This window comes from Microbacterium sp. ZW T2_14 (assembly GCF_044987405.1).
GTDB lineage: Bacteria > Actinomycetota > Actinomycetes > Actinomycetales > Microbacteriaceae > Microbacterium.
Genome location: NZ_JBJDRK010000001.1, coordinates 1 through 115,343, shown reverse-complemented (window position 1 = coordinate 115,343; position 115,343 = coordinate 1). Strand labels below are relative to the sequence as shown.

The 115,343-nt window shown below is 68.0% G+C and carries 95 protein-coding genes (1 of these 95 running past the window's edge); 62 read left to right on the top strand and 33 right to left on the bottom strand.

The window, feature by feature from the left end:
* Positions 1-927: the 3' portion of an alpha-N-arabinofuranosidase gene (locus tag ACI3KY_RS00475; RefSeq protein ID WP_404928238.1), read on the top strand. 615 nt of this gene lie to the left of the window's left edge; the window shows 927 of its 1,542 coding nt (coding positions 616-1,542); the start codon falls outside the window, past its left edge; the stop codon is at positions 925-927.
* 480 nt (positions 928-1,407) lie between these two features.
* Here ACI3KY_RS00475 and ACI3KY_RS00470 read toward each other — a convergent pair whose 3' ends face one another.
* Together ACI3KY_RS00470 and ACI3KY_RS00465 are read right to left on the bottom strand one after the other, a co-directional pair.
* Positions 1,408-1,626: a hypothetical protein gene (locus tag ACI3KY_RS00470; RefSeq protein WP_404928237.1), complete on the bottom strand. Its 219-nt coding sequence runs from the start codon at positions 1,624-1,626 to the stop codon at positions 1,408-1,410.
* A 399-nt stretch (positions 1,627-2,025) separates the two neighbouring features.
* Positions 2,026-2,631 (bottom strand): TetR/AcrR family transcriptional regulator, encoded by a 606-nt coding sequence (locus tag ACI3KY_RS00465; protein ID WP_404928236.1) that lies wholly within the window; start codon positions 2,629-2,631, stop codon positions 2,026-2,028.
* A gap of 124 nt (positions 2,632-2,755) precedes the next feature.
* Between ACI3KY_RS00465 and ACI3KY_RS00460 the strand changes: the two genes are divergently transcribed.
* The 7 genes from ACI3KY_RS00460 to ACI3KY_RS00430 all read left to right on the top strand — a co-directional run bounded on the left by ACI3KY_RS00460 (position 2,756) and on the right by ACI3KY_RS00430 (position 12,123).
* A complete protein-coding gene (locus ACI3KY_RS00460; RefSeq protein WP_404928234.1) occupies positions 2,756-4,282 on the top strand; it encodes an ABC transporter substrate-binding protein in 1,527 nt (508 codons plus the stop codon).
* A gap of 57 nt (positions 4,283-4,339) precedes the next feature.
* On the top strand, positions 4,340-5,281 hold the full coding sequence (locus ACI3KY_RS00455) for an ABC transporter permease (protein ID WP_194414783.1): 942 nt from the start codon (positions 4,340-4,342) through the stop codon (positions 5,279-5,281).
* Positions 5,278-7,014: an ATP-binding cassette domain-containing protein gene (locus ACI3KY_RS00450; RefSeq protein WP_404928233.1), complete on the top strand. Its 1,737-nt coding sequence runs from the start codon at positions 5,278-5,280 to the stop codon at positions 7,012-7,014. Before ACI3KY_RS00455 ends, ACI3KY_RS00450 begins: the two co-directional genes overlap by 4 nt.
* Positions 7,011-7,904 (top strand): ATP-binding cassette domain-containing protein, encoded by an 894-nt coding sequence (locus tag ACI3KY_RS00445; protein ID WP_404928232.1) that lies wholly within the window; start codon positions 7,011-7,013, stop codon positions 7,902-7,904. The genes ACI3KY_RS00450 and ACI3KY_RS00445 overlap by 4 nt, the downstream gene beginning before the upstream one ends.
* On the top strand, positions 7,901-9,685 hold the full coding sequence (locus tag ACI3KY_RS00440) for a glycoside hydrolase family 3 protein (RefSeq protein ID WP_404928231.1): 1,785 nt from the start codon (positions 7,901-7,903) through the stop codon (positions 9,683-9,685). The genes ACI3KY_RS00445 and ACI3KY_RS00440 overlap by 4 nt, the downstream gene beginning before the upstream one ends.
* A gap of 28 nt (positions 9,686-9,713) precedes the next feature.
* Complete coding sequence (locus ACI3KY_RS00435) at positions 9,714-11,120, top strand: nucleoside hydrolase-like domain-containing protein (RefSeq protein WP_404928230.1); 1,407 nt, start codon at positions 9,714-9,716, stop codon at positions 11,118-11,120.
* Positions 11,121-11,193: 73 nt separating this feature from the next.
* Entirely contained in the window at positions 11,194-12,123 is a 930-nt protein-coding gene (locus tag ACI3KY_RS00430; RefSeq protein ID WP_404928229.1) for an SGNH/GDSL hydrolase family protein, read from the top strand.
* A gap of 522 nt (positions 12,124-12,645) precedes the next feature.
* Here the strand turns inward: ACI3KY_RS00430 and ACI3KY_RS00425 are convergent.
* Positions 12,646-12,978, bottom strand: a complete 333-nt coding sequence (locus tag ACI3KY_RS00425) for a hypothetical protein (RefSeq protein ID WP_404928228.1) — start codon at positions 12,976-12,978, stop codon at positions 12,646-12,648.
* 611 nt (positions 12,979-13,589) lie between these two features.
* On the bottom strand, positions 13,590-15,272 hold the full coding sequence (locus ACI3KY_RS00420; RefSeq protein WP_404928227.1) for a helix-turn-helix domain-containing protein: 1,683 nt from the start codon (positions 15,270-15,272) through the stop codon (positions 13,590-13,592).
* A gap of 398 nt (positions 15,273-15,670) precedes the next feature.
* Between ACI3KY_RS00420 and ACI3KY_RS00415 the strand changes: the two genes are divergently transcribed.
* The 6 genes from ACI3KY_RS00415 to ACI3KY_RS00390 all read left to right on the top strand — a co-directional run bounded on the left by ACI3KY_RS00415 (position 15,671) and on the right by ACI3KY_RS00390 (position 21,838).
* Entirely contained in the window at positions 15,671-16,321 is a 651-nt protein-coding gene (locus tag ACI3KY_RS00415; RefSeq protein ID WP_404928226.1) for an ABC transporter ATP-binding protein, read from the top strand.
* Positions 16,318-17,064 (top strand): ABC transporter ATP-binding protein, encoded by a 747-nt coding sequence (locus ACI3KY_RS00410; protein ID WP_404928225.1) that lies wholly within the window; start codon positions 16,318-16,320, stop codon positions 17,062-17,064. Before ACI3KY_RS00415 ends, ACI3KY_RS00410 begins: the two co-directional genes overlap by 4 nt.
* Entirely contained in the window at positions 17,064-17,942 is an 879-nt protein-coding gene (locus tag ACI3KY_RS00405; RefSeq protein ID WP_404928224.1) for a branched-chain amino acid ABC transporter permease, read from the top strand. The genes ACI3KY_RS00410 and ACI3KY_RS00405 overlap by 1 nt, the downstream gene beginning before the upstream one ends.
* The gene (locus ACI3KY_RS00400) at positions 17,939-19,108 is read left to right on the top strand and encodes a branched-chain amino acid ABC transporter permease (protein WP_404928223.1); all 1,170 of its coding nucleotides are present in this window, start codon (positions 17,939-17,941) and stop codon (positions 19,106-19,108) included. The genes ACI3KY_RS00405 and ACI3KY_RS00400 overlap by 4 nt, the downstream gene beginning before the upstream one ends.
* 2 nt (positions 19,109-19,110) lie before the next feature.
* Complete coding sequence (locus tag ACI3KY_RS00395; protein WP_404928221.1) at positions 19,111-20,388, top strand: ABC transporter substrate-binding protein; 1,278 nt, start codon at positions 19,111-19,113, stop codon at positions 20,386-20,388.
* Positions 20,389-20,587: 199 nt separating this feature from the next.
* The gene (locus ACI3KY_RS00390) at positions 20,588-21,838 is read left to right on the top strand and encodes an alpha/beta hydrolase family esterase (RefSeq protein WP_404928220.1); all 1,251 of its coding nucleotides are present in this window, start codon (positions 20,588-20,590) and stop codon (positions 21,836-21,838) included.
* Between the two features lie 636 nt (positions 21,839-22,474).
* On the opposite strand, the gene ACI3KY_RS00385 is transcribed toward ACI3KY_RS00390, so the two are convergent.
* From ACI3KY_RS00385 to ACI3KY_RS00370, 4 genes are all read right to left on the bottom strand, one after another.
* Positions 22,475-23,776: an MFS transporter gene (locus ACI3KY_RS00385; RefSeq protein WP_404928219.1), complete on the bottom strand. Its 1,302-nt coding sequence runs from the start codon at positions 23,774-23,776 to the stop codon at positions 22,475-22,477.
* Positions 23,777-23,987: 211 nt separating this feature from the next.
* A complete protein-coding gene (locus ACI3KY_RS00380; protein ID WP_404928218.1) occupies positions 23,988-24,827 on the bottom strand; it encodes an alpha/beta fold hydrolase in 840 nt (279 codons plus the stop codon).
* Positions 24,828-24,829: 2 nt separating this feature from the next.
* Complete coding sequence (locus tag ACI3KY_RS00375) at positions 24,830-25,678, bottom strand: alpha/beta fold hydrolase (RefSeq protein WP_404928217.1); 849 nt, start codon at positions 25,676-25,678, stop codon at positions 24,830-24,832.
* On the bottom strand, positions 25,675-26,781 hold the full coding sequence (locus tag ACI3KY_RS00370; RefSeq protein WP_404928216.1) for an alcohol dehydrogenase catalytic domain-containing protein: 1,107 nt from the start codon (positions 26,779-26,781) through the stop codon (positions 25,675-25,677). Before ACI3KY_RS00370 ends, ACI3KY_RS00375 begins: the two co-directional genes overlap by 4 nt.
* A gap of 251 nt (positions 26,782-27,032) precedes the next feature.
* Here ACI3KY_RS00370 and ACI3KY_RS00365 point away from each other — a divergent pair, with 251 nt between their 5' ends.
* Complete coding sequence (locus tag ACI3KY_RS00365; protein ID WP_404928320.1) at positions 27,033-28,502, top strand: NAD-dependent succinate-semialdehyde dehydrogenase; 1,470 nt, start codon at positions 27,033-27,035, stop codon at positions 28,500-28,502.
* A gap of 151 nt (positions 28,503-28,653) precedes the next feature.
* On the opposite strand, the gene ACI3KY_RS00360 is transcribed toward ACI3KY_RS00365, so the two are convergent.
* Both ACI3KY_RS00360 and ACI3KY_RS00355 read right to left on the bottom strand, forming a co-directional pair.
* On the bottom strand, positions 28,654-30,480 hold the full coding sequence (locus tag ACI3KY_RS00360; RefSeq protein WP_404928215.1) for a hypothetical protein: 1,827 nt from the start codon (positions 30,478-30,480) through the stop codon (positions 28,654-28,656).
* Positions 30,481-30,606: 126 nt separating this feature from the next.
* Positions 30,607-31,518, bottom strand: a complete 912-nt coding sequence (locus ACI3KY_RS00355; protein WP_404928214.1) for a LysR family transcriptional regulator — start codon at positions 31,516-31,518, stop codon at positions 30,607-30,609.
* Positions 31,519-31,645: 127 nt separating this feature from the next.
* Between ACI3KY_RS00355 and ACI3KY_RS00350 the strand changes: the two genes are divergently transcribed.
* The 8 genes from ACI3KY_RS00350 to ACI3KY_RS00315 all read left to right on the top strand — a co-directional run bounded on the left by ACI3KY_RS00350 (position 31,646) and on the right by ACI3KY_RS00315 (position 40,488).
* Positions 31,646-33,244 (top strand): ABC transporter substrate-binding protein, encoded by a 1,599-nt coding sequence (locus ACI3KY_RS00350; protein WP_404928213.1) that lies wholly within the window; start codon positions 31,646-31,648, stop codon positions 33,242-33,244.
* 83 nt (positions 33,245-33,327) lie between these two features.
* A complete protein-coding gene (locus ACI3KY_RS00345) occupies positions 33,328-34,344 on the top strand; it encodes an ABC transporter permease (RefSeq protein WP_404928212.1) in 1,017 nt (338 codons plus the stop codon).
* Entirely contained in the window at positions 34,341-35,234 is an 894-nt protein-coding gene (locus ACI3KY_RS00340) for an ABC transporter permease (protein WP_404928211.1), read from the top strand. Before ACI3KY_RS00345 ends, ACI3KY_RS00340 begins: the two co-directional genes overlap by 4 nt.
* The gene (locus ACI3KY_RS00335; RefSeq protein WP_404928210.1) at positions 35,231-36,226 is read left to right on the top strand and encodes an ABC transporter ATP-binding protein; all 996 of its coding nucleotides are present in this window, start codon (positions 35,231-35,233) and stop codon (positions 36,224-36,226) included. The genes ACI3KY_RS00340 and ACI3KY_RS00335 overlap by 4 nt, the downstream gene beginning before the upstream one ends.
* On the top strand, positions 36,223-37,113 hold the full coding sequence (locus tag ACI3KY_RS00330) for an ATP-binding cassette domain-containing protein (protein ID WP_404928209.1): 891 nt from the start codon (positions 36,223-36,225) through the stop codon (positions 37,111-37,113). Before ACI3KY_RS00335 ends, ACI3KY_RS00330 begins: the two co-directional genes overlap by 4 nt.
* Before the next feature lie 173 nt (positions 37,114-37,286).
* A complete protein-coding gene (locus ACI3KY_RS00325; RefSeq protein WP_404928208.1) occupies positions 37,287-38,300 on the top strand; it encodes a serine hydrolase domain-containing protein in 1,014 nt (337 codons plus the stop codon).
* Between the two features lie 30 nt (positions 38,301-38,330).
* A complete protein-coding gene (locus ACI3KY_RS00320) occupies positions 38,331-39,617 on the top strand; it encodes a Glu/Leu/Phe/Val dehydrogenase (protein ID WP_404928207.1) in 1,287 nt (428 codons plus the stop codon).
* A gap of 370 nt (positions 39,618-39,987) precedes the next feature.
* Complete coding sequence (locus ACI3KY_RS00315; RefSeq protein WP_404928206.1) at positions 39,988-40,488, top strand: hypothetical protein; 501 nt, start codon at positions 39,988-39,990, stop codon at positions 40,486-40,488.
* 103 nt (positions 40,489-40,591) lie between these two features.
* Here the strand turns inward: ACI3KY_RS00315 and ACI3KY_RS00310 are convergent, their stop codons facing one another.
* A complete protein-coding gene (locus tag ACI3KY_RS00310; protein WP_404928205.1) occupies positions 40,592-41,896 on the bottom strand; it encodes an ABC transporter permease in 1,305 nt (434 codons plus the stop codon).
* Entirely contained in the window at positions 41,893-42,591 is a 699-nt protein-coding gene (locus ACI3KY_RS00305) for an ABC transporter ATP-binding protein (RefSeq protein WP_404928204.1), read from the bottom strand. The genes ACI3KY_RS00310 and ACI3KY_RS00305 overlap by 4 nt, the downstream gene beginning before the upstream one ends.
* A 162-nt stretch (positions 42,592-42,753) precedes the next feature.
* Here ACI3KY_RS00305 and ACI3KY_RS00300 point away from each other — a divergent pair, with 162 nt between their 5' ends.
* On the top strand, positions 42,754-43,959 hold the full coding sequence (locus ACI3KY_RS00300; protein ID WP_404928203.1) for a sensor histidine kinase: 1,206 nt from the start codon (positions 42,754-42,756) through the stop codon (positions 43,957-43,959).
* A complete protein-coding gene (locus ACI3KY_RS00295; protein ID WP_404928202.1) occupies positions 43,956-44,630 on the top strand; it encodes a response regulator in 675 nt (224 codons plus the stop codon). Before ACI3KY_RS00300 ends, ACI3KY_RS00295 begins: the two co-directional genes overlap by 4 nt.
* Positions 44,631-44,657: 27 nt before the next feature.
* On the opposite strand, the gene ACI3KY_RS00290 is transcribed toward ACI3KY_RS00295, so the two are convergent.
* Positions 44,658-46,529, bottom strand: coding sequence for a flavin-containing monooxygenase (locus ACI3KY_RS00290; RefSeq protein ID WP_404928201.1), 1,872 nt, complete (start codon positions 46,527-46,529; stop codon positions 44,658-44,660).
* Positions 46,530-46,708: 179 nt separating this feature from the next.
* On the opposite strand from ACI3KY_RS00290, the gene ACI3KY_RS00285 reads away from it, so the two are divergent.
* The 9 genes from ACI3KY_RS00285 to ACI3KY_RS00245 all read left to right on the top strand — a co-directional run bounded on the left by ACI3KY_RS00285 (position 46,709) and on the right by ACI3KY_RS00245 (position 59,495).
* Positions 46,709-47,161 (top strand): MarR family winged helix-turn-helix transcriptional regulator, encoded by a 453-nt coding sequence (locus tag ACI3KY_RS00285; RefSeq protein ID WP_404928200.1) that lies wholly within the window; start codon positions 46,709-46,711, stop codon positions 47,159-47,161.
* 262 nt (positions 47,162-47,423) lie between these two features.
* A complete protein-coding gene (locus ACI3KY_RS00280; protein ID WP_404928199.1) occupies positions 47,424-48,458 on the top strand; it encodes a GNAT family N-acetyltransferase in 1,035 nt (344 codons plus the stop codon).
* A gap of 138 nt (positions 48,459-48,596) precedes the next feature.
* A complete protein-coding gene (locus ACI3KY_RS00275) occupies positions 48,597-49,484 on the top strand; it encodes a fructosamine kinase family protein (protein ID WP_404928198.1) in 888 nt (295 codons plus the stop codon).
* 284 nt (positions 49,485-49,768) lie between these two features.
* A complete protein-coding gene (locus tag ACI3KY_RS00270; RefSeq protein ID WP_404928197.1) occupies positions 49,769-50,836 on the top strand; it encodes a LacI family DNA-binding transcriptional regulator in 1,068 nt (355 codons plus the stop codon).
* A 47-nt stretch (positions 50,837-50,883) separates the two neighbouring features.
* On the top strand, positions 50,884-52,173 hold the full coding sequence (locus tag ACI3KY_RS00265) for an ABC transporter substrate-binding protein (protein ID WP_404928196.1): 1,290 nt from the start codon (positions 50,884-50,886) through the stop codon (positions 52,171-52,173).
* Between the two features lie 74 nt (positions 52,174-52,247).
* Positions 52,248-53,207, top strand: a complete 960-nt coding sequence (locus tag ACI3KY_RS00260) for a carbohydrate ABC transporter permease (protein ID WP_404928195.1) — start codon at positions 52,248-52,250, stop codon at positions 53,205-53,207.
* 5 nt (positions 53,208-53,212) lie between these two features.
* Positions 53,213-54,145: a carbohydrate ABC transporter permease gene (locus ACI3KY_RS00255; protein ID WP_404928194.1), complete on the top strand. Its 933-nt coding sequence runs from the start codon at positions 53,213-53,215 to the stop codon at positions 54,143-54,145.
* Positions 54,145-55,152 carry a glycosyl hydrolase family 32 gene (locus tag ACI3KY_RS00250; RefSeq protein WP_404928193.1) on the top strand — a complete coding sequence of 336 codons (1,008 nt, stop codon included), beginning with the start codon at positions 54,145-54,147 and terminating at the stop codon, positions 55,150-55,152. Before ACI3KY_RS00255 ends, ACI3KY_RS00250 begins: the two co-directional genes overlap by 1 nt.
* Before the next feature lie 26 nt (positions 55,153-55,178).
* Positions 55,179-59,495, top strand: a complete 4,317-nt coding sequence (locus ACI3KY_RS00245) for a GH32 C-terminal domain-containing protein (RefSeq protein WP_404928192.1) — start codon at positions 55,179-55,181, stop codon at positions 59,493-59,495.
* A 165-nt stretch (positions 59,496-59,660) separates the two neighbouring features.
* On the opposite strand, the gene ACI3KY_RS00240 is transcribed toward ACI3KY_RS00245, so the two are convergent.
* Positions 59,661-61,385 carry a SulP family inorganic anion transporter gene (locus tag ACI3KY_RS00240; RefSeq protein ID WP_404928191.1) on the bottom strand — a complete coding sequence of 575 codons (1,725 nt, stop codon included), beginning with the start codon at positions 61,383-61,385 and terminating at the stop codon, positions 59,661-59,663.
* 363 nt (positions 61,386-61,748) lie between these two features.
* Here ACI3KY_RS00240 and ACI3KY_RS00235 point away from each other — a divergent pair, with 363 nt between their 5' ends.
* Positions 61,749-62,042, top strand: coding sequence for a DUF1330 domain-containing protein (locus ACI3KY_RS00235; RefSeq protein ID WP_404928190.1), 294 nt, complete (start codon positions 61,749-61,751; stop codon positions 62,040-62,042).
* Positions 62,043-62,050: 8 nt separating this feature from the next.
* Here ACI3KY_RS00235 and ACI3KY_RS00230 read toward each other — a convergent pair whose 3' ends face one another.
* Positions 62,051-62,575 carry a GNAT family N-acetyltransferase gene (locus tag ACI3KY_RS00230; protein WP_404928189.1) on the bottom strand — a complete coding sequence of 175 codons (525 nt, stop codon included), beginning with the start codon at positions 62,573-62,575 and terminating at the stop codon, positions 62,051-62,053.
* Positions 62,576-62,592: 17 nt separating this feature from the next.
* On the opposite strand from ACI3KY_RS00230, the gene ACI3KY_RS00225 reads away from it, so the two are divergent.
* Positions 62,593-63,165: a helix-turn-helix domain-containing protein gene (locus ACI3KY_RS00225; RefSeq protein WP_404928188.1), complete on the top strand. Its 573-nt coding sequence runs from the start codon at positions 62,593-62,595 to the stop codon at positions 63,163-63,165.
* A gap of 24 nt (positions 63,166-63,189) precedes the next feature.
* Here ACI3KY_RS00225 and ACI3KY_RS00220 read toward each other — a convergent pair whose 3' ends face one another.
* Genes ACI3KY_RS00220 through ACI3KY_RS00195 form a run of 6 tightly spaced genes read right to left on the bottom strand, consistent with a single transcriptional unit; the run spans position 63,190 to position 69,762 of the window.
* On the bottom strand, positions 63,190-63,594 hold the full coding sequence (locus ACI3KY_RS00220) for a VapC toxin family PIN domain ribonuclease (RefSeq protein WP_404928187.1): 405 nt from the start codon (positions 63,592-63,594) through the stop codon (positions 63,190-63,192).
* Positions 63,591-63,812: a type II toxin-antitoxin system VapB family antitoxin gene (locus ACI3KY_RS00215; protein ID WP_404928186.1), complete on the bottom strand. Its 222-nt coding sequence runs from the start codon at positions 63,810-63,812 to the stop codon at positions 63,591-63,593. Before ACI3KY_RS00215 ends, ACI3KY_RS00220 begins: the two co-directional genes overlap by 4 nt.
* Before the next feature lie 17 nt (positions 63,813-63,829).
* A complete protein-coding gene (locus ACI3KY_RS00210; RefSeq protein ID WP_404928185.1) occupies positions 63,830-64,105 on the bottom strand; it encodes a hypothetical protein in 276 nt (91 codons plus the stop codon).
* Entirely contained in the window at positions 64,102-67,461 is a 3,360-nt protein-coding gene (locus ACI3KY_RS00205; RefSeq protein WP_404928184.1) for an ATP-binding protein, read from the bottom strand. The genes ACI3KY_RS00210 and ACI3KY_RS00205 overlap by 4 nt, the downstream gene beginning before the upstream one ends.
* The gene (locus ACI3KY_RS00200; protein WP_404928183.1) at positions 67,458-68,300 is read right to left on the bottom strand and encodes a DUF4194 domain-containing protein; all 843 of its coding nucleotides are present in this window, start codon (positions 68,298-68,300) and stop codon (positions 67,458-67,460) included. The genes ACI3KY_RS00205 and ACI3KY_RS00200 overlap by 4 nt, the downstream gene beginning before the upstream one ends.
* Positions 68,293-69,762 (bottom strand): DUF3375 domain-containing protein, encoded by a 1,470-nt coding sequence (locus ACI3KY_RS00195; protein WP_404928182.1) that lies wholly within the window; start codon positions 69,760-69,762, stop codon positions 68,293-68,295. The genes ACI3KY_RS00200 and ACI3KY_RS00195 overlap by 8 nt, the downstream gene beginning before the upstream one ends.
* A gap of 142 nt (positions 69,763-69,904) precedes the next feature.
* Here ACI3KY_RS00195 and ACI3KY_RS00190 point away from each other — a divergent pair, with 142 nt between their 5' ends.
* Complete coding sequence (locus tag ACI3KY_RS00190; RefSeq protein ID WP_404928181.1) at positions 69,905-70,048, top strand: hypothetical protein; 144 nt, start codon at positions 69,905-69,907, stop codon at positions 70,046-70,048.
* Between the two features lie 226 nt (positions 70,049-70,274).
* Positions 70,275-70,871: a hypothetical protein gene (locus tag ACI3KY_RS00185; protein ID WP_404928180.1), complete on the top strand. Its 597-nt coding sequence runs from the start codon at positions 70,275-70,277 to the stop codon at positions 70,869-70,871.
* A gap of 400 nt (positions 70,872-71,271) precedes the next feature.
* On the opposite strand, the gene ACI3KY_RS00180 is transcribed toward ACI3KY_RS00185, so the two are convergent.
* Positions 71,272-71,748 carry a MarR family winged helix-turn-helix transcriptional regulator gene (locus ACI3KY_RS00180; protein ID WP_404928178.1) on the bottom strand — a complete coding sequence of 159 codons (477 nt, stop codon included), beginning with the start codon at positions 71,746-71,748 and terminating at the stop codon, positions 71,272-71,274.
* Positions 71,745-72,713: an RNA polymerase sigma factor SigJ gene (gene sigJ / locus ACI3KY_RS00175; protein WP_404928177.1), complete on the bottom strand. Its 969-nt coding sequence runs from the start codon at positions 72,711-72,713 to the stop codon at positions 71,745-71,747. Before sigJ ends, ACI3KY_RS00180 begins: the two co-directional genes overlap by 4 nt.
* Before the next feature lie 195 nt (positions 72,714-72,908).
* On the opposite strand from sigJ, the gene ACI3KY_RS00170 reads away from it, so the two are divergent.
* Entirely contained in the window at positions 72,909-73,898 is a 990-nt protein-coding gene (locus tag ACI3KY_RS00170; protein WP_404928176.1) for an alpha/beta hydrolase, read from the top strand.
* Positions 73,899-74,056: 158 nt separating this feature from the next.
* On the opposite strand, the gene ACI3KY_RS00165 is transcribed toward ACI3KY_RS00170, so the two are convergent.
* On the bottom strand, positions 74,057-74,425 hold the full coding sequence (locus ACI3KY_RS00165) for a MarR family winged helix-turn-helix transcriptional regulator (protein WP_404928174.1): 369 nt from the start codon (positions 74,423-74,425) through the stop codon (positions 74,057-74,059).
* A 93-nt stretch (positions 74,426-74,518) separates the two neighbouring features.
* Here ACI3KY_RS00165 and ACI3KY_RS00160 point away from each other — a divergent pair, with 93 nt between their 5' ends.
* Complete coding sequence (locus ACI3KY_RS00160; protein ID WP_404928173.1) at positions 74,519-75,964, top strand: MFS transporter; 1,446 nt, start codon at positions 74,519-74,521, stop codon at positions 75,962-75,964.
* 91 nt (positions 75,965-76,055) lie between these two features.
* On the opposite strand, the gene ACI3KY_RS00155 is transcribed toward ACI3KY_RS00160, so the two are convergent.
* Positions 76,056-76,373 carry a hypothetical protein gene (locus ACI3KY_RS00155; RefSeq protein WP_404928172.1) on the bottom strand — a complete coding sequence of 106 codons (318 nt, stop codon included), beginning with the start codon at positions 76,371-76,373 and terminating at the stop codon, positions 76,056-76,058.
* 263 nt (positions 76,374-76,636) lie between these two features.
* Here ACI3KY_RS00155 and ACI3KY_RS00150 point away from each other — a divergent pair, with 263 nt between their 5' ends.
* Entirely contained in the window at positions 76,637-78,139 is a 1,503-nt protein-coding gene (locus tag ACI3KY_RS00150; protein WP_404928171.1) for an APC family permease, read from the top strand.
* Positions 78,139-80,103 carry a primary-amine oxidase gene (locus ACI3KY_RS00145; protein WP_404928170.1) on the top strand — a complete coding sequence of 655 codons (1,965 nt, stop codon included), beginning with the start codon at positions 78,139-78,141 and terminating at the stop codon, positions 80,101-80,103. Before ACI3KY_RS00150 ends, ACI3KY_RS00145 begins: the two co-directional genes overlap by 1 nt.
* On the opposite strand, the gene ACI3KY_RS00140 is transcribed toward ACI3KY_RS00145, so the two are convergent.
* Positions 80,094-81,026 (bottom strand): LysR substrate-binding domain-containing protein, encoded by a 933-nt coding sequence (locus ACI3KY_RS00140; protein ID WP_404928169.1) that lies wholly within the window; start codon positions 81,024-81,026, stop codon positions 80,094-80,096. The genes ACI3KY_RS00145 and ACI3KY_RS00140 overlap by 10 nt on opposite strands.
* Before the next feature lie 122 nt (positions 81,027-81,148).
* Between ACI3KY_RS00140 and ACI3KY_RS00135 the strand changes: the two genes are divergently transcribed.
* Genes ACI3KY_RS00135 through ACI3KY_RS00115 form a run of 5 tightly spaced genes read left to right on the top strand, consistent with a single transcriptional unit; the run spans position 81,149 to position 86,201 of the window.
* Complete coding sequence (locus tag ACI3KY_RS00135) at positions 81,149-82,453, top strand: flavin-containing monooxygenase (protein ID WP_404928168.1); 1,305 nt, start codon at positions 81,149-81,151, stop codon at positions 82,451-82,453.
* Positions 82,453-82,902: a RidA family protein gene (locus ACI3KY_RS00130; protein WP_404928167.1), complete on the top strand. Its 450-nt coding sequence runs from the start codon at positions 82,453-82,455 to the stop codon at positions 82,900-82,902. The genes ACI3KY_RS00135 and ACI3KY_RS00130 overlap by 1 nt, the downstream gene beginning before the upstream one ends.
* Positions 82,899-83,567, top strand: coding sequence for a DUF1028 domain-containing protein (locus ACI3KY_RS00125; protein WP_404928166.1), 669 nt, complete (start codon positions 82,899-82,901; stop codon positions 83,565-83,567). Before ACI3KY_RS00130 ends, ACI3KY_RS00125 begins: the two co-directional genes overlap by 4 nt.
* Complete coding sequence (locus tag ACI3KY_RS00120) at positions 83,560-84,723, top strand: M20 family metallopeptidase (RefSeq protein ID WP_404928165.1); 1,164 nt, start codon at positions 83,560-83,562, stop codon at positions 84,721-84,723. Before ACI3KY_RS00125 ends, ACI3KY_RS00120 begins: the two co-directional genes overlap by 8 nt.
* Positions 84,720-86,201 carry an aldehyde dehydrogenase family protein gene (locus ACI3KY_RS00115; protein ID WP_404928164.1) on the top strand — a complete coding sequence of 494 codons (1,482 nt, stop codon included), beginning with the start codon at positions 84,720-84,722 and terminating at the stop codon, positions 86,199-86,201. Before ACI3KY_RS00120 ends, ACI3KY_RS00115 begins: the two co-directional genes overlap by 4 nt.
* 93 nt (positions 86,202-86,294) lie before the next feature.
* Here ACI3KY_RS00115 and ACI3KY_RS00110 read toward each other — a convergent pair whose 3' ends face one another.
* The 4 genes from ACI3KY_RS00110 to ACI3KY_RS00095 form a co-directional block, all read right to left on the bottom strand.
* Positions 86,295-87,791: an alanine/glycine:cation symporter family protein gene (locus ACI3KY_RS00110; RefSeq protein ID WP_404928163.1), complete on the bottom strand. Its 1,497-nt coding sequence runs from the start codon at positions 87,789-87,791 to the stop codon at positions 86,295-86,297.
* A gap of 96 nt (positions 87,792-87,887) precedes the next feature.
* A complete protein-coding gene (locus ACI3KY_RS00105) occupies positions 87,888-89,243 on the bottom strand; it encodes a hypothetical protein (protein ID WP_404928162.1) in 1,356 nt (451 codons plus the stop codon).
* Between the two features lie 126 nt (positions 89,244-89,369).
* Positions 89,370-89,960: a TetR/AcrR family transcriptional regulator gene (locus ACI3KY_RS00100; protein WP_404928161.1), complete on the bottom strand. Its 591-nt coding sequence runs from the start codon at positions 89,958-89,960 to the stop codon at positions 89,370-89,372.
* A gap of 30 nt (positions 89,961-89,990) precedes the next feature.
* Positions 89,991-93,068 (bottom strand): alpha-mannosidase, encoded by a 3,078-nt coding sequence (locus tag ACI3KY_RS00095; RefSeq protein WP_404928160.1) that lies wholly within the window; start codon positions 93,066-93,068, stop codon positions 89,991-89,993.
* 102 nt (positions 93,069-93,170) lie between these two features.
* Here ACI3KY_RS00095 and ACI3KY_RS00090 point away from each other — a divergent pair, with 102 nt between their 5' ends.
* The 9 genes from ACI3KY_RS00090 to ACI3KY_RS00050 all read left to right on the top strand — a co-directional run bounded on the left by ACI3KY_RS00090 (position 93,171) and on the right by ACI3KY_RS00050 (position 105,015).
* A complete protein-coding gene (locus ACI3KY_RS00090) occupies positions 93,171-93,821 on the top strand; it encodes a prolyl oligopeptidase family serine peptidase (RefSeq protein WP_404928159.1) in 651 nt (216 codons plus the stop codon).
* Positions 93,822-93,933: 112 nt separating this feature from the next.
* Positions 93,934-95,340: an ABC transporter substrate-binding protein gene (locus ACI3KY_RS00085; RefSeq protein WP_404928158.1), complete on the top strand. Its 1,407-nt coding sequence runs from the start codon at positions 93,934-93,936 to the stop codon at positions 95,338-95,340.
* Between the two features lie 73 nt (positions 95,341-95,413).
* A complete protein-coding gene (locus ACI3KY_RS00080) occupies positions 95,414-96,397 on the top strand; it encodes a carbohydrate ABC transporter permease (RefSeq protein WP_404928157.1) in 984 nt (327 codons plus the stop codon).
* Positions 96,394-97,332, top strand: a complete 939-nt coding sequence (locus ACI3KY_RS00075; RefSeq protein ID WP_252787473.1) for a carbohydrate ABC transporter permease — start codon at positions 96,394-96,396, stop codon at positions 97,330-97,332. Before ACI3KY_RS00080 ends, ACI3KY_RS00075 begins: the two co-directional genes overlap by 4 nt.
* 30 nt (positions 97,333-97,362) lie before the next feature.
* Positions 97,363-101,100: a hypothetical protein gene (locus tag ACI3KY_RS00070; protein ID WP_404928156.1), complete on the top strand. Its 3,738-nt coding sequence runs from the start codon at positions 97,363-97,365 to the stop codon at positions 101,098-101,100.
* Entirely contained in the window at positions 101,097-102,491 is a 1,395-nt protein-coding gene (locus ACI3KY_RS00065; RefSeq protein ID WP_404928155.1) for a Gfo/Idh/MocA family protein, read from the top strand. The genes ACI3KY_RS00070 and ACI3KY_RS00065 overlap by 4 nt, the downstream gene beginning before the upstream one ends.
* Complete coding sequence (locus tag ACI3KY_RS00060) at positions 102,488-103,501, top strand: acetylxylan esterase (RefSeq protein WP_404928153.1); 1,014 nt, start codon at positions 102,488-102,490, stop codon at positions 103,499-103,501. The genes ACI3KY_RS00065 and ACI3KY_RS00060 overlap by 4 nt, the downstream gene beginning before the upstream one ends.
* A gap of 9 nt (positions 103,502-103,510) precedes the next feature.
* On the top strand, positions 103,511-104,506 hold the full coding sequence (locus ACI3KY_RS00055) for a LacI family DNA-binding transcriptional regulator (RefSeq protein ID WP_404928152.1): 996 nt from the start codon (positions 103,511-103,513) through the stop codon (positions 104,504-104,506).
* A 14-nt stretch (positions 104,507-104,520) separates the two neighbouring features.
* Complete coding sequence (locus tag ACI3KY_RS00050; protein WP_404928150.1) at positions 104,521-105,015, top strand: DUF1990 family protein; 495 nt, start codon at positions 104,521-104,523, stop codon at positions 105,013-105,015.
* Positions 105,016-105,024: 9 nt separating this feature from the next.
* Here ACI3KY_RS00050 and ACI3KY_RS00045 read toward each other — a convergent pair whose 3' ends face one another.
* Complete coding sequence (locus ACI3KY_RS00045; protein ID WP_404928148.1) at positions 105,025-105,492, bottom strand: MarR family winged helix-turn-helix transcriptional regulator; 468 nt, start codon at positions 105,490-105,492, stop codon at positions 105,025-105,027.
* Positions 105,493-105,576: 84 nt separating this feature from the next.
* On the opposite strand from ACI3KY_RS00045, the gene ACI3KY_RS00040 reads away from it, so the two are divergent.
* Positions 105,577-106,479 (top strand): SDR family NAD(P)-dependent oxidoreductase, encoded by a 903-nt coding sequence (locus ACI3KY_RS00040; protein ID WP_404928147.1) that lies wholly within the window; start codon positions 105,577-105,579, stop codon positions 106,477-106,479.
* 2 nt (positions 106,480-106,481) lie between these two features.
* Here ACI3KY_RS00040 and ACI3KY_RS00035 read toward each other — a convergent pair whose 3' ends face one another.
* Together ACI3KY_RS00035 and ACI3KY_RS00030 are read right to left on the bottom strand one after the other, a co-directional pair.
* Positions 106,482-108,077: a DUF5597 domain-containing protein gene (locus ACI3KY_RS00035; protein WP_404928146.1), complete on the bottom strand. Its 1,596-nt coding sequence runs from the start codon at positions 108,075-108,077 to the stop codon at positions 106,482-106,484.
* Positions 108,078-108,186: 109 nt separating this feature from the next.
* Positions 108,187-108,774: a TetR/AcrR family transcriptional regulator gene (locus tag ACI3KY_RS00030; protein WP_404928145.1), complete on the bottom strand. Its 588-nt coding sequence runs from the start codon at positions 108,772-108,774 to the stop codon at positions 108,187-108,189.
* A 105-nt stretch (positions 108,775-108,879) separates the two neighbouring features.
* On the opposite strand from ACI3KY_RS00030, the gene ACI3KY_RS00025 reads away from it, so the two are divergent.
* The 5 genes from ACI3KY_RS00025 to ACI3KY_RS00005 all read left to right on the top strand — a co-directional run bounded on the left by ACI3KY_RS00025 (position 108,880) and on the right by ACI3KY_RS00005 (position 115,273).
* Positions 108,880-111,027: a hypothetical protein gene (locus tag ACI3KY_RS00025; protein ID WP_404928144.1), complete on the top strand. Its 2,148-nt coding sequence runs from the start codon at positions 108,880-108,882 to the stop codon at positions 111,025-111,027.
* A 197-nt stretch (positions 111,028-111,224) separates the two neighbouring features.
* Entirely contained in the window at positions 111,225-112,517 is a 1,293-nt protein-coding gene (locus ACI3KY_RS00020) for an ABC transporter substrate-binding protein (RefSeq protein WP_404928143.1), read from the top strand.
* Entirely contained in the window at positions 112,514-113,446 is a 933-nt protein-coding gene (locus tag ACI3KY_RS00015) for a carbohydrate ABC transporter permease (RefSeq protein WP_404928142.1), read from the top strand. The genes ACI3KY_RS00020 and ACI3KY_RS00015 overlap by 4 nt, the downstream gene beginning before the upstream one ends.
* Positions 113,443-114,360, top strand: a complete 918-nt coding sequence (locus ACI3KY_RS00010) for a carbohydrate ABC transporter permease (RefSeq protein ID WP_404928141.1) — start codon at positions 113,443-113,445, stop codon at positions 114,358-114,360. The genes ACI3KY_RS00015 and ACI3KY_RS00010 overlap by 4 nt, the downstream gene beginning before the upstream one ends.
* 109 nt (positions 114,361-114,469) lie before the next feature.
* Positions 114,470-115,273, top strand: coding sequence for an SDR family NAD(P)-dependent oxidoreductase (locus tag ACI3KY_RS00005; protein ID WP_404928139.1), 804 nt, complete (start codon positions 114,470-114,472; stop codon positions 115,271-115,273).
* Positions 115,274-115,343 lie beyond the last annotated feature (70 nt).

Here is a 115,343-nt window from a genome sequence, read left to right as displayed (position 1 = left end):
GTCGCGCTCGTCGTCTGCGGGTCGTCCAGCGCGCACATGCCAACCTTCGGTGAGTGGGAACGGGTCGTACTCGCCCACGCGTACGACGACGTCGACTACATCTCGTGCCATGCCTACTACGAAGAGAAGAACGGCGACCTCGGCAGCTTCCTCGCCTCGGCGGTCGACATGGACCGCTTCATCGAGACGGTCGTCGCCACCGCGGACCATGTGAAGGCGGTCCGCGGCAGCGGCAAGACCATCAACATCTCTTTCGACGAGTGGAACGTCTGGTATCTCTCCCGCTTCGAGAACGTCGATCGCATCGAGGGCATCGACAACTGGCCTGTCGCGCCGCGGCTGCTCGAGGACGTGTACTCCGTGGCAGATGCGGTCGTGTTCGGCAACCTCCTTATCTCGCTCATCCGCCATGCCGACCGGGTGACGAGCGCGTCGCTCGCGCAGCTGGTCAACGTGATCGCTCCGATCATGACGGAGCCGGGTGGACCGGCATGGCGCCAGACGACTTTTTACCCCTTCGCGATCACGTCACGGCTTGCTCACGGCGACGCGCTTGAACTCAAACTCGATGCGCCGACGTATGCGACCGCCGAGTACGGCCAGGTACCGCTCGTCGACGCCATCGCGACGCACGACGCCGAGGCACGACGCGCCGCTGTGTTTCTGGTCAACCGGAGCCAGGACGAAGCGGTGACCGTGACCGTCGACGTCGCGTCGCTGGGCGACGTCCGAGTTCTGGAGGCACACACGCTCAGTGATGAAGACCACTACGCGAAGAACACCCTCGCCGAGCCGGAGCGGGTTTCCCCGCAAACGAATGACAGCGTCACGCTCGAAGCCGGGACTCTGACGATCTTGCTGCCCCCCATCTCGTGGACCGCCCTCTCGCTCGGTCGAGAGGGTGCTGAGTCTCCGAGCTTGCGGTGACCATAGCGTCGAGGCTCAACCGAGGCCCTGGGCGTGCGTCACCCGCCCGGACAAACAGACGGCGATCCGGAACTCGTCGATACCGGCGCACGTAAGACCCGCGCGATGGAGTGCGCCGTGAAGGCATCTCGACTGCAGCAGTAGCTCAGGCCCTGTCTGTCTGGCGCGCCCGAGTGGGAGACTGATCGCGAAGGGCAATCGGGGCGCACGTGTCGATTCCGCATGGCTGAGGATCGTGGCAACAGCGTGGCAACAACTGAACCAAATCGAGTCCGATCTAGCTGATCGAACAGCAACATCCGCCCGTTCGAAGTCGGGTGAATCCGGGGTTGGAGATCGAGGTGGATGTCGGGCGTATGGGTTCAAATCCCACCGTCACCGCCATTTTGGGCCAGATCGACGTCCTTCTCGGACTGTCTCGATCTGGCCCATTCCTTTTGGTTCCGTCTCGTTCCATCTCGGATGTGGGCACGGGCGTGGTCAGGGGTTTTCCGAGCAGGCGAGACCGTTGAGAGCGATCGTGTCGAGCGGGAACGAGACCGACTGAGACGGTTCGAGAAGGATCGAGACGGACATCGGATCGTCGTCGAGAATGGCCGTGCCCACATTTTGCCCACAGAATCTCCCGTGGGTCAGTTGCCCACCGGCGACCGAGGTTTCAATCCCTGCGTCTTCGCCAAATGAAGTCCTGAGCGTCATGGCGCACATGCAACGGACGCTTGTCGCCGCGCCGCGTGAGCGCGCAACAACTGGGTCACGCCGGAGCCTGATCGTTTCCGGCGCCTCGCTGTGGCCGCTTGCAGGAATTTGCATCCTCAGACGCACTTGGCCGGATCAGGTCACCCGGAGCGGTTGGATCAACCAGCACGGGGCTCTCAACCGCTTCGTGCCGTTCGGCGGCACAAAGGCCTCGGGCTACGGGCAGGAGTTCGGGGTCGCGGGACTCAAGGCGGTCGCCGCGGCCAAGGTCGTCAGCCGCTGACCACAACAGGAGTTGTTCCAGCGCGTGCGACGGCGTGAGAGCGCGCCACCCCAGCGTGAATCTGCGCGGGTCGCCACATGGTGTCGAGCGCGATGCCCGTACGTCACGGCATGCGTTCACCCATCGAGTGAGGTCTGCACCACACTCTGGAGAAACCGACGAGTCAGGGTGGCCTGTCGCGATTGGTCCACCCCGTAGAGCCGCTGGAGCTGGAGTCCGTCAGACAGTGCGGCGTACATCTGGGCGGCCTCCGCGGGAAGCACCCCCGGCCGCAGGTCACCGTCTTCGGCGGCTTCTTCGAAGGCCTGACGCACAGTGCGCAGAATCAACAGATAGCGGTCGTGGAAGTACGCATGGGCGGGGTGGTCATCGATGGTTGCCTCTGCGGAGAGGATCGCGAACAGCTGGGTCAACCCGCGGTCGTGTTCGTCGCGTTCCGCGATCTCGAGGAGCCCGTTGAGCAGTCCGACTCCACGTCGGCCTAGAAGACGGCTCCCTGCATCGTCATCCCGTTCGCGGAGAACGGCTTCGAGCAGCCCGGACTTCGTGGGAAAGTGGTGCGTCACCCCGGGCATAGTCATTCCGGCGCGCTTCGCGATCTCGCTCATCGAGCTGTTCAGATAGCCGGAGCGCGCGAACACCTGGAAAGCAGCGTCGAGGATCTCCTCGCGACGTCTGGGCGTCTTCGCGTAAGCACCGCGTGGACCAGGGCTCCTTGGCATCTATGCACCGTATCAAAACCCTTCGAGGCATAAAAAGTTTTAGCACTTAAGGTTTTTATGCTACTTTCGCCTCGTCGTCACAGTTCCGTGCCGAAACCAGTTCGTTCCGAAAGGACGTGCAACGATGCACCGCACCAAGCTCGCGAGCGTTGTCGCGGCCGGTGGGCTCGCTGTAGCCCTCGCCTTGACTTCCTGCTCTTCCCCTGCCTCCCCTGAAGAGGATCACCCAACTCTTCGCCTCGGCGTCATCACGCAGCTGACCTCGTTCGCGCCATGGGAATCGGCATGGGCGAATGAGTCCCCGTACCTCCAGGCGGTCTACGACACGCTCCTTCGCGCCGAGCCCGACGGGACGATCACCGAAGGCCTCGCCACCGACTGGAAGTGGGACGAGTCCAAGACCGTACTCACACTGACGCTGCGCGACGACGTGGAGTTCAGTGACGGGACTGCCCTCACCGCACAGGTGGCCGCTGACAACCTCGCTCGCTTCCGAGACGGCACCAGCGCCAACGCATCCTTCTTGGCCGGCATGACCTCCGCCGAGGCGCCCGACGACACAACGCTCGTGATCACGCTGGCTCAGCCCGACCCCGCACTGCCGGTGTACCTCAGCCAGAACGCAGGGCTCGTCGGCAGTCCCGCCATGTTCGACTCGCCCGACGCGAAGACGACGCCCATCGGCAGCGGCCCCTACGTCCTCGATGCCAAAGACACCGTCGTCGGCTCTAAGTACGTGTACGACGCGAACCCCGACTACTGGGATGCGGACTCCGTGCACTACGACACGATCCAGATGGCGTTCTATGGCGACCCGACCGCACTGATGAACGCGGTAAAGGGCGGCCAGGTCGACGCGGCCAACCTGCAGAGCGCGAACCAGATCGCCGACGCCGAAGCCGCGGGATTCACGGCCGAGAAGTCGGAGCAGAGCTGGAGTGGATTCCTTCTGGTCGATCGCGACGGCACGATCAACCCGGCCATGGGTGACGTGCGGGTGCGTCAGGCCATCAACTACGCGCTGGACCGCGAGGGTCTGCTGAAGGCGCTCGACAACGGCCTCGGTACGGTCACCACCCAGGTCTTCGGCACGACCACATCGGCCTACGACAAGAAACTCGACGACCGCTACCCCTACGACCCGGAGAAGGCGAAGGCGCTCCTGGCGGAGGCCGGCTATGCGGACGGATTCACCCTCGTCATGCCGAGCAACAACTTCGTCCCGGAGTCGGTGTTCGCCGTCTACAAGGAGCAGCTGGCCGCTGTTGGCATCACCGTCGAGTGGGAGGCCACCGGCGATGATCTGTTCGGTCGCATGCTGGGCGGCACTTGGGCGGCCTTCCCCTTCCTCCTGCAGACCGACCCGACCTCGTGGCAGACCATCCAGTTCTCGATGCTGCCCGGGTCAGCGTGGAACACCTCCCATGTTGCTGATCCCACGGTGATCCAGCTCTCCGAGGTCGTACGCTCCGGCGAGCAGGCGGACGCGGATGCGGCGGCGAAGGAACTCAACACCTACGTGGTCGAGCAGGCCTGGTACGCGCCGCTGTACCGACCCACGTCCGCCTTCATCACGGCAGCAGGAACTCAGGCGACGGTTCAGGTCGGCAACACCGTTCCGTACCTGTGGAACATCCGCCCCACCGAGTAATCAGGAAGGATCGCGCACGGGGCCGGCGAACCCGGTCCCGTGCGCGACACCACGTCGATGCTGACTTTCATCCTTCGCCGCCTGGGAGCAGGCGTGCTCACCGTACTCACGATCAGCGTGCTCGGCTTCTATCTCCTGCACCTCGGCGCGCGCGACACCGCGCGGCGCATCGTCGGCGACACGGCCGACCCCACGATCGTCGCCCGCAAAGCGCACGAGCTCGGCCTGGACCGGCCCATCATCGTGCAGTTCTTCGACTGGGCGGGCAGCGCCCTCAGGGGAGACATGGGCCGTTCCTGGTTCTCCGGCCAACCCGTCACGGACGCACTAGCCAGCCGCCTGCCGGTGACGCTGTCGCTGACCATCGGTGCGATCCTGGTCACGGCGGTCGTCGGCACGATTCTCGGCGTACTCGCCGCAACGCGCCGCGGCAGAGTCGATGGCAGCATCCAGGTCGGCTCGTTCGTCGGCGCGGCCATCCCCGGCTTCCTGGTCGCCCTGATCCTGGTTCTGGTCTTCGCCGTCGGGTTGCACTGGGTGCCGGCGACCGGTTACATCACACCGGAGACATCGATCACCGGGTGGTTGTCAACGATCATCCTCCCGATCATCGCCCTCTCCATCGGGGCGACCGCCAGCATCGCCCAGCAGGTACGCGGCTCAATGCTCGACGCGCTGCGCCTGGACTACGTCCGGACGCTTCGGGCACGCGGCATCCCGAACCGACGAGTGACCTACGACCACGTGCTGCGCAACTCCGCCGGGCCCGCACTCAGCGTGCTGGGCATCCAGTTCATCGTCATGCTCGGCGGCGCGGTCGTCGTCGAGCAGGTGTTCTCGCTCCCCGGCCTCGGGCAGACCGCGGTCTCCGCGACCATCCAGGGCGACATTCCGCTCGTCATGGGACTGATCGTCGTCACCGCCGTCATCGTGCTCCTCATCAATCTCGCCGTCGACCTCTTACAGGGATGGCTCAACCCGAAGGTGCGACTGTCATGATCTCGTCCACCCCGCCGCGCCGCTCGACCATCGGGCGGCTTCTGAGGACGCCGCTCGGGGCGATCTCGACGGCATATCTGGTGCTCCTCCTCTTCGTCGCCATCGTCGGCCCGTTCCTCGCGCCCTACTCACCTTCCGATACCTCCCTGTCGAACGTGCTGGCCCCGCCCAGCCCGGAGCACCTGCTCGGCGGTGACAGCGCCGGCCGTGACATCCTCTCCCGCCTCATCTTCGCGACCTCGACCAGCCTCCTCGGCGCTACCATCGCCGTGCTGGTGGCCGCCCTCATCGGGGTAACCACAGGCCTGATCGCGGGCTACCGCGGCGGCTGGTTCGACACCGTCTCCAGCTGGATGACCGGCGTCATTCTCTCCCTCCCGGCGATTGTGATCCTGCTCGCCGCTCGAGCCGTCATCGGACCATCGATCTGGTGGATCATGGCGATCTTCGGCATCGTCCTCTCCGCCTCCTACTACCGCATCGTCTACGGCGCGGTCCGGAACGTCCGCCAAGAGCTGTACATCGACGCCGCCCGCGTCGCTGGGCTGAGCGATCTGCGCATCGTCGGCCGACACGTACTCACCGCCGTCCGCGCCCCCGTCATCCTGCTCACCACCGGGCTTTTCGCCGTAGCGATCGCCATCCAGGCGAGCCTCGACTTCCTCGGCGTAGGCGACCCGTCCCTGCCCACCTGGGGCGGGATGCTGAGCGAAGGCTTCTACAACCTGTCCCGCACGCCCTGGCTCATGGTGTGGCCGAGCCTCGCGATCGCCCTGACCTGCATCGCGCTCTCGCTCTTCGGCACCGCATTGCGCGACGTGCTCGAGCAGTCCGGCGCCCAGAACCGCGGAGGATCCGCACGATGGGCACCGCCCGCACCCCGCCCGGAAGCCGCGATGCGCCATGACGACGCTGCGGAGACCGACCCGCTGCTGGAGATCGATGGCTTGTCTGTCGCCTACCGCAACGGCCAGGGGTGGAAGACCGTCGTCGACGACGTGTCAATCACCGTGCGCCGCGGCGAGGTGCACGCCCTCATCGGAGAGTCCGGGTCGGGGAAGACGCAGACGGCATGGTCGGTGCTGGGGCTTCTGCCCGAGGGAGGCACCTGCGTCGCCGAAGCGATCCGCTTCGAGGGCAAGGATCTCCTGCAGATGGGCGCCCGAGAACTGGGGAGGCTGCGCGGGCGTCGCATCGGATATATCCCGCAGGAGCCGATGTCGAACCTGGATCCGTCGTACACGGTCGGCCATCAGCTCGTGAAGCCGCTGCAGTTCACGCTCGGCATCTCGCAGCGGGAGGCGAAGGCCCGCGTCCTGGCGCTGCTGGCCCGTGTCGGGATCGCCGACCCGGGACACACTTTCGCCGCCTATCCGCACCAGATCTCTGGCGGCATGGCCCAGCGCGTCCTCATCGCCGGTGCCGTGGCGACCGAACCGGACCTGATCATCGCCGACGAACCGACGACGGCGCTCGACGTCACCGTCCAGGCCGAGATCCTCCAGCTCCTCCGCGGCCTCCAACGCGAGAGCGGGATGTCGATCCTGATCGTCACCCACAACTTCGGGGTCGTCGCCGACCTCGCCGACCGGGTGTCCGTGATGCGATCAGGAAGCATCGTCGAGACCGGCACGGTCGCCGACGTCTTCGCCGACCCCCGGCACGACTACACCCGCGGGCTGTTCGACGCTCTCCTCGACAACGCCCCCGCACGAGGAGCGCTGCACGCATGAGCGACACCGCATCTGCAACGGCAACATCGGCGCGCCCGCTGCTCGAGATCCGCGACCTCCGCGTGGCGTACCCGGGACGAGGGATCCGGAAGCGACCCGTTGAGATCCTCCATGGCGTGAGCCTGGACGTCCGCGCCGGCGAGACGGTCGGCCTCGTCGGCGAGTCTGGATCCGGCAAGTCCACTCTCGGCCGCGCCGCCCTCGGCCTCGCACCGGTGACCGGCGGAACCATCACCCTGGACGGCGAGGACATCGCCCACGCCACCCGGGCGCGTCGTCGTGAACTGGCTGTCGACCTCCAAGTCATCTTCCAGGATCCCTACTCCTCGCTCAGCCCGGCCCTCACCGTCGGCGACACGCTGGCCGAACCGCTGCGCGCCCGGGGCATCGGCGCGAAGGACGCGGCTCGAAGGGTGCGTGACCTGCTCGATCTGGTTCATCTCCCCGCGGACGCCGCGCAGCGACTGCCGCGGGAGTTCAGCGGCGGCCAGCGCCAGCGCGTCGCGATCGCACGAGCCGTCGCCCTCGAGCCGAGGCTGATCGTCTGCGATGAGCCGGTCTCGGCGCTCGACCTGACCACCCAGGCGCGCATCCTCGAACTCCTCCTCGAGGTGCAGGCGCGCACGGGAGTCGCATACCTGTTCGTCTCCCACGACCTGAACGTGGTCCGGGTGCTCTGCCATCGCGTTGCCGTCATGCGGGCCGGCGAGATCGTCGAGTGGGGAGACGGCGACACCGTCACCTCGAACCCCAGCCACCCCTACACCCGCAGGCTGCTGCTGGCCTCACCTGTCGCCGACCCAGCGAACCAGGCGGAACGCCGCGCACTGCTCCGGTCCACTGCTCTCGCCGACCCCGCGACGCATCCCAACCAGAAGGAATCCGTATGACGCTCGAAACCTCTCTCGCTCCCGACGTCCGCCGCCGCGCGCAAGAGGTCGTCGCCGGACTCCGCGGCGCCGAGGTCGCCGGTCTGCTCTTCCACCCGATCGTCGTCCTCGACGCCGATCACGACCCAGACGCCTCGTCGCCGTTCGGGCCATCGACCCGCGAGCTGATCGTGGAGCGCGGCATCCGGCACTTCTGCCTTGCCACGATTCCTTCACCCGCGCAGACCGCGCCCGTGATAGGTCGTCTGCAGGAGATCGCGACATCACACGGCTCACGGCTGCCGATCGTCTTCTCCACCGACCCGCGGCACTCCTTCCTGCAGAACATGGGAGCTACCCACCGAGCAGAGGGAGTGTCGCAGTGGCCGGAACCCATCGCGTTCGGCGCTCTTGACGATCCCGACCTGGTCCGCGAGTTCGCACGCATCGTCCGCGACGACTACCGCGCCATGGGCATCCGCATGGCTCTGCACCCTCAGGTCGATCTCACCACTGAGCCCCGCTGGGCGCGCCAGGCCCAGAGCTTCGGTGCGGATCCTGCGCTCACCTCCCGCCTGCTCGCTGCATTCCTGGAGGGGCTGCAGGGTCCGGCTCTCGGTGCCGAAAGCGTCGCTGCCACGGTCAAGCATTTCCCGGGGGGAGGACCGCAGAAGGATGGGGAAGACCCGCATTTCGCCTACGGGCGAGAGCAGGTCTACCCGGGAGGCCGGTTCGAGGACCACCTCCTGCCTTTCCGCACCGCGATCAGTTCCGGCGCCGCAGCGATCATGCCCTACTACGGGATGCCGGTCGGCCTCACCCGCAACGGGCAGGCCGTCGAAGAGGTCGGCTTCGCCTTCAACCGGGCTTTGATCACCGACCTGCTCCGTGACGAACTGGGTTTCGAAGGGCTCGTGCTCAGCGACTTCGGCTTGGTGCATGACGCGGTGGTGTTCGGCAAGCCGTTCCCCGCGCGCGCCTGGGGGGTGGAGCACCTCGACCCCGGGTCCCGCATCGCCCGCCTGCTCAGCGCAGGCGTCGACCAGCTCGGCGGCGAAAGCGATACGGCACTGCTGCTGTCGCTCCTCGAAGAGGGGCGAGTCTCGCTGGAGCGCGTGCAGGATGCGGCAGTCCGCGTCGTCGAATTGAATCTGCGACTCACGGGCGACGCGGGCAACCCCCCTTCCACACCCGACCCGGCCGACCTTCCGCTCCGCGAGCACGTCGAACTCGGCATGCTTGCCCAGTCTCGATCGATCACAGTTCTGCAGAATGGCCTTCTCGGCTACCAAGAAGCGCTGCCGTTGGATCGTCCACTCAGCGCCTATCTGCGTGGAATCGACCCCTCTGCGCTGCCCGATGGCTGGAGTGTCGCCGAACCCGCGCAGGCGGACGTTGCGATCGTCCGCCTCGCAGCTCCGTTCGAGCCGCGCGACCACTTCTTCCTGGAGAGCGGCATGGAGCAGGGCTCGCTGGAGTTCGCACCAGCGGTGGTCGACGAACTGCGCAGACTGGCAGCGCAGACCGCGCTGATCATCGCCGTCACGCTCAGCCGCCCCGCGATCCTCACACAGATCGCCGAGTTCGCCACCGCCATCATCGCCGACTACGGCGCATCCGATGAAGCGCTCCTCGACGCCCTCACCGGTGTGGTGACCCCGGAGGGACGCCTTCCATTCGAACTCCCCCGCAGCATGGCGGCAGTAGCGGCCAGCCGGCCCGACGTCGCCGGCGACACCCACGACCCGCTGTACCCGGCGGGGTGGCGGGTCACTCTGGAGATCCCGTCCACATCGGAGTGAAGACCATCATCTTTTGCAGGAGAGACTCTTGACCAATCCCACCGCCCGCATCATCGTCACGACCGACCCAGAGTTGGACGACCTGAACTCCATGCTCCGCCTGCTGCTCTACAGCAACGAGATCGACATTGCAGCTCTGGTCTACACCGCGAGTATCTTCCACCACAGAGGTGACCCGGCTCGCGGCGTGTCCGCGCACCGTTGGCCGGCAGCGGGGGAACGTCTCCACATCGACGAGGCTGTCGACGCGTACGCGGCGGCCTACGACAACCTTGTCCGGCACGACCCGCGATATCCGTCACCGGACGCACTGAGGGCCATCATCGCGACGGGCAATATCGACGAGGCCGGCGACACCCGGCATCCCACCCCAGGATCGGACCTGGTGAAGGAAGTTTTGCTGGCTGAGGCACCCGGGAAGGTGTTCGCTCAAGCCTGGGGCGGGACGAACACGATCGCCCGGGCCCTCATGTCGATCGAAGACCAATACCGAGGCACGGACCAGTGGGATGAGATCTACGCCCTCATCGTCGGCCGCACCGTCATCACCAGCTTCGGTGAGCAAGACGACACCTTCGCGAACTACATCAGGCCCACATGGCCGGAGTTGGAGTTCCGGGACGTCGCCACGGCGGGGTGGGGCTACTTCGCGTGGGACGTAGTCCCCGAGGATGCGCAGAAGTACCTGAGCGCGGAGTGGATGCGGGAAAACGTCTCGGCGGTTGGCCCGATCGGGGGCGCGTACCGTGTCTGGGGCGATGGCAAGCAGATGGCCGAGGGCATCGACCCTGAGGACTATTTCGGCGTCCCCGATGCCGGTGTCGAGAGCCTTGTGGCAGAGGGATACCAGCTCTGGGCTCCTCTGCGACCGAACGGCTCCTGGATCTCCGAAGGCGACACTTCCAACTTCGCGATGCATATCGACAACGGATTGCGCAACGCCGAGCACCCGACATTCGGAGGATGGGGCGGCCGGCAGGAACCGGATGAGAAGGACCCGCACCGCTGGAACAGCGCGGGCCAGCGCCCCTGGGCGCCTGGTGCCGAGATCGTCGATGCGGGCGAGGTCGGCCAGTGGTTCGGGGCATACCAGCGCGATCTCGCCGCACGATTGCGGTGGAGTGTGACATCAGAGTTCACCGAGGCCAATCACGCGCCGCGGATTGTCGCTCCGGAACTGGATTTCGCGGTCTCCCCGGGGCAACGCGTCGTGCTCCCGTTCTCGGTCATCGATCCCGACGGCGACACCGTCTCCGTGGCTGCTTCGCAACTTCGCGGGCCCTCATGCATTGTCGAGGTCTCGCCCACCGAAGTCGTCATCAGCATTCCCACCGATGCGCCAGCGCACACGGACATTCATGTCGTCGTCCAAGCGGTCGACAACGGCTCACCAGCACTAACCGGATACGCCCGCTTCGTCCTGGCACTCGCCTGAAGAATCCGACCAGACGAGCAATCGGACGACCGAGGCTCGATTTACCCCAGCTTCATCTTTCAAAGGAGAAACCATGAAAGCTCACCACGTCGTCAGCGCAGCGACCCTCGCGCTATCTCTCGTGATGTCGGGAGTCGCCGTAGGCTCGGCGGACACCCCAGCAGGAGGGGTCGCCTCGGGAGACTCATACGTTGCGCTCGGCAGTTCCTACGCGGCAAACGGGGCCATCGCCGGTGACTTCCTGTGCGGACGCTCCCCGGACAACTACGCTCACCTGGTCGCGGCCCGTTTCGGGCTCATCTTGACAGACGCCACCTGCAGCGGAGCCACGATCGACAACATCGTTGACACGCCTCAGGTCCACTACACCGGCGCGCGAATCGCGCCGCAGATCGACGCCGTCCAACCTGGCACCGACCTCGTGACAGTCACCATCGGCGGCAATGACGTCAGCTACATCTCAACACTCTTCCGCCGCTCCTGCGCGGCAGACCGCAGGCCATTCGACGCGCTGGCTGCGCCGCCAGCTCTCCGGGCGGCTATCGAAGGAGCGCTGTGTTCCGGGACAGTCGATAGCACGGCCATCCAGACAGCGCTCGACGGGCTGACAGACGAGCTGACGAACATGGTCGACGCCATAAGGGTGCGGGCACCGCATGCCCGAATCGTCTTCGTCGACTACCTCACCGTGCTTCCCCAGTCGGGCAAGCCGTGCGTGGGCGTACCGCTCGCCAAGGACGATCAGAAGCACATCCTTGACATCGCGAGGCAATTGCAGTTGGCCACCAAGCATTCGGCCCAGCGCACGGGTACCGAGCTGATCGAGTTGTCGAAGGCGAGCCGCTCGCACGATGCCTGCTCGGACGACCCATGGGTCAAGGGCTGGGACGTCAGTGGCACGGTCACTGGCAACGCAGGGCCCTACCACCCGAACGCGGAAGGCGTCCTCGCCGCCGCGAGGCTCCTGATCGAGGAGCTCGGCTCTGGCCGCCCGTCAGATTAGGTCGTTTCTACGTCGGCGTAGCGGAGTGGTCGTCGATGAGCTGGAAGATCACGCACTTGCGCCCGCCGACGAGCGCGTACTCGGTCGTGCTGGCAGCGCCTCTGCGAAGAATCTGCGAACACCCGAACAGCGCCGAGCCTCCCTCAACGTTGGCCACCGTGAACGGGAACCGCGTCGAATCAACGCGGACGCGCCTCAGGACCGCGGGATGCAACCGTACAACGGGGTTCAGATCCCTGCGTTCTGGATGACCGAGGCGAGACTCACGGCTCGGGTGTTGTTGCCTTGAGACGAGGTGCGGTGAGACGCTAAGCGGACAAGACAATACGTCGTCCGATCCGTCAACACGCGTTCCCGCGGTTCGGGAGTTCGTGCCCACATGGTGCCCACGGACGATCACGATTGGTGCGGGTCCAGAGGGAGCGGCAGCAGATTCTCGGCGGTCGCAAGCCGCGGAAATCCGCGGTTCTCGGTCGAGACAGATTGAAACGGATCCAGCCTCTTTGGGTTCAAATCCCACCGTCACCGCCAGAAAAACCCCTGATGATCAGGGGTTTTTCCATTTGCGTGACCACGGAATGCCCACACCGCGCCCACATTTGGCCGCGATTCCACTACCTCAGAGACGAGCCTCCGTGGCGAGGTGTCGGACTTCATCGAACGGATCTTCCGCGTCAGACCCGCGGAATTCCGCGGGTCTGAGATCGTGCCGCTGACGCCGTTGACGCCGTTGACGCCGTTGACGCCGTTGACGCCGTTGACGCCGTTGACGCCGTTGACGGCGTTGACCGCGTTGGGGGCACGGGCGGCGTTCCTACCGTAGGCATCCGGCCAACCGCAGGGTGTCAACGACATCGGTGACACCTCCTGCTCTTGGGGCCTCGGGGCTTGACGTTGCTGATGTAAGTGACGCCTCGCGCTGGCCAGTTGTCCTCGGCGACGGGCGTGCCGCGGTCGTCGAAGATCGTGATGCCGGCGGCTTCGCACGCGAGGTCGACGTCTTCCCGCGCATCGGGTAGCTGCACTTGAAGATCGTGCCGCGTGCATTGATCGACCCATTCGGGTGGACGGTCGCGACGCGGATTCGCGGACGCGACCGTTCGACCGACTGATCCTCGCCGTTCGGTAGCGGCCGCGAAGACGATCCAGCGCGACGTCGAGATCAGTTGTGCCCACGCTTTGCCCACGTGAGTTTGCGTGGGCATCCTGCCCACAGGAGGCTGCGGTTTCGAATTCCCGTGACCGTCCCCGCGACCGCCAACGTCGAAGCTCCACGACCCCTTCGAAACACTGGGATCGCGGGGTCTTTGCCATGTCAGGGCTGCGTCAAGCGCTCGGTAAGTTCACCCCGTGCGAGGGCTAGAAATGATCCCTACGCTCCCACCGCCGCGAGCTAGCCGCGGCTAGCTTCTACCGCAGGCTGCTTCCCCGGCCGAGCGAAACGGTTGTGGCGGGTTGGAACCGCGTCACGGGTCCGTTCGGGCAGCAGCGTTACTGAGCCGCCACAGGCGGAGCGCCACATGAGTGTCCAGGCGGTGTGGTCCACGCCGCCACGTCGGGTTGAGTTCGGTGTCGATCCGTTCGATCCGCTGTCTCACGGTGTTCGGGTGGATACGCAAAAGCTCAGCCGTTTCGTTGATCGATCCATGCGCGTCGAGGTAGGTAAGCGCGGTTCCCAGTAGAACCTCTCCTCGTGGTTGCTGAAGAAGCGGGCCCAGATGCGCCGTGAGGAAGCGGTGGGCTGTTGCCGGATCCCCGTCTCTGAGCAGGAGCCCCGCCACCCCCGCCTCCGCGGCGCCCGCAATGGCGCCGGGTGCACCGATAGCTCGCATGGCCGAGGCGATTGCGGCCGCCTCCGCGTAGGCGCCCGGCACCTTTGCCAGTTCCGGTGAGCTGGCGATGCCGCCGAAGCACGGGAGGTCCTGGATGAGTGCGGTGACTCTGGTTCTGAGGATGTCTTCTGGGCTTCTCGCCACGATCACGACGCGGCCGAGGTACCCCGCCACGATGGTGTGTCCGCTTCTGGTGAGCTGGCGTACGCGCCCCAGAAGGCGACGTCGGCTTGCGTCGTCCGGGTCAGAAGGTACCAGGACAGCGATGCTGGTTTCGCGCTCGGCGCCGAGGGCGCGCTGCACCATCGTCGAGGAAAGTGTCGGACGCTCCGGATCGAGCGGGGAGACGAGGGCGCTCACGAGTTCGTTCTCGTGGAAGTGGCGCACGTCATCGATTGTCCGGTCGTAGAGAAGGGCGATGCTCGCGTAGCGTGCGACGGTCGCGGCGACCACATCGGGTACGTCAGGTGGCGCTGCCCGAGTGACGATGATGAAGCCCGGTCCGGCATCGCCGATGAGGGGAGCTTGTTCTTCATGCTGGCCGTGCCGGAGATCCGTGCCGTCCGCGGCCTCATCATCGTCGATCTGAGAAGAGTGGGCGAGCTCACGACCCGTGGCATCCACGACCCGCAGCTGCGTTGCCGTCAGCGATCCAGCGACAGCGAGCAGCTCGTCCAGGCCGCGATGCTCCGCGAGTTCGCTCGCAAGTCGGACCTCGAGTTCACTGCGCACACGTTCGGCTGCCAACGCCTCACTGAGGTCGTCGGTCGCCTGCTGGGCGACCAGCTGCGCCGTTCTCTCGTTCTCCTTTGCGTCGACCAGTTCGACCGCGGCTGCGGCGAGGCTCGCAATACGCTCCAGGTGTTCGCGCTGCGCCGGTGTGAACGCGCCGGGCGTCCGGTTCGCGGACATGAGCGCCCCGACCACCTTGCCGGCGATGCGAAGCGGCGCACCGAGGATCGCACGTACTCCCTCTTCAACGACGACATGGTCGATGTCGGGCAGATGGGTCTTGCCCTCGTCGGGCAGGTAGTCGGGTGTCTCCGCGATCACTCCGCCGGCCGCCAGGCCCAGCACGCCGGTACCCAAGGGCATCCGGATTGCGGCGTAGGACTCGGTGCGTACCCCGTCGGTCGTCCGGATGAATGTTTCGGCGCGCTCGGAATCGTTGAGGCTGAGATACGCGATGTCAGTTCCCAGCAGCAACCGCGCTCGCCGCACGATCGACGACAGAAGCAGCTCTGGATCGCGAAGAGTCGAGATGTCTCGGGCGATGTCGGTGAGTGTTGCCGCGATGGTCGATTGCGTCGGGGTCACCTCGCCATTCTGGCGCGCAAGTGTGTCGAATGTACACCTTCTCTCGCGCGGAATGGCTTGTTTACACATCCCGCTTCGTGGTGGCGCAGGTCACACTCATTGCAGCGCAAAGAGGCGAGACGCGAGGGAGGGCGCTGAAACAGCGTTCCACGGCGGCGTGAGGTGCTTCTTCACGTCGGGCGGATCTGGTCGACAGCGGAGTGGGCATGGTCCTTCCGTTGGGTCCCTCTGCACGCGGACCTCGTGCGGCGTCCGGCGCCGACAAACAAGCGAAGGCAGGATCGATGAAGATACTTGGCGAACGGCGGTCACGGGACCAGCCCCGTGGCGGCCAGCAAGGAGCACAGCCCCGACTCGCGGTAAGCGGGTTGACTGTCCGATTCGGGGGGCTGACAGCCGTGGACGACGTCTCTTTCGACGTCCACCCCGGTGAAGTGGTGGCACTGATCGGGCCGAACGGTGCAGGCAAGACCACGGTGTTCAACGCCGTGTGCGGACTGGTCAGTCGACAGGGACGCATCGCCATCGACGGCCTCGCATCGCCGAGACGAACCGCTGATCTGACCGGCCGCGGCTTGGCAAGAACGCTGCAGGGACTGGGGCTGTTCTCCGGGCTGACCGTTCGGGAGAACGTGCTGGCGCCCATCGCGACCATCCGTGCCGCGGACACCCGAGTCGCAGCGCAGCTCGAGTCGCTCAATCTGACCGCAATGGCGGACATCACGGTCTCCGCCCTTTCCTATCCGGATCGAAAACGTGTCGCGCTCGCACGCGCGCTGGTAACAAATCCGCGTCTGCTCCTCCTGGACGAACCCGCCGGCGGACTGGGCGCCGACGACATCGCCGATCTCGCACGCATCGTTCAAGCGGTCGCTGCGGGAGGATGCTCGATCCTGCTGGTCGAACACCACGTCGACTTCGTGATGAACGCGGCCGACCAGATCGTCGTGCTGGACTTCGGTCGCTGCATCGCCCGCGGCACGCCGGACCAGATCCGCGTCGACCCGCGGGTCGAGGAAGCCTACCTCGGCGTGAAAGCGATCGCATGAGCGGCGGACACGCAGCAGCACGAACCCTTGCCGGTGCGCTCTCCATCGAGGCGCTGACCGCCGGCTACGGGGGGACACCGGTGCTTCATGACGTCAGCTTCGCCCTGCAGCCCGGTGAGATCGTCGCGCTGCTGGGCGCAAACGGAGCGGGAAAGACCACTCTCCTGCGCACCCTCGCCGGACTCATGCCGGCAAGATCCGGCATCATCCGCCTCGACGGGACGAACCTCACGGAACTGGCCACCGAGGAACGTGCCCGACGAGGAGTGGCGCTCGTGCCGGAGGGGCAGAGCGTCGTGGCCGAGCTCACAGTCGAGGAGAATCTCCGGCTGGGCTCCTTATGGCGGCACCGAGGATCGGCGCGAGAGAGCGCAATCAAGGCCATCTACGAGCTGTTCGAGCCGCTCGCGCGCCGACGCAGCAGCGCCGGCCACCAACTCTCCGGCGGCGAACGCCAGATGCTGGCGCTCGGCCGCGCCCTGATCACCGAACCTCTGGTGCTCGCGTTGGACGAGCCGTCGCTCGGACTCGCCCCCCTCACGATCGCCAAGATCTTCGGAGCTTTGCGAGACATCGCCGCCGATCGCGGCCTCACCGTCCTTCTCGCGGAGCAGAACGTGACCAGCGCGCTCTCGATCGCCGACCGCGGAGTGCTCCTCGACCTCGGCCGAGTCGTGGCGGACGCCCCATCGCGGGAACTCCTGCGCGATTCCACCCTTCGACACGCCTACCTCGGATTCTGATGGACCAGCTGACCTTCCTCCTCGCCACCGGACTTTCCCGAGGCGCCGTCTTCGCACTCTTCGCTCTCTCGCTCGTGCTCATCTGGCGAGCAGCGCGCATCATCAACTTCGCTCAAGGGGCGCAGGCGCTCGTCGCCGCGTACGTCGCGTTCACCGTGACCGCCGCGTCGGGATCGTACTGGGCCGGACTCATCTCCGCACTGGTCGCCGGTGCGCTGATCGGAGTCGCGGTAGAACGCGGGGTGATGCGACTCGTGCCCGCTCACGATCACCTCGCCGGAATCATCGTCGCCATCGGGATCGTGATGGTGCTGCAGTCGCTGCTCGGGATCCTCTTCGGTCCCCAGTATCGGCCGATGCAAGCGCCGTTCGACGACAGCCCTCTGATGATCGGCGGCACGCCGCTGCTCTCGCCGTACGACATCTTCGTCCTCACGATCGCTGCCGTCGTCATGGTCGCGCTCGCCCTGCTGTTCCGGTTCACGTCCATCGGATTGCAACTGCGGGCTGCCGCCTTCGCACCCGAAGTCTCGCGCCTGCTCGGAGTGCGGGTGCCGCGCATGGTGACCATCGGCTGGATGCTCTCCTCCGCCGTTGCCTCACTCGCAGCCTTCCTTCTGGTGCCCACCGAACTCGGCTTGAATCCCCACGCGACCGACATGCTCCTCGTGTACGGATTCGCCGTCGCCGTGATCGGCGGCCTCGACTCCCCGCTGGGCGCGCTTGCCGCCGGACTGACCGTCGGGGTCGTGATCACGCTCGTCAGCGGCTACATCTCCGCGACACTGGCGCCGATCGGCTTGCTCCTCCTCCTGTTGGGTGTGCTGCTGGTGCGGCCCGGCGGGATCTTCTCGATGCGAGAGGTGCGCAGCGCATGATCCGTCGACAGCGACCCTCCACGATCACCGCCAGGCCGACATCCCGTCGCATCATCCTCTGGGGTACTGCGCTCACCGTCCTCGCACTAGGGATGACGTTCCTGCTGGACCCGTACCGGAACTTTCAGCTCGCGACCATCGCCGCCACCTTCTGCGCCGTCGCCGGCCTCACGGTCCTCGTCGGCAGCAGCGGACAGCTATCACTGGGACAGGCTGCAATGATGGCCGTCGGCGGCTACGGCTACGCGCTGACTGCGAACGTGCTCACCGACGCGGGAGTGGACGGCCTGGCCCGATTCTTCCTGGGTATGGTCGGCGGCCTTGTCGCCTCCGGCCTTCTCGGGCTGCTGCTGGGACTGGCGGCCGCTCGGCTGCGTGGGCCCTACCTGGCAGGTCTGACGCTGGCGATCACCATCGCGATCGCACCCCTGACGACGTTCTTCTCCGGGGTATTCAACGGGGATGCCGGCCTTCAGATCGCGTACGACAGCGTGCCGCCGGTGCTCGCGACGCTCATCGCGATGGAGCAGTGGCAGGCATGGGTCGCGATCCTCGTCGCCGGGGTGGTCGTCACCGCACTCGCATCCTTGAGCCATAGCGGCATCGGGCTGCACATGCGTGCCACGCGGGACGATGAGATCGCCGCTCGGCTCTCGGGAATTCGCACCGGTCGCATCAAGGTGATCGCTTTCATCGCGTCGTCGGTCACCGCCGGCGCCGGTGGGGCAGTGGTGTGCTTCATCACACAAGCGGTCAGCCCCGGTGCCTACACCCTCGCGTTCTCGCTCCTCCTCGTCGTCGCCGCCGTCATCGGCGGACTCGGCAGCATCGGCGGTGCCGCGATCGGATCCGCGCTCATCGTCCTGCTGCCATGGACGGTCACCCTGATGACCGAAGCACTGCCCGCGGAACTCGCCCACAGGCTCTCCGGAAATCTGCCCGTCCTGCTCTTCGGACTGCTCCTCATCGTCGTGATGGCAACAGCCCCGCGCGGTCTGGCCGGCATCCGCTTCCGCCGGAAGCCCCGGCGTGATCGTCGAGTGGCCGAACCAGCACGCCCTCAGCCGGACTCCACCGCCGCGGCTGGGCCGTCCGATGCCGCCGAGCCGGTGCTTGAACTCGCCACCCCGAACGTCCCGTCCGCACACCAAGAGAGAAAGAAATGACCATGAAACATCGATCACCCGTCCACCGCATCACTGCTGCGGCCGCCGCTGGAGCGCTCCTCATCACGCTGGCGGCGTGCAGCACGCCCGCCGCGGCACCATCGGAGGGCGCCGACGTCCCCGGTGTCACCGAAGACACCGTGACGATCGGCACCCACACTCCGCTCACCGGTCCCGCCGCAGCCGGCTACGCCGGAATCTCGGCCGCCGCCAGCGCGTACTTCGACTACCTCAACGACAATGGCGGCGTTCACGGGCGGTCCATCGAGTACATCGTCAAGGACGACGGTTACAACCCGTCCAACACCCAGACCGTCGTGCGAGAGCTCGTTCAAGAGGACAACGTCTTCGCCGTCGTCAACGGACTCGGGACCCCGACGCACCTCTCCGTCCTCGAGTTCCTCAACCAGAACAAAGTGCCGGATCTGTTCGTCGCGTCCGGCGCATCGGACTGGAACCAGCCCGACGAGTACCCGTACACGTTCTCGTTCAACGCCAGCTACATCGTGGAGGGCGCCGCGCTGGCGCAGTATGCCAACGACGAGCACACGGGCAAGAAGGTGTGCCTGTTCGGTCAGGACGACGACTTCGGCAACGAATTCATCGAGGGCGCGGAGCAGGTACTGGGAGCTGACGGGCTTGTGGCGGTCGAACGCTACGCCGTGTCCAATCCCGATGTGTCGGCGCAGATCGGGGCCTTGAAGACCGCGGGCTGCGAGATCGTGATGCTCGGCACGATCCCCGGGTTCTCGGCCCTCGCCATCGGCACCGCCGCACAACTGGGGTGGTCGCCGATGTGGTTCGCCACATCCGTGGGCGCCGACTACGTGACCTTGTCGAGCCTGCTCAAGGACGCGGCCCCGCAGCTACTGGACGGCTTCGTCAGCGCCAACTACATGCCCGGCATCAGCTCCGACTGGGTCGAGCTGTTCAGCACCATCAACGACGAATACAACGGGGGAGCCGTCTTCGACGGCAACACCATCTACGGCATGAGCATGGCGTACCTGTTCGCCGAGGCGTTGAAGGCGGCGGGGGAGAACCCCACGCGTGAGTCGCTGCTGGAGGCATTGACCTCAGGTGACCTCACCGGCAACGGCATCGTCCCACTGGCGTTCTCCAAGGACTCCCACGAGGCCTACCCGGCGGCCGGCATCCAAGTCGTCCAAGACGGTGTACAGGATTACGTCGGCTCGACCTACCGCGTCACGGATGGCGACGTCGAGGAGATCGACGCCGACTTCCCGCCCGTGGCAGAGGGAGGAATCCCGGCGAACTGAACCGAACCGGGGCAGTTGAACCTCAGCAACCTTGGGGTCAGCTGCCCCGGCACACCTATCCATTCACCAGGTCGCTGAACAACGCGAGCGCGTCTACGACAGGCCCTGGTCGCGCGCCAGTGATCCACCTCGTACATGAGCAGCGCAGCGGGCAACTGCACGCTGCTCGCCCAAGACAACGTCGTCGAAGGAGAATCTCATGAAGTCAACAACCGCAGGTGCGCTGCACCAGTCGATTGGCCGCACCGGGCTGATGGCTGCGCTCATCATCGCAGTCGTCCTCGCTTGCATGTGGCTGGCTCCGCCAGCACGCGCCGCGTCCGGAGCATGGACAACGGAGACGATCGCGGGCATGTCAGTTCGCGTCTATACCCCCGCCACGCCACCTGCCCTCGTAGGCGGACGCGCCCTGATGATTTCACTGCATGGCTGTCAGCAGAAGGCGCAGGACTTGCAGGATGACGGAAACTGGACCGACGTCGCAGACGAGTATGGAATGGTCGTGGCGCTGCCGGACGCGCCCAATGGAGGCGTGTACCTCGGTTGCTGGGACTATTACGACTCCGACCACAACTCCACCAACCCGTCACGCCATGATGACAATGTGCTCGCGCTCGCTCAGACGCTGCAATCCCGCGGGTCACTCGCAATCGACCCCGACCAGACATATGTCAGCGGGCTCTCTTCCGGAGGTGCGGAGTCGATGGTCGTCGGGTGCCTGTTCCCGCAGGTCTTCGCCGGCGTCGGAATCAACGCCGGTCCCACCATCGGCACCTCGACAAGCGGGTATTCGTGGGTCAGCACCAGCAAAACGACTGCAACGGACACCTGCAAGCGCTTCGCAGGTGACAACTCGACCGCGTTCCAGACGCAACTCACCTCCGTGGTCTACGGAAGCAACGATGCGACGGTTGCGGCCGGCTACAACACGCTGAACGCACAGATCATGGCCGGGATATATGGCGCGGGGACCTCGTCGACGTTCTCGCTCAGCGGCCTCGCGGGTACGAATACGACCGGCAGCGGCACGCTCTACAGCGATGCGTCCGGGCCACGAGTATCTGTGATCCAGAACACGGGTCTCGGCCACAACTGGCCTGCGGGCACGGGCACGAGCGGCACCTACATCTCGGGTAACAGCATCGACTATCCCGCCTACGTGACGAAGTTCTTCTTCGAGAACAACCGTCGCGTAGGCGGCCCATCGACGCCCGGACCCACTCCCGTTCCGACCCCGACGCCGACGCCCACCCCGACGGATCAGTCGTGCGTCGCGGCGTCGAATGCAACACACCAGGCGGCCGGACGGGCCCTCAGTTACGGCATCGCTCCCTACAAGACCTACTACGCCAAAGGTTCGTACGCATACATGGGTCAAGGAGACGCGACCGTCACCACTCTTCGACAGCAGTCGTCCGGATCCTGGACGGTCGTCGTCAACTGCAGCTAGGCCCAGACTCGTCCGCTCACGAAGCGGTCCCACCGGCATGAGGGCCGGGGCTCATCAATACGGTCGACATTCGTCCGGAGTGAGGGGCCCCGGCCCTCAACCACGCCACGCCTCATAGCGGCGACACTCTGCGCCACAACGCGGATCCAGCGTGTTCCGCATGAGGCAGGGGCTGGCGAAGGCGTATCGCACCAGATCGCGGGGACGCGCCGGGATGCCGGCGGGATTAGGTGGCTGGTCCAGCTGGGGCGCAGATTTCGGGGCACCTGCATCCATACGCCTCGCCGCCTCCGTCCCGCATCAACGAAACGAAGGATGCCGCGTATATTGCGAGGCCCAGAGAAGCAGGGCGGTGGCACGCGGTGGTGACTGGGCGGACGCGTCCGCCGCCAAGGCCGACGTCCTCGACACCGCAGCCGCCATGTCGAGTGCGCTGCAGCGGGCGCGCCCCTCAGCAGACTTCACGGCTCCAGTTCGTGCGCGTCGTTCGCCTGGCGATCATATGGTGCCCACGGTTGGCGGCCCCGCAGGCCATTCTCACGATGCGCGAGCAGGGACGGTGCGCCGGCACGATCACCGAGAGGACGACGAACGCCCCGCCACGAGGTGGCGGGGCGTTCCTTGGCGCCGGAGCGGTCAGGCGTCGGCAGTGATCCGACCGACAGCCCGCTTCTGCTGGTCCACGCGGTCGAGCTCGTGCAGCGACGATCCCTTGGTCTCACGCAGCGAGATCACCGCGATGAGGGAGACTCCGGCGGCGATCGCCAGGTAGATGGCGACCGGCACATACGTGCCGAACTGCGAGAGGAGCGCGACCGCGATGATCGGTGCGAGCGAGCCGGCGACGATCGAGGTGACCTGGTACCCGAGCGAGACGCCGGAGTACCGCATCCGGGTCGGGAACATCTCGGACATGATCGCTGGCTGCGGCGCGTACATGAATGCGTGGATGAACAGGCCCAGCGAGATCGCGAAGACGATGACCAACGGGTTCTTGGTATCGAACAGCGGGAAGGCGATGAAGCCCCACGCCGCCGCTCCGAGCACCCCGATCAGGTACGTGGGCTTGCGGCCGATGCGATCGGCCAGTCCGCCGATCAGCGGGATCACGACCATGTGCACGACATGGGCCAGCGCCAGCAGCCCGAGGATCTCTGCCGTGTTCACCTCGAGCGCGACGCTCAGATAGGTGATCGAGAACGTCACCACCAGGTAGTACATGATGTTCTCGGCGAAGCGCAGACCCATCGCGGTGAAGACGCCGCGGGGGTAGCGCTTCAGCACTTCGAACACGCCGTACCGCGTCTCCTTGGATTCCTCGATCTCCTTCTGCACCTCGAGGAAGATGGGCGCATCGGTGATCTTCGTGCGGATGTAGTAGCCGACGGCGACGATCACGACCGACAGCCAGAACCCGATTCGCCAGCCCCAGGCGAGGAACTGCTCCTCGGTGAGGGTGCGGCTGAGCACGAGCAGGACGAGTGTCGCGACCAGGTTGCCGATCGGGACGGCGGCCTGCGGCCACGACGCCCAGAAACCGCGCGTCTTGTCCGGCGAGTGCTCGGCGACCAGCAGCACCGCGCCGCCCCACTCGCCGCCGACGGCGAAGCCCTGGGTGAAGCGCAGGACGAGCAGGAGCCCGACGGCCCAATAGCCGATCTGATCGTACGTGGGCAGGCATCCCATCAGGAACGTGGCGACGCCCACGAGGATGATCGCGAGCTGCAGGAGCTTCTTGCGTCCGTACTTGTCGCCGAAGTGGCCGAAGACGATTCCGCCGAGCGGGCGGGCGATGAAACCGACCGCGTAGGTCGCGAGTGCCGCGATGATCGGCGCATAGGGGTCGTCCGATGGCGGGAACATGATCTTGTTGAAGACGAGCGTCGCTGCGGTGGCGTAGAGGAAGAACTCGTACCACTCGACGACGGTGCCGGCCATCGATGCTGTGACGACCCGCCGCAGGCCGCCGCGGGCGGGAGGCGACTCTGCGCCTTGCGTGGGAGTCGTTTCACGCGGTGGCCGGGAAGTCGAATTGTGGGATGTCATGGCGACTACCTCCTTGTAGTTGTGAGAGATCACTCAGTGATCACGTTGGTGTCTGTTTCCGCCGGCGCTCGCGGATGCGTTCGGCGTTGGATGTCCTCGCGGGTCAGACCGCGACGCTCTGCGAGGATCCGAGGGATGCGGCGGGCGTCCAGCCTTCGATGACGTCGACGAGGGCAGCGTTCCATTCCGCGCGGTTCTCGATAAAGGCGACATGGCCGCTGTTCTCGAAATACGTCAATGAGGCGTTCGGAAGAAGGCGGTATGCGTACTCGGACCATCGCGGATCCCAGATCTGGTCGTGGCGTCCCGTGAAGATGGCGACGGGGGTGTCGATCTCAGGCAGGTGCGGTCGCATGTCCACGTCGAGGAGGGATTGGAAGCTGGTGACGCCGACGAACGCCGGCACCTTCAGGCCGATCTGGATGAAGAACTCTTCGGTTGCTTTCAGATCCGTTCGGTGAAAGTTGTTGGCGTACAGCCCGGCGATGGTCTCCGTTCGCGCCGACCGGATGGCGTCGATGAGGCCCTCCACCTGTTCCGGCGGCGTGCCGAAGGGGGCATCGGGCGCCTCCCAGAAGCGAGGGCCGCTTCCCGTGATCACGAGCCGTCCGACTCGCTCGGGGTGCATCTGGGCGTACTTGAGGCCGATGTGGCCACCCATCGACCAGCCGACGAGAGTGACGTCTGTGAGCTCGAGTCCGACGATGACGGCGTCCAGGTCTCGGACGAAGAGGTCGTAGTCGTAGTCGCCCCACGGTTTGTCGGACGCGCCGTGCCCGCGCAGGTCGACGGTGATGCAGCGGTAGGACGGGGCGAGGTCGAGCACCTGGTAGTCCCAGACGTCTCCGCTGCCCGCCCATCCATGGACGAAGACGATCGGCTTGCCCGATCCGCGATCCTCGTAGGCGAGGTTCACACCGGGTTCCACTTCGAGGTTGGGCATGCTTACTCCTTTGTATTGCCGTGGTTGTGGATGAGGGGTGAGACGAAACGGCGGACCTCTGCTGCGACGACTTCCGGTTGTTCGAGATGAAGCAGGTGCCCGGCATCGGGCAGTTCTCGATACGGAGCTGTGGGAAGCATGCGGGCGATCGCGCGACCGTTCTCAGGCGGCAGTACCCGGTCGGCGCCGCCATGGAGGATGAGCGTCGGGACGGATAGCTCTGACGTCCGTGCCCCCGTTTGCAGAAACTTTTCGCACGCGTGGTACTGCTCGCGCCAGATCTCGCTGGACGTCGGGTACGTCAGACGGGCCTGTATGACGTCCTCGTACTCGTCGGGGTGTGATTGCGGCCATCCGTCTCTGAACGAGAGCGGCATCGTGCGGCGGGCGTATTCCTCGGGTGTCTGGTCGGCGGCGTCCAGCCAGGCATTGCGCGTGCGATCGGGGACGGGCACGGCATTGGCTCCCCCGGGGCTCGTGCCGACCAGTACGAGCTGACTGACGAGCTCCGGGCGGGAAAGGGTGAGCAGTTGCGCGATGTACCCGCCCATGGAGTAGCCCACCACGATCGCGCGACGCCCGAGTGCCTCGATCACCGAGGCGGCATCGTCGGCGAGCAGTTCGATCGACAACTCTTCTTGACCGCGCGTGGAGCGGCCGGTGCCGCGATTGTCGAGCGACCACAGCGCGAGTTCCTCGTCGAGAGCGAGTCTCAGCGGTTGGGCGGCCCACGATGCGTAGCCCAGGCCATGGAGGAGCAGCACAGCGCGACCGGTCCGCGAACCCTCCACACGCAGCACCGCATCGTCATGCGTACGAACGCGCAGCTGTGTCAGCTCACGCACACTCATCGCGGGAACTCGATCAGCTGTCGGATGGCGTGCCCACTGGCGAGCTCGTCCATGGCGTGGTTGACGTCGTCAAGACGGATGCGGGCCGAAATCAGCTGCTGAAGGGGTAGCCGCCCGTCGCGCCACAGCTGCTCAAAGCGCGGGATGTCTCGTGAAGGCACAGCGGAGCCGAGGTAGCTTCCGACGATCTCTTTCGCCTCTGCGACCAACGCGAGCGGAGAGATCGCGGCGCGGGCGTCGCTCGCAGGCAGGCCCACCGAGATCGTGCGTCCTCCGATCGCGGTGATCGATACAGCTGTCTCAAAGGCCGCCGCGGAGCCGGCCGCCTCGATCACGGCGTCGGCCCTCACCGTACCGATGGCTTCGGTCGGGTCGAAGACCTCATCCGCTCCCAGCTCTGACGCTTTGAGGCGCTTCTCGTTTACCGGGTCGACCCCGATCACGCGGACGTCCGGGATGCACCGTGCCACGAGCAGGGCGGCCATTCCGACGCCGCCCAGGCCGACAACGGCAACCGTCTGCCCAGCGACTGGTCGGGCGGCGTTCAACACGGCACCGCCGCCCGTCAGCACCGCACAACCCAGCAACGCGGCGATGTCGGGCGGTACGTCGTCACCGACAGGGACGAGTGATCGACGGTCGACCACGGCGTGCGTCGCGAAACCGGACACTCCCAGGTGGTGAGCGACCTCGCGGCCGTCGAGTGAGATCCTCCGCGCGCCTGAAAGAAGGCTGCCCGCACCGTTCGCGGCAGAGCCGCGCTCGCAGGGCAGGCGTCCCTCGGTCGCGCAGGCACAGCACTCGCCGCACCTCGGAAGGAACGCCATGACGACACGTCGTCCGACCAGCTCTTCTCCTTCTTCATCCCCAGCTGACAGAACACGCCCCGCCGCCTCATGCCCGAGCAGCATGGGCAGTGGCCGTGGGCGACTGCCGTTCACCACCGAAAGATCCGAATGGCAGACGCCCGCCGCCTCGATCTGCACGAGCACTTCGCCCGGACCCGGACGGTCAAGCTCGAGCTCTTCCACCACGATCGGCACCGAATCCCTATAGGGTGCTGTGCTGGACGATGTGGTCAACACCGCTCCACGTATCCTCATTGACTTCCGCCTCCTCGCGCTGCAATGAGTCTGTACGGACGGCGAGCTCTGCGGAATGTGGGTGAGGACCATCTATTCGCGGATTTATGTGCGTCGACCACACTGCGGGAACCCACGGAAGGCATCAGTCTGGCTCATGACGCGAACTCGAGATCGCGTATGTGCGCCGCTTCGACGGCGACATCGAGAGAACGGATGCCGCGAGCACGCGGCATCCGTGAAACGACAAGGGAGTCCCCGTGAGCACGACGATCACCGAAACCCGTGAGTCCGAGCTGCTGGCGTCCGTGCCCGACGGGCTGTTCATCGGCGGGCAGTGGCGGGCAGCGGCGGGCGACAAGACGCTGAAGGTCTACGACCCGTCCAACGGCGAGGTCGTGAAGGAGATCGCGAACGCGTCGCCCGAGGACGGCAAGGCGGCGCTGGATGCGGCGGTCGAGGCGTTCCCCGCGTGGGCGGCGACGCCAGCGCGCGAGCGTGCCGAGATCCTGCGGCGCGCGTTCGACCTGCTGCAGGAGCGCAAGGAGGACTTCGCGCTGCTGATGACGATCGAGATGGGCAAGCCGCTGGCCGAGGCGCGCGGCGAGGTCGCGTACGGCGGCGAGTTCCTGCGCTGGTTCAGCGAAGAGACGGCCCGCGTGCAGGGCCGCTACGGCGCGAACCCCGAGGGCACCGGCCGCATGATCGTGTCGCAGCATCCGGTCGGCCCGTGCTTCCTGATCACCCCCTGGAACTTCCCGTTGGCGATGGCCACGCGCAAGATCGCCCCCGCGCTCGCTGCCGGCTGCACCGTGGTGATCAAGCCCGCGGCGCTCACCCCACTGACTACCGTGTTCTTCGCAAGGCTGCTCGAGGACGCTGGAGTTCCCGCGGGCGTCGTGAACGTCGTCGTGACCAACGCGTCCTCCGCGGTGTCTGAGCCGATCATCCGCGACCCGCGCCTGCGCAAGCTCTCGTTCACCGGTTCCACCCCTGTCGGAGTGAGCCTGCTGAAGCAAGCGGCCGGCGGCGTGCTGCGGACGTCGATGGAGCTCGGCGGCAACGCGCCGTTCGTGGTCTTCGACGATGCCGATCTCGACAAGGCGGTGGACGGCGCGATGCTCGCGAAGTTCCGCAACATCGGTCAGGCGTGCACCGCGGCGAACCGGTTCATCGTGCACCGCTCGGTCGCCGACGAGTTCGCCCGCCGCGTCACCGAGCGCGTCAACGGCTTCACGATCGGCCGCGGCACCGAGGACGGCGTGACCATCGGCCCGCTCATCGACGACCGCGCGGTCGCCAAGGCGTCGCAGCTGGTGCAGGATGCCGTGAACCGTGGCGCGAAGGTCGCCACCGGCGGCAACGAGATCGACGGCCCCGGCACGTTCTACGAGCCGACCGTCGTCACCGACGTGCAGCCGGGCTCCGACATCCTCCGCGAGGAGATCTTCGGACCGGTGCTCGCGATCATCCCGTTCGACACCGAGGACGACGCCGTGCGCCTCGCCAACGACACCGAGTACGGCCTCGTCTCGTACGTCTTCACCGAGAGCCTCGCCCGCGGCCAGCGCATGATCGAGCGCCTCGAGACCGGCATGATGGGCCTGAACATGGGCGTCGTCTCGAACGCGGCCGCCCCGTTCGGCGGCTGGAAGATGTCGGGCCTCGGCCGCGAGGGCGGCGCCGAGGGCATCCACGAATACCTGCAGACCAAGTACACCCTCACACCCAACCCGTTCTGACGCGATGTCCGTGCCAAGAAGTCTGTGCGGGGGATACCGGACGCGCTCGATGAGCGGTCGCCACTCACCAAGCCAAGCGTGGCGGCTCCCGCAGGGCCGGCACGGGTCGCCGTGCCGGCCACGTGGGTCGTTGCCGAGCAGTTCTCCGCGGTTAGCTGCCGCCGCCCGTCATCGGGGCGAGCTTGTTCGACTCCGCGATCACGCTGCGCCAGGCGAATTCGTTGTTGTCGCTGAAGACGTAGTAACTCGAGCCGTTCGGCATGAGTGCCACTGTGATTCCGCCGAAGCCGGACATGAACGGCACCGAGAATGGCGAGGTGTACGACGGGTTGTCTGCGCTGCTGAACTCCTGAGCCCAGAACCCGTTGTTGTAGTGGAACGGGATCGCACCGCTGGTCGTGACGCCACGGTCAGTGGGGTCCTTCTGCAGCGTCGCGTTGAGAAGCCCCGGGTGGAGGACTTGGTTGCCGCCCGCGGCGCCCGCGTCGACAGTGAGGAGTTTCGCGACTTTGGCGATGTCGTCCTGCGTCCAGAACATGCCATAACCGCCCCAGGGTGCGCCGGCCGGATCGTTGTCGGTGCGCTGCGTGGTGAGCGAGTCGGGGCCCACCTTCGCCGGCTTGAGCACTTCGTCGCGCAGCATGGCGAAGATCTCGGCGTCGGCCCCGTCGCGGTCTTTCAGCACGTCATCCATGGCGCGGGTCGCCAGGAAGGTGTCGGAGGTGTGGTAAGTCCAGACGGTGCCGGGTGCCGCCTGATGGGGGAAAGAGAGCGCCGCAGTCATCTTGTCGACGTAGGTCTCGGCACCGAGGAACGCGGACATGGTCGGACCACCCTCGTCCACCTGGTATCCGGCCGACGCGTAGTTGCCGGTCGCCATGTCCAGCGTGTGGTCGATCGTGACGCCGTCCCAGGCTGAGCGGGATGCCTCGGTGACATGGTCTTTCACCAGTTCGTCGGCGACCTCCGGACCGTACTTCTGGGCGAGGCGGAGGAGGGCGAGTCCGCCGAATGCCGACTTGGCGGTGGAATACGAGGGGAGCAGCATCTGCCCGCAGAAGGGGTATTCGCCTTGCCTGGTGGGACAACTGCCGACGTAGTTCACACCGCCGTAGACGAACCCAAGGGTGCTGAGCGCGCTCGGTGTGATCCCGCGGCCGAACGCCGACAAATCGAAGCCCGAGCCCGGGTGGTCCGTAGTGAGGGCCGAGGTCGGCTTCGTCGGCAGTCGGTCGGCGACCTCAGCCGCGTATGCGTTGCTGATGTCTTTCGCTCCTGCGATGCCGCCGGGCGTGTAGCTGGCGCTCACCTGCCCCCACAGGTCGAACTGGAAGTACTGGCACGTTTCGCTCGTGATCTGGTACCGAACGTTGGAGACGGACTTGTTCTTGAAGAGGAAGGTGAGGACGCCGTTGTGCACGCAGTTCGCGTTGCGCTCGATCAGCGCGAACGGAAGGGCAGCGCGGGTCTGACCCCGGTCGCCCTTCTCGCTCCAGACTCGGCCGGCCCCGACGGCGAGGTTCCAGTACAGGCTCCCGGTGTACTGCACGCCCCGCGCGACGGGCACGAGATGGCTGCCGTTCTGCACCAGCTGCACGGAGAACGGCGGCAGGTGCTTGAGAGGGGCAATCGACGCGTAGCCGTACGGGTCCTGGACTGTTGTGAAGCCTCCCGAGGCGCCGACCTCGTTCAAGGTGAGGGTGCCCTCGAAGGTGTGGTGCGGCCTCGCCGCGGCGGTGGGCAGCGCGAATGCCTCGTTCGCGACGGTCGCCGTCGGCGCGGTGTTCGAGGCGAGCTGGTCGGCGGTAAGTAACGAACGGGCTACCGCGCCGGAGCCGGTGAGGGGGTCGCCGGGCACCGCGGCGATGGGTTTCGATGCCGGTGCGGTGGTGGCGGTCGACGCCGGTGCGGCGCCGAAGGCGGTGAGGGCGCCTGCCGCAAGGGCGCCGCACAGGAGGAGGGATAGGGAACGACGCACGGAATCTCCTTCGATCCGTTCAGATGGGTGAACGCCAGTGTGAGCGTCAGCCGAGCTATCGGTCCACGACCCATTCGGACCCTCCCTGATGCTCGGCAGGTATTGCCGGGCGCGACCTACATCCGATCAGCCGACCGCACCATCGACTCCGAACTTGATCGTCTGCGGGTAGAGCTCGGCGTTGAACCTGCTCAGCTCGTCCAGGCAGGCCGCGATATGCGCGCTCGCGTAATGCAGCTCGTCCCACACCCCGAAGAGCGTGATGATCAGCTCTCCACCGGGCGCTGAGATCGGCACGGCGACGAGGTCGTAGTGCGGATCGTCGGAGAGCACGCATACGCCACGACCTGCCGCTGCGAGTGCCTGGGCAAGCACCGGCGAGGTGGTCTCGACGGATGCCGTGAACGCGAGTCCGGCTCGCGCAGCGGCTGAGTCGAGCATCTGGCGCACCCCATGGGCGCGGCTCATCACGATGAGCGGTTCCTGGACGAGCTCGGCGATGGGGATGGTAGGGCGGCTCGCGAAGGGGTGCCACGCCGGCATCTGTGCCCACAAGTAGGCATGCCCGAGCACCATTGAACGCAGCTCAGCGGGAGGGATGCGGGTACCGACGGCGAAGTCGGCGTCACCGTGCTCGACAGCGCTGTAGACCTGCTCAGGCATCACCTCGATGGCATTGCCGATGACCCCGTCCGCGCCGGCGTGCACGATAAACGGAGAGATCACGTCGGCCACGGTGGTCGGCGCGGCGACCACCGTGAGATCCGAGACAGTCCCGCGCGCGATCGAGCGGGCGGTGGCGCTCGCCTGAGTCGCGCGCGTGAGGAGATCCTCGGCGACCGGGAGGAACGCCCGGCCGGCGGCGGTCAGCGAGAGCCCGCGGGCCGAACGGTCGAAGAGAGCGAAGCCGAGATCCTGCTCGAGGCGCCGGATCTGCCGGCTCAGCGATGGCTGGGCGACGTGGACAACTGCCGCTGCGCCGTGCAGAGTGCCCGTCGCGCATACGGCGAGGAAATACCGCAGTAGACGAAGATCCATTGATGCCTCCAAGGTATCGCGATGACCGAAACTAAGTATTGGCGTGTTATCGCTCGGCGTCCATAGACTGGCCCAACTTCGTCGCTGAAGATCCCCGATGGCGGCGATCCCACAGCAGGAGGCAGACATGGCAGTCACCCGAGCGCGAGCACCTCGCGCACTCTCAGTTCTCGCCGTCGGCGTCATCGGCGCACTCGGCCTCGCCGGCTGCACCGCCGGCGGCGCGGCCGGCGACGCATCGAGCGCATCCGTGCTCAGCGTGGCCGCGTCGGCGGCTGTCACCACATGGGATCCGGTGCGCTCCTTCTCGACGGAGGCGCTCTACCTCGGAAACGTCTACGAGCCTCTTCTCTGGAAGAACGCCGAGGGCGCCGACGAGGAGTTCACGCCCGGCATCGCAGAGTCCTGGGAGACGAGCGAGGACGGACTCACCTGGACGTTCACGATCCGCGAAGGCGCAACCTTCCACGACGGAGAGCCCGTCGACGCGGAAGCGGTCAAGGCGAGCATCGAAGCCGCGAAGGACCACTCCGGGGCATCCTTCATCTGGGCACCCCTCGAGTCCATCGACGCGCCCGATGACACAACCGTCGTCATGCACCTGGCGTACTCGGCGCCGATGGACCTCGTCGCCGCCTCCACCTACGGCGCGTGGATCGTCTCGCCGAAGGCGCTCGAGGCATCTGCCGACGACGAGCAGTACTTCGAGGCGGGCATCGACGCCGGCACCGGGCCCTACACGGTCAAGTCGTACACCCCGGGCGAGAAGGTCGTGCTCGAGGCTTACGACGACTACTGGAACGATGAGGCGGCACCGACCTTCGACATCGTTGACATCGCGATCACACCCGATGCGGTCACCGCGCAGCAGATGCTGACGTCGGGCGAGGTGGACCTCGCGACAAACCTGCCGCTCGAGAACGTCGACACGGTTTCGTCAGAGCTCGGCACTGAGGTGGAGACGGCGAACTCTCCGTTCAACTTCCTCGCGTTCTTCAACACCACGCGGCCGCCGCTCGATGACCCGAAGGTGCGCCAGGCGCTGAGCTACGCCGTGCCGTACGAGGACATCATCGAGGTCGGCGGCGCCGGATACGGGACGCAGGCGCACGGGCCGGTGCCGAAGGGCATCTTCCCCTACTCCGAGGACGTCCCGCAGTACAGCCAGGATCTCGACAAGGCCAAGGCGCTGCTCGCCGAGGCGGGTCACGCCGACGGACTCAACCTCACCCTCACGTACGCCTCCGAGAATCCGGCCGAGACGCGCTTCGTGCCCCTCATCAAGGACGCGTTCGCCAAGATCGGCGTGACCGTCGACGTGCGCGCCGAACTGTTCAATCAGCAGTGGGAGAACGCGAAGGCCGACCCGGCCAGCGCACAGGACATCTTCGTCGTCTACTACTGGCCCACCTACAGCGATGCCGGTGCCGACAACCTCTATTCGCTGTTCCACTCGAGTGAGACGCCGTTCTTCAACCTCAGCTACTGGAACAACGCCGAATACGACGCCCTCGTCGAGGAGGCGGGCACCCTCACCGGCAGTGACCGCGACGCGGCCCAGGCCAAGTACGAGGAGGCGATGGACTTGCTGGTCGACCAGGCACCGGGCGTCTTCCTCTACGACGCGCAGGCGGTCAGCGTCGCTCCGAAGGGACTCGAAGTGGCGGACTTCAACGAGAACTACCCGTTCACGACGTTCTTCGCTCCCATCCGTCCGGCCAGCTGACCGCCAGCCGCACCCGCACCCGCTCAGGTCGGGTGGTCCGCACAGCGGGCCACCCGACGCCCCCTCCGATCCAGGAGTCATTCATGTTGCGTTTCCTCGCCAGCCGGCTCGGAACCGCGGTGATCGTGCTGTTCGTGCTCACTCTCGTCGTGTTCGTCCTCTCACGCGTCATCCCCGCAGACCCGGCCGTCGTCTACGCCGGGCCGAAGGCGCCACCCGAGGAACTCGCCCGCATCCGCGAAAAGCTCGGCTTCGACCAGCCGCTCATCCTGCAGTACCTCGCCTACCTCGGTGGGCTCGTCACCGGCGACTGGGGCAACTCGCTTGCTACCAAGCGCCCCGTGCTCGACGAACTCGCCACCCGACTGCCGGCCACCCTCGAACTCATCTTCGCAGCCATGCTGATCGCGGTCGTCTTCGGGATCATCCTCGGGGTTGTGGCCGCCAAGCGGCCGGGCAAGGCGCTGGACGGCCTGATCCGCTTCCTCGCCATCGGCGGCGTCTCGATGCCGGCATTCTGGCTGGGGCTCCTGCTGCAGGTGCTCTTCGTAGGCCAGCTGAAGCTGCTTCCCGCAACGGGACAGTTCAGTACCGAGGTCGAGTACGTCTCGCCGATCACCACCGTCACCGGATTCCCGCTGTTCGACAGCCTCATCACCGGCAATTGGGTCGCGTACAGCGATGGCCTCGCTCACCTGGTGCTACCCGCGATCACCCTCGCCGCCTACCCGCTCGGTCTCATCGCCCGCATGACCCGGGCCTCGATGCTCGAGGTGCTCGGCCAGGACTACGTCTTCACCGCAAACGCCTACGGACTGCGCGACGGCCTGATCCGGTGGAAGATCGCGCTGAAGAACGCGCTGCCGCCGACGATGACGATCATCGGGCTCGCCGCTGCCTACACGCTCACCGCCACGTTCTTCGTCGAGGTCGTCTTCAATTGGCCCGGCATCGGTCAATTCGCCGCGGCGGCGATGCTCGCCGTCGACTATCCGGCCATCATGGCGATCACTCTCCTCGGTGCCGCCGGATACCTCATCGCCAACCTCGTCGTGGACCTCGTGCAGGCGCGGCTCGATCCGAGAGTGACGCTGTCGTGACCGCCACCACTGCTCTTCCCGCCTTCGTCCCGATCGGCACCCGCCCGCTGGGCCGCATCGGCCGCGTGCTCCGCAAAGACCGGCTCGCCGCGCTCGGCCTTGCCCTCATCGTCCTGGTCGTCATCCTCGCGATCTTCGGTCCGTGGATCGCCCCATTCCCGGCGCAGGGCTATGGCGCAACGAACGTCGCCGATCGAATGCTGGCCCCGAGCACGGCGCACTGGTTCGGCACCGACCAGCTCGGCCGCGACATCCTCAGCCGGGTCATCATCGGCGCCCGCCCCGCTCTCACCGTCTCCCTGCTGGTCGTGGCGATCGCCGCGCTCGTCGGCATCCCGCTCGGTGCCGTCGCGGGCTACCGCGGCGGCTGGCTCGACCAAGTGCTGATGCGCGTGACCGAGATCTTCCAAGCATTCCCGCCCTTGCTCCTCGCGATGGTGACCGTCGCCATCCTCGGTCCCAGCCTCTTGAACGCCGGCCTCGCGCTCGCCATATGCTGGTGGCCCTGGTACGCGAGGCTCGTTCGCGCCGAGGCTCGCGCACTGCGCGACCGTCCCTTTGTCGAGGCGGCCCGCGCGATCGGCGTGCCGGCCTGGCGGATCCTGCCGCGGCATATCCTGCGAAACTGCCTCACCCCGGTGCTCGTGCAGGCGACGGTCGACATCGGCAGCGTCGTCTTGGCCGCTGGTTCCCTCGCCTTCATCGGCCTCGGCGCCCAGCCGCCGGCGCCCGACTGGGGCCTCATGGTCGCCGAGGGGCGGGGGCAGATCTTCACCGCGTGGTGGATCTCCACCTTCCCGGGCCTGGCGATCTTCGTGACCGTCCTCGGCTTCAACCTGCTCGGCGACTCGCTGCGCGACTTCTTCGACCCTCGGCAGGTGAAGCGATGAGCACGACAGACCTCCTCCGCATCGACGATCTCCAGGTCGCGTTCGAGGAGCGCGGCGCGCTCACGAACCGCCCCGTGCGGGGCATCACCCTCACCGTCGCCCCCCGCGAGGTCGTCGGCATCGTCGGCGAGACCGGTTGCGGCAAGAGCCTCACCGGCCTGGCGGTGCTCGGCCTGCTGCCCATGGGTGCCGTGCCGAGCGGCCGCGTGCTGCTCGACGGGATCGAGCAGCCCTTCGACGGTCGCGGATCGGCGCGTGGGGATGCCATCTCGATCGTGTTCCAGAACCCGGGTACCGCGTTCAATCCGGTCTTCACGCTCGGCCAGCAGATGCGCGATGTCGTCGACCGCCACCGCCGAGTCGACGGGCGGCCGTTGCGTCGTGCGGCGGCGAAGGCGCATATCGTGCACTACCTGGAACAGGTCGGACTGCCCGATCCCGAACGGATCTACCGCAGCTACCCCCATGAGCTTTCGGGCGGGATGCTGCAGCGCGCGATGATCGCGATGGCGCTGGTCTGCGAACCGAAGCTGCTGATCCTCGACGAGCCGACGACCGCACTCGACGTGACGATCGCGAAGCAGATCCTCGAGCTCATCCTGTCTCTGCGCGACCGCTTCGGCTTCGGAGTGCTTCTCATCACACACAACCTCGGCGTGGTGCGCGAGGTCTGTGACCGCATCGCTGTGCTGTACGCGGGGCGGGTCGTCGAGACCGGCCCGACCGACGTCGTTTTGCGCGCACCTGCCCATCCATACACGCGCGGCCTGCTCGGCGCGTTGCCCGGGCGGCATCGGCCAGGCCAGCCGCTCGACGCGATTCGAGGCTCAGTGCCGGGCAACCTGCTCAACCTCACAGGTTGCTCCTTCCGCGACCGCTGCCCCATCGCCGTCGCTGCCTGCGCGGACATCGACCCAGGCCTGGACCCCGTCTCGCCGTTGCACGAAGCGGCCTGCATCCTGGCCGCCAGCGTGGAACGGAGCCACCCATGAGCGCCATGTTGACGGTGGAGAACATCGTGAAGGTCTACCGGGCGCATGGCAGCGATGTGCGCGCCGTCGACGGCGTCTCCTTCGAGGTCGAGGCAGGCACAACGTTCGGTCTGGTCGGCGAGTCCGGATCCGGAAAGAGCACGGTTGCCCGCTGCGCACTGCGATTGATCGAGCCGACGTCGGGCAGTTCGAGCATCGACGGGGAGCCGATCGGTGGGCTCCGCAACCAGACGCTGCGCCGCCTCCGCGCGAGCACCGGCATGGTCTTCCAGAATCCGGTCGCCGCGCTGAACCCACGTCTCACGATCGAGCAATCGATCGGAGAACCGTTGCGCACGCACACCCCGCTACGCGGGCGCGCCCTCGCAGTGCGAACGCGCGAACTCCTCGACGAGGTGGGGCTCGCTCAGGCGCACGCGGAGCGACTACCCCATCAGCTCTCGGGTGGCCAGTGCCAGCGCGTCGGCATCGCCCGCGCCCTCGCGACCCGCCCGAAACTGCTGGTGCTCGACGAGCCGACCAGCGCGCTCGACGTGTCGGTCCAGGCACAGGTGCTGAATCTGCTGCAGGAACTGCGCCGCGAGTACTCGCTCAGCTACCTGCTGATCTCCCACGACCTCGACGTCGTGCGCTACATGAGCGACGCCGCCGGGGTGATGCGGAAGGGCAGCCTCGTGGAGGTCGGCCCGGCGTCGGAGGTGCTGGTGAGTCCCCAGCACGAGTACACGCAGCGACTGCTCGCCGCGATGCCCGAGACCCCGGGCGCAGTACCCGTTCCGCCCCCGCCCCGCATCCGGAGCGAGGAAGCACGCGGCGGCCCGCCCGGAACGCCGATCGAGGCATCGAGCATTACCCCGTCACTCAACGAGAACAGGATCCCGTCGTGACCTCTTTGCTACCCCAGGGCATCACCCGCGGCGCGCACCCATCACGCGTCCCCGGCGGTTCAGCTGCCGAACCGACCCTCGAGACTTGGCAAGATGCTCCTCACAACCGCTGGGCGTTCGGGCACGTCGCGGAGTTCGTGCCCTCGGCCCCGATCGCGCATCGGCTCTCCGAGGTGCCCGCCCGCCCAGTGACCGGGCTCGGCAGGCTGACCGCGCTGCCCCGGCTGGTCGAGCGGCTCGAACAGAGTTACACCGACGCCCTCGTCGTCGTGCGCGACGGCACGATCGCGGCCGAACACTACCGAGACGGCGTCGATCCCGACGGCGTGCACCTGCTGATGAGCGTTTCGAAGTCGATCTGCGGGCTGACCGTCGGGACCCTGTTCGACGACGGGCTACTCGACCCCGAGCTTCGCGTCGACCACTACATCTCGGAGCTCGCCGGCAGCGCGTATGGCGACGCGACCGTGCAGCAGGTCCTCGACATGACCGTGGACGTCGATTACGACGAGGATTACCGTAACCCGGCTTCGGAGGTGCAAGCACAGGACCGGGTCGCCGGCTGGCGTCCACGCCTGCCCGAGGATCCGCCCGACACCTACGCGTTCCTCGCGGCGCTGCGCGGCGGTGGCCGGCACGGCGAGCGGTTCAGGTACTGCTCGGCCGGCACGGATGTGCTCGCATGGATCGTCGAGAACATCACGGGGCTGCGGTATCCCGACGCCGTCTCGCAGCGCCTGTGGTCAAAGCTCGGATGCGAGCACGACGCCCAGATCACCGTCGATGCCCGCGGGTTCGGGTTCGCGAACGGCGGTATCTCCTGCACCGCGCGGGATCTGACCCGCGTCGGCCGACTCATGCTCGATGGCGGCGTCATCGAGGGTAGGCGAGTGGTCTCGGCGGAGTGGGTCCGGCGAACGATCCAGGGAGGCAACCCCGACGCCGCCTCGGGCACCATCTTCCAACGGGTGCACGCGGGCGGTTCCTATTCAAACCAGTGGTGGATCACGGGCAGCTCGCGGGGGGACTACTACGCGGTCGGAATCCACGGCCAGTTCATCTGGGTCGACCCGCACACCCGCACAGTCGTCGTGAAGCTCTCCTCGTGGCCCGAGCCCGTGACCGAGGAGTGGAACCGGCTTCACGCCCGACTGTTCCGCGACATCTGCGATGCGATCGGCTCGTGACGTGCTGAACGAACCGACGGAGGTACACCGATGAGCGGAACACAAGCCGCGACGCATCGCGTCATCGATGACGTCGGAACTCAAGCGCTGGCTGACGCGCACTGGCAACTTGACGAGGCGATCGCCTTCCTTGGCTACGGCCAGGGCACGCACGCCATGCTCAAGTCGAGCCGGCGCGAGCTCACCGTCAGCATCCCTCTACGGCGCGATGACGGAACCGTCGAGGTGTTCAGCGGCTACCGAATCCAGCACAACATCTCCCGAGGCCCAGCCAAGGGTGGCCTGCGCTACAGCCCGACTGTGAACGTCGCCGAAGTGCGCGCGCTGGCGATGTGGATGACCTGGAAGTGCGCCCTGCTCGACGTGCCCTACGGCGGCGCAAAAGGTGGCGTCGCCATCGACCCGCGCCTCTACTCCGCCGCTGAGCTCGAGCGGGTGACGCGGCGCTACACCACCGAGATCCTGCCGATGATCGGACCGCAGCACGACATCCCTGCGCCCGACATCGGCACTGACGAGAACGTGATGGCATGGATGATGGACACCTACTCCGTCAGTCATGGCCACACCGTTCCGGGTGTCGTGACGGGCAAGCCTCTCAGCCTCGGCGGCTCACTCGGCAGGTCCAGCGCCACCTCTCGCGGCGTTGTCCACGTCGCGCTCGCGGCGCTCAGGTCCATCGGAGTCGATCCGGTCAGAAGCACCGCCGTCGTTCAGGGATTCGGCAAGGTCGGTCGTGACGCAGCTCGGTTCTTGGACCAAGTCGGTGTCGCCGTCGTGGCCGTCTCGGACCAGTACGGTGCGGTGTTCAAGCAGAGTGGGATCAATGTGGAGGCCCTTGGTCGACACGTGGATGCCGCAGGTACCGTCGTAGGCTTCCCCGGCGCGGAAGCGCTCGACGGCGCTGTGGCGCTCGAGCTTGACGTCGACCTCCTCGTGCCTGCCGCGGTGGAGGGCGTCATTCACGCCGACAAGGCCCACCGCATACAGGCCCGCATCGTCGTCGAGGGCGCGAACGGGCCCACCACGCGCGAAGCCGACCGGATTCTCGCCAATGCCGGCGTCCTCGTCGTGCCCGACATCCTCGCCAACGCGGGTGGAGTGATCGTCTCGTACTTCGAATGGGTCCAGTCGAACCAGGCTTACCGCTGGAGCCTCGACGAAGTGGAATCGCGCCTCGCCGAGCGGATGCGGTCGGGTTGGGAAGACGTCACCGGCTTCGCGTCCCTGCACGGTCTCACCCTGCGTGCAGCGGCCACCGCTCTCGCCGTCAAACGCGTCACCGAAGCCCATCGCCTCCGCGGCCTCTACCCCTGAGCATGGCACCCACCCTGGAAGCCTGGGCCTGTGACGAAGCAGAATGCCCGTTCTGCCGCGGACCTGAAACCGACTGACCGGCGCCACCTCGACTCCTCCCTAGGGAAGGCGTGGTGAGGTTAGCCGCCCTCTTTGAGGCGGGGCCGCACGATCACACTCCCTTAGCGGGTGCGGGCACCCACCGTCACCGCCAGCCCAGAAGCCGCTGCGAGAAGGGCGGCGTGCTGATGCGGAAATCGCGGGCGGGTAGCAGTGCCGCAGCCGCGGGCACACCTTGACCCCGACGATGCCGGTCGAAATCGGGCTGCCTCCACAATTCGAGGGACCCAGCATCCATGGAGGGTAGTCCCAGCACGCTACATTCATCCTCGTGAGCCTCGCTGCCAAGATCACAACGGGTGTCGCGGCCGTCGCCATCGCCGGACTCGTCGCCCTCGCCGCCCCGGCGTTCGCCTCGCTCGGGCAGGCGGCGCACGATACGGCCGAGGGCGTAAGCAACCTCACCGAGACGGCAGAGCCATCGGCCGAGACGGTCGCGGCAGAGCCGACGCCGGCGCCGACCCCACGCGACGACATGCAGGCCGCCGCCTGGACAGCCGGGTGCGACGACTTCGTGGACGTCAGCGTCTGGGTGAACGGCGAGAAGCCCCCGCCGCGCCCCGACCGCGGGCCGTCCGAGTACGCGAACGGCACCGTCACCTTCAACGAGGACGGCGGGGCCGACGCATACACGGTCGCCGACGGCGACACGGGCTACAGCATCGGCGAACGGTTCTGCGTCAACTACATCTCGGTCTACAAGGCGAGCGGCGAGGGGGACGGCACGCTGCAGCCGGGCCAGGTCCTCAACATCGACCCCCTCCGCCGGTAGCCACAAGACTCTGACCGGTCGGCCGCCAGCGGCCGCAGCATCCCGCACGCTTCGGGCGTTCGTTGTTTGCCGCGTGCAGTCGCAGTCTCGCGGACGTCGCTGCCTATTCGTAGCGGAGGGAATCGACGGGATCCGCCCGGGCGGCGCGCGCCGCCGGGAGCGTTCCCGCGAGGAACGCGATTGCCATGACGACGACGATGATCACGACGATCGACACCGGATCGAAGGCGATCAGGTTCAGACCGGGCAGATCTGCCAACAAGGAACCAGACAACGCGGAGCTGATCGCGGTCCCCGCGAACATCGCGATGACCACCCCGATCGCACTGCCGAGCAATCCGATGAACGCCGCTTCGATGCTGAACAGGCTGAAGACGCGGCCGTTGCCCATGCCCATGGCCTTCATCAGCCCGATCTCGCGCGTGCGCTCCTGCACGGACATGAAGAGCGTGTTGACGATGCCGAAGCTGGCGGCGAGGAGGGCGATGATGGCGAACGCGTTGAGCACGAGGACGATCCCGTCGATGACGGTCTTGAAGGCGCCGAGCTGGTCGGCGACTGTCGTGCCCGTGTAGCCCTCGTCGGTGAGCCGGTCCTTGAGGTCCGTGATCTCATCGTCGGTGGCGGCGGGATCGAACCACACGCTCGCCTGCGCGAATCGTTCGACCTGATCGCTGGGGATTCCGACGTTCTGCGCGTCGAAGAGGGCGTCGCTCAGCGCGTCGTTCGGGATCAGGCTGGCGCCCGTCGGCGATGCCAGGCCTTCTTCGGCGATGCCGACGATGGTGGCGTCGACGAGGTGCTGCGTGCGCTCGGCGTCGGTCACGGCGATGGTGACGGTCTCGCCGATCGCGGCATCCTCATCTTCGAAGCCCATGGGTTCCACGAACGACAGCGGAAGCGCGAGCTGAAGCTCGTCGACGTCGTCGTCCGGTGCGGTGCCGGCGGCCAGTTGCACCGTCTGACCCGCAATGAGACTGCCCACCCCGATCACGAACTTGTCATTTTCGCCGGCCTGGATGAAGTCGGGTGAGATCGAGCGTGTCGCCTGTACATCGAGGACCCCGTCGATCTCGGCGAGCGCGTCGAGGTCGTCGGGTGTGAGAGCGACCACCGTCTGTCCGGGAGGTCCGGGCTGTGCGCTCGCGATGGCATCGGGGTCGTACTCGACCGGTCCTGCTGCGGCGATGCCGGTCGCACCCTCGGGGGTCTTGGTGACGGTCATCACGTCGGAGGCGCCGATCGACGTCACGGTGTCGTCGATGTAGGCGTTGATCCCGGTGCCGAGACCGCTCGTGAGCGTGAGCGTGAAGGCGCCGACGAAGATCGCGAGAATGGTGAGGATCGTGCGGGTCTTCGAACGGAACGTGTTCGAAACGGCGGAGCCGATCAGGTCGAGGGTGTTCACGCGGCCACCGCCGCGGAGTCCTCGACGAGAAGGCCGTCCCGGATGAAGAGGCGCCGGTCGCAGCGGCTTGCGAGGTCCTCGTCGTGGGTCACCACGATCAGGGTGATGCCGTTCTCGCGGTTGAGGTCGAACAGGATGTCCTCGACGACCGCGCCCGTGTGGGAGTCGAGATTGCCGGTCGGCTCGTCGGCGAAGATGATCCGCGGGTTGTTCACGAGAGCGCGCGCGATGACGCTGCGCTGCTTCTGCCCGCCGGAGAGGTTCACCGCCTTGTTCTTCGCCTTGTCCTCCAGTTCGAGCTGCTCGAGCGCGGCGAGTCCGCGGCGCTTGCGCTCGGAGCGGCCGACGCCGGCGATCTTCAGCGGCAGGATCACGTTCTCGAGAACGGAGGAGCTGCCGGTGAGGAAGAACTGCTGGAACACGAACCCGAAGGTCTTGTTGCGGGTGCGATTGAGGCGCTTCCCGCGAAGAGTCGATGTGTCGACGCCTTCGAGTTCGACGGTGCCGGAGGTGGGCGCGTCGAGAAGAGCGAGCACGTGCATGAGCGTGGACTTGCCCGAGCCGCTCTTTCCGACGATCGCGATGCTCTCGCCTTCGGTGATGTCGAAGGTGACGCCCTTCAACGCATCGAAGCGGTTCTGCCCCCGGCCGTAGGACTTGTGAACGTCCTTGACCGAGATGATGGGGGTGCTCATGAAGCTCCTGACGAGGCTGCTCAGTGGGTGGAGTTCCAGCGTCGCGGCTCCCGTCCGATCGCGCGTCATCCCATGGGGTGCACTTCGGCTACTGCGTACGCAGTACGGCGTATGCCGCCGCTGGGGGATCCGGACGCCGGCGTAACCCGCCACACTGGAGCCATGATGCGGGGGCGACACGGAGGTCTGGACCCTCTGCACCCGCGCGTCCCGCCGTGGATCGGCGACGTCATCGCCGCCGCATTCATCGTCGGCTCGGCGTACGTCCCGTTCCCTGGCACTGAGTTCCGCCCGTCCGACCCGCTCGCACTTGCGCTGGTCCTCGCACCCGCCCTCATGCTGCCGCTGCGCCGCAGGTGGCCGCTTCCGGTACTGGCGGCATGCGTCGCGATCTTCGCGCTGTCGGCGTTCGTAGGAACGCTGTGGCCGGGTGTCGTGCTGTCGATCGCGATCGCGATGTTCGGCGTCGCGAACCGGTCATCGCGCCGGGCGACGCTGATCACCGCTCTGGTGACCGTCCCGGTCGTCGTCCTCATCAGCGTCCTCGCCGCCATCGGCAGCGTCTACGACCTGCCCGTGTTCGCCGTCGCCATCACCGTGGCATTCGCCGCCGCGGCGGGCGATGCGGCGAGATCGGGCCGGGAGTACATCGTCGCCATCACCGAGCGGGCCGAGCGGGCCGAAGAGACCAGGGAGTCAGAGGCCCGGCGGCGCGTGTCCGAGGAGCGGCTACGGATCGCGCGCGACCTCCACGACGCCGTCGCGCACCAGATCGCCGTCATCAGCCTCAACGCGGGAGTCGCGTCATCCGCGATTCCTTCCCGACCAGACGATGCCGAGCAGGCTGTCCGCACGATCCGCAGCGCGGCGCGCACCGTGCTCGGTGAGATCGGAGCACTGCTGGAGGTCCTCAGAACGGACGGAGAGCATCACGCCGTCGAGATCGCTCCGCAACCCGGTCTGGATCGAATCGGCGAGCTCATCGCTCAGTTCGAGGATGCCGGACTCGCCGTCACCGTCCGGACGGAGGGCGATCCATCCCTCGCCGGGGAGGCGACGGGAATCGTCGCCTACCGCGTCATCCAGGAGGCTCTCACCAACGCGCACAAGCACGGAGCGGAGTCCCGTGCCCACGTCCTGGTCCGAGCGGACGACGACATGCTCCACATCGTCGTGACCAATCCGATGCTGCCTGGCGGCTCACGAGATACGCGGGAATCGCCTGACGACGCGGTCGGATCGGGCCTCGGATTGATCGGCGTCCGGGAGCGCGTCGCCGCCGCACGCGGCGTCGTGGAGACGGGCCCGACAGCAACAGGATGGCGCGTCGCAGCGAGCCTTCCCTTCACGAGGGAGACCCGCCCGTGACCACCGTGCTCATCGTCGACGATCAGGTTCTGATCCGCCGGGCGGTGTCCGACATCCTGTCGCACGCGGACGGGATCACGGTCGTAGGCGAAGCCGTCGACGGGGACGAGGCGGTCACCGCCGCCGTCCGACTGCACCCGGACGTGGTCGTGATGGATATTCGGATGCCTCGGCTCGACGGCATCGCCGCGACGGCGGCGATCTGCACGGATCCCCTGCTCGCCTCGACGAGGGTGCTCATCCTGACGACATTCGAAGAGGACGAGTACATCGTCGCGGCCCTCCGCGCCGGCGCGAGCGGATTCATCGGGAAAGCGTCCGAGCCCGACGAGATCGTGCACGCCGTCCAAGCCGTGGCTGCCGGCGAGGCGCTCCTCTCGCCGACAGCGACACGCAGCCTCATTACGAAGTACGTGATCCCCGGGGGGCGCTCGGACGCGCCTCAGACGACCTCGCCGGAGCTGGAGCGACTCACCGAGCGCGAACGAGAGGTCCTCCTCCTCGTCGCCCGCGGCCGGTCGAATCAGGAGATCGCCGATGACCTGCACATCTCGCCGCACACCGCGAAGACCCACGTGAACCGGGTCATGACGAAGGCGTACGCGCACGACCGCGCACAGCTCGTGATCCTCGCCTACGAGACGGGCCTCCTGGCTCCCGGCACGCCCTGATCGAATATCCCGAATCGAAGCTCTGGATCAGGTGCGCGCTACGCCCGTCCGCTCGGAGATGTCGTACAGGTCGAGGTCGTCGAGCTCACCGTCGAGGTCGGTGCGGTCGTCGCGAGCGAAGACGTCTGCCATCGATCCTGCGCGCCACTCGCGCAGGAGGCGACGGAACACCACCGGGCCCGGGCTGTAGGTCATGCCGGTGATCGCGCGCGTGCCTTCGCCGTTGTAATAACCGGGCGTGCACTCGGCCTGGAAAGCGCGGGTGTCGTTGGCCGTCGCGACGACCTCGCGACACCAGAGCTCTTCCGCCTCCGCCGTCGGCTCGATGACGTCGATGCCCTCTGCGTGTGCGCGTCCGATGACGGCGGCGATGTGCTCCGCCTGGTCCTGCAGGATGTGCACGAAGTTCACCGAGTTGGCGTTCTGCAGCGCTCCCAGATGGAAGAGGTTCGGGAAGCCGTGGCTGTAGAAGCCGTGCAGTGTGCGCGGGCCGTACTGCCAGTGCTGCAGCAGCTGACGACCTCCGCGCCCCGACACGGGCAGAGTGCCCGACAGCACGCCGGAGACGCCGGCTTCGAAGCCTGTCGCGAAGATCACGGCGTCGACCTCGTACTCGGTGTCGCCGACGACGATTCCGGTCTCGGTCATGCGGGTGATGCCGCCGTGATCGGCGGTGTCGACGAGCGTCACGTTCTCTCGGTTGAAGGACGACAGATACGTGTCGCTGAACCCCGGGCGCTTGCACATGTAGCGGTACCAGGGCTTGAGGAGTTCGGCCGTCTCAGGGTCATGGACGATCTCGTCGACCCGTGCCCGGATGCGCTCCATCGTCTCCGCGTCGGCCAGCTCGTCTTGCAGCCGGCGCTGTTCGAGGGAGAGCGACTCGTCCACGGCGCCGGAGAGGATCTGCCGCTGCAGGTGCGGCGTCCGTGTCCACCCGTCGTCCACGAGGCTGTGGTCGACCGGCTCGCCGGCGAGGACCGCGAGGAAGTTGTCCATCCGCTCTTGCTGCCAGCCGGGCTCGAGGGAGGCCGCCCACTCCGGGTCGGTGGGGCGGTTGTCCCTGACGTCCACCGTGGACGGCGTGCGCTGGAACACCAGGAGGTGGCCGGCCGCCTCCGCGAGGTGCGGGATCGCCTGGAGTCCTGTTGCGCCGGTGCCCACGACGGCCACGCGCTTGTCGCCGAGCCTCGTCAGGCCGCCGTCGGCGCTTCCGCCGGTGTAGTCGTAGTCCCAGCGGCTGGTGTGGAAGGTGTGGCCACGGAAGTCCTCGATCCCGGGGATGCCGGGCAGCTTGGGGTGCGTGAGCGTGCCGGAGGACACCACCACGTGGCGGGCGTGGAACCGGTCGCCGCGGTCGGTCTCGACGCTCCACTGCGCGAGGTCCTCGTCCCAGGTGAGCGCGGTCGCGCGGGTCTGGAAGAGGGCGTCGCGGTACAGGTCGAAGCGTTCCGCGATGGCGACGGCGTGACGACGGATCTCCTCGCCCGGCGCATAGCGCCAGGCGGGCACGTACCCCAGCTCCTCGAGGAGCGGCATGTACACGTACGATTCGATGTCACAGTGGATGCCCGGGTAGCGGTTCCAGTACCAAGTGCCGCCGACATCGCCGGCTTCGTCCATGAGGCGGACGGATCGGATGCCGGCCTGCCGGAGGCGGGTCGCGGTGAGCAGTCCGCCGAATCCTGCGCCGATGACCAAGACCTCGATCGGTGTCGTGACGGCCGCGCGCTCCTGGCGCTCGGTGTAGGGGTCGTCGGCGTAGTAGCCGAAAGCGCCCGCGGCTCGCCTGTACTGCGTCGCGCCATCGGGGCGGAGTCGCCGGTCGCGCTCGTGCGCATACCTGGCGCGCAGGGCGTCCAGATCGATCTCGACGGTGGGCTCGTGCGTGTTCGTCATCATCCTCGTTCTCGCTCGTCTTCGCAGCGACGGCGCCTCGAGGAACACCGGGCAGGGGCACGGTGGCGGCACAGCCGCACTCTCCTCGCGCCGACACAGCCCGTGGATCGGATTGCTCGAAAAGGTTAGTCTCTAGCTAAGTAATGTTGGCTGAGAGTCCACTGGGATAGCGTGAACGCATGGGGGAGGACGACGATCGTCGAGCGGCGCTGGAGCGGATCGAGGCGCTGTCGCTCTCGATCGCCGTCCGCTCGATCCCGCGGATGCTCGAGCCTCTGCAATCGGGCAGCCTGTCGCTGCAGCAGCTGAAGGTCTTATCGGTCGTCGTCACCACCGAAGAGGGCGCGAGCATCGCCCAGCTCGCCGGGAGCTTCGGCGTGACCATGGCGTCCATGTCGAACCTCGTCGACCGGCTCGTCGCCGGCGGCTTCGCCGAACGAGCGGCCGACGCCCGCGACCTGCGCATCCGCCGAGTACACAGCACCGACCTCGGGCGAGCCGTCGTGCAGCGGATGATGGGAGCCCGCCCAGAGCTCGGCGCCGACGTCCTCAGCCAGCTGTCACTCGACGAGCTCCGCGCCCTCGAAACCGGCCTCGGTGCGGTGGGACGCGTGCTGCGCGACGGTGCGTGAGCTGAGCTGGGACTCGCCATCGCGATGATCGACTGTCGCCCGTTGCGGCAGCCGTCTCGGGGACGCGACTCCTCAGAGCCTGAGGTCGCCAGCGGCGCCCAGACCTTCGAGCTGTTCACCGGTCACCTCACTGGAGCGAACGTCCGGCTGTACGAGCGTGAGAGATATGCTCCGACACGGCCAAGCCCCACAGGAGGGCGTCGACCCGGTCTACTTCCCAAAACCTTGCCGGGACCACACAACGATGGCGGGAGGACGCGTCATGATCATCGAAGAGCTCGAGGTGCCTGCCGTTGCCACGGCCGACTGGATCGCCATGGTGGGTGTGCGCAACGCGGTGAAGGCCGAGGCGGTCGGCACCTCCGACCTTTCGATCGAGCCCGACGAGCTGCTTCCCCGCTGGCAAAACCCTCACGAGCGCAAGCGCGCCGTGCTGGCCCGTGTAGACGGAGAGGTCGTCGGACGTGGCGCCTACGAGACACAGGTGAGCAACCCCGCGGCGTGGGTGTCTGTCGAAGTCCTTCCCGCGTTCCGCCGTCGGGGAATCGGGTCAGCCCTCCACGAGCACCTCGTCGACTTCGCGCGCGTCGACGACAAGAGCGCCCTGCAGACCTATGTCACCGAGGCCGCTGCGGACACCACCGATGTCATCGGGTCTCCGACCGGGTTCGGATCTGTGCCCCGTGATGTCGCCTCGAGCCGTTTCCTGATCACACACGGCTATGCGCTCGAGCAGGTCGGCCTCACGAGTCGGCTCGAATTGCCCATCGATGTCTCGGCGCTGTTGCGGGAGGCGATCGATGCCGCCGGACCCGACTATGCCACTCGCTGGTATCTCGGACGCACGCCCGAGGATCTCCTCGACAGCATCGCGCGCCTGCGCTCCAGCATGGGCTCGGACGCCCCGAGCGGAGGTATGGAGACGGAGAGTGAGTGGACTGCCGAGCGGGTCCGCGCGGACGACGATGCCGCTGCGTCGTCGCCGCGGAAGTGGCTCACGACGACCGTGCATCATGTTCCGTCGGGCGAGGTAGTCGGCTACACGGAACTCGACGTTCCACCGGAACAGCACCGACCGGTAGCGCAGGGCGACACGATCGTGCTCGCCGGCCATCGAGGACATCGCCTCGGGATGCTGCTGAAGGTGGCGAACATCGCGCGCCTGGAGGATGTCGCGCCGGGGCATCCATCCATCACCACTTCGAATGCGGCAGAGAACGTCCACATGCTCGCGGTGAACGACACGGTGGGATTCGCGCCCTGGGCATCGATCGGAGCGTGGAAGCGGGACGTCTAGTCCGCGGCGCCACACGGCGTCGCTGGATCCGCGCGTTGCAGGCCTCCCACGCCCATCAAGCCGGGACCGCGGGTGAGACACTTGAGCCCGAACTGGTCGCGCACCGATACGAGCCCGAAGAATGGGGAGGAGCCGTCGATGCACGGTCCGATCGCGTTACTGACGGAGCGGTTGTGCGCGGCAGGGATCACCGACGTCGTCTCGATCGATCCTGTGGCCGGCGGGCTCGCTGCGACGGCGGGGATCGCGCGACGCACTGACGGCGGATCGATCTTCGTCAAGGTGTTCGCTGAGCCGTCGGACGACGCTTTCGTGACGGAGGCCGAGGGCCTCGACGCGTTGCGAACACTCGGCGGCATCGTGACGCCCGACGTGCTGCTTGCGGGCGCCGACCTGCTCGTCCTCTCCGTGCTGAGGCCCAGACCCGAGTCAGGAGTCTTCTGGGAGCAGCTCGCGCACGCGCTTGCCCGCTTGCACACCAGCACGCTGCACCCGAGGTTCGGCTGGCACCGCGACAACTGGCTGGGTCGCCGTCGGCAGGTCAATACCTGGCATCACGACGGATTCGAGTTCTTCGCTCAGCACCGGCTGCTGCGGTGGCTCGACGAATCCCGCGTGGACGCGGCGCTCTCCCCGGCGGATCGGTCTGCGTTGGAGACCCTGTGCGCACGGCTGCCCGAGTTGCTCCCTGACAAGCCTGCCTGTCTGACGCACGGCGATCTGTGGTCGCAGAACGTGCTCAGTGCAGCGGACGGGCAGCCCGCGCTGATCGACCCAGCTGTCTCGTACATGTGGGCGGAGGTGGATCTCGCCCACCTGTGGACGACAGGGCCTCCTCCCGAAGCACGGGTCTTCTTCGAACGCTACGCGGAGCTGACCTCCCTCGACCGGGACTGGCGTCAGCGCATGCCGATCCTCCAGCTGCGCCAGCACCTCGCCGTCATCGCCCAGTTCGATGACGACTGGGGCGCAGCGGACGCGGTGCGGACGACGGTGGCGCCGTTCCGGCGGATCGCCCGGACGTGACCCGGGCATGCCAGGTGCGCCCTGGTCGAGTGCTTCCGGGCTTCGATCCAACTCCTTTCACTGCCGCCGCATTCGTCTCGCGGATGTGGGCACGCCGGTCAGGGCATTGCGTTTCCCGTTGGCTGCTGCGCGCCGGATGCCGTCACCCCGGGTGGTCCGGAGGGGAGGGTGGCGCCGGTCGGTAACGATTCGGTCAACTTGGAATCCGCGCTTGACGCTGTGCCGTCCTCGTGCGCATACTGAGGGCGGCAAAACGATTGGGCACAGCAATGGCGCAAGGCAGGGTGACGATCAAGCAGGTCGCGGCAGCGGCCGGCGTCTCGATCACGACGGTCTCGCATGTGCTCAACGACGTGCCTGGGAAGCGGATACATCCGGAGACCCGTGAACGTGTGCTGGCCGAGGCGGCGCGCCTGGGCTACGCCCCGAACATCCTCGCGCAGAGTCTCCGGACGCAGCGCTCGCACACCATCGGTCTCATCGGCGACGAGATCGCCACGACACCGTTCGCGGGGAAGATCATCCTCGGTGCTCAGGACGTGGCCACCGGCCACGACTCCGTGGTCTTCGTCGTCAACACCGGCTACGAACGAGCCGTCGAGGAACGCGAGATCGACGCACTCCTCCGCAGGCAGGTGGACGGGATCCTCTACGCAGCGATGTACCACCGCCCGGTGGAGCTCCCCGCGAAACTCGCCGGCGTGCCCACCGTGCTCATCAACGCCTCGTGCGCGGACCCGGCCGTCGCGTGGGCCGTACCGGACGAGGCGGCCGGTGGTGAGGATGCCGCGGAGGTCCTCCTCGCAGCGGGACACCGCCGGGTCGCGTTCATCAACGACATCGACGACATCCCCGCCGCGTTCGGACGCGAAGAGGGCTTCCGTCGACGCGCCGCAGCGTGGGGGCTCAAGCAGGGGGACCTGCAGGTGATCGCCGCGGACGCCGATCCCGAAGGCGGGTATCAGGCGGCACGCCGCCTGCTGGAAGACAGCGACCGGCCGACCGGCATCTTCTGCTTCAACGACCGCCTCGCGATGGGCGTGTACCGCGCGGCCGCCGAATTGCACCTCCGGATCCCGCAGGACCTGTCGATCGTCGGGTTCGACAACCAGGACTTCATCGCCGACGGGCTCTACCCCGGTCTCACCACGATCGAGCTTCCCCACTACGACATGGGTGTGTGGGCAGCTGAGCAGCTCTTTCACCAGATCTCGACGGGTCGTGCTCCCACCGCCGCACCGACGAAACGCATCCGAGGCCCGGTCATTCACCGGCACTCGGTAGCGCCACCCTCCCGGGATTCAGGCCCGGGAGAGTGGCACCAACCGGCTGACAGGCGCGGCAACGCCTGATCCGTCGATGAACCGCAAGACAATCACCACCCGAACAGGAGAGATCAGTGTCCCGAAAAATCGGCCGCATCGTTGCGGCTAGCCTAACGACCCTCGCGGTCGTCGCAACAGCGGGCTGCGCCGCGGGAGGATCCGGCAACGGGTCCGATGGCGCAACCACCATCGACCTCTGGACCCATGCCGGCGGCAATGACGCCGAGCTCGGAGTCATCAACACCATCGTCGACGACTTCAACGGCAGCCAGGATGACTATGTCGTGAAGGTCACCGACTTCCCCCAGGACGCGTACAACGACGCCGTGGTCGCGGCAGCGACGTCCGACAGCCTGCCGTGCATCGTCGACATCGACGGGCCGAACGTCGCCAACTGGGCGTGGGCCGGCTACATCCAGCCGCTCGGGCTTCCCGACGACACGTACGAAGACCAGCTGCCGGGAACGCTCGGGAAGATCGACGGCGAGGTGTACGCCTACGGCTTCTTCGATGTCGCCCTCGCCATGTTCAGCCGGGAATCGACGCTCAACGCCGCGGGGGTGCGCATCCCCACGGTCGACGAGCCGTGGACGGGTGAGGAGTTCAACGACGCGCTGGCGAAGATCGACGCGCTGGGCCAGTTCGACTACCCGGTCGACTTCGGCACCGGTGGCGGCGGCGAGTGGATCCCGTACGCGTACTCTCCGCTGCTGCAGAGCTTCGGCGGCGATCTGATCGACCGTTCCACGTTCGAAACCGCGGATGGCGCCCTCAACGGCCCTGAGGCGCTGGAGTGGGCGACCTGGTTCCGCGGCCTCGTGGACAGCGGCTACATGGCGCAGACATCGGGGACGGATGCCACAGCCGACTGGGTGAACGGAACGAGCGGCATCCTCTACACCGGCAACTGGGCCGACACCACCGTTCGTGAAGCGTTCGACGACGCGGTGGTGCTGCCGCCGCCGGACTTCGGCAACGGGCCGACCATCGGAGCGGGATCGTGGCAGTGGGGCCTAACCAGCAGCTGTGACGAGGTGGAGGGCGCGCAGGCATACCTGGAATTCGCGCACGACACCAAGTACTTCGTCGACTACGCCGAGGCAACCGGGCTGATCCCGGGAACGCTCGCAGCGGCGGATGAGGTCCCTGCCTACGCAGAGGGCGGCGACAGCCGCATCTACCTCGAACTCGCCAACCAGTTCGCGGTGGTGCGCCCGGAGACAGCCGCGTACCCGTACATCTCGTCGGTGTTCCAGAAGGCTACGCAGGACATCCTGGCCGGCGGCGACGCGCAGGCGATCCTCGACAAGGCTGTCACGGACATCGACCGCGACATCGAGCAGAACGGCGGCTACACGTTCTGATCTAGAACGTCGCCACCCCGTGGGTGCGGTGCTGCGCACCAGCACCGCACCCACGGATGACAGGGGTACCCACCATGACCACATTCCGTACGTTCGACGCTGCCCGGGCGGAGTCGATCGACGCTCCTCCCGACCTGCCCGTGAGGCGGACCAAGTCCCGGGCGCTCAGAGGTGAGCGATCCGCAGCCGCCTGGATGATCAGCCCCGCGATCGTGCTCTTCATCCTGTTCCTCATCATCCCGATCGTGCTGGCATTCGGGCTCGCGTTCACCGACACCCGGCTCATCTCGCCGCGTCCGGGTCGGTTCGTCGGGTTGGACAACTTCGCATACCTCTTCACCGATCCGGTGTTCTGGGCATCAGTGCGCAACACGTTCTACTTCGCGATCGTGGTGGTTCCCGTTCAGGCGGGATTCGCGCTGCTGCTGGCGCTGCTCGTGAATGCCAAGGTTCGCGGCACCAACTTCTTCCGCACCGTGTACTTCCTCCCCGTAGTCACCTCGATGGTCGTCGTCTCGCTGCTGTGGCGCTTCATGTACCAGAAAGACGGCCTGATCAACCAGGTCCTCGGCTCGTTGAGCTTCGGCACGTACACCCCGATCGACTGGCTGAACGATCCCGTCTGGGCCATGCCGGCCATCATGTTCATGTCGATCTGGCAGGGCGTGGCGTTCCACATGGTGATCTGGCTCGCCGGCCTTCAGACCATCCCCGCAGAACTGTACGAAGCATCCGAGATCGACGGGGCGAGCAGGTGGCAGCAGTTCCTCTACGTCACCTGGCCCGGGTTGCGACAGACGGCCACCCTCATCCTCGTCACGATCACCATCGCCGCGTTCAGCCTGTTCACCCAGATCGCGGTGATGACGGATGGTGGGCCGCTCGACACCACGACGACGGTCGTCTACCAAGCCGTGCGCACCGGATACCAGCAGCTGCAGACAGGCCTGGCGTCCGCTATCTCGCTCGTGTTCTTCGTGCTTGTCCTGATCGTCTCCGGCGTCCAGCGCTACCTCACCCGCGAAAGGAGCTGAACGCGATGTCCGCAACACAGCGCCTCGTCCTTCCCGACGTCACCGACACCCAGCCGCGGGTCGCCCGCCCCGGCCGTGGCCGCGCGGTCGGAATCACCCTGCTGCGCAGCGCCCTGGTGCTGTTCTTCGCATCGCCGATCGTGTTCATGGCGGTCTCGTCGTTCAAACCCGACCTCCAGATCTTCGCGGACCTGGGATCCTGGCGGGCGTTCGCCCCCGTCGGCGATGTGTCCCTGGACAACTACGAGGGCGTCTTCAACCGGGTTCCGTTCTGGCAATTCCTTGCGAACTCGGTCTTCATCGCCGCCACGACGGTGGTCCTCGGCATCCTCATCAACAGCATGGCCGCGTTCGCTCTGGCACGGCTGCGGTGGCGGGGCCGAGGGCTTGTCCTCACGCTGATCCTGGCGACGTTGATCGTGCCGTTCGAGACGCTGGCGCTGCCACTGCTGTGGTGGGTGAACAAGCTGCCTTCGCTGGAGGCCGACGGGTTCAGCCTGGCCTTCCACCAGGGCTGGCTGAACACCTATCACGTGCAGATCATCCCGTTCATCGCCAACGCGTTCTCGGTGTACCTCTTCTACCAGTACTTCTCCTCCATCCCGAAGGAGCTGGATGAGGCCGCCCGCGTCGACGGGGCCGGGTGGTTCAGCATCTACCGCCGCATCGTCATGCCGCTGTCCGGGCCGGCGATCGCCACGGTCGCCATCCTGACCTTCCTGCCGGCGTGGAACTCGTACCTCTGGCCGCTCATGGTCGTGCAGAGCGAGGAACTGCGCCCGGTGATGGTCGGCCTTCAGTACTTCTTCCAGCTGAACGTGTCGTGGGGCCAGGTGATGGCGTACTCATCGCTGATCACGATCCCGGTCGTGGTGCTGTTCATCGCGTTCCAGAAATCCTTCATCAACTCGATCGCATCCTCAGGAGTAAAAGGCTGATGCCATTCACACTTCCCGACGCATGGACATGGGACATGTGGTTCGCCGACGACGGTGCGAACTACCACGTCTTCTATCTGAAAGCTTCCCGCGCCCTGCACGACCCGAACCGTCGACACTTCCATGTCACGGTCGGGCACGCAGTCTCGGACGACCTTCAGAACTGGCGAGAGGTGCCCGACGCGCTGATCGCCGCCGACGGCCCGGCATTCGATGACTTCACGACCTGGACCGGGTCCGTCGTGCGGGGCCACGACGGTGTCTGGCGGATGTTCTACACCGGCACGTCCCGCGCGGAAGCCGGCACCATCCAGCGCGTCGGCGTCGCGACCTCCTCGGATCTCTACCACTGGGAGAAGCAGCCCGGTCCGGTCGCCGAGGCAGACCCGCGCTGGTATGAGAAGTTCGACTCCGGCGACTGGTTCGACGAGGCGTGGCGTGACCCGTGGGTGTTCGAGGTGCCCGGCATGCCGGGATGGCAGATGCTGGTCACAGCCCGCAGCAAGCACGGAGCCGCGGACGATCGCGGTGTCATCGGGCGGGCGACGTCCACAGACCTCACGACCTGGACCCTGCAGCCGCCATGGTCCGAGCCCGGAGCCGGCTTCGGACAGCTGGAAGTCCCCCAGGTCGCTGAGATCGACGGGGGCCACGTCCTGATCTTCAGCTGTCTGGCCGACGAACTGAGCTCGTCACGGCGCGAGACTGGCGGGGGAGTGTGGGCGGTCCCGATCGACCGTCCCGAGGGTCCCTATGACATCCGCCGGGCGGTGCGCCTCACCGACGAATCGCTGTACGCCGGTCGCTTGGTCGAGGACCGTGATGGCCGCTGGTACTTGTTCGCCTTCCTCCACGTCGATCCGACTGGAGAATTCGTCGGCGCCCTCTCGGACCCGTTGCCGGTCTCGTGGGGCGCAGACGGCAACCTGCGCGTCGCAGATGGTCGTTTCGACCACATCCACAACGGTGCGCTCGGCGTTCGTGCCGGCACCCCCAACGTCATCTGAAACCCCCGCCGTCGAAGGAGATGGACATGAGGACAACCAGGATGAGCGCGCCACGGCGCGCTGTCGCCGCCGCACTCGCAACCACCCTTGGCGTGGGGGTGCTGAGCTTCACCGCACCGCTCGCGGCGACCGCCGCAGCCAGCACGATCGAGAACCCCAGCTTCGAGACCGGCGACCTCACGGGCTGGACCGTGGTCGAAGGGAACGCGTTCACCGACGCCAACGTCAGTGATGCGGCCGATTGGGGCTGGGGCTGCTGCTTCAACCCGGACGGCAGCTACCACCTCTGGGGGGCGGCAGCCGGGGGCGATGCGCCCACAGGGAAGCTGCGGTCTTCCACCTTCACCCTGGGCGGAATCGGCGAGGTCAGCTTCCTCCTCGGTGGCGGCAACGACATCGACAATCTCTATGTCTCGTTGCGCCGCGCGAGCGACGACACGGAAGTGCGCCGGGCGACGAACACGGCGTTCGCCGACTCGGAGGCGCTCACGCGCGTCGTCTGGGACGTCTCCGATGAGCTCGGACAGGACCTCTACCTGGAGGTCGTCGACAAGTCGTCCGGCGGGTGGGGGCACGTCAACATCGACGACGTCCGCACGTACACGGAGTCCTCGATCACCCAGGTGATCAACCCTGGCTTCGAGACCGGTGACCTCAGCGGATGGACCGCGACGGAGGATGCCTTCACCGACGCGCGGGTCAGCGCCGCGGCCGACTGGGGATGGGGCGGGCCGTTCAACCATGACGGCGCCTTCCACCTCTGGGGCGCCACCGGCGGCGGAGACGCGCCCACAGGCACGCTGCGGTCGTCCACGTTCACGCTGAACGGGACCGGCACCATCGAATTCCTGATCGGCGGCGGGAACGACATCGACAATCTCTACGTGGCGCTGCGCCGTGCCTCCGACGGCGTCGAACTCATGCGGGCCACCAACACCGGTTTCGCGGACTCCGAGGCCTACACGCTGGTGCGGTGGAACGCCGCGGCCCACCTCGGCCAAGACCTGTACTTCGAGATCGTCGACACCGCGACCGGCGGATGGGGGCACATCAACGTCGACGCGTTCAACACGAACGTCGAGGTCCTCGGCTACGAGTTCGACAACGCCGGATTTGAAACCGGAACGCTCGACGGCTGGACCGCCGAAGGAGCCGCGTTCAGCGCGGCACACGTCTCCGACGCCGCCTCGACACCCGACGGCGACCCTTTCGACGCGGAAGGCACGTACCACCTGTGGGGTGGCGCGCTGGACTCGGATGAGGCCATCGGCACGCTGACCTCGCCCCGATTCCGCGTCGGCGGGGACGCGGAGGTGCGCCTCCTGCTCGGCGGGGCCAAGAACCCCGACGTGTACGCGGCCATCGTCTCGGACACCGACGGAACCGAGCTCGCACGCGTCGGCGTTCCCCAGGCGATGGACACGTATCAGCCGGTTGCGATCGACCTCGGTGCGCACCGCGGCGACGTCGTCAGGTTGCGGTTGGTCGACAACTCGCCCACCGGGCACCTCAATGCCGACCGAATCCGAACCCTCCTCAACGAGCCTATGCACTGGTCCTTCGACGAGGGATCCGGCACGACCGCCGCGGGAGGCGCAGCGACCCCCGATGCCGTCGCCTACGTGTTCAACGATGCTGCCGACAAACCCGACAGCGACCCACTGTGGACCGACGGGGTCGTCGGCGGCGCGCTGCTGTTCGACGGCTACTCGACATCCATCGAGCGGGAGGGAACGGCTGCGCTCGTCCCCAGCAGCACGCTCAGCATCGAAGCGTGGGTCGCCCCGCGCTCCTACGAATGGGGCGACCTCGGCCAGGCCTCCGCCATCGTGAACCAGCACGACGCCAAGGCCAAGACCGGCTACCTGCTCGGCATGTACCGGCACGGCGCGTGGGGCCTCGAACTCGGTGACGGTGTGAACTGGCACACCCTCCGCGTCGGCGACGACGCCGTGCTCCCCACCTATGAATGGAGCCATGTCGCAGCAACCTACGATGCCGGCACTGGACTGATCCGCCTGTACCTGAACGGGGAACAGGTCGCTGAGAAGAACATCGGCGCAGGCACCCGCATCCTCGCCGCAGACTCGCGGCCGCTGCTGATCGGCCGCCACAACAACGCTGCCGTGATCAACGGAGCGTTCCGCGCGAACATGTGGAACGGTGCCATCGACGAACTGACGGTCACGGACGACCTCCTCGATGCCGAGGAGGTCGCCGCTGCCGCCGCGGCGGGCAGTGAGGCGTCCGCACCGACGATCGCGCCCTCGCGCGACCGCTTCGACGGCGACAGGTACCGGCCGCAGTACCACTTCCTGCCGCCCGAGCATTGGATGAACGAGCCGCACGCACCCGTCTACTACGACGGCAAGTACCACATCTTCTACCAGCACAACCCGCAGGGCCCGTACTGGCACCAGATCCACTGGGGGCACGCCGTCAGCGACGACCTCGTGCACTGGGAGGACCTGCCCGTTGCGATCGCCCCAACCGAGCCGGTGACACCCGATGGCGTGTGGTCCGGGAGCGCGACCCTCGACGCCGACGGAAAGCCCGTGCTGTTCTACACGGCCGGTAACGATGCCGCCGTGCCGAATCAGGCCACCGGCCTCGCGTGGCCGGTGGAGGGAGCGGACAACAGCGACCTCACGGAATGGCGTCTGGAACCGACCCCGGTCACCACCCAGGCCCGCGACCTCGCATCCCCCGTCGGCACTCCGTGGTTCGGGCAGTTCCGGGACCCGTTCGTCTGGAAGGAGACCGCCGAAGACGGGCAGCCGATCTGGTACCAGATCGTCGGTTCCGGCATCCTTGACGGCGACACCCGCGTCGGCGGCACCGCACTGCTGTACACATCGCGGGACCTGGTGAACTGGGAGTACCGCAACCCGCTGTTCATCGGCGACGCGCTGAAGTACCCCAAGACCGGGCAGGTGTGGGAGCTGCCGGTGCTCCTTCCGGTCGGAGCGGTCGACGGCGAGGAGAAGTACGTCCTGGTCGTCAACCCCTGGTTCGACGGCTACAACATCAACACCGCGAAGAACACCTACTACTGGGTGGGCGAGTGGGACCGGGAGACCTTCTCGTTCGTGCCCGATCATGAGGAGCCGCGCATGTGGGACTACGGCGAGCACTTCACCGGACCGTCCGGCATGGTCGACCCGGACGGCCGCACGATCCTGTTCACGATCACCCAGGACGGGCGCAGCGAGACCGACCACTACGACGCCGGGTGGGCGCACTCCATGGGTCTGCCCGTCGCGCTGGGGATCCTCCCCGACGGCGATGTGGGCATCGAACCGATCGAGGAGCTGGAGTCACTGCGCGATGAGCGCGTGGTGGACCTCAAGAACAGCTCGGTCGGCAAGGCGAACGCCGTGCTCGAGGACAAGCGCGACCGGCTCACCGACCTGCTCGAGGTGGAGCTCGAGCTGCAGATCAAGGGCAGCGACTCGGCCGTCGGTCTGGAGGTGCGGCGCAGCGCCGATGGCAGAGAGCGCACCATCCTGTCCGTCGACCGCGGGGAGAGCACCCTCGCCGTCGATCGCGATTTCTCCAGCCTGGACCCGGACACGCGAAAGGGCGTCAATTCGGGCGAGTTCGTCGTCGGTCCCAACGGGAAGGTGACGATGCACGTCTACGTGGATCGCTCCGTCATCGAAGCCTACGTCGACGGCAAGAAGTCCCTGACGACCCGGGTGTACCCGACTCTTGCCGACGCCGTGGGACTGCGGATCCTCGGTGACGCGAAGGTCCAGGTCAAGTCCCTCAAGGTCTGGAACCTCGATGGCGCGTTCGGCCCTGTCGCGCCGTCGCACTTCGACGAGCCGTCCGCCCCTGATGGAGCTGGGCTTCCCAACGGAGACTTCGCCTCGTGCGACCTCACCGACTGGACGGTTCTCGACGGCAATGCGTTCAGCAACGCCACGGTGACCGAGGCCGACGACTGGGGCTGGGGCGGGACGTTCCGACAGGCCAACGCGTGGGGCAGCACCGACCGCTGCCACCTGTGGGGCTTCGACGAAGCCGTCGGCGACGCCGGCACCGGCGCCCTGCGATCCGGTACCTTCACGCTCGGCGGAGACGGCCAGATCGACCTCCTCACCGCCGGCGGCTACGATCCGGACAACCTCTACGTCGCAGCCGTCCGCGCATCCGACGGGGCGGTGCTCGCCAAGGTATCCGGAAATGAGCAGGAGGCACTGCGAGCGCAGTACCAGCGGCGAAGCCTGGACCTGTCGGAGCACATCGGCGAGGACCTCTACATCGAGATCGTCGACCGGGCGACCGGCGGATGGGGACACATCAGCGTGGACGACATCAACGTCCCCACGAGCGAGTAGGCGGACGCCTGGAAGTGGGGCGCCGTCACCCGCCGAGCTCATCGGAGGGGAGCGGCGCCCCGCCTCGCAGCCGCAGTCACGGTGCTGCGTCGAAGCCGTCGGCGACCTCCCCGGTCGGTCAAGCAGCGGTGGCGGCCCGGGCGGGTTGCCGTCACCCGCTCCGTGTCAGTGTCCGCTTCCGCTCGTCCCGTCGCCTGCGCTCTGGGACAGCTGCGCCTCGACGGCCCGGTGGACGTTGCCGTGGAGGTGGTCGGCCCCGATGCGATCCAGGATGCCCTGCGCTTCCAGCACGGCGACGACCTGTGGTTTGATCCGCGCCAGCCGCAGCGTCACGCCCTCCGCTTCGGCAAGGTCGACGAGCTCGGTGAGTTTCGCTGCGCCCTGCGAGTCGACGAAGGCGACGCCCTCCAGATCGATCACCAGTGCCGCGAGGGGAGGGTCCACGGACATCGTTTCGCGGATGCGCTCGTCGAACGCCTCGGCGGTGGCGAAGAACAGTCCGCCGTCCAGGCGGATCACTGCGATACCGGGGAAGACCTCATCGGCGGGGTTGAGGTCGATGTCGCGGAAGACCTGGGTGCCGGGCTCGCGACCGAGCAGAGGCATCGCCGGCCGTGTCGACACGTAGATCAGCCACGCCAGCGACAATGCGATGCCGATGACGATGCCGAAGAGAACGCCCGCCGAGAGCACACCCACGAGGGCCGCCACAGCAATCCAGAAGTCGAACCTCGACACGCGCCGCAGCCGCGCGAACTCCTTGAGGTCGATCATCCCGAAGACGACCGCGTCGATGATGATGGCTCCCAGCACCGCCTTCGGCAGATCCGAGAAGAGAGGCGCGAGGAACAGCAGCGTCAGGATCACCAGGCCGCCCGTGGTCAGCGACGCCACGGGCGTGCGCGCGCCGGCGGATTCATTGAGGGAACTGGCCGACAGACTCGTCGAGACCGGCATCCCCTGGAAGACACCGGCGCCGACGTTGGCCATCCCCTGGGCGACCGCCTCCTGATTGGCATCGATGCGGTAATGGTGCCGGGTCGCGAAGGAACGGGCGTCGCCTGCCGTCTGCGAGAACCCGATCAAAAGCAGCGCCAACGCCGCGATCATGACCTCAGGGAGGTTCCGCAGCACGATGTCGAGGCTCGGCAATTGCGGAACCGGAAGCCCGCTCGGCACGGCGCCGACCAGCGCCACGCCTCGCGCGCCGAGATCGAGCAGCGACGATGCCAGCAGGCCGCCGACAACCAGCACCAGCGCACCGGGCACCTTCGGCGCCCAGAACCGCAGAGCCAAGATCACCGCGAGGGCCGCCGTACCCACGATCAAAGTCGGAAGGTGGACGGCACCGAGGCCGAGGATCCACGACGCGAACTCCCGCCAGACGTTGTCGCCCTCACCCGAGGTGCCGGTCAACTTGGGCAGCTCGCCGACGACCACGTCGATCGCAGCCCCGGCCAGGAACCCGGTGACCACGGCCCTCGAGAGGAACTGCGCGATCCACCCCATTCGGAACAGCGCCAGAAGCAGCAACAGGATGCCGGTCACCAGTGTGATCGCCGCCACGAGCTGTGCCGCATCGCCGCCGGTGACACCGGTCACGATCACCGCGCCTCCAGCGACAGTCGCCAAGGCCGAGCTCGGACCGGTGGAGATCTGACGTGACGTGCAGAACAGCGCGTAGATGATCGCGCCGGCTGCCGCAGCGTACAGGCCGTTCTGAACCGGAACGCCCGCGATCTCGGCATAGCCGAGGTTCTTCGGCACGATCATCGCCACGACGGCCACTCCCGCGACGACGTCTGCGCGCAGCCACTTCCGCTCATAGCGGGGCAGCCAGTGAAGGATCGGAAGAAAGCCTCCGGAACCGCTTTTGGCGCTTGTCCGCACAGTTGCCTCCGACCATCCGGGTGTCGGGCGGGCCCGCGTCAAGGTGCGAGACGCGCTCGCCGACACCGCCGTCGTTCCCCGTGTCGCCTGACGGCATGCTACATCGCGGAAGAACTCGGACGTCGTCCCCCGCCAGAAGCGATTATCCACCCGCCGGCCTCCGCTCGTCAGGCACCCGCAGCGGCGCGCTGTTCGCGGGACGTGCAGGGCCGCGCTGCTCCGGCGACCGCTGTCGTCGCACTGCTCGTGCTCGCTGCCGCTATCAGCCTGCTCTCACCTCGTGCGACGACTGTGGTCCGGAACGGGAACCCCGGCCGGCACGAGAATGTTCAGCAGTCCCATCTCACGAACACTGGAGGATCCATGCCCAAGGCCTACTGGGTCAGCGCCTACCGCACCATTTCGGACCCTGAGAAGCTGGCTGCCTACAACAGGCTGGCCGGTCCCGCCGTCCGGCTCGGCGGCGGGCGTATCCTCGCCCGTGACGGTCGGGTCGCCGCCTACGACGCCGGCATCGGCGGACGGACCATCCTCATCGAGTTCGACAGCTTCGAGCAGGCCGTCGCGGCGCGCGACAGCGACGCCTACCAAGAGGCGCTGGCCGCGCTCGCCGACGGCGTCGAGCGGGACTTCCGCATCATCGAGGGGCTCGACTGACAGCTGCGCTACGTCGCCGCGGCATCCCGTCCGTCCGTCTGCAGGGGCAGCTGCATGATCAGCAGGTCGAGCCACCGCCCGAACTTCGTTCCGACCTGTCGGACGGTTCCCACCGAGGTGAACCCGAACCGTTCGTGGAGTCCGATGGATGCCGCGTTCCCGGCCTCGATGTTGGCGACCATGACACGCATCCCGGCGTCCTGTGCGAGGCGCACGATCTCGGCGAGAAGCGTCGCGCCGATGCCCTGGCCCCGATGTCCGGCGGCCATATACACGGAATTCTCGACCGTGAAGCGATACCCCGACTTCGGACGCCACGGCCCGAAGCTGGCGTAGCCGACGACCGCGTCGTCCAGGACGGCGACGATCACCGGAAAGCCCGCCGCCTCGCGCTCGGCGAACCACGCCGCGCGCTCGGCGAGGTCCACGGGCTCGTCCGTCCAGATGGATGTCGAGTGGCGGATCGCGTCATTGTGGATGTCCAGGATCGCGCCGAGGTCGGTCTCATCGGCAGGCCGCAGGTGCACAGTCATCTGCATATAGTAGACGCGTGTCGCAGATAGTAGACAAGCCGCCGCAGGAAGTCGATGTGGCGGCGTGCGTGAAGGTCGCCAGAGAGCAGCGCGGCTGGTCCGGAGCGCAGCTGGCGGCAGCGTCGGGTGTCTCGCGGGCGATGATCGACCGGATCGAACGCGGCGCCAGCAGCCCGACCGCGCTGGTTCTCGGCAAGCTGTCCGCCGCGCTCGGGCTCACGATCTCGTCTCTGCTCTCGCGACCGGTGGACGTGCCCGCGGCTGTCGTCCGGGATGGCGAGCGCGCGACCTGGACCGACCCCTCCACGGGATACCGGCGGCGACAGGTGGTGGCATCGCCCGCGTTTCCCGTCGACGTGACCGAAGTCGTCCTGCCGCCTGGTGCCTCGGTGAGCTATCCCGCCGGGTCGTTCTCGTTCACGCGCCACCTGATCTGGGTTCTCGATGGCACACTGACCTTCCGCGAGGGCGACGCCGTTCATGAGCTCGCGGCGGGGGACCGGCTCATCCTCGGCGCGGCTGCCGACTGCGACTACCGCAACGAGTCGGACCGCGACTGCCGCTACTGCGTCCTGGTGGCGCCGCTTTAGCGTGACGGCGCGCCGTCGGGCCCATCACGCCGCGACATACTCCTGCCGGACGCGTCCCTCGGTGGCGAGTTCGATGCAGCCGAAGTCATGGTCGGAATTGAGGATGACGGCGTCGTTCGCGACTGCGTAGGCCGCGATCAAACAATCGAACGCTGCCGCTGCCCGCATGAGCCCGGCGTTCCACAGCGCCTGCTGGATGTCGAGGGCTTCCTGCTCAGTGGGATGCTCCCATGCAGGCAACAGCTGCTCCATGTCTTCCCGAAGGTCCGCGTACTCGCGCGGGTCGCGCGCCGAGTGGCAGTACTCGAGCACCTGAGGAGGGCAGGTGATGATCAGGTGGTTCGGCGAGAGCGAGCGAAGACGGTCGGCGATCGCGCGGCTCGTGCCGGCCTTCTGCCAGATGCTGTTGTCGACGAGGTACGTCGTCACCGAGCCGCCGCACCCATGTCGGGGGCGATCGTCGGCGCGTCGATCTGGTCGGGCGCGAAGCGGCGCCCGACGATCCGCTCGACAGCCGCCGGCTGGCGACGGACGGCGATCAGGGTGCGCAGCGCGAGGTCAACGGTCTCCCGGTTGGAGGTCGTGCCCGCAAGCTCCTTGGCCTGCTTCAGCGCCTCGGGATCGATGTCGATGGATGTGACTGCCATGGTTCTCCTCCGCTGTCCTATATAGACGAGTATATAGAGCCTTCACGGGGACGAGGATGCCTCTCTCGCAGGCGGTGCAGCGCACGCAGGGCATCTGCGATGTCGACCCGCTCCTGCTCGATCCGTCTGATCGCGACGGGTCCGGCGGTGGCGATCGCTGCGTCGCACGGCACGGCGAACGGCTGCTCGGCCGCGCCGGCCAGCTCCGCGCAGATCCGCTCCGCCCATGACTTCTCGAGGTGGTGCGCGAGGGCCTCCGCAGTGTCGGCGGGCCAGAGGGGCCGCCCGCTCACCGGCCGGCCTCGGACAGAGCGACCTTCGGCTTCGCCCAGGAGCGGCCGTGGGTGTCTTTCAGGATGTCGTACTCGACGTCGACGTGCGGCTCGATCGCGCTGTACTTGTCGTTCGGTGCGCCGATGATGAGCTGGAACCCGAGACCTCGCCACGCGCCGATGGCCCGCTTGGTGAAATGCGCGTCGGCCTTGATGAGGGCCTCGTCGAGGAAGACGGGCGCGTACCGCGGACGCTCGGCGCCGGCATCCCCCAACTGATATCGCAGCGCCGCTCCGACGATGAACGCGATGAGCTCCTGCGACTCACCGCCGGACTTCTCGCCGATGTGATCGTAGAGAGCGACGTGCGTCCCGGTGGTTGCGTGGATCCGCTCCGCGCTCACCCGTACGTGATTGCGCACATCGACGAGCTCGGCGAAGTCGGGAGCGGTGCGACGCAGGCGGTTGATCAACCGCGACATCCGGTGGTACGCGCGTTCGCGCTCCTCGTCGGTGGCGACGGCTTCGATCAGCGCGCGCACCTCGCGGAGCTCTCGGCGGAAGCGCCGACGCACCTCGGACTGGTTCTCGCGCGGTGTGATCTGCAGCCGGTGGTCGTCGTCGTAGAACGGGAGGTCCCGCATGATCACGTTGATCGGCTCGATCCGGTCCCGGATCTCGCGGAGCGAACGGCTCAGCGTCGAGTCGAGGTTGGTGAGGTCGTTTCCCGAGAGCTTGAGCAGGCTGTCGCGCCACTCAGTCTCGAGCTCGTGCAGACCGCTCGTCTCGAGATCGGCGAGGATGCGCTCGAAGTCGCCGAGCGAATGGTCGGGGTCGGCGAGAAGGTTCGGGTTGGGCCAGCGGTCGAGGAATCCGCTCAGGGTGCGCCGCAGGCTCTCCCGCTGCTCCGCGACGGCGTCCTGCGCGGCGCGCTGATCGTCGCCGAACCGGCGCGCCGCGGAGTCGAGCGCCGCGTCGAAGCGTGCCAGGTCCTGCGTGCGCGTCGAGGATCCGCTGTGGTCGGGAACGAGGAACTGCGTGTCGAGATACGACGCCTGATCGTCGGTCAGGGCACGTCCGGCGGCGTCCGCCACGTCGATCACGGCCTGGGCGGCGTCGACCTCGTCCGTCGTGGTCGCCCAGGCATCGGCGAGACGCCGGCCCTCCGCCTTGGCGCCGCCGATCGCCTCCCGCAGTTCCGCTGCTTCGCGGCGCTTCTGCTCGATCTGGGACTGGATGCCGGCGATCGCGGGGTTCGCAGTGGTGACGTCCGCGATGATCGCCTGCCACCGCTCGCGGTCGCCTTCGAGGGAGGCGACGTCGATCTCCTCCCACGCCACGCCCTGGATCTTCGCGTAGGCCGCGAGCCGTGCGTCGAACGCGTCGAGCTCGGTCCCGGCCTCGGCGGCCGCCGTGCGCGCCGCCTCGAGCTTCGCGCGGACGGCTCCGAGCTGCGCATCGAGCTCGCCCAGGCGGCGGTGCGTCGAGAAGCCGAGGACGTTGGCGCGGCCGTGCCCGCCGTGCGCCCCGCGCGACCCGTGCGAGGTCTGCCCGGTGATGGTCAACGTCATGCGGTGGCCGCTCAGGTCGTCGGTCGCATCGACGCAGACGTAGCCGAATCGGCGGTCCAGCTCCTCCTGCAGCCATCCCGTGAAGGGCGTGCTCTTGAAGTCGAGCCGGCCGGGCAGCGTTTGCGGGTCCCGGGCACCCACGGCGGGGAGCCCGGTGTGCACGCCCTCGTATCGCAGGCGGTCGGCGGTGCGGACGGAGTCGATGGCGGCGCGGAACGCCGGCAGCCGCGCGACGTCGATGAGCAGCGTCGTGGCGAAACCGCCGAGGGCGAGGTTGAAGGCCTCTCGCCACGGCTCGAACTCCGTGCGGACCTCGATGAGCTCGCCGACGAACGGAAGGTCACTGGTGGCCAGGCCTGCCGTGCGGGCCAGCAGATCGCGGGATCGGCGGAGCCGGTCGGGGATGTTGTCGTCATGGCCTTCGGCTTCGCGCCGCTCGGCCTCGAGCTCGGTGACGCGGGCCGCGAGGGCGTTCCTCACGCCGACCGCCGCCGCATACGCCTCGCGGAGCGTCTGCTTCGCATCCGCATCGGCCGCCGCCTCACGCGCGCGCTGCGACAATGCTTGGAACTCCGACGCCGAGCCGACCCCGATCTGCAGCACCTCGAGCGCCGCGTCGAGCTTCTCGCGCTCCCGGGACACGCTCGTGAGCCGGTGCTCGACGCCGCGGAGCTCTCGGTGGGCGGTCTCGAGCCGGTCGCCGCCCGCGGCGCGCAGCACGTCTGCGAGCCCTTCCCGTGCCAGGTCGGCTGCTTCTGCCATCGCCTGCTTCTCGCGCACGGCGGCTTCGGCGGCGCGGGTCCCGGCCTGCAGCTCCGCTTCGACGTCGCGCAGCAGGTCGAGGCGGCGCGATGCCCGCCACAGCGTCGCCAGCGAGTCCGGCTCGGTGAAGCGGCCGATGTCGTCGAGCAGGCGCAGACGCTCGGCGGACTCTTCGATGCGCGCCCGCGCCGACCTGATGGGCTCCAGCGCGCGCACCTGCTGCTGCGCCGTCAGCATGCGGCTGCGCGTGCTCTCGAGACCGTCGAAATGCGCGACGACGGCGTCGGCGGTGGCCAGCGTCTCGGGCTCCTCGAGCACCATGCGCTTGTAGAGGTCGTCGACGGTGGTGATCTGCTGCCCGGCCTGGATACGGGCGAGGAGGCTCATCGCCTTGGCGCCGGCGCCCGCCGCACCGATGCCGAGCACGGTGTGCAGGCGCGCCGAGAACTCCCGGTCGGTCGCGACGGTGTCGAGCCCGGCGCTCTTGACCGCGGCATCCGTCAGCCGCAGCGCTGCCGCAGCCTCGAGGGAGCTGAGATCGAAGGCGCCGGCGACCGTCGCGCGCACCCGCACGGTGTCTTCCACGACGCGCGCGGATGCCGGGATGTACCACGCGCGGACCGCGGTGAAACGCGACCCGTCGTGGTCGAGCCACGTCATCGCGATCGCCGTCCAGGTGTCGGTGCCGTCCCCGCGGAGCACCGTCAGCTTCGTGCCGTCCTCGGTGCGGGTCTCGTCGGTCTTGCCGCGCCCGTACGAGAGGATGTTGCGCTGCTCCTGGCCTCGCGGCCGCCCGACGACTGCGCCGTTGGAGGCGCCGTTGAACGGGGTCGTGTGCGGCATCATGAGCGCCACATACGCGTCCATCAGGGTCGACTTGCCCGAACCGGATCCGCCGCACAGCAGCGTCGCGGCCGGCGAGAACCGCACGCGGTGCGCTCCGTCGTAGCCGCCCCAGTTGACCAACTGCAGCTCGTCGGCCACCCACTGCTGACCGCGAGAAGCCGCGGGGATGAGCCCGAAGAGGGTGTCCAGCATGGTCACAGCGCGGCCTCCGCCTCGTCGGTATCGGCGTCGGCGTCGGTGTCGGTGTCGGCGTCGTCACTGTCGTCGTCGTCGCCCTCGTCGAGGTCGAGCGGGACGGACTGCGCCGACTGCGTGTCGAGCCAGTCGCGCAGCGCGCGCAGGCGATCGGAGCTGAGCAGGATCTCGACGAGCGCGTTGATGCGATAGCGGCCCTCGGACTCCTCGTCGATGACGCCGTCCTGGCGCAGCCGGCCCACCGCGGCGCGGATCGCCTTCTGGCGTCGGGCCGTGCTGCCGTCCGCCTCGGCGAAGTAGGTCAGGACCGTCTGCTCGATCTCCTCGATGTCGACGCGTGCCGAGGACTCGCCGGCGGTCGTCTCGCGCTGGTAGACCGTGCGCAGATGCACCAGCACGAGGGTCTCGGCGCGCGAGTACGCCTCATCGCGCAGCAGGATCGGGACCTCGAGTTCGTCCGACCGGATCTGCTCCTTATAGGCGACGCCACGATCGTGGTCGACGACGAGACGGACGAAGAGGTCGTTCAGACGCGACTCGATCGTGTGCTGGTGGTCCATCAGCACCGTCCACTCGGCGCGGTTGCGTTCGGCCATCAGGAAGCGGCGCTGAAGAAGCCGCACGAGCACGCGGCGCACCTCGGGGTCGAGCACGCCCCGGTCGCCGGGGAAGAGCTCCTCGGGGTCGTGCTCCATCGCGACCGGATCGATGAACGGGACGTCGGTCGCGGGGGCGGAGGATCCGATCGCGGTCTCCGTTGCGGCATCCGTGGCGATGCCGGTATCGGGGTCCGTGGTGGCAGGCCCCGTGGTGGTGTCGGGCGCGGTCGCGAGGTCAGTCATTCTCGATCTCTTTCACAGTGCTGGCGGTCACGGCGCCGAACGCGAATCGGCGGCTCGAGCCGTCGGGTCGTCGCGCCTCGGCGACGGAGACCTCGTCGCCCTCGGTCATGCCGTTGCGGTGGGCGATCTCCAGGAGTCCCAGGAGATCGACAGGGCGGCGGGTGTCGTCCGCGGCGCCCTCGAAGGCGGTGGCGAGGTCGAAGCGGTCCCCGAGCGTCGCGACATACTCCTCGAGCTCGGCGTACCGTGGTCCGCCCCAGGCGCGGGTGTCGGCATCCACGAATTCGATGTCGTCCGGCGCGGGCAGCGGCGCCGGTGCACCGGGTGGGCGCAGGTCGCTGAGGGACTGCCGCAGGTGCCCGATGTCGGAGACCGGGAACGTGTGCAGCGGTTCTACGCGGTCGCCGGGTCGGGAGTCCTGCATCCACACCTGCAGCCCCGACATCACCCCGCGGAGCAGCTCGTCGACCTGACGATCGCGGATCGGGTCGTGGGTGCGCACCTGCGCCGTGATGACCTGCGACGCACGGCGCTGGGCGGTGAGCACGTCCTGTACGCCCTTCTCGACCTGCCGGCCGATCGAGTCGAGGTCGCTGCGCTGCCCCGGCCCCATGAGGCGCGAGAACGGCTGGGCGAGCAGCGTGCGCAGCTGCGTCGTGAGGCGGTCGATGTGCTCGGGATCGCCGATGAGGCGCAGCGCCCCTTCGAACGCCCGCCCCTCGGGGGTCGACTGCATGACGTGCTGACCCCGCTGCAGGTACTCGCGGAGGATCTCACCGGTGGGACGGATGTCGCGGCGCAGATCCGCGACGACATCCCGCTGCATCGCCTTGATCGACTCCGCCACGCGGGAGAAGTCGGCGGGGAGCTCCCGCGCGAGGTGGAGGACGTTCTCGGCCTCCTCGAACAGCTGCTCGTCGTCGATCGGCTCCGCTTCGTCGTTGCGCAGCCGGGCGATCTCCGCGTCGAGGGCGTCACGCTCCTCCAGCAGGAGGGCGATGCGCGCCTCCGGGTCGGCTTCCGCGTCGCGCGCCAGCCGCTCGACGGCGTCGAGCAGCGTCCGCACCCGCGATCGTGACACCCGCGCCCGCCCGCCGCCGGTGCGGCCCGCGATCTCGAGCGCCCCCACGGCGTGAGCGGTCAGCCGGTAGACCTCGACATCGTCCTCCAGCTGCGGCGCGAGCCATCCGACCCGCACCCAGTTGCGGCAGATCTCGCGGGCGGTGCCGACGGGGAGGCGGCGCTCGTCGTCGTCGTAGCCCGCGGCGCGCAGCTCTTCGAGGGCCTCGCCGATCTCGACATGGGCGTCCGCGACGGCGACCGACCGGCGCTCGGCGGTGAACACGATCGAGAGCATGGCCACCACGAACGGCGCGTAGCGGCCGTGGAGAAGATCGAGAGTCGGATCCTTGAACGCGAGCACCGAACGCTGGTAAGCCGCCTCGGCGCGCGTATTCGACATCCTTTCCAGATTAGTCGGGCTGCCGCGAGTCCCGTTCCGCAGGCCCGCGGGAGGCGCAGGCTCACTGCGGCGGGCTCGTGATCGCGCCTCCGAGATCGCCGCATCCGAGATCCCACATCGGGTGTTCGTCACGGGGATGCAGGTGCGCACGGACACCACCGCGCGCTACCGGATGGTGCGTGACTTCCGGTCGGCCGAGGGAACCGCCGCCGAGCGGCTGGTCGCCCTGGTGGAAGAGCGCCTGCGAGACGCCGGGGTGCGCATCCCGCGGCCCAGCGCCGACTGACCGGCAGCCCTTCGCAGATCGCGACGCCGTCACATCCGCGGTCCTGGCCTGGTCTTGTCTTGCGGGGGCTGCCGGCCGGCACGGTCGGGGAACGCCCGCATCCACGACCGAAAGGATCTGTCATGACTCAGCATGTTGGAGCCGGAAGCACGCGAGGTCTGCGCGACGGCACGCTGGGTCATGAGCGAGGGAACGACCGTGGGGCTCGGATCGTGAGGAGTGAGTGATGTCGGATGCCGATTCCAACGCCGCCGCGTTCGACAGCGCGGTGGGCACAGAGCTCTTCGTGCTGCAATCGGTCGCAAGCTCGACCATCAGCGAAGCCGGGACGCGCAGCACCATCTACTTGTCGACACTGTCAGGCGGACTCGTGGCGATCGGGTTCGCGGGCGGATCACCGGCGCTGCTGGCGAGTCTCGCCTTCACCGTCCTGCCGACGATCTTCATGCTCGGGTGGTTCACGGTGGTGCGGCTGGTCGACACCAGCGTCGAGAACATCACGGTGCGCCGGCGCATGGAGCGGATCCGGGAGCACTTCGTCAGCCTGCACCCTTCCGGGCCGGATCTGATCTCGCTCGACAACCCGCGCACCGGCGAGTTGGGGGTGCGCTACTCCCGCTCGTCGTTCCTCTTCACGATGGCGAGCATGATCGCGGCCGTGAACTGCGTGCTCGGGGGAGCGCTCGTCACTCTGCTCCTGATCTTCGGAGGTGGGTGGGAGCCCCTTCCGGCCCAGATCGCGGGAGTGACCGCAGGTGTGCTGCTTCTCGGCGCGACGCTCACGTATGAACGGCGCCGTATCCTGGCGGCGTACCCGGAGTGACCTCGGCCGAACGCTCCCCGATCCATTTCTCGAGAGGAAGCACGTCCATGGAAGATCCACGCTCTGACGCACCCGACGATCTCGTGGGGACTGTCGACGACCGGATGAAGCAACTCGCACTCCTTCCGGGCGATTCGTTGTCTGCGCAGTGGCTTCGGCGACAGCTCGACAATGCGCTCCTCGCATGGTCTGACGCAGAAACCGAGGTCGACATCTCGAGGGAGGCGCACGCCGACTACTGACGCAGGCGCGCACCGAACCGAGGACGCACGGTCGGCGCCCTGAGCTATGGCAGGGGAAGGGCCTGAATTGTGACGGATGCCGCGTGTGTCAGGGAACCCGACGAGCGGAGAGTGACGGCAGGCTGCAGCGATGGTGGCGCAATGCGGCCCGTCGGGGTTCACGGTCCGGGGCGCTCGTCGACTGCCGGCGTCTTGGCGGCGTTCGCGACGATCGACTGCAGCACGTCGAGTGCGGCATCAGCTTTCTCAGGGGTGAAGCCGAACGTGTCGGTGATCACCTGGTAGATCCGTGGTGCGTGGACTCTGAGGGCGTCACCCTCGGGTGTGAGCGCCACCGTGACGGATCGCTCGTCCTTCGGGTTGCGGGTGCGGGTGACGAGACCTTGCGTCTCCATCCGCTTGACGAGGGGAGTGATCGTCCCGTAATCCGACCGCAGCCGTGAGACCAGCTCGCCGACGGGAAGCTCGCCCTGCTCCCAGAGCATCGCGAGGACCAGGTACTGCGGGTACGAGAGGCCGAGGGGTTCCAACAGCGGCCGATACACCGCAGTGACGGCGCGGAAGGCGGCGTGGAGGTTGAAGCACACCATGTCGTCGAGCGCCACGACGGGGGCGGTGGAGGCTTCCTCGGTCACGGCTCGACGTTACCATGTGCCCCAGCCAATAGGACACGAGGTAATGAGCTGCTCGCATCAGAGGGTTCCGGCCTGTGCGTGATGGCGCCGAGCTTCGCAGGATTCATGACCCACATGATCTGACTGACGGCGTCGGCATCCCGGGTGATCGTCAGCATGGCGAAGACCCGTCCTTCGCGCGAGAGGAGTGCGGCCTCTTGTCCGTTCGCGCGAACCGGCTGCACGGTGACATCGCCCCAGAACCACCTCGAGATCCCGAGGAGGAACCGGACGAGCTTCTCGCGACTGCGGATCGGGCGGCGGGCGGTGCGGTGGACGGTACCTCCGCCATCGGTGTAGCTCACCGCATCGTTCGCGAGCATGCGCTCGAGGACGGCGGTGTCGCCGCTGCGGGCTGCGTCGAGGAATGCCTGGAAGAACGTGCGCTGGGCATCCACGCTCACCCCGCGGCGGGCGTCGCCGGCGAGATGCTTGCGCGCCCGACTGACGAGCTGGCGTGCGGCGGCCTCGGTCGTCTCGACGATCTCCGCGATGCGGGCGTACGGGTATACGAATGCCTCGCGCAGGACGTAGGCCGCCCGCTCGGTCGGTGTGAGCCGCTCCATGAGGAGCAATGTCGCCAACGCCAGAGCTTCGGCCCGCTCGGCGCCGAGCGTGGGGTCGCTGCTGGTATCCACGGGGGTCGGAAGCCACGGGCCGATGTAGGTCTCGCGGCGTGTGTGGGCGCTGGTGAGCACGTTGATCGCAAGGCGGGTGGTGGTCGTCGCCAAGAAGGCAGCCGGCTCGCGGACAGCGCCGCGATCACAGAGCTGCCACCGCACCCAGGTCTCCTGCAGGACGTCTTCAGCATCCGCCGCGTTGCCGAGGATCCGGTAGGCGATGCCGAACAGCATCCGTCTCGACCGCGTGTAGGCCTGCACGTCCGGGTCGTCGTCAGCCAGTGCGGTGCGGGGCTCGCTGGTCACTTCTCACTCCATTCCTCGGCTCGTGATGCTGAAGCTACCTTGTGTACTACTAAATAGGAAGCGTTAACCTCTGATCCTTCTTTTCGCGCCCGAAGGTGTCACAACGGCGAGGGATCCCTGGTCTTCCTTGCAGGCTCGGCATGAACCGGTCGAGCTCTGGCACCGCCCACCCGTCACGAGACAGAAGGAACCGACATGTTCGACCACACTCTGCAGCCGGAGGCCCAGGCGTTCGCCGACCTCACCTCGGCCCCACCGTTCCTCGCCGATCTCGGCGTCGAAGGTGCACGCACGCTCCTCGACGACGTGCAGGCCGCACCCGTCGACAAACCCGACATCGAGGAGGAATGGCTCACCGTGCCGGCGGCCGTCGGCGACGTCCGCGTTCGCATCGTGAAGCCGATCGGTGCGAGTGGCCCGCTCCCGGCCGTGCTCTTCGTCCACGGCGGAGGCTGGGTCCTGGGCAACGCCGGCACGCACGACCGTCTCGTTCGCGAGATCGCGACGGGAGTGGACGCTGCCGTGGTGTTCGTCGAGTACGACCGGTCGCCCGAGGCGCGGCATCCCGTCGCCATCGAGCAGGCCTACGCCGTAGCGCAGTGGATCACGCGGGACGGCGCCGCGAAGGGGCTGGATGCTGCCCGCCTGGCGATCGCCGGAGATTCCGTCGGCGGCAACATGGCGGCCGTCGTCGCGATCCTCGCCAAGCGACGCGGGGATGTGACCTTCATCCACCAGTCGCTGTACTACCCCGTCACCGACTCTGCCATGGACACCGGCAGCTACCGCGAGTTCGCGGAAGGCTTCCACCTGCGCGCCGACGCGATGGCCTGGTTCTGGGACTGCTATCTCCCCGACGCCGAGGCGCGCAAGGACGTCACCGCCTCACCGCTGCAGGGTTCGGTCGACGATCTGGCCGGGTTGCCCGAGACCTTCCTCATCGTGGACGAGAACGACGTCCTCCGCGATGAGGGCGAAGCCTACGGACGGAAGCTCATCGCGGCCGGGGTGCGCACCACCCTTGTCCGGTACGACGCCACCATCCACGATTTCATGATGCTCAACCCGCTGCGCCCGTCCGCGGCGACCACTGCCGCGGTGGAGCAGGCCGTCGTCATCCTGCGCAAGGCCTTCGATCCCGAGCGGGCCGTCCTCCCCGCGGCCAAGGCCACCGCCCTCGCGTGATCCACCCGCAGAAGCGCACAAGAAGGAAGCAGATCATGACAAACCAGAAGCCCACCATCGCGTCGGCCGCGCCGGCCGCCGCATAGGCCGACCTGATCTGCTGATGTCCCGGGACCGGTCGGTCCCGGGACATCAGCGACTGTGCGGGGTCGCCAAACTCAGCCGAGCTCGTCCGCGAGCAGCGAGCGGTAGATCTGCTGCGCCTCGGCGTGCACCTCTGTGCCCTTGCCGGTGATCTCTACGACCATCGAGCGACGGTCGAACCCGCACTCCGCCCGTTGGACGAGGCCTGCCTTCTGCAGTCGGTCGACGATGCGTGACAGCGCGCTCTGGGTCATCGGGGTGCGCTGGACCAGGTCGCGCATCAGGCACTGCTCCTGACGGACCTCGGCGACCAGGTCGAGGATCTCGAACTCGCTGAGTCCGAGGTCGCATTGCTCATCGAGCGCCCGCTCCAGGGCGGATGCCGTCGAGAGGTACGTGGACTGGAGGGAGCGCCATCGCTCCACCACGTCTTTCTCGGCCATGATCACATCCTAGCCCGAAACATATGTCGCGGCATTGCATGCTGGCGAATCCAATGTTGACGCAACCTATGACGTGGCATGTATCTTGTGCATGTGACCTCAACAACCATCCGGGTCGTTCCCGGTTCCGACACCCCGACCCAGCGCTGGACGACGCGCACGTGGCTGCTGCTCCTCGTGGTGTGCATCGTCATCGCGCTCGACGGGCTGGACGTCTCCATGGTCGGCGTCGCCCTGCCGGCCATCGGCACCGAGCTGTCGCTCGAGACCGGCACCCTCCAGTGGATCGTCTCGGCCTACGTGCTCGGCTACGGCAGCCTGCTGCTGCTCGGCGGACGCCTCGCCGACCTGCTGGGCCGCCGCCGCATCCTGCTCATCGCCCTCACCGTCTTCGCCCTCGCCTCGCTCGCCGGCGGGCTCGTGAGCGACCCCGCGATCGTGATCGCCTCCCGCTTCGTCAAGGGCATCGCGGCCGCCTTCACGGCGCCGGCCGCCTTCTCGCTCATCACGACGAACTTCGCCGAAGGTCCCTCGCGCAACCGCGCGATCTCGATCTTCACGACGTTCGCGGCCAGCGGGTTCTCGCTCGGACTCATCGTCGGCGGGCTCATGACCTCGCTCAGCTGGCGCTGGACCTTCCTCTTCTCGGTGCCGTTCGCGGTGGCGGCGGTCGTGCTCGGCCTGTTCTTCATCCCGCGCGACCACGTCGCGAAGACCGGCGGCCACGACATGTGGGGTGCGGTCACCCTGGCGGTGGGTATGCTCACGCTCGTCTACACGATCGTCTCGGCGCCGGAGGCCGGCTGGGGCTCCCTCCAGACGATCCTCGGGCTGGCGGTCGCAGCTGCCGTGCTGGCCGCCTTCGCGATGATCGAGCTGCGGGCGCGGCATCCGCTCATCCGCTTCGGCATCCTGCGCGAGGGTTTCGTCGCGCGAGCCAACATCAGCGCGATCGCCCTGTTCGGGTCGTACGTGAGCTTCCAGTTCATCCTCACGATCTATCTGCAGTCGGTGCTCGGCTGGCCGCCGCTCAGCATGGCTCTCGCGCTGCTGCCGGCGGGTCTCGTGGTGGTGGCGACGGCTCCGTTCGCCGACCGGCTGATCGATCGGTTCGGATCGCGGCTGCTCATCACCGTGGCACTCGGCGCGCTGTCGCTGGGCTACCTGCTGTTCCTGCGCGTGGGCACCACGCCGGTGTACACCGTCGACATCCTGCCGTCGGTGCTGCTGCTCGGGGCCGGTTTCGCGCTGGGCTTCCCCGCCATCCAGGAGCGCGCGACCGCGGGCATCTCGAACGACGAGCAGGGGCTCGCCGCGGGGCTCGTGCAGAGCAGCTCGCAGGTGGGCGCGGCGCTCGTGCTCGCGGTGACCTCGGCGCTCATCGCCGGCGGCGACCTGGCCGCCGACGCGAGCGCGGCCCAGATGCTGGACGGGTTCCGCCCGGGCCTCATCCTGTCGACCGCCGTCGCACTCGCCGGATTCGCGGTGGCGCTCGCGCCGCGGCGGCGGCCACACGCGGTCGACGCGGGCGTGAAGTAGCCGGGAGCGCTCCGCTCGGCACGACGCCGCCCTCGAACCGCCCGAGACCTCGGGCGGTTCGAGGGCGCGCGACCGGCGCTGCGACCCGGGTCTACGACACCTGGGTCCAATGGCGCACGACATCGTCGCGCTCGACGAGGAACCGATCGTCCTCGGGGTAGTACACGGCGGTGTCGATGTCGGCCCCCGCGAAGCCCGTGATCGCCTCGAAGCTCTCCCAGCGCGAGACCGTCACGATCTCGGTCGTGCCGTCGCCGAGGTCGCGCGTCAGCATCCAGGCGTCGAGGTTGCCCGGGGTCTCGCGATACTCCGCCATGCCGGTGCGCTCGATGTAGGCCACGTACTCGTCCACGTCCTCAGCACGCACGCTGCCGCGCCACATCCGGACGATGCTTCTCTGCCCTGTCATGCCGCCATTGTGCGCGGAACCGGGATGCCGCGCACCCGCGTGCCCGGGCAGATGCGGCGCGATTCCCGCCAGCCCTGCCGCCCGGCATCCAACTTTTCGCCCATGTGTCAAGTGGATTACGAACGTAGACTTCATCAGATCAATTGATCTAGTGCACCGGGTACCGATATTGGCGCGCAGGCCGGGTGTGAGGTTGACTCAACGCGCGATCGAAGCCGATGGAGGCGTTCGAGGCAGCCGTGACGTTGGACCGAGGAGTCCCCATGAGTGCTCTACAGATCGAGACATCGGATATCCGAACCCAGCCCTTCCGCAAGACGCTGGGCCGCCTCGACATCATCTTCCTGTCGGTGAGCGCCATCATCGCCATCGACACGATCGCCCAGATCGCGGCGGTGGGTGGCGCGGAGGCCTTCACGTGGACGCTCGTCATCGGGGTGACGTTCCTGTTCCCCTACGCCCTCGTGATCGCCGAGCTGGGCAGCACGTTCCACGGGGAGGGCGGCCCCTTCGTGTGGGTCAGGCTCGCGTTCGGCAAGCTCACCGCGGCGATCGCGACGATGTTCTACTGGATCACCAATCCGCTGTGGATGGGCGGTGCGCTGGTCTTCATCGCGGCGGCGACGTGGAGCGCCTACATCAGCCCCCTCGAGGAGGGCGGCTTCTGGGACCTCGTCTTCAAGCTCGTCTTCATCTGGGCCGCCATCGCGACCGCGATCATCGGACTGCAGTACGGCAAGCGCATCGTCGCGGCCGGTGCGATCGTCAAGGTCTCGCTGCTGGTCATCTTCGTCGTCACCGTGTTCATCTACGCCCTGCAGAACGGTGTGCAGGGGTACGCGGCCGGCGACTTCTCTCCGACGCTCGCCGGCTTCCTGGCGGTGACGCCGCTCATCCTGTTCGCCGTGGTCGGCTTCGAGGCCCCGAACGGCGCCGCCGAAGAGATGCGCAATCCGCAGAAGGACGTGCCGCGCGCGATCGCCTCCTCCGGCACGATCTCGATCCTCTGCTACCTCGTGCCGGTCTTCGCCATCCTCGCGGTGCTGCCGGCAGAGAAGGTCCAGGGCGCCAGCGGCTTCCTGGACGCCTTCGAGGAGGTCTTCAGCGTCTACGGCATCGCTTCGGGCCCCGTCATGACGATCGCGGCGCTGCTGTTCATCTTCATCGTCCTCACCCAGGCCAGCGCCTGGATGATCGCTTCCGACCGTGTGCAGGCGGCGGCCGGCGCCGACGGCGCATTCTTCCGCTACTTCGGCAAGTTCTCGGAGCGCTTCGGCACCCCGGTACGCATGAACATCCTGTCGGGCGTCGTCGCCTCGGTCTTCTGCATCATGGCCACGGTGCTGCTCACGGGCAGCACGGCCGCCGTCTTCACGGTCGTGCTGATCATCGCGATCTCGACCCTGCTGCTGTCGTACCTGGTGATCTTCCCCACGATCATCGTCCTGCGTCGCAAGTACCCGGACGTCGAGCGTCCGTTCACCGTGCCGGGCGGACGCGTCGGCCTGTGGATCTGCACCGGTGTGATCTACGCCTGGGTGCTGCTCGGATCGTGGGTCGCGGTCTTCCCGGGCACGATCGAGCCGGCGCTGGGTCTGGAGTACGACTTCCTCGACATCTGGGGGGTGGATCAGCTGACGTTCGAGGGCTTCACCATCGGCACACTGCTCGCCATCACGGCCCTCGCACTCGTGGGCTACTTCTGGGAGAAGCGGCGCGGCCCGTCCGCCGTCGAGGAGCCGGAGCTCGAGAAGGCCGCGATCTGATGGAGCAGCAGATCCGCATCGGCACGCGCCCGGCGGCCGGTACCTCGACCGCGCACCCGCTCGATCCCCTCACTGCCGACGAGATGACCGTCGCCCGCGACCACCTCGTCGCCGAGGGACGGCTGGGCGACACCGTGCGGGTCGCGTATCTCAGCCTCAAGGAGCCCGACAAGGCGTCGCTGCGAGACGGTGCACCGACCCCCGCGCGCCGCGCGAGGGCTGTCCTCCTCGACACCGCGACGGGTGAGACGACGGATGCCGTCATCGACGTCACGAACGGGGTGACGCTGTCGGCGACCACCGTGGAGGCCGGCGTCGGTCAGGCCCCGGTGCTGCTGGAGGAGTTCGACGCGATCGAGAGCATCCTGGCGGCAGACGACGGGTGGCGGACGGCCCTGAGCGCGCGAGGGCTCGAGCCGCACCAGGTGCGTGTCGCCCCGCTGTCGGCGGGCATCTTCGATTACGAGGGTGAGGAGGGCCGGCGCATTCTGCGCGGGCTGGCGTTCGTGCAGCATGAGCCCGGTGACTATGCCTGGGGGCACCCCATCGACCAGCTCGTCGCCTTCGTCGACATGATCGAGCGACGCGTCGTACGCATCATCGACGACGGGCCGTCGGAAGACCCGCTGACCAACGGCAACTTCGAGTCGCCCGAGCTCACCGGTCCGGTGCGCACCGACCTGAAGCCGCTGCACATCACCCAGCCGGAGGGCCCGAGCTTCTCCCTCGACGGCAACGTGCTGCGGTGGCAGAAGTGGGACCTGCATGTCGGGTTCGACGCCCGTGAAGGGCTGGTGCTCAGCCGGATCGGCATCGAGGACGGCGGCCGGCGCAGGTCGATCATCGATCGTGCCTCGATCGCCGAGATGGTCGTTCCCTATGGCGATCCCGCGCCGTACCGCTCGTGGCAGAACTACTTCGACACCGGCGAGTACCTGGTCGGTCGCGACGCGAACTCGCTCGAGCTCGGGTGCGACTGCCTCGGCGAGATCACCTACCTCTCCCCGGTGGTCGCCGACGACTTCGGCAACCCGCGCGAGATCCCGCAGGCGATCTGCATCCACGAGGAGGACTTCGGCCTGCTGTGGAAGCACACCGACGAGTGGGCCAACCACCGCTCGACGCGGCGACAGCGCCGTCTGGTCGTCAGCTTCTTCACCACCGTCGGCAACTACGACTACGGCTTCTACTGGTACTTCTACCTCGACGGCACGATCCAGTTCGAGGCGAAGGCGACGGGCATCGTCTTCACGGCCCGCTACCCGGGTGAGGGCTACCCGTACGCGTCGCAGATCGCTCCGGGTCTGGCCGCTCCGTACCATCAGCACATCTTCTGCGCCCGTCTCGACATGGCGGTCGACGGCGATCGCAACGCCGTGCACGAGCTGGATCTGAAACGGATGCCGCAGGGCGAGGGCAACCCTCACGGCAACGCCTTCTCGCGCTCACGCCATGTGCTCGCCACCGAGGCCGAGGCGCGCCGCAAGGCAGACGGGTCGGTGGGTCGGGTCTGGGACGTGGTCAACACCGAGAAGACCAACCGGGTCGGCGAGCCGGTCGCGTACACGCTGATCCCCGAGGCGCTGCCCACCCTGGCCGCGGCCGACGGGTCGTCGATCAGCAAGCGGGCCGCGTTCGCCACCGAGCACCTGTGGGTCACGCAGTTCGCGGAGGACGAGAGGTTCCCGGCCGGCGACTACGTCAACCAGAGCGTCGGCACACCGGGGCTTCCGGAGTACATCCGGGCCGACCGCAGCATCGACGGTGAGAACGTCGTCCTCTGGCACAGCTTCGGGCTCACCCACTTCCCGCGGGTGGAGGACTGGCCCATCATGCCGGTCGACTACACCGGCTTCACGCTCAAGCCCAACGGCTTCTTCGACCAGAACCCCGCCCTCGACGTGCCGCCCTCGACACCGGCGCACGCCGAGTGCCCTACCGGCAGCAGCAGCTGTCACTGCTGAGCGTCGGAGGAGGCTCCGAACAGCTCGCGGGCGAGCGCGCCGATGACCCGCGCGCGGGCGGTGGCGCGCACGTCGGTCACGCGCACGAAGCAGACGTCCAGCGGCGGGGCGTCGCCCGCGATCGGGATGGCGGCCAGCTCGCCGCCGTCGTACGTGCGCGGGGACTGGGGGACGTGGTTGAGGATCGAGTACCCCTGGCCGCGCGCGACGAGTGAGCGGACCGTCTCGTAGCTGCGCGAGCTGTAGCGCACCTGCGGTTCGACCCCGGCGGCGTGCAGCATGCCCAGGAAGTACTCGCGGGAGTGCGCGATGTCGAGCAGCACCATGTCCTGGCCGGCGAGCTCCGTGAGCTTCAGCCGTTTGCGCCGGGCCAGCGGGTGGTCGGTGGGGAGGATCACGTGCGGCGCGGCGGAGTAGAGGTGGTCGAACGAGAGATCGTGCACGGCGCCGAAGTCGTAGGCGATGGCGCCTTCGACCGTGCCGTTGAGCAGGAGCTCCACCGTCCCGTCGACGTCCGCCTCGATGATCTCGATGCGAAGGCGCGGATGCTGCTCCTCGACGCGGGAGATCAGGCGCGGCAGCACGAACGGCGCCAGCGTCACGAAGCAGGCGAGGCGCAGGGTGCCGCGGACCTCGTGGTGGTGCCCGCGCACGTTGTCGGTGATCTCGTCGACCTGCGCCAGCAACGACCGCGCGTCGCGCAGCAGCTGCTCGCCGGCATCCGTCAGAGCCAGTCCTTTGCTGCGCTGACGGACGAAGAGCTGCACTCCGAGGGTCCGCTCGAGCTGCGCGATGGCCGTCGACACCGCGGACTGGGCGACGTGCAGATCGGCGGACGCCTCGGTCATCGAGCGGCGCGTCGCCGTGGTGACGAAGTAGCGCAGCTGCACGAGCGTCATGTCGGAGCGACTCAGGCGTGCCATGGGTGCACTGTATCAATTCAACAGATGCACTGGTGCGAAACCCTGAAGTATGCAGATGGCGCCGCGGTGCCTAGCGTGAACCGGGTCGAGGAAGTTCTCGGCGCGGAGCAATGGAGGCAGGGATGTCGGTAGCAGAGGTCGAAGTTCTCGTCGTCGGCGCGGGCCAGGCCGGCGTGGCGATGAGCGAGCACCTGAGCGCACGCGGCATCCCGCACCTCGTCGTGGAGCGTCACCGCATCGCCGAGCGCTGGCGCACGGGCCGCTGGGACTCGCTCGTCGCCAACGGACCCGCCTGGCACGACCGATTTCCGGGTCTGGAGTTCGACGTCGACCCCGACGCCTTCGCCTCGAAGGATCAGGTCGCCGACTACTTCACCGCCTACGCCGAGAAGATCGCCGCGCCCATCCGGTGCGGCGTCCGCGTGACGGCGGTGCATCGGAACGTGGCGCGGCCCGGGTTCCGCGTCGAGACGTCCGACGGGCCCATCGACGCGCGCTTCGTCGTGGCGGCGACCGGTCCCTTCCAGCGTCCCGTCATCCCGACCGTCGTGCCCGACGACGCCGGGCTGCTCCAGCTGCACTCGAGTTCGTACCGCAACCCGCAGCAGCTGCCCGCGGGCGGCGTGCTGGTGGTCGGGGCGGGGTCGTCGGGTGTGCAGATCGCCGACGAGCTGCGGCGATCGGGGCGGTCCGTCCACCTCGCGGTGGGCCCCCACGACCGGCCCCCGCGCAGCTATCGCGGGCGCGACTTCTGCTGGTGGCTGGGGGTGCTCGGCAAGTGGGATGCCGCTGCACCGCCGCTCGGCGCCGAGCACGTGACGATCGCGGTCAGCGGAGCGCGCGGCGGCCACACCGTCGACTTCCGCGCCCTCGCCGCCGACGGCATCACGCTCGTCGGCCGCGCCCGCGCGTTCGACGACGGCGTCATGCGGTTCGCCCCCGACCTCGGCGAGAACATCGCCAACGGCGACGCCAACTACCTGTCGCTGCTCGACGAGGCCGACGCGCACGTCGCGCGCAACGGGCTCGACCTGCCGGAGGAGCCGGAGGCCCGCGTCCTCGGCCCGGAGCCGGAGGCGGTGACGAACCCGATCCTCGAGCTCGACCTCGAGGCCGCCGGGATCACGTCGATCGTGTGGGCGACCGGTTTCGCCGCCGACTACAGCTGGCTCCACTTCGACGCCTTCGACGAGCGAGGCCGGCCCGTGCAGCAGCGGGGCGTGTCGACCGAGCCGGGCATCTACTTCCTCGGGCTGCCCTGGCAGTCGCGACGCGGGTCGAGCTTCATCTGGGGCGTGTGGCACGACGCGAAGTACCTCGCCGACCAGATCGAGATCCAGCGAAGTTATCTCGCCTACCGCGATCCCGAGACGTCACCTGAGGCGTTGCCCGATGACGCCGTGGTCCTGACCGGAGGTGCATCCTGATGCCCACCCACACCCGCATCCGTCCCTTCAACACCCGCGAGACCTACCCCGAGCAGAACCTCGACAACGATCTCTGCCAGGCCGTCGTCGCGGGCGGGGTCGTGTACCTGCGCGGGCAGATCGGCCAGGACCTCGACACCAGGGAGTCCGTCGGGATCGGCGATGTCGAGGCGCAGGCCGAGAAGGCGATGGCCAACATCGCGATGCTGCTCGACGAGGCCGGCTCGTCGCTCGACGACATCGTCAAGGTCGTCGTCTACCTCGTCGATCCCCGCTACCGCGAACCCGTCTACCGCGTGATGGGGCGGTGGCTGAAGGGCGTCCATCCGGTCTCCACCGGCCTGGTCGTCAGCGCGCTCGCCCGTCCCGAGTGGCTCGTCGAGATCGACGCGACCGCCGTCCTGAGCACGCCGCTCATCGGCGCACCGGCCGACGAGGCCGGCGCATGACGTTCTCGATCGTCGCCCGCGACGCGTCCGGCGCCTTCGGATCGGCCATCTGCTCGTCATCGCCCGCCGTGGCGGCACGCTGCGTGCACCTGGCGGACGGCGTGGGCGCGGTCAACTCGCAGAACATCACCGACCCGAGGCTGGGGCCGCAGCTGCTCGACCGACTCCGCGCCGGACTGTCGGCCACGGACGCGCTCGCGGCGATCGTCGAGGGCACCGACAACATCGCGTCGCGGCAGCTGCTCGTCATCGACGACGCGGGCCGCGCCGCTGCCTACTCCGGACCTCAGGCGCTGGGCGTCTTCGGCGATGCCGTCGGCGACGGCGTCGCCGCCGGCGGCAACATGCTGGCGGGCGCCGGCATCCCCCAGCTCATGATCGACGCCTACCGGCAGACGGCCGGCGACCTGGAGTGGCGGCTCTTGGCCGCGCTCCGCGCCGCGATCGACGAGGGGGGAGAGGCCGGCCCGGTCCATTCCGCCGGCCTCGCGGTCGTGCGGCAGGCGGGATGGCGCGTGACCGACCTGCGCGTCGACTGGGCTGACAGCCCGGTCGACGACCTGGAAGCCCTTGCTGCGGTGTGGATGCCGCAGCGCGACGACTACGTCACGCGAGCGCTGAACCCCGCCGCGGCCCCCTCGTACGGAGTGCCCGGTGATGAGTGACGGGACCTCGGTCGGGATGAAGGATGCCGCAGACGAGGCGGTGGCCGCGGCATCCGCTCGTCTTGTCGCACTGTCGGAGACGCTGCACGCTCATCCCGAGACGGCCTGGGAGGAGCACCGTGCCGCCGCCTGGGTCGGCGATGCCCTGCACGACGCCGGATTCCGCGTCACACCCTCGTACCTCGGATTCGAGACCGCCCTCCTCGCCGAGGCGGGAAGCGGCCCGACGATCATCGGCGTCATGGCGGAGTACGACGCGCTGCCCGGGCTCGGGCACGCCTGCGGTCACAACCTCATCGCCGCGAGCGCCGTGGGCGCGGGGCTGGCGCTCGCGCGGCTCGCGGACGACCTCGGCATCACGGTGCGGGTGTACGGCACGCCCGCCGAAGAAGGCGGCGGCGGCAAGATCGACATGATGGATGCCGGAGCCTTCGGCGACCTCGATCTCGCCATGATGGTGCACCCGGCGCCGGTCGACGTCGCTGAAGCACGCCCGTTCGCGGTGGCCCACAGTCACATCGCGTACGACGGCGTCTCGGCCCACGCAGGCGCCTACCCGGACCAGGGCGTCAACGCCAACGACGCCTTCGTCATCGCCCAGGTCGCCATCGGGATGCTGCGCCAGCAGCTGCCGCCCGACACCCGCGTGCACGGCATCCAGACCGTCGGCGGTGCCGCACCCAACGCGATCCCCGAGCGCACCGAGGGTCGCTGGTACACCCGCGCCACCTCGCTCGACGAGCTCGCCGTGCTCGAGGAGCGCGTGCATCGGTGCTTCGAAGCCGGGGCCCTCGCGACAGGGGCGACCCTGACCATCACGCCCGAGAGCAAGCCCTACGCGGAGTTCCGTACCGATGCGCGAGCGCTCGCCGCGTACCGCGCCAACGCCGAGCGGCGCGGTCGGGTCTTCGCCGACGCCGGGCTCGCGCACCGGATGAACCGGGCATCCACCGACATGGGCAACGTCTCGCAGCTCGTGCCCGCCATCCACCCCTATATCGGCGTCGACTCGCTGCCGTACACGAACCATCAGAAAGAGTTCGCCGCGGCCTGCCTCGGGCCGGCCGCGGAGCGCGCGCTGCTCGACGCCGCGGTGCTGATGGCGTGGACCGCGATCGACGCCTCCGCCGGAGCCCGCCAGGAGGACCAGACATGAGCACGATCGATTGGGCTGCGCGCAGCCGCGAGCTGGCGATCGACGGCCGCGCCGTCATGGACGGGCGCCGTGTCGATGCGGCCGAGGGTGGGACGATCACGGCCGTGAGCCCGGGCTCGCTGCGCCCGCTGGCCGACCTGGCAGCGGGGACCGCGCGCGATGTCGACCTGGCGGTCGCGAGCGCCCGGCGGGCATTCGAGGAGGGCTCCTGGCGTCGCCTCGGCGCCGCCGAGCGCGGCCGCGTCCTGATTCGCCTCGCCGACCTGATGATGAAGCACCTCGACGAGCTCGCCCTGCTCGAGACGCTCGACTCGGGCAAGCCGATCGCGCAGACGCTCACCGTCGACGTGCCCGGCGCCGCCGAGACGTTCCGCTGGTACGGGGAGCTCGCCGACAAGCGATTCGACGAGATTCCGGCCACCCCGCCGGGATCCACCGCACTCGTGCGGCGGGTGCCGTTGGGCGTCGTCGGCGCGATCGTCCCGTGGAACTACCCGCTCGAGATCGCCGCCTGGAAGCTCGCGCCCGCGCTGGCCGCCGGGAACAGCGTGGTGCTCAAGCCGGCGACCGAGACCTCGCTCACGGCACTGCGCCTCGCCGACCTCGCCCTGGAAGCGGGGCTGCCGCCGGGCGTCCTCAACGTCGTGCCGGGGCACGGCGGGACGGCGGGCAGCCGCATGGCGCGGCATCCCGACATCGACGTGCTGGCGTTCACCGGATCGACCGCCGTCGCCAAGCAGCTCATGATCGACGCCGGCAGCTCCAACATGAAGCGGCTCGCGCTCGAGGCGGGCGGCAAGAGCGCCAACGTCGTCTTCGCCGACGCCGACCTGCCTGCGGCGGCGGCGAAGGCGGCGTTCGGAGCGTTCTACAACCAGGGCCAGGTGTGCTCCGCGAACTCGCGCATCCTCGTCCAGCGCGAGGCCCACGACGAGTTCGTCGCTCTGCTGGCCGCGGCATCCCACGACTACGAGCCGAGCGATCCGCTCGCCGGCGCTCCCGGCAACGGGAGCCTCATCAGCAGTGCCCACGCCGACGCGGTCGGCGGGGCGATCGCACGCGCGGCGACCGACGGCACGCTGGTGAGCGGCGGGGACCGGGTCACCATCACGGGCTCCGATGCCTACCTGCGTCCGGCGATCGTCGCCGGGCTGGACGCCGCGCACGAGCTTCACCGCGTGGAGATCTTCGGCCCGCTCGTGGCGGTGCTCGCCTTCGATTCGGAGGAGGAGGCGGTGCGCCTCGCCAACGCGACGGAGTTCGGTCTCGCCGCCTCGCTGTGGACCACGGACTTCTCGCGCGCCCATCGGGTGTCGGAGCAGCTCGTGGCCGGCACCGTCTCGGTGAACACGGTCGACGCGCTCGGGCTGACGACGCCGTTCGGAGGGTTCGGGCAGTCGGGGTTCGGCCGAGACCTTTCACGCCACGCCCTCGACAACTACACCGACTGGAAGACCACCTGGTTCCAGCACGGCTGACGACGCCGGCGGTGCGGCAGAGCGGAGGGTCCGTCGTGATGAGCGGCGCCCGGCCCGCGTTCACCCGAAGCACCCGGTCCCACGAGAGGCACCTCAGTCCTGGTGAAGGTGGTCGCGGTGCTTCTCGGCCTGATGGCGCTTGGTCTGGAGGTCGATCGGACCGGTGACGCTGAGCTCGTCCTCCCAGCACTCGATGCCGGTCACATCGGGCAGGAGCGCGCGGGTGAAGACGGGATCCCGGCCCGCCCGGCGCTGCCCGGTGTAGTCCTTCAGCAGTCGGAACGCGATGCCTGACAACAGGCCGATGGCGATGAGGTTGGTCAACGCCATGAGTCCCATCACGCCGTCCGCGAAGTTCCAGACCAGGTCGGCTCCGGCGACCGAGCCCGCGAGCACCGCGACGACCACGAGGATGCGATAGCCGGTGAGCACCGAGCGGCGCGTGGTGATGAACTCGATGTTCGATTCGCCGTAGTAGTAGTTGCCGAGGATCGACGAGAACGCCAGCAGGAAGATGATGACGCTCAGCGCGATGTTCGACCACTCCCCGAGAGTGCCGACGAGCGCGCCCTGCGTGAGCCCGATCCCGCGCTCGGCGCCGGCGAGATCCGGAACTGAGACGAGGATGATGAAGGCGGTGATGGAGCAGACCAGGAAGGTGTCGAAGTAGACGCCGAGCGTCTGCACGAGTCCCTGCTTGACGGGGTGGGTGACCGCCGCGCTCGCCCCGGCGTTGGGTGCTGAGCCGAGGCCGGCCTCATTCGAGAACATGCCGCGCTTCACGCCGGTCAGCACGATGTAGCCGAACGTCGCGCCCACGACTTCGTTGAATCCCCATGCCTGGGTGAAGATCTCGGCGAACACCGGGCCGATGCGATCGACGTGGAGGCCGACCACCACGAGGCCCAGCAGCAGGTAGGCGAGCGCCATGATCGGCACGAGCAGCTGGGTCACCGACGCGATGCGGCGCACGCCGCCGAAGACCACCAGGCCCGTGAGGAGCGCGATCCCGATGCCGATGCCCCATGGCAGCCACGCCGGTCCGCCGCCGACGCTGGACGTCACGGTCGCGGAGATCGTGTTCGCCTGCAACGAGCTGAAGGCGAAGGGGAAGCAGACGATGAGGATGATCGCGAACCACACCCCGAGCCAGCGGGCCTTGAGACCGCGCTGCATGTAGTACGCCGGTCCGCCCCGGAAGCTGTCGGTGTCGCGCACCTTGAACAGCTGCGCGAGGGAGGACTCGATGAAGCTCGACGCGCCGCCGATGAACGCCATGACCCACATCCAGAAGACAGCCCCCGGGCCGCCCACCGCGATCGCCGTTCCGACGCCGGCGATGTTGCCGACGCCCACGCGCGACGCCGCCGAGATGGTGAACGCCTGGAACGCCGAGACCGACTGCGGTTCGCCGGTCGCGGTGCGCGGGGTCTTGTCCGTGAGAGTCCGGAACATCTCCGGGATCAGGCGGAACTGGACGACTCCCGAGCGGATCGTGAAATACAACCCGAGGAGGACGACGACGGGCAGCACCACCCAGGTCCACAGATTGTCGCCCCAGGTCAGCAGCCACTCGTTCACGTCGTCCATGGTGGTCAGTATGGCGAACGAATGGCGAGGCGGGAGGGATTTGGGCAGGGTCAAGGGGCCACGCGTGCGACCGCGGGGCCCCCTGACATGAGCCGGCTACTGCGCGAACAGCCAGTCGATCATGATGTCGTTGGTGTACGTCGGGATCCACGAGCCGTGGTCGAACAGCGGCGTCGTGCCGGCCGAGAAGGTCGTGAACAGGTGCTTGCTCCCATCGGCCTGCGCGGCCGTCAGCGCGGCGGCTGCGAGCGCTTCCTGCTCGGCATCCGGCAGCAGACCCGACCACTCGCTCCAGGTGACCGGCGCCCCCGCTGCCTGCAGGGCCCGGAAGATGCGGTAGTCGGAACCGGGGGCGTCGTACGCGACGATCGAGTCGTCGACGGAGTGGACGGCCCAGATCGGGAAGTCCGTCAGCTGGGCGACCGCGGCCGCCTCGCTTCCTGCACCGCACACCAGCAGCGCCCCTGCGAACAGATCCGATCGCTGGCCGAGGATGCCCCACGAACCGTACGAGCCCATCGAGAGCCCCGACAGGTATACGCGCGACGGGTCGATGCGCGGGTTCTCGGCGATCGTCTTCTCGATGAGCTCGATGACGGCGGTCTGCATGGCCGGCGACCACCAGGCGCCCTTGCGCGGATCGGTCGGGTCGGCCTGAGGCGACAGCACGAACGCGGCGTGGCGCGCCTGCCGGAGCGGATCCGCGAAGGCGACCGACAGCTGGTTGCCGGCGATCTGCTCGATGTTGCCCGAGCCGCTCTCGCCATAGCCGTGCAGGGTGACGACGAGCGGATAGCTCGACTCCGCGTCCAGCGCAGGGGTGAACATCCGGTACGGCAGGGTCGCGCCCGACTGCGCGGTGTACGACCCGGCCGCGTAGTCGTCGACGATCAGGTCGATCACGTCGTCGTTGACGACGGTGCGTCCGGGGTGGCCGTTGAGCTTCTGCGCTTTCTCTGCGTTGCCCGGGTGCGAGGTGTCTGCCGCCGCGCCGACGACGGAGGCGACCTGCGCGACGGAGTACGACCCGACGAGGTCGAACAGCCGCGTGAATCCGCCCTCGTTGTACGAACCCGCCGCGAGTGGGTCGTTCTCGTCGAGCTCGAGGATGATGAACGACCCGGGCCGTTGGGTGTCGCTGAAGCCCGGGCGATCGCTCGCGTACGCGTCGACGACGGTGCGCGCCCCCTCGAGGGTGGGCGCACCCGGTCGCGCCAATGTCGCCCGGACCGCGAAGGCCGCTTCGTCGACGTCGGCGGTGCCCAGGTCGATCGTCCCGTCGTACTCGAGAGCGAGACCCGTGACCTTGTAGCCGAGGGGGGTGACCTCGGTGATCACGGTCGTGTCGACGATCCGCGGCTGAGGTTCCGATGCCTGGGCGGGGGCGGGTGCCAGCGTGGCGAATGCGACGCCGGCGGCGACGACGGCGCAAGTGCCGAGTCTCCGATTCATGTCTGACTCTTTCGTTGAGTGGTTCCACATCACCGTGGAGCGCGGCGAGACAGCCGCGGTGAAGGCACCATAGCAACGAAAAACGGTCAACGATATGTTTTCTACATTCTTCGACCTGGTCGGCTCCTACACGATGCCTCGGGCAGGATTCGCCAGGCCTTCCCAGAGGCGTCGCAGGCGCGCGCGCATGTCCACTGACTCCGGGTTCAGCAGCCACTGCAGTTGGAGGCCGTCCGCGGCGGCCACGAGCAGGGACGCGAGCTCGGGGGCCGCATAGTCGGTGCGCACCGATCCCTCCGCCTGGCGCTGCGCGATGTCGTCGCTCAGAGCGCCGAGCGTGCGGTCGTAGCGTTCGGTGAAGAAGTCATGCCCGGGCCCGGGCTCGATGGTCCCCTCCGCCGAGAGCAGCACGTACAACCTCACGAGGCCCGGCTCGAGCGAGTTCCAGCCCGCGGCGTCGATCAGGGCGTCGACCGCCCGCGTACCAGGCTCGAAGCGGTCCGCGTCCTTCGCGTGCCGCCATTTGATGACCTCGAGGAAGAGATCGCGCTTGGTGGCGAAGTGGTGCAGCAGCCCGGCCTGGGTCATCCCCGCTTCGCGGGCGACCTCCCGCACCGAGACGCGATCGTAGCCATCCCGCGTGAAGTGGTCCAGCGCGATACGCAGGATCTGCTCCCGCTTCGCTGCACTCTTGGCATACGGCCCGCGCGTCGACATGGCGTCATCGTAGTTCGTCGCCCTCGGCGGTCAGGCGGTGGGTGCGCCGACGGCCTCCTCCACCGTCGCCCGTCGGTAGCGCAGCGTCACGATCTCGAACGGTCGCAGCTCGAGCGTTGTCGATTCCCCGCCCCACGGGTCGTGGGTCGGACGCTCGAGCAGGTCGGTGCGCTCGCAGCCCGCGATCGCGAACAGCGCCGTCACCGTGACGGATCCGCGGCCACCGGCGGACTCGTAGAGCCGGAGGATGACATCGCCCGAGGCATCCTCGGCGAGCTTGACCGTCTCGGCGACGACGGTCGCGCTGCGGATGTCGAAGAGCGCGCCGGCGGGGTGATCGCCGGTGATCTGTCGTACGGGCCGGTTGAGCCGGTAGCCCTCGGCGACGGCATCCCGGATGCCGGCATTCGGCCGCAGCGCGACCCGCAGGGTGTGTGCGCCCTGGTCGGCGACCGGGTCGGGATAGCGGGGCGCCCGGATGAGCGACATCCCGAGCGTCGTGGTGCGGCCGCCCCCTGCCCGCGGCGTCCGCCGGGCGTCGTGCCCGTGGGTGGAGTCGTTGGCCACAGCGACGCCGTACCCCGGCTCGCCGACGTGCACCCACCGATGGGCGCAGAACTCGAAGCGCGCGGCCTCCCACGAGGTGTTCTCGTGCGTGACGCGATGGACGTGGCCGAACTGCGTCTCGGCAGCGGTGACGTCGGCGTGCACATCGATGTCGACGTACAGCTTCAGCAGCTTCTGGCTCTCGTGCCAGTCGATGACCAGCTCGAGGTCGAGCGCGGGCGCAGCCGGCGCCAGCGTGAACTGCTGGGTGACGCGCGACGCTCCGAACGAACGCACGACGTCGACCGTCACCGAGCCGTCGTCGCCGGTGCTCGCGTCGAGGGAATCGGGCGCATCGGCGTCGAGCGGGGTGGCATTGCGGCGGTAGTGGTCGTCGATGTCCCAGGCATCCCACTCGTTGGGGGTGTCGCGGTGCAGCACCAGCCGGTTCGCGGCGCCGCCGGGCGCCACCGCCTCGCGCCCCGAGCCGGCGTCGATGAGCGAGATCACGAGGCCGCGAGCGTCGAAGACCGCGCGCAGCACGCCGTTGTCGACCACGAGCCCGCCGTCGGGCCGACGCTCCCACGTCACGGCGGTTGCCGTCTCGGGGGGCGTGCCGATCGCGAAGGCCTCGACGCCGCCGGCAGTCCCGGAAGCGGAGGCGGGCAGTGGCATCGGGTTGGCGAGGAGCGCGGTCGATCCGGGCCCGACGAGGGCCGCAAGACTGCGCTCGATGAGGGCGGTGAGGTCCCCGCGGATCCGTGCGTGGTCGCGCTCGGCCTCGCGGTGGACCCACGCGATGGAGCTCCCGGGCAGGATGTCGTGGAACTGCAGCAGCAGCACGTTCTCCCACGCCCGTCGCAATTCGTCGTACGGGTACGGCGCGCCCGTCCGCACCGTGGCCGTCGCCGACCACAGCTCGACCTCGTGCAGGAGCTGCTCGCTGCGACGGTTGCCCTGCTTGGTGCGCAGCTGCGAGGTGTAGGTGCCGCGGTGGAGCTCGAGGTACATCTCGCCCGCCCACACCGGCGCGTCCGGATACTCGGCCTCGGCATCCGTGAAGAAGCGGCGCGGTGCGGCGATCTCCACGCGGGGGAGTCCCTCCAGGTCGCGCGACCGCTCGGCCCCGGCCAGCATCTCGCGGGTCGGTCCGCCGCCGCCGTCACCGAACCCGAACGGCACCAGCGAGGTGGTCGCGGCGCCGGCGTCCTTGAAATTGCGCTCGGTGTGCAGCAGCTCGGCGGGCGTCAGCTCGGAGTTGTAGGTATCGGCCGGCGGCAGGTGTGTGAACACGCGCGTGCCGTCGATCCCCTCCCACCAGAACGTGTGGTGGGGCAGCTGATTGACCTGACTCCACGACAGCTTCTGCGTCAGGAACCAGCGGTTGCCGGTGCCGCGGACGATCTGGGGGAGAGCAGCGGAGTAGCCGAAGGAGTCCGGAAGCCAGACCTCTTCGGTCTCGACGCCGAGGCGCTCGCGGAAGAACCGCTTGCCGTGGACGAACTGCCGGATCATCGACTCGCCGCCGGGCATGTTGGTGTCGGACTCGACCCACATGCCGCCGACCGGCACGAATCTTCCCGCCTCCACCTGCTCCCGCACGCGCGCGAACAGCTCGGGGTAGTGCTGCTCGAGCCAGGCGTACTGCTGTGCGGAGGAGGCCGCGAAGACGAATTCCGGATGCCGCTGCATCAGCTCCAGCGCGTTCGAGAAGGTCCGCGCGACCTTGCGGATCGTCTCGCGGGTGGGCCACAGCCATGCCGAGTCGATGTGGGCGTGGCCGACGGCGACGATGCGATGGCTGGACGCGTGCGCGGGGGAGGCGAGGAGCGGTGCGATGGTCTCGCGGGCGAGTGCGGCGGTGCCCGCGACGTCGTCGGGATCGACGACGTCGAGCATCCGCTCGAGGCCGCGCACGATCGTGTGGTGCCGCGGGGAGTCCTGCGGAAGCTCACCGAGCAGACCGCTCAGCACCTGGATGTCCTGCAGCAGCTCCCACGCCGTCTCGTCGCGGCGCACGAGGCCGATGGCACCGAGGCGGTACCGCGCGTCGTCGCCCGACGTCTGCTTGTCGCCCAGCGGCGTCGCCGCGAAGGTCCATTCCCCGGCGAGATCGGGATTGGCGGCCGCCTCGACGTAGAGCGTGAGCTCGTCGGCGTCGGCGCCGACGACTGCGGCGTCGAGCGGCAGGTGGTGACTGCGCGGCGACACCGCCTTGACGATGCTGCCGTCCGGGCGATACGCGAGGCCTTCGACCTGGAAGCCCGGGCGGTCGGCCGTGAAGCCGAGGTCGCAGACGATCTCGGTGTGCTGCGGGCTCCAGCCCTCGGGAAGGCGCCCCGAGATCCGGAACCACGTCGAGCTCCACGCCCGGCCCCAGCTCCAGCCGGCCGGAGTCGCCTCGTACGCGTGATCGACCGCCTCGGCGAACGGGACCGGCTCGTCGGGGACGGACCAGTGCTCGACCCGCAGCGGCTGGAAGTCGGGGTGCACCGCCGGCACGAGCCGTTCCCGGGTGAACCTCCGCAGGCGTGCCTGCACGTGCGACCGGTCGTCGTGCACCTTTGCTCCTCACTCCGAGGGCGTCCGTCTCCGCAGCGGAGTTGCCCGCCGACGAGCGTACATGCAACGCTGTGAGGTAACAACCGGTTTCAAAGGTGTGACATGACGACCATAGCCCTCGTTCTCCCCGGTGGGAGCTATCGCAGCCATGCTCCGCACGAGGCCGAGCCCGTCGCCGCTTGGCTGGCTGGGCTCGGCATCGAAGCGGACATCCTGCGGTACCCCGTGGGGATGCCGCATCCCGCCGCGCACGAGGCGATCGGCGCCCGCATCGCCGAGTCGCGCGACGCCGGCGCCGACCGTGTGCTGCTCGTCGGGTTCTCGGCCGGCGGGCATGCCGCCGGGCTAGCAGCGCTTCGGCCGGCCGACGCGTCCCATCGGGTCGACGGGCTGGTGCTCGGCTACCCTGTTGTGTCACTGGAAACCCACTCTCATCAGGGATCGAGGGAGGTCCTCCTGGGCGACGACGACACGCCGGAACGGCGAGCCGCCCTCTCATTGGAGCGCCTGGTGACCCCTGAGGCGCCGGCATCCTTCCTCTTCCACTCCTTCGACGACCAGAAGGTGCCCGTCGAGCACTCGCTCCTGCTGTCGTCGGCGCTGCAACGAGCGGGAACGCCCCACGAACTCCACCTCTACCCTCTCGGCGGGCACGGCTGTGGCCTCGGTGGCGACCTCGTGCCGTGGACCGGGGCGTGCGCCGCGTGGCTGTCTCGCGAGGGCTGGCTGCCCCAGCATCCCAGTCCGGCTTGACACCAGATCGGTTTCCGGCCAGAGTTGTGAAACCGGTTGAGATTTGTATCGAGATCCGCGTGCCCGCCGAATTGTGCAGGTGCACACCCGAACTACGAAGGAGTAGAGGCAAATGACACAGCAGCGCTGGGTCCGCGTGGGCGGACTCATCACCGGCATCGCCGTCACGGGACTGCTCGTGAGCGGATGCGCGGGCGGCGGCACGCCCTCGTCGACACCGTCGGCCGAGGCGGTGACCTGCGACCCCGACGCTGATGTGACGATCACCGTGGGCGAGCGCCCGACGTCCGACCAGACGGCGAACCTCGAGGCGTGGGAGAACGCGGTCGCGCAGTTCGAGGAGGACCACCCGAACATCACGATCGACGACGAGGAGACGAAGTACGACGTCTCGACGTTCCCGGCCCTTCTCGTCGGGGGAACCCTGCCGACCACCCTGCAGGTGCCGTTCACCGACATCCAGTCGCTGATCGAGCGCGGCCAGGCGGCCGACATCACCGCGTACGTGGAGAACGACGACGTGCTGAGCCAGCTGAACCCGCAGCTGAAGGCCGTCACGGAGGACGCTGACGGCCGCACCTACGGCGTCGTGCGCGCCGCGTACACGATGGGCCTGATCTACGACCGCGCGCTGTTCACTGAGGCCGGGCTCGATCCCGATGCGCCGCCCGCGACGTGGGACGAGGTGCTGGATGCCGCGGCGACGATCACGGAGGAGACGGGACAGACCGGCTTCATCATCCCGACCACCGGCAACACCGGCGGCTGGCTGCTGACCTCGATGTCGTACTCCAACGGCGACCTCGTGGAGGAGGTCGACGGCGACGACACGACCGTGACCCTCGCCACGCCGGGGATGGAGGCGAGCCTGCAGTTCCTGCACGACGTGCGCTGGGAGGAGGAGGCCGCGGGCGCCAACTACCTCTACGACAACAACGCCATCCGCGACGACATCGCCGCCGGCTCCATCGGCCAGAGCCTCAACGGGGCGAACCTGTACAACAGCCTCGTCATCGGCCGAGGCATGCCGAAGGAGGACTTCGGGCTCGCGCCGTTCCCGACCGGCGACGACCCCGCGGGCGTGCTGGGCGGCGGCAACATCCAGTGGTACAACCCCAAGGCCACGCCCGACCAGCTGTGCGCCGCGCTCGAGTGGACGAAGTTCTACTTCCTGAACCGGTACGTCGACGAAGAGGCTGCCGTCACATGGGCCGAGGCGCAGGTCGCGGATGACCTGCCGGTCGGCCTGCCCGAGGTGCCGGTCGTCTCGGACGAGCAGTATCAGACGTACCTGGGCTGGATCGAGCCGTACATCAATGTTCCGCGAGAGAACTACACCGCGTACCTCGACAGCCTGGCGACGGCGACGATCCTGCCTGAGCCCGCCAAGAAGGCGCAGGAGCTCTACGCGGCGCTCGATCCGGTGGTGCAGGCCGTCCTCACCCGCGAGGACGCGGACTTCGACGAGCTGCTGACCTCGGCCCAGACACAGGTCCAGGACCTGGTCGACGCCGGATGATCCGTTCCGGCGGCCGCGGGCAGCCGCGGCCACCGGACGCATCCGGCCCGAGAACATCGACGGGAGACACACCGTGACCGCAACCGCCCCGCCCTTCGTCGGCCGTCCGGCCGACGCGGACGCCGCCGGAAGCCCGCCGCCCCCTGCGCCCCGGCCGCGCCGAGGACCGCGCGCGCGGTTCCTGGTCTGGGTGCGCAACGGCGGCGTGCCGACGCTCGTCATGTTCCTGCCGCTGCTGCTCACGTTCGGCTACTTCGCGTGGTGGCCGATCCTGAAGAGCCTCATCCTGGCGTTCCAGCAGACCGACCTCATCAACGATCCCGCCTGGGTGGGACTGCGCAACTTCGAGCGCGTGCTGGCCGACCCGCTGCTCTGGACGGCCGCGGGCAACACCGTCTGGTTCGCCGTCCTGGCGCTCCTCATCGGCTTCCCGCTGCCGATCCTGATGGCGATGGTGATGGCGGAGCTGCGCCGCAGTCGCCAGATCTCGAGCGTGCTGGTCTACCTGCCCGTCATCATCCCGCCCGTGGTCAGCGTCCTGCTGTGGAAGCAGTTCTACGACCCCTCGTCGTCCGGCCTCTTCAACACCGTGCTCGGCTGGTTCGGACTCGGCCCGATCGGCTGGTTGCAGGACCCGGCGCTCGCGATGCCGAGCATCGTGATCCAGGCGACCTGGGCGACGGCGGGCACCGCCACGATCATCTACCTCGCCGCGCTCATGTCGATCCAGGCAGAGCTCTACGACGCCGCCGAGGTGGACGGGGCGTCGATCCTCCAGCGCACCTGGCATGTGACGCTGCCGCAGCTGCGCAGCGTCATCCTCCTCATGCTCCTCCTGCAGATCATCGGCACCATGCAGGTCTTCACCGACCCGTTCGTCATGACCGGGGGCGGACCCGAGAACCGGACGGTGACACTGCTCATGCTCATCTACAACTACGCCTTCCTGTCGGGCGACTTCGGCAAGGCGACGGCCCTGAGCCTGATGCTCGCCGTGGCGCTCAGCGTGGTCTCGGCGATCTACCTCCGGCTGACGCGGAAATGGAGCGAATCGTGAGCTTCGTCACGACCACGGTCCGCGCGATCGGCAAGAGCAAGGCGGCGGCGAAGGACGCCGACGACCGCACCAACGTCTCGGCCCTCGATCGGTCGCGCCGATCCGTGCGCCTCACGACCCGGATCCTCGCGGTGGTCCTCATCGCCTGCCTGATCGTCGTGTCGTTCGGGCCGCTGCTGTGGCTCTTCAAAGCGGCGCTTTCGACCAGCCAGGACATCCTGAAGTACCCGTTCGAGTGGTGGCCGAGCGGCATCCAATGGCAGAACCTGCCCGACGCGTGGTCGCAGATCCGCATCGGCCAATACCTGCTCAACACGGTCTGGATGGCGGCAGGATGCTGGTTCTTCGGGCTGCTCGTCGCCCTCACGGGCGGCTACGGCATCTCGATCCTCAAGCCTCGCTACGCGAAGGTCGTCAACGCGGGCGTCCTGGCGACCCTGTTCATCCCGGGGGTCGTGTCGCTGATCTCGCTCTACGTCACCATCCTCGACGTGCCGCTGATCGGCGTGAACCTGGTCAACACGTACTGGGCCGTGTGGCTGCCGACCGCGGCCAGCGCCTTCAACGTGCTGCTCGTCGCACGCTTCTTCGACCGCCTGCCGAGGGACGTGTTCGAGGCGGCGAAGATCGACGGCGCCGGCGTCTTCCGGGTGTTCTGGTCGATCGTGCTGCCGATGTCGCGCCCGGTGATCGGCGTGGTGTCGCTCCTGACGATCGTCGGCTCGTGGAAGGAGTTCCTCTGGCCGCTGTTGGTCCTGCCCTCGCCCGATCTGCAGCCGCTCTCGGTCGGGCTCTACCGCGTCAGCGACACCGCGCCGACGAGCCTCCTCATGGCGGGCATGTTCATCTCGGTGATCATCCCCATCGCGCTGTTCCTGATGTTCCAGCGCCAGTTCCTCCGCAGCGCCGGCCAGGCCGGCGCGATCAAGGGGTGACCACGGCGGTCACCCGGATCGGATCACTCCATGTCTCACACGCACCGGCGCATCGTCGCGCCCGCTGCGGCCATGCTGACGGCGTTCGCCATGGTCGTCGGCATCCTGTTCGCCACCCCCTCGCCCGCGCAGGCGAGCCTCACCGAGTCGGACTCGTTCGAAGGCTGGACGACGACCGTGTCGGGCACCCCCGACTTCGTGGTGTCGGCGGACACCGCGGTCGTCCACGACGGAGCAACCTCGGCACGGATCGAGTACGCCACGGCCTACTCGAACAGCTACGTCGACCTCCGGCAGAGCATCCGGGCGACCGGCGGCACCAGTTACGCGATGAGCGCCTGGGTGAAGACGGAGAACCTCTCCTCGTCGGGCGCCGCCTACTTCGTCCTCAGCGGCGACCATTCGCAGCGCGTCGAGCTTCCCGCCGGCACGAGCGGTTGGACGAAGCTCGAGTGGACGTACACCCAGCCGCTGGGCAGCATGACGTTCGTCATGCGCCTGCTGGTGCGCGGGGCGGGCACGGTGTGGGTGGACGACGTGCGGATGACCGCACCGGCGAGCCAGGCCAACCTCGTGATCAACCCGTCGTTCGAGGAGCACGACCCGCCGCCCGGCACGCTGGCCTTCACCGACACCGCTCTCGTCTACGGCGTCGGCGAGGCGCACATCGGCGTGACCACGCTGGCGAGCAGCGTGACCTGGGACGTGCGCGCGTCCTCAGGCCAGCGCATCGACTCCGGCGTCGAAGCGGTCGCCGACGGCGCCGCATCCATCGACCTGGCCGCGCTGCCGGCCGGCTACTACTCGGTCACGATGTCGGTGACGGCTCCGGTCGCTGCCACGCGCAGCGCGACGCTGGCGATCGTCGAGGATGCCGAGCAAGCGGCATCCGCCGATCATCCGGTGGGGCTGGCCGTCCACGTGAACCGGTACTCGGTCGACCAGGTCGACAACCTGATGGGTCCGCTCGGTGCCGGAACTCTCCGCGAGGGCCCGTCCTGGGACACCATCGAGACGTCGCCGGGCGTGTACCAGTTCCCCGCGCACTTCGACGCGCAGCTCGCCGCCGCGAAGACCCGCGGCGAACGGCCGCTGGTCATCCTCGCGTACTTCAGCCGCTGGTACGACGGCGGCAAGACGCCGAGCTCCCCTGAGGGCATCGCGGCTTTCGCGAACTACGCGGCCGCGGCCGCCGAGCACTACGGCTCTGACGTCGACTACGAGATCTACAACGAGTTCAACCACACCTTCAACAACGGCGCGTGCGGCATGACCGCCGCCTGCTACATGGACCTCCTGGTGCCGGCCGCCGCGGCCATCCACACGGCGGCGCCGGGTGCCCGCGTCGTGGGTCCGGTCAGCGCCGGCGCCAAGTGGGACTTCATGGAGGACCTCTTCGCCCTCGGCGCGCTCGAGCACCTCGACGTCGTCAGCTATCACACGTACGACTTCCCGGTGGCCCCGGAGGGCCGCACCGAAGCCGGCGTCGCCACGCTCCGCGCCCTCATCGAGCAGTACGCGCCGGGCTCCGGCATCCCGATCTGGCTCAGCGAGCACGGCTGGACGACGACCACCGGCGGCACCACCGAGCAGCAGCAGGCCGCCTACATCGTGCGGTCGGCCGCGCTCCTCGAAGCCGCGGGCGTCGACCGCGTGGTCTACTACGAGCTGATCGACTCGGGTGCCAATCCTGCCGAGCAGGAGCACAACTTCGGCATCTCGCGACTGCCCACCGACGGCGGCACGGCGCTCACGCCGAAGCCCGCCTACCCCGCACTCGCGGTGTTCAACCGCCTGACCTCCGGTCGCGAGCTCTCGGGCCTGCAACGCCTCGACGGCGCCATCGTGGCGGAGTACACGGATGCCGCGGGCGACGTGCTGCGGATGATATGGGCGACCGGCGAGCCGGTGACGCTGGCGGCGAGCACCGGGAGCGAGGCGCGTCTCGTCAAAGGCGACGGCAGATCATGGCGCGCGCAGCCGAACGGACGCGTCGAGGTCACCGTCGGCGCAAACCCCGTCTACCTGACCGGCACACTCGCGACGCCGACCCGCGTCGCCGACGCGGCCGTCTCCGTGGACACGCCGGACCAGATCCCGCTCGATGGCGCGGCGAGCGTGCCCGTCACGGTGGATCGCGCGGCCCTCGGCGCCACGGGCGACGTGTCGGTCTTCGGGCCGGTCGGCAGCGGCGCGACGCTCACCGGCACCTCCGGCGAGGTGGCCGGCTCGCTGACGCTGGCCCCGATGCGCGAGCTCGGCGCCCACCCCGTCGCGTACACCGTGCGCAGCGGCGACGCGGTCATCGCTTTCGTCGACGACAGCGCGACCGTGGTCGAGAACCCCGTGCTCTCGCTCGGACCGGTCGCCGGCGCGGACGGCGTCGGTCTCGCGCTGACCGTGCAGAATCTCGCCGGAGCGCCGACGACGGGAGTCGACGACATCGCGTGGACCGTCGGGCCGGCATCGGGCACGCAGCCGGCGGTGCAGGTCGACGGCGGCGAGACGGCCGACGTGAAGCTCGATATCGATGCTCTGGCGCCGTGGCAGCCGTACCCCTTCACGGTGAGCGCCACCGCCGGGTCTGAGGGGCGCCGGCTCTCGGGGACGACGGCACTGGCACCGATCGCAGCGGCACCGTCGGACGCGACCCTGGTGGACTGGCGGGACCGCGGCAGGTACGTGCCGCTCAGCGGACCGGTCGCGACCGCCGACGATCTCGGCGGCACCTTCGCCGTGTCGTGGAGCGCCGAAGGACTGCGCGTGCGCGCCGACGTGCAGGATCAGGACCACACGGCCGCGGCGACGGTCGACCGGCTCTGGGCGGGCGATTCCTTGCAGTTCGCCGTCGCCCGAGGGCTGCCCGGCGCCGACCCCGCATCCCGCGTCGAGCTCGGCGCATATCTCGGCGCCGATGGTCCGGGGGTCTACCGCTACACCGCGCCCGTCGGCGTCGTCGACGCCGCAGCCGCCGTCACCCGGGACGGCACGACCACCTCGTACGACCTCACGGTGCCGTGGGACGTGCTCGGCGTCGATCCCGCCGCCGGCGCCTTCTCGTTCTCGATCCTCGTCAACGACAACGACGACGGCACCCGCGAAGGGTTCTACGAATGGGGCAGCGGCATCGGCTCCGGCAAGAACGCGGCGCTGTTCGTGCCGGTCGTCCCGGTTGCGCCGGTCGCCGCCAGATTGGCCGGCATCGAGGTCGACGGCGAGCCGCTCGCCGGCTTCGTGCCCGATCGCACCGACTACACCGTGCCCGCGCTCGCCGGCGGCCCGCTGCCCATCGTCACCGCGACCGCAGACGCCGGCATCGGTGTCGAGGTGACGCAGCCGACGGACGCCCCCGGCCCCGCGACCGTGGTCGCCTCGGCGGATGGCCGGCCGAGCACGACCTACACGATCGCCGTCGAGCGCGTCACGGGCCACGACGCCTCGGTCGAGGCATCCGTCCGCACCACGTGCCTCGGCGAGGGGGTGCAGTACCTCGTCTCGGTGCGCAACACCGCCGAGTTCGCGTCGGATATCCGCGCAACCTCGCCGTTCGCCGACGAGAAGCGATCCGGTGTGCCCGCGGGCGCGACCAGGGTGATCGAACTGCGGTCCACGCAGGCGACAGCGGACGCCGGCAGCGTCCGGGTCGCCGCCTATGTGCCCTACCGCGCACCCGACCGTGCCGCGTCGTACACGACCGTGGAGGTGCCGGTTCCTGCGCGTGACTGCGCGCGCGCCGGCGCCCAGCCAGACCAAGGAGACCTTGAATGACCGCACCGACCCGCTACGCGATCATCGGCACCGGAGGCCGCGCACAGATGTACATCGATGCGCTGACAGGACCGTACGCCGACCGCGCCGCGCTCATCGCGTGGGCGGACCCGAACCCGGGCCGTCTCGACTGGAACGAGCAGCGAGTCCTGGCGGCGGGTCGCCCCGCCCCGGCGCGCATGGATGCGGAGGAGCTGTCGGCCTCCGTCGAGCGGCTCGGCATCGAGCGGGTCATCGTCACCGCACCCGACTTCGCCCACGCCGACCTGGTCGTCGCCGCCCTCCACGGCGGTGCCCACGTGGTGGTCGAGAAGCCGCTGACGACCGATGCGGACGGCGTCCGCCGCATCGCGGAGGCGGTCGAGGCGACCGGACGCGCGGTGACGGTGACCTTCAACTACCGGTATTCACCGCGCAACGCTGCTCTCAAAGGGATCATCGCGAGCGGAGCCATCGGCGAGGTCACCTCGGTGCACTTCGAATGGCTGCTCGACACGTCGCACGGCGCCGACTACTTCCGTCGCTGGCATCGGCAGAAGCACAACTCGGGCGGACTGCTCGTACACAAGTCATCGCACCATTTCGACCTGGTGAACTGGTGGCTCGCGGACCTGCCCGTTCGCGTCTTCGCCAGCGGCGGGCTCCGCTTCTACGGCGCCGAGAACGCGGCGCGACGCGGGCTGGGTGAGAGGCCCGAGCGCGGCTCCGTGGATGCCGGCCGGCGGGATCCGTTCGCGCTGGACCTGCGCGAGCACGAGGTGCTGCGCGGGCTGTACTACGAGCAGGAGCAGTACGACGGGTATCTGCGCGACCGCGACGTGTTCGACGAGGGCATCACGATCGAGGACAACCTCTCGCTGATCGTCGACTACGCGCGCGGCGCGAGCATGACGTACGCGCTCAACGCCCACTCCCCGTGGGAGGGGTACACCGTCGCCGTCAACGGCACCGAGGGGCGCGCAGAGCTGGCGGTGGTCGAGCGCGGTGCCATCCTGCTCGATGGAACCGGGCGGCAGCACGTCGTCGACCCGAGCGCGCGCCCCGAGTCCGTCGCCGATGAGACCGGCCGTCCGGTCGGCGACCGGCTCACGGTGCAGCGGCACTTCGAGGCAGCGCGCGAGGTGGCCATCCCGCATGTTGCCGGCGGACACGGCGGAGCCGACGACGCGCTGCTGCGCGACCTGCTCATCGGGGCGGATGCCGATCCTCTGGGCCAGGCCGCGACCTGGCTGGACGGCGTCCGGGCGATGGCCGTCGGCGTGGCCGGCAACGACTCTCTCGCCGGCGGGGCACCGGTGCTCATCCACGACCTCCCGTTCGGTGCCGCGGCGACGGTTTTCGACACTGCCGAAGCGCGCGACAGCGTCGCTGCCACGGCGGCATCCCGATGACGTGGTTCGACCTTCCGCTCGAGGAGCTCCGGCGCTTCGCTCCGGAGGTCGCCGAACCCGACGACTTCGACCGTTTCTGGGCCGAGACCCTCGGAGAGTCGCGGGCGGCGGGCGGCCCCGTCACACTCGCAGACGCGGACGTGCCGCTGCGCGCCGTCGAAGCGCGCGAGCTGGTCTTCCCCGGATTCGCGGGGGATCCTGTGCGGGCGTGGTACCTCCGCCCCGCGGGAGCGAGCGCCGACCTCCCGGCGGTGGTCGAGTTCCTCGGATACGGCGGCGGGCGAGGGATGCCGCAGCAGCGGCTCACCTGGGCAGCCGCCGGTTTCGCCCACATCGTCATGGACACGCGCGGACAGCCGGCGGCCGACACCGCCGACCCGCATGGTTCGGAGCCCAGTGTGCCGGGGTTCCTGACGCGCGGCATCCCCAACCCCGCGACGTACTACTACCGCCGAGTGTTCACCGACGGCGTCCGGTGCGTGGATGCAGTGCGTGGCCTCGCGGGCATCGACCCTTCCGCCGTCGCGGTCGCCGGCGGAAGTCAGGGCGGCGGCGTCGCGCTCGCCGTCGCGGGACTGCGCGACGATCTGGTGGCCGCGATCGTGGACTACCCGTTCCTCTGCCACTTCCGTCGCGCCATCGGGATGACCGGACGCGAGCCGTACCAGGAAGTCGTTCGCTATCTCGCGATCCATCGCGACCGCGCCGACGCGGTGTTCCACACGCTGTCGTACTTCGACGGCGTCAACTTCGCCCAGCGCGCGATCGCACCGGCGCTCTTCTCGGTTGGTCTGCAGGACCCGGTGTGCCCGCCCTCGACGGTGTTCGCGGCGTACAACCGGCACGCGGCATCCGTGAAAGAGATCGCGACGTTCGAGTTCAACGAGCACGAGGGCGGCGGGGCGGCCCACTGGCCGCGGCAGGTGGGCTTCCTCGAGGAACAGCTGGCAGTCGAGGGTCGCTCCGACCGGGCGTTCCGCGTCCCCGTGCTCGCGGGCTCCGGTCAGTAGGATCACGAGATGGTCACGCAACGCGCTGTGCGCTTGAGCGACGTCGCTGCGGTGGCGGGCGTGTCGAAGGCGACGGCGTCCAAGGCGCTCAACGACAGTCCTGTCGTGTCCGCGGCGACGAAGGCCCGCGTGAGAGAGGCGGCCGAGCGGCTCGACTTCCGGCCGAACGCGCTCGCCCTCTCGTTCGCGTCCGGCCGCAGCCGCACGGTGGGCCTCCTGACGCATCGGGCGACGGCGACCTTCTCGCGCGCCGTCGTCATGGGCGCGATCCTCGAGCTCGGTCGCCGGGAGCGCGCCGCGCTCGTCTTCGACGGCCGTATCAACGCGCACCACGAGATGACCGAGAGCATCCGCACCCTCCGCGACCGGCGCATCGACGGGCTCCTCGTCGTCGGCGCGGGTTTCGGGCGGGTCACGCCGTCCATCACGCATCAGTTCGAGGTTCCCGTGACCTACGCGTTCGCGGCATCCGACAACCCGGACGACTCCGTGTTCGCGCCCGACAACGAGCAGGCCGGGTACCTGGCCGCACAGCACCTGCTCTCTCTCGGGCGCACGCGCATCGCCCAAGTCACGGCGGACGCCGACGACCTCGCCGTCCGCCGTCGTGAGACCGGCTTCCGCCGTGCGCTCACCGAAGCGGGCCTGCCGCTGCTTCCGACCCTCTACGGCAGTTGGCGCCGGGAGTGGGGCGAGCAGGCCGTCGGTGCCCTGCGGGAGGCGGGCACGGACTTCGACGCCGTCTTCTGCGGCAACGACCACATCGGCTTCGGGGTGCTCGACGCGCTGGAGGCCGCCGGACTGGATGTGCCCGGCGACGTCGCCGTGGTCGGCGTCGACAACTGGGAGGAGGTCATCCTCGATCAGAATCTGCGGCGCCTGACGACGATCGATCTCGACCTGACCGGGGTCGGCCGGGTGGCAGCCGACAACGTCATCGAGCCGGCATCGACGGGTGGCGAACGCTTCGTCGAGCCCCGGCTCGTCCTGGGGCCATCGACCTAGGAGGGCAAAGCGGGATGTCGCTGACCAGGCCTGCGGATCAGCACTGGCGCTCTCCGACCGCCGGGTTCCGTCGCTGGGAGAAGTCGGCGCAGCTGGGCCGCGGCGACGAGGTCTGGCGTTGGGCGAGCCGCGAGGTGCTGCAGTGGGGGATCAAGACCCGCAGCGGGTTCACGGTGACGCCGGACGAGAGGGTCACCGAGGGAGACCGGCCGATCATCATGGCGCACCCGTTCGGCCTGGCCGTCCGGGAGCCCGTCGAGGTCGTCGAGGTGGTCGAGAGGAGCGACCGCGTCGGCTTCGCCTACCGGACGCTGCCCGGCCACCCCGTGAGCGGCGAGGAGGCGTTCATCGTCCACCGTGACGGCGATGCGGTGATCCTGACCATCCGCTCCCTCACCCGCGCCGGCAGGGAGTGGGGATGGCGGGCCGCCTACCCCGTGCTGCTGGTGGCGCAGCAAGTGGCGCGCCGGCGTTACTTCCGGGCGCTGCGCGTGCGCGCACCGGGCTGATCGATCGCGCTAGGCGGTGGCGCGCCCGCCGGTCAGGCGCCCGAGCAGCGCGATCAGCTGCGACAGATCCTCCGTCGACCAGTCCCGGGTGCGGGCGTGGAGCTCGTCGCCCCTGTCGGCGAGCGCATCCCCGACACGGACCGTTCCCGCCTTCGTAAGGCCGACGATCACCCCGCGCCTGTCGTCCGGGTCGGGGGAGGCCGCGACGAGATCCAGGCGCCGCATCCGGCCGATCAGGGTGCTGGTCGAGCTGCGGTCCATGCCGATCGCTTCGGCGATGACGCTGGGCTTGGCGGGGCCGAACGCATAGAGCCAGCGGGCGATGTGGAAGGCGGCCGGCTGAAGACCCTCGTGGAACCGCGCGGCGCTGCGTTCGGTGAGGGCGCGCGTCGCGCTGAGCAGCGCGTTCACCTGGTCTCCGAGCGCGAGTTCGAGGCGTTCCCTCTCGTCGGAAGGCGTGTGGGAACTCGTTTGCATATTCAAACTATAGCTCCTACAGTGATGGACATCGGCAAACTATCTTTGACTCTCGCCGATCACAAGACAGGAAGAACCGCCCTCATGTCCCAGTTCCAGACCGTCGTCCTCACCGGCGCAACGAGCGGCCTGGGCCGTCTCGCCGCGATCGCCCTCGCACGGCGAGGCTTCCGGCTGGCCCTGACCGCGCGCGACGAGCAGAAGGCGGCCGAGACGCGAAGCGAGATCGAGGCCGCTGCGCCGGGTGCGCTGGTCGGCATCCACCTTGGCGATCTGTCGCGCATGGACGACGTCAGGCGTGTCGGCGTCGAGATCCGAGAGAGCTACGAGCGGATCGATGTGCTGATCAACAACGCCGGGCTGCACGCGTTCGAGCAGCGCGTCACCGTGGACGGCTTTCCGCAGATGGTGGCCGTCAACCACCTCGCGCCGTTCCTGCTCACGGAGGCCCTCCTTCCTGCCCTCCGCCGCGGAACCTCCGCGCGGATCGTCAACGTCGCCTCCGAGGCATCCCGTCGGCATGGCACTTTGGCCCTCCCCGGCGATCTCACCGACACCACCCCGTTCGCCGCGCGGGGATCATCGGTCGTCTACGGCAAGACGAAGCTGATGAACATCATGTTCACCATGGAGCTCGCCCGGCGGCTCGCCGGCACGGGCATCACCGCCAACGCGCTCGACCCGGGCTTCAACGTGACCGGCCTCGGGCGCGAGCTGCGCTTCGCCGCACCGCTGGAACGACTTCTGCGGGCTCTGCGCATCGGCGATCCGCGCCGTGGCTCGGGTCTGATCGTGGACCTCGCCACGGCCCCGGATTTCGGCCGGGAGACCGGCGCGTACGTCACCGCACGCGGCCGCAAAAGGATCACGCCGAGTGCGCCGGGCGACGACCCGGCGATGCAGCGCGAGTTGTGGGAGGCGACGACGGCGCTGCTGGAGCGTCCCGCCCGCGCGGAACCATCCGGCGCCGGCGCGGGTGCTGCGTAGGTTCAGGGACGCGGTCGACGCAGCAACGAGATCCGGACCGTCCGAAGGTCGTCGCCGTAGAACATGAAGTGCCGCTCGTCGCCGTTGAGGGTGCGACGACGAACCCACACGCCGTCGCGGAGCACCTCCTCCTGCAGCTCATCGATCTCGACGATCGCCTCCTGGCGCGCGAACGAGAGGGACGCCGACGTCGCCGTGACGAGGAATTCGTCTTCGCCCGTGCGCAGGACCAGCCCGTAGCCGACCTTGTCCTCGGCGTTGGAACCGGTGCCGGTGCCGAAGATCCCGCGGGTGTCGAAGGGGCCGTTGATCGTGACCTCGAACCCGCCGATGTCGACGCGCTGCTGCTCGCCGGTGCTGACCCGGAAGCCGTGGATGCGATCCTCGGCCTGCGCCCGCACGATCTCCCCTGAGAGCGCGTTGAGGACCTCGTACGCTCGAAACACTTCGTGCCCCGCGGGCAGATCCTCGATCCCGAAGGGGTTGAAGCCGATCGCCCGGTAGGCGCCGACGGCGATGAACGCGAGTGCAGCCTCCGGCTTCGCCTCGGGCACATAGATCGGGTTGCCGTCGATCGCATACTGGGCGAGCGTGCCGTCGAAGTCGTCGACATAGATGTCGGGTGAGAGGAAGGCGAGCGTGGGTGCGCCGATCTGCCAGACGTCGAGCATCCGTGCGACCGGGCCACCGCTCGGATACCGGCCGGGCTCGAGGGCGTTGGGCTGCGGCCCGAGCCATGCGTTCGCGAACACCGGCAGGCCATGCCGTGCGATGCCGGTCCGTGCCACGGCATCGACATAGCGGCTGAAGCCCCAGCTCATGAAGATCTCGCCGGCCTCGCCATCGGTGCCGAAGACCTCGGCCCAGGTTCCGGACCTGCGCGCGCCGTTGCGCTCCCAGACCGCCCGCACATGAGGGTGCAGGCGCTCGCCGCGGGCGGCCAGCCCGTCGAGCAGTTCGGCGGGCACCGCCGCACCCCACGCAGCCGCCGCATGCGGCGAGCGGTCACGGCTGTCGCCGAGCAGCCCGACCTCGTTCTCGACCTGCACCGCGATGACGGTGCCGTGGACGTCGACCTCGGCGATATGGGCCATGAGCTCTGCGAAGGCGCGGGCATCGGCATCCCGAAGCCGCTCGTCGAACACGCTGAGGACCGGCGCGTCGAGCGTGAAGCGGCCCGTGAGCAGGTTGGCAGCGTCGCGCTCGGCGCGGGTGAAGCGGTCGTCGTCGCGGCGCACCCAGCTCGGGGCGTACGTCGACTCGGCGTTCTTGTAGGCGCCGAACCAGATGAGGACGAGACGGATGCCGCGCTGCTGCGCCTGCGAGATCTGATCGTCGACGGCGGTGAAGTCGAAGCGGCCCTCGTCGGGTTCGACGAGCTGCCAGCTGGCGGTGCCGATGACGGTGCCCACACCGTTCGCGGCAAGGTGATCCCAGACAGGGTCCATGTATTCGGGACTCGAGGCGCTGGAGTTGTGAAGCTCGCCGCCGAGCGCGAGATACGGCTCGCCGTCGACGAACAGGTGAGTGGCGGCCCCGTTGCGCCGCAGCGTCGGCAGCGCCCGCCGGCCCGTCGGCTTCGTCGTCGTGTCGGTCACAGCAGCATCACTCCTCATCGGGGGATCGCAGCGGACCCCGTCGTCCCCTCGATGGTGACAGGCACGGCAATCGGTTGTCAAACCGTGCATTCACGCCATCGCCGCGTTCTCAGTCCAGCGCGTTCGGCCCGAGCAGCATGCGGATGTGCGCCTCGATGAGTGAACGGATATCGAACGGCGGCCCCTGCATCCACTGGAGCTGGAGCCCTTCCCAGGCGGCAAGCAGCAGATGTGCGGCCATGTCGGCGTCGACGCTCACGGGGACGCGGCCGAGGTCTTGGAGGCGACGGATGTCGGTCGACACCACGCCGATCGAGCGCGCCCAGCGCTCCTGGAAGAAGGCATTGGCCGGATGCTCCGGATCGGCCGCCGCGCCGGCCAGCTCGTTGTAGAGGCGGCCGTAGTTGGTGCGCTGAACGCCGATCTCGGCACGGCTGCCCATCTCGGCGATGGCGCCCTCTTCGTGCCCGCGTGCGTGGATGTTGTCGTCATCGTGCTGCCGCAGCGCAGCGATGAGCAGGCTCTCCTTGGTGGGGAAGTGGTAGTACACGGTCGGTTCGCTGGTGTGGGCGAACTCCGCGATCTCGGTGATCGCGACGTTGCGATGCCCCTTCTGCCGGACCAGCTCCAGCGCGGCCGCACTCAGAGAGCGCCGACGAACGTCGGATTTCGCGTAGGGCCCGCGCTTCGTCGACATCCTGGCTCGCTCTCCGTGCTTTTCAGGGGTGGCGCCTGCAATGCTATGCTCATCGCCAAATTAATAGCTGACTCAGGATTGAGTCAATGAAGGCGAGGATGCCCCGTGACCATCGACCGACGCCGGCTGGTGCGCAGGCACAACCCCGTGTACACATCCGCTCATCCGGTCGCGGTGATGACGGTCGGCAACGGAGACATCGCGATGTCGGTCGACGTCACCGGCCTGCAGACGTTCCCCGCCTTCCACGAGATCGTCCCCGACCCGAAACGGGTCGTGGCAGACGGCATCTCGGGGCTCCCCGAGCAGGTGCTGCGACCATTCGACAGCGATGATTTCCAGATCCCGTTGCGGACGCAGTCCAGCTGGTGCTGGTACCGCACGCGGACAACGCGCGACTTCCGCCTGGCGCAGGCTGAGACCGTCTACGAGACGAGCCGGGGGCCGGTTCCCTACCTCGACCGCATGGGCCTTCAGCGAGCCGGCGACCCCATCGCCGAAGAGTTCGAGGCAGGAGCGTGGTTCCACTACAACCCCCGGAGGGCTCACCTCGGGCGGCTCGCACTCGTGGATCCCGACGGACAGTCGTTGGGGCATCCGTCGCTCGTGTCCGATGTGCGGACGGAACTGGATCTGTGGTCGGCAGCTGTGCATGCCGAGTACACGCTCGAAGGCGAGCGCGTGGTGGTCACGACGCTCGCGGACCCCACGGCGCACGCCTTCGCCGTCCGCGTCGAGTCGGCGCTGCTCGCCCGGGGCTGGGGGGTCGCATGGGTCTTCGATGAGCAGCCGGACGACTTGGCGCCGTTCGAACTGCCGCTCGAGAGCGGGATGACCTGGACGGCCGACGGACCGCGGCGCGGCATCGCCGATCGTGTCGTCGAGTCGACCCGCTACGTCGTCCGCATCGAGGCGACGGGCTCGCTCGCAGAGGGCGCCGATCGTCTCGTCGCGACGGCGCGCGACCGCTCCCGGCTCGAGGTGGTCGTCGCGCTGGCTCCCGACAGGTCACGGCTGCCGGCGGCAGCCTCCTTCGAAGAGGTGTGCGAGCGCGCGGAACGCTGGTGGCGGCGCCACTGGTGCGAGGGCGGCGCCATCAGCTTCGAGGGCAGCTCGGATGAGCGAGCGCAGGAGCTCGAGCGCCGCATCGTCCTGTCGCAGTACCTGCTTGCGGTCAACTGCGCGGGATCGACGCCGCCCGCGGAATCGGGTCTCACCTACAACACCTGGACGGGCAAGTTCCACCTGGAGATGCACTGGTGGCACGCGGCGCAGTTCGCGCTCTGGGGGCGCGGTCATCTGCTCGAACGCAGCCTCGGCTGGTATCACGGTGCCCTCGAACGAGCCCGCGAGACCGCGGCGCACCAGGGTTACCGCGGTGCGCGCTGGCCGAAGCAGACGGATCCGTCAGCCCGTGAGTCGCCGAGCAACATCGGCGTCTTCATCGTCTGGCAGCAGCCGCACCTCATCTACCTCCTCGAACTGCTGCGAGCGGAAGGGCGCGATGACGAGTTCCTGCAGAGGCACTACCCGCTCATCGAGGCGACCGCCGACTTCATGGCCGACTTCGTGGAGGAGCGCGACGGCCGGTTCGTGCTGCCCGCCCCGCTCATCCCGGCACAGGAGAGCTACCTGGCCGACCGCGCACGCACCGAGAACCCCACTTTCGAGCTCGCGTACTGGTCGTGGGCGCTTCGCCGAGCCAATGAGTGGCGCGGGCGACTGGGGCTGCTGCCGCGGTCCGACTGGCACCGGATCGCCGAGGACATGCATCCCCCGCATGTGCTCGCCGACGGCACCTACGCCGCCATCGCGACGACCCCCTATCTGATCCGCACAGACCACCCGTCGACGCTCATGGCGGCGGGGTGGCTGCCCGACACCGACCTCATCGACCTGGCGATCATGCGCAGAACGCTCGACGGGGTATGGAACGACTGGGACCTGCAATCGAGCTGGGGCTGGGACTACGCCGTGATGGCGATGACCGCTGCGCGACTCGGTGATCTCTCCGGCGCGCTGGATGCGCTGCTGCACCCGTCGCCCAAGAACGTCTTCCTGAGCAACGGCCACAACCCGCAGATGCCGGGTTTTCTCACCATCTACCTTCCCGCGAACGGCGGCCTTCTGGCCGCCGCCGCCCATGTGGCGCAAGCGGTGCAGAGCGGGCAGCGGCTGCCGGATGGCTGGAGCATCGAGGCCGAGGGTCTGGAGATCTGGCGACGATTCGCCAATTCGATAGTGACCTATTGATTTTAGCTCGGAGCTGATGGACAATGAGCGTGTGGCAACCGATTGACAGCCCTGTCACCGACAACGGAGTGGTCGGGCCGCACCGCGTGATCGCAACGACACGCAACCGCACAGCGGAGACGCCCCATGGCCACCGACTCTGTCTCGGAGGACCAGGCTCGCGTTCTCCATGGCTTTCAAAGATGAGGACCGATCCCATGAACAGACTCAGGACCCGACGTCGCGGCGCACTTCTCGCCGGAACGCTGTCGATAGTGGCGGCGCTCGCGATCACCGGGTGCGCTCCTGCCGCACCGGCGGACGACCCCACAGCGGGAGAGGAGGACATCGAACTGACCTTCCTCAACCAGTCGCGTGGTCAGGAAGCGGCGCTCACGCAGCTGGCCGAGCAGTACACCGACGAGACCGGGGTCAAGGTCACCATCGACTCTCCCGGCCCTGCGGACTATCTGCCGAAGCTGCAGGCGCGGGCACAGTCAGGTGACATGCCCGACATCTACTCCTCGTTCGCCGCCACCGATATGGCCCCGTTCTACAAGGCGGGTTGGGCCATGGATCTGACAGATGAACTCGAGGCCGGCTGGAGCGACGACTTCAGCCCCGAGGTGATCGAGATGTCGACGTTCCAGGACGGCAACAACCTCGGCGTTCCTGCGGGCATCTACAGCGTGCACTGGGAGACGCAGACCTACGGCATGATGGTCAACCCTGCGCTGACCGACATGACCGCCGACGACGCGCCGGCGACGATGGAGGAGTTCATCGACGCCAACGAGGACGACGGCAGTTTCTCGATCGCGGCGTCACTGACGCCGATGCTCGTCCAGGCGCTCGCCTCGAACTGGCTGACGGACGAGGAGATCGAGGCGACCTTCAACGGTGAGGAGAGCTGGGAGAGCGAGGGGTGGCACAACGCCTTCCAATTCCTGGTGGACCTGAAGGAGGCCGGCGTCATCGCCAACGGCGCTCTTCCTGGTGGTCAGGACGACAACCCCAGCGTCGAGACGGCCTTCTTCACGCAGACGCTGGGATCGATCTTCGACGCGTCGCCGGGTGTGTCGGTCGGCTTCCGGACCAATCCCGAGTTCACGGACTACTTCTCGATCGGCATCCTCGGCGCCGACGACGCACCGCTCGAGCCTCGCTCGCCCGGAGTCCCCGGAAAGGGCGCCGTCATCAACCCCAAGGGGGAGCACCCCGAGGCAGCGCTGGACTTCGTCAAGTGGCTCACCGAACCCGCGCAGCAGCAGGTGTTCGCCGAGGTCGGCCTGATCCTCCCGACCAACCCCGAGCTGCTCGCCAGCGGTGATGTGCCCGAGCAGCTCGGCGGCTTCGCCGAGGGCGTCGCGTCGCTGCAGGTCATGTCCACGACTTTCACCACCGATGTCCGCAGCGCCATCGTCGCCGAGGCCCAGCGCCTCGTGCTCGGTGAGACGACGGTGGATGACGCACTGGCCACCATCCAGGCGGCTCAGGATCGATCGTCGTGACCTCACAGTTCACGCTGTCCGTGCGGCGTCCCCTCCGGACGCCGCACGGGCGGCGCGGCATCCGCCGCAACCTCCTCGGCTGGACGTTCCTGGCACCGGCCATCGCCCTGATCGGCGTGTTCACCATCACGCCGTTCGCACAGGCGATCCTGCTCAGCTTCCAGTCGTGGGACGGGGTCAGCCCCGATACGCCGTGGGTCGGACTGGCGAACTACGAGTTCGTCATGAGCGACCCGATCTTCTGGACGTCGATGCGGAACGTCCTGCTCTTCGGCGTCATCGGCTTCTTCGTGGGCAACGGGCTGGCGCTGTGCCTCGCGCTCGCCGTCAATTCGATCACCCGCGGCACGACCTTCTTCCGCACGGTGTTCTACCTACCGGGCGTGCTGTCCGTGGTCGTCGTCGGCCTCCTGTTCGGCTTCATCCTGGCGCCCGGCTCGGGCGTGCTGAACCGGCTGCTCGAACTCGTCGGTCTCGGTTCGTGGGCCCAGAACTGGCTGGGTGATCCGGCATTCGCCCTCATCTCCGTCGCCGCGGTGTTCGTCTGGTACCACTGGGGGTTCGCGTTCCTGCTGTTCCTCGCGGGGCTCCAGGACGTGCCGAAGGAGCTCTACGAGGCGGCGGAGCTGGACGGAGCGAACCGGTGGACGAAGCTCCGGTACGTGACCTGGCCGCAGCTGGCGCCGGTGACGTCGATCGTCAGTCTGCTCACACTGCTGGCGGCCCTGCAGATCTTCGGAACCGTGCAGGTGCTCACCAACGGCGGTCCGGGCTATCACACGATGGTGCCGACCCTCGCGATCTACAACGAAGCGTTCGTCAACTGGCGCTACGGCAGCGCCGCCGCGATGTCGGTCATCTTCGGCGGCGCGCTCGTGCTGCTGTCGCTGATCCAGCTCGCGATCACGGGACGGAGGTCCCGCGCATGACCCTCACCAACGACAAGCCCGACACGGGCGCGCCGACGGCAGCGCCGTCCCCCGGCGGCACGACCGCCTCCGAGAAGGCGATCCGTCGTCGTCGCCGCGTCCCCCTCCACACCATCGGCCTGTACGGACTGCTCGCGATCGCCGCGCTGACGGCCTTGTTCCCGCTTCTGTGGATGCTGTCAGGGTCCCTCCAGTCGCTCACCGAGCTGCTGACGAACCAGAGCTTCCTGCCGAGCGACCCGCAGTGGGGCAATTACGTCACCGCCTGGGTGCAGGGCGACCTCGGCACGTACCTGCGCAACAGCGTGATCTACACCGGGGCGGCCGTGCTCGGCATCCTCCTGGTGTCGAGCCTTGCCGGCTACGCGCTGGCGCGGCTCGAGTTCGCCGGAAAGGGCGTCTTCACCTTCGTCATCCTCGCGGTCATGATCATCCCGGCACCCGCGATGTTCCTCGCGCAGTACAAGCTGCTCATCTCGCTCGGCCTGACCAACAGCCCGGTCGGCTACGTGCTGATCCTGATCACCTCCGGCGTTCCGATGTCGACGCTGATCATGCGGAGCTTCTTCGTCAGCCAGCCGCGCGACCTCGAAGAGGCTGCCGCGCTGGACGGTGCGGGGCCGCTCCGCATCTTCTGGAGCGTCATCCTTCCTCTGGCCCGGCCGGGTCTCGCCGCTGTCGCGGTGATCCAGGGACTCGGTGCGTGGAACGAGTACCTCATGGCTCTCGTGCTGTTCGACGACAACGAGCTCATGCCGATCCAGCGCGGCCTGACCGCGTTCACGTCGGCTGAGACGCCCCAGCAGCAGGTGCTGCTCGCCGCCACCGCGATCTCGATCGTGCCGGTCGTCGTGTTCTACCTTCTGGCCCAACGACACATCGTCAAGGGCATCGGTGCGGGCGCCATCAAGTAAACGGCGCCGTACGAGCAGCTGACCGCGATGTAGGATGCAATCGGTTGCCAACGTGCCCGCGCCGACTCAGCCGTCGACGTCGCACCACTCACTCGACAGAAGGATCCAGATGGACATCGACAAGAAGGTCTTCGTCGTCACCGGCGCGGGAAACGGCATCGCCCGCGAGGTGACGCTGCGCCTCCTCGCCGGGGGTGCTTCGGTCGCCGGCGTCGACCTGAGCGAGAAGGGGCTGGAGGAGACCGCCGCCCTGGCGGCGGCCGGTCCGCGCTTCTCGGCGCACGTCGTGAACATCACCGACCGGGAGGCCGTCGAGGCGCTTCCTGCTGCCGTCCAGTCGGCGCACGGCGCCGTGGACGGCGTCGTCAATGTGGCCGGCGTCATCCAGAAGTTCGTCAAAGTCGTCGACCTGCCGTTCAGCGAGATCGAGAAGGTCATGAACGTCAACTTCTGGGGCGTCATGAACATGTGCAAGGCGTTCCTGCCGGTTCTCCTCTCGCGGCCCCAGGCGTCGCTCGTGAACATCGCCAGCATGGGCTCCTACGCCGCGGTGCCCGGTCAGGCCGTGTACGGCGCATCCAAGGCTGCGGTGAAGCTGCTCACCGAAGCCCTCTACGCCGAGCTGCTCGACTCCAACGTCGCCGTGACGGTCGTCTTCCCCGGAGCCATCGCGACGGGGATCGCCGCGAACTCGGGCGTCACGCTGGCGGCGGAAGGGGCATCCGCGCAGAACTCGGCCTACAAGACGTCGACGCCGCAGAAGGCGGCGCAGGTGATCGTCGACGCGATCCGCACGGGGAAGTTCCGGGCGACGATCGGCTCCGACGCCGCCGGCATGGACAAGCTCGCTCGACTGAACCCGAAACTGGCGACGACGGTCATCGCCAAGCAGATGGCGGGGCTGCTCGGATGACACGCGTCTGGAGCAATCCGCTCGATCTCTCGTATCGGTACCAGGACGTCCGCTTCTCCGGGTGGGTGGG

Bases quoted from the DNA above. Each gene is read 5' to 3' on its own strand.
- ACI3KY_RS00470 (WP_404928237.1), bottom strand. From the start codon at position 1,626: ATGACGCTCAGGACTTCATTTGGCGAAGACGCAGGGATTGAAACCTCG.
- ACI3KY_RS00465 (WP_404928236.1), bottom strand. From the start codon at position 2,631: ATGCCAAGGAGCCCTGGTCCACGCGGTGCTTACGCGAAGACGCCCAGA.
- ACI3KY_RS00460 (WP_404928234.1), top strand. From the start codon at position 2,756: ATGCACCGCACCAAGCTCGCGAGCGTTGTCGCGGCCGGTGGGCTCGCT.
- ACI3KY_RS00455 (WP_194414783.1), top strand. From the start codon at position 4,340: ATGCTGACTTTCATCCTTCGCCGCCTGGGAGCAGGCGTGCTCACCGTA.
- ACI3KY_RS00450 (WP_404928233.1), top strand. From the start codon at position 5,278: ATGATCTCGTCCACCCCGCCGCGCCGCTCGACCATCGGGCGGCTTCTG.
- ACI3KY_RS00445 (WP_404928232.1), top strand. From the start codon at position 7,011: ATGAGCGACACCGCATCTGCAACGGCAACATCGGCGCGCCCGCTGCTC.
- ACI3KY_RS00440 (WP_404928231.1), top strand. From the start codon at position 7,901: ATGACGCTCGAAACCTCTCTCGCTCCCGACGTCCGCCGCCGCGCGCAA.
- ACI3KY_RS00430 (WP_404928229.1), top strand. From the start codon at position 11,194: ATGAAAGCTCACCACGTCGTCAGCGCAGCGACCCTCGCGCTATCTCTC.
- ACI3KY_RS00425 (WP_404928228.1), bottom strand. From the start codon at position 12,978: ATGTCGTTGACACCCTGCGGTTGGCCGGATGCCTACGGTAGGAACGCC.
- ACI3KY_RS00410 (WP_404928225.1), top strand. From the start codon at position 16,318: ATGAGCGGCGGACACGCAGCAGCACGAACCCTTGCCGGTGCGCTCTCC.
- ACI3KY_RS00405 (WP_404928224.1), top strand. From the start codon at position 17,064: ATGGACCAGCTGACCTTCCTCCTCGCCACCGGACTTTCCCGAGGCGCC.
- ACI3KY_RS00400 (WP_404928223.1), top strand. From the start codon at position 17,939: ATGATCCGTCGACAGCGACCCTCCACGATCACCGCCAGGCCGACATCC.
- ACI3KY_RS00395 (WP_404928221.1), top strand. From the start codon at position 19,111: ATGAAACATCGATCACCCGTCCACCGCATCACTGCTGCGGCCGCCGCT.
- ACI3KY_RS00390 (WP_404928220.1), top strand. From the start codon at position 20,588: ATGAAGTCAACAACCGCAGGTGCGCTGCACCAGTCGATTGGCCGCACC.
- ACI3KY_RS00385 (WP_404928219.1), bottom strand. From the start codon at position 23,776: ATGGCCGGCACCGTCGTCGAGTGGTACGAGTTCTTCCTCTACGCCACC.
- ACI3KY_RS00380 (WP_404928218.1), bottom strand. From the start codon at position 24,827: ATGCCCAACCTCGAAGTGGAACCCGGTGTGAACCTCGCCTACGAGGAT.
- ACI3KY_RS00375 (WP_404928217.1), bottom strand. From the start codon at position 25,678: ATGAGTGTGCGTGAGCTGACACAGCTGCGCGTTCGTACGCATGACGAT.
- ACI3KY_RS00370 (WP_404928216.1), bottom strand. From the start codon at position 26,781: ATGAGGATACGTGGAGCGGTGTTGACCACATCGTCCAGCACAGCACCC.
- ACI3KY_RS00355 (WP_404928214.1), bottom strand. From the start codon at position 31,518: ATGGATCTTCGTCTACTGCGGTATTTCCTCGCCGTATGCGCGACGGGC.
- ACI3KY_RS00350 (WP_404928213.1), top strand. From the start codon at position 31,646: ATGGCAGTCACCCGAGCGCGAGCACCTCGCGCACTCTCAGTTCTCGCC.
- ACI3KY_RS00345 (WP_404928212.1), top strand. From the start codon at position 33,328: ATGTTGCGTTTCCTCGCCAGCCGGCTCGGAACCGCGGTGATCGTGCTG.
- ACI3KY_RS00335 (WP_404928210.1), top strand. From the start codon at position 35,231: ATGAGCACGACAGACCTCCTCCGCATCGACGATCTCCAGGTCGCGTTC.
- ACI3KY_RS00330 (WP_404928209.1), top strand. From the start codon at position 36,223: ATGAGCGCCATGTTGACGGTGGAGAACATCGTGAAGGTCTACCGGGCG.
- ACI3KY_RS00320 (WP_404928207.1), top strand. From the start codon at position 38,331: ATGAGCGGAACACAAGCCGCGACGCATCGCGTCATCGATGACGTCGGA.
- ACI3KY_RS00305 (WP_404928204.1), bottom strand. From the start codon at position 42,591: ATGAGCACCCCCATCATCTCGGTCAAGGACGTTCACAAGTCCTACGGC.
- ACI3KY_RS00300 (WP_404928203.1), top strand. From the start codon at position 42,754: ATGATGCGGGGGCGACACGGAGGTCTGGACCCTCTGCACCCGCGCGTC.
- ACI3KY_RS00290 (WP_404928201.1), bottom strand. From the start codon at position 46,529: ATGACGAACACGCACGAGCCCACCGTCGAGATCGATCTGGACGCCCTG.
- ACI3KY_RS00285 (WP_404928200.1), top strand. From the start codon at position 46,709: ATGGGGGAGGACGACGATCGTCGAGCGGCGCTGGAGCGGATCGAGGCG.
- ACI3KY_RS00280 (WP_404928199.1), top strand. From the start codon at position 47,424: ATGATCATCGAAGAGCTCGAGGTGCCTGCCGTTGCCACGGCCGACTGG.
- ACI3KY_RS00275 (WP_404928198.1), top strand. From the start codon at position 48,597: ATGCACGGTCCGATCGCGTTACTGACGGAGCGGTTGTGCGCGGCAGGG.
- ACI3KY_RS00260 (WP_404928195.1), top strand. From the start codon at position 52,248: ATGACCACATTCCGTACGTTCGACGCTGCCCGGGCGGAGTCGATCGAC.
- ACI3KY_RS00255 (WP_404928194.1), top strand. From the start codon at position 53,213: ATGTCCGCAACACAGCGCCTCGTCCTTCCCGACGTCACCGACACCCAG.
- ACI3KY_RS00250 (WP_404928193.1), top strand. From the start codon at position 54,145: ATGCCATTCACACTTCCCGACGCATGGACATGGGACATGTGGTTCGCC.
- ACI3KY_RS00245 (WP_404928192.1), top strand. From the start codon at position 55,179: ATGAGGACAACCAGGATGAGCGCGCCACGGCGCGCTGTCGCCGCCGCA.
- ACI3KY_RS00235 (WP_404928190.1), top strand. From the start codon at position 61,749: ATGCCCAAGGCCTACTGGGTCAGCGCCTACCGCACCATTTCGGACCCT.
- ACI3KY_RS00230 (WP_404928189.1), bottom strand. From the start codon at position 62,575: ATGACTGTGCACCTGCGGCCTGCCGATGAGACCGACCTCGGCGCGATC.
- ACI3KY_RS00215 (WP_404928186.1), bottom strand. From the start codon at position 63,812: ATGGCAGTCACATCCATCGACATCGATCCCGAGGCGCTGAAGCAGGCC.
- ACI3KY_RS00200 (WP_404928183.1), bottom strand. From the start codon at position 68,300: ATGACTGACCTCGCGACCGCGCCCGACACCACCACGGGGCCTGCCACC.
- ACI3KY_RS00195 (WP_404928182.1), bottom strand. From the start codon at position 69,762: ATGTCGAATACGCGCGCCGAGGCGGCTTACCAGCGTTCGGTGCTCGCG.
- ACI3KY_RS00185 (WP_404928180.1), top strand. From the start codon at position 70,275: ATGTCGGATGCCGATTCCAACGCCGCCGCGTTCGACAGCGCGGTGGGC.
- ACI3KY_RS00170 (WP_404928176.1), top strand. From the start codon at position 72,909: ATGTTCGACCACACTCTGCAGCCGGAGGCCCAGGCGTTCGCCGACCTC.
- ACI3KY_RS00165 (WP_404928174.1), bottom strand. From the start codon at position 74,425: ATGGCCGAGAAAGACGTGGTGGAGCGATGGCGCTCCCTCCAGTCCACG.
- ACI3KY_RS00155 (WP_404928172.1), bottom strand. From the start codon at position 76,373: ATGACAGGGCAGAGAAGCATCGTCCGGATGTGGCGCGGCAGCGTGCGT.
- ACI3KY_RS00150 (WP_404928171.1), top strand. From the start codon at position 76,637: ATGAGTGCTCTACAGATCGAGACATCGGATATCCGAACCCAGCCCTTC.
- ACI3KY_RS00145 (WP_404928170.1), top strand. From the start codon at position 78,139: ATGGAGCAGCAGATCCGCATCGGCACGCGCCCGGCGGCCGGTACCTCG.
- ACI3KY_RS00140 (WP_404928169.1), bottom strand. From the start codon at position 81,026: ATGGCACGCCTGAGTCGCTCCGACATGACGCTCGTGCAGCTGCGCTAC.
- ACI3KY_RS00135 (WP_404928168.1), top strand. From the start codon at position 81,149: ATGTCGGTAGCAGAGGTCGAAGTTCTCGTCGTCGGCGCGGGCCAGGCC.
- ACI3KY_RS00130 (WP_404928167.1), top strand. From the start codon at position 82,453: ATGCCCACCCACACCCGCATCCGTCCCTTCAACACCCGCGAGACCTAC.
- ACI3KY_RS00125 (WP_404928166.1), top strand. From the start codon at position 82,899: ATGACGTTCTCGATCGTCGCCCGCGACGCGTCCGGCGCCTTCGGATCG.
- ACI3KY_RS00120 (WP_404928165.1), top strand. From the start codon at position 83,560: ATGAGTGACGGGACCTCGGTCGGGATGAAGGATGCCGCAGACGAGGCG.
- ACI3KY_RS00115 (WP_404928164.1), top strand. From the start codon at position 84,720: ATGAGCACGATCGATTGGGCTGCGCGCAGCCGCGAGCTGGCGATCGAC.
- ACI3KY_RS00110 (WP_404928163.1), bottom strand. From the start codon at position 87,791: ATGGACGACGTGAACGAGTGGCTGCTGACCTGGGGCGACAATCTGTGG.
- ACI3KY_RS00105 (WP_404928162.1), bottom strand. From the start codon at position 89,243: ATGAATCGGAGACTCGGCACTTGCGCCGTCGTCGCCGCCGGCGTCGCA.
- ACI3KY_RS00100 (WP_404928161.1), bottom strand. From the start codon at position 89,960: ATGTCGACGCGCGGGCCGTATGCCAAGAGTGCAGCGAAGCGGGAGCAG.
- ACI3KY_RS00090 (WP_404928159.1), top strand. From the start codon at position 93,171: ATGACGACCATAGCCCTCGTTCTCCCCGGTGGGAGCTATCGCAGCCAT.
- ACI3KY_RS00085 (WP_404928158.1), top strand. From the start codon at position 93,934: ATGACACAGCAGCGCTGGGTCCGCGTGGGCGGACTCATCACCGGCATC.
- ACI3KY_RS00070 (WP_404928156.1), top strand. From the start codon at position 97,363: ATGTCTCACACGCACCGGCGCATCGTCGCGCCCGCTGCGGCCATGCTG.
- ACI3KY_RS00065 (WP_404928155.1), top strand. From the start codon at position 101,097: ATGACCGCACCGACCCGCTACGCGATCATCGGCACCGGAGGCCGCGCA.
- ACI3KY_RS00060 (WP_404928153.1), top strand. From the start codon at position 102,488: ATGACGTGGTTCGACCTTCCGCTCGAGGAGCTCCGGCGCTTCGCTCCG.
- ACI3KY_RS00055 (WP_404928152.1), top strand. From the start codon at position 103,511: ATGGTCACGCAACGCGCTGTGCGCTTGAGCGACGTCGCTGCGGTGGCG.
- ACI3KY_RS00050 (WP_404928150.1), top strand. From the start codon at position 104,521: ATGTCGCTGACCAGGCCTGCGGATCAGCACTGGCGCTCTCCGACCGCC.
- ACI3KY_RS00045 (WP_404928148.1), bottom strand. From the start codon at position 105,492: ATGCAAACGAGTTCCCACACGCCTTCCGACGAGAGGGAACGCCTCGAA.
- ACI3KY_RS00040 (WP_404928147.1), top strand. From the start codon at position 105,577: ATGTCCCAGTTCCAGACCGTCGTCCTCACCGGCGCAACGAGCGGCCTG.
- ACI3KY_RS00030 (WP_404928145.1), bottom strand. From the start codon at position 108,774: ATGTCGACGAAGCGCGGGCCCTACGCGAAATCCGACGTTCGTCGGCGC.
- ACI3KY_RS00020 (WP_404928143.1), top strand. From the start codon at position 111,225: ATGAACAGACTCAGGACCCGACGTCGCGGCGCACTTCTCGCCGGAACG.
- ACI3KY_RS00010 (WP_404928141.1), top strand. From the start codon at position 113,443: ATGACCCTCACCAACGACAAGCCCGACACGGGCGCGCCGACGGCAGCG.
- ACI3KY_RS00005 (WP_404928139.1), top strand. From the start codon at position 114,470: ATGGACATCGACAAGAAGGTCTTCGTCGTCACCGGCGCGGGAAACGGC.